Raw genomic sequence first — 115,343 nt, forward strand, 5'->3', positions numbered from 1 at the left:
CGCAAAAGGCGCACGACGGGGGCCGACTCGGTTCGCCAGGAGTTCGACCCGTTGTGAAAATGGGACCGTTCCCTGATCCTCCGACCTGCTCCCACGCTGGTGATGTTGAGCGGGACACCCTTTTCTCGTCTGTCGCGAGGAGGGCCAGAACCAGGTCGTTCTGTCCGCCGGAGACGGTATAACGGACCGGGTAGCGCTCTGTTCGATCGAGGAACAAGGAGATCGACATGCTGGACCGGCAGCTCTTCGATGACGGTGTCGAGATCGGTGGGCACGGCGCGGTTGCCATCGAAGATGGCAAGCCCTACTTCATGGGTGCGGGCTTCGAGCCGCCAGATGGACTGTCAGACAAGGCTGTACAGTTGACGGGACCGGTAGCGGAGACGCTGGCGACACAGGTGAATCCCGTACGCCCTTGGGTGGCGATTCGTGGTCGCTGGCGTGGCCGTGGAATCGAATTGACTGATGCGGAGATCCTCGACCGGTCGCCGGTGCCGGGCGAGTCTGTTGATCGCCCGGCCGTACCCTGCGATGCCCCTTCCGGTGGATGGGTCGGCCATCCGAATCCGCGTAAGGAGTGGACGGACGAGGAGAAAGAGCTGCGCAGTTCTGGCGTTGTCGTTTCGCGGACCTCCGTCGAGATAGAAGACGGCAGTTACGTTTTCGTGTTTCTGGTATCCGATCGTGCCGCCGCAACGGCAGCACTCCACCAGCTCTACGACGCGAACTCCATATGCGTCACACTGGCACGATGGACTGCGGATACGCAGCGGGAAACGATGCGTGCTCTGATCGACCCCAGTTCCCCGTGGTCGGACGTCTTGTTCGGATTCGGTCAGTCTCCCGACGCCGAGGGGCAGAATCATATTGTCGCGGAACCGCTGGCGGTGACCGGCGAGCTCGAGCGTTGGCTACGAGACCAGCCGGATGGCCTTGTCGAACTACACCCCGCGTTGTGGAAACTCGTTCAGTCGATCGACAGGTTGTAGGAGCTGGGCAGGCCGGTTGATGACGAACCAGTTCGCGGCGAGCGTCAGAGGTACGACGAATTGCGCAGCGGGGATTCAGCGAGCCGCAATCAACTCGGGCAGAAAGAACGTGGACGAAGTCGACGATCAGTGTGAAGAAGCGTATCGAAACGCTCGGATGGCGGCGAATAGCTTCTTCACTTTGCCGGGCACTGTGACTTTTCCGAAAGCGGAGCTGTCGACGCTGCCCGCAAGATGCGTCTGTAACTTGCGGAAGCTGTCGACTTGCCGACTGAGGGCGTCTATGTCGACGACATCGTCGTTCGTTTCGGCGAGTAGATACTGCGGCATAGTGATAAGGGAGACAGCGGGTATGTGGTGCTGCAACAGGGGTTCGCCTTCTCCGAACTGCACGATCGGCCCGGGCTTGACGGGGTGTCCTTTCCCGACTTCGACGCCACTCCAGGTGCTACGCACGAGTTCGGCGAGTTCAGCGGTCGTTGCGTAGAGCAGCTCCGGTTCCAAGGTGCCGCTTGGTCCGTAGTGACCGGAAGTCGAGTCGACACTGTAATGCTTCGCTCCGAGGTGCTCGATCGCGAGGCCAGCAACGGCATGAAGTCCGCCGCCCGTCGGTGACCACAGTTCGGGGTGCTTGTCGAGCCAGGCGGTCGTGGCTTGTCCGTGCTTGGTGACGGCAGGAATGCGCAGGTGACCGGCGGTGTAGACGAACACAATCGTCCGGTTGTGCGGGACGGTCACTGCCTCGTGTGCAAGCGCCAGGAGAGCGAGATGACCGTTTTCTTCGACTGCGTTCCCGCCGTCGCTGTGAGTGACAACCAGGACTGCTTCCTTCGCCTGCGGTCCCGTGCCGGGCGAGACGGCCCATAGCGTGTCCATCGAGGCTCCGGGTGTCCGGTCAGCAGCGAGTGTCAGTGTGGCTTCTTCCCCCGCTTCGGCAGCACGAACGAGGGCGTCCGCTTCGGACTCGGGTGCCCATACCGCTGGAATCCCCTGGTAGTCACGGGTGAACGGGAGGTACTGGGCATGCGCGGCGCTATCGGGGAGGTCGCGCCAGATGGCGACAACGCCGAGGACCCCCGCTTTGCGTGCTCTCGCCAAGTCGGTTCCAGCGAGTTCCGACCCGACGACGGGATTCGAGAGCGTGTGAAACGGCAATTCCCCGCCCCACGTGTCGAAGAGCAGATGAGCCGGAACGTCGATGTTGCGGGCCTCGATCACGGCGATCTTGCCGGACGCCGATTTCCAGTTCTTCAATCGTCCGCGCAGCATGATCAGTGGCCCGGTAACCCCCGCTGCCGGTGTTTCGCCAGAATATGGCCACGCCGAACTCAGAACGATGCTGCGCCCCTTGACGGTAAGGCCTATCTGGTCGGGGGTGGCATCCCACCGCTCGAACGAGTGCGAGTCCCGATTCACATCGAGACCCAGGTCGGTCAGGTCAAGTGCGACCTCCTCGATGAGCGCACGGTGGGCATCGTTGCCCGAGCTACGCGGGCCCAGTTCCTGCAGCCGGCGAATTTTTGCAGCGTAATCGTTCATAGTTTCCTCCGTTGCGATAAAGACGCGATGGACTGTGACGAGCGATGCCCGAGCCCTAGGACGTCGTGCTCGAGGGCAGGTGAACTCTGCGAGTACATCCCACGCGGCCAACGCGGAATTGGACAAGGACTGTTTCTCGCCCTAGCTGCCGAATGCGAAAACCACACAATCGAGATCATACGCAAACCTCACGAACGGGCAACTCCGACTGCGGCATTGGTCACAGCATCGAGTCCGCCCAAACCTCTGCAGCACGGACGTGGACAACTCCGTCGTGGTCGTCCGATGGACGGCGATGTCACAGATCCCACGAATCGACACCTCCCCGCGGCTATCGACGAAAACACCAGTGCCACAGTACTCGTGGGCGGCGCAGCGTCGATCTGTCTGCATCTGAGCAGTACTTTCTCGGCCACACCAAGATCCCGGACAAGCAGATCAGCAAGGGCTGCACCGAGGACGCCCAGAAGCCACTACGCGCAATACTCGACGCGGATGTACTTCGCATGAGGTCATGAATTTTCTGTGACGAGTTTTGTTCTGTGGTGCCTCAGGAATTTCGTATCAACGGCACGCAACCGGCCATCACTGAATCGGTGTATTCGGGCCAAGGCATTTCATCGCTGTCCGGGTGGGATGCGAGGGGTGCGGCGTGGGCGAACTGGGCTTCGCGTTTGCCGTCGGCCATCATGAACAGATGACCGTGCCTCGCGCTACTTCGGCGCTGCTGAATGCCCTGGAGGCCGACGGGCACGTGGTCGGCCCCACGGTGTCGCGCATCCGAGAAGAAATCACTGCATATGCTTCAGTTTCCGACGCTGCCATCGCAGCGGCCGCTGAACGCAACTTACGTAGAGCGGTGCGCACGCTTCGAGACGGCACAGTGCCAGAAATGCAGGACATCTGGGAAGCCGACACCTCCATCAAGGAGAGGCTGCGTGCCGGAGTCCCCATCGAGGATGTGATGGCCGGGTTTCGCGTGTCGATTTCATGCATTCAGGATCGCCTCGTGGAGCTCGCCGCAGAACTGAAGATCGAAGGATCCGAGGTGGTCCGATTGACGCGCGTGTTGTGGAAACTCGGCGACGTCTTCTCGGCCCAAGCGGCATCCAGCTACCGACAGTATGGAGTGGCGAGCGAACTGGCCGAACAACGCCTGAGGGACGAGATGCTGCTGGCACTTTTGGCCGGCCCTGTTGCGGCCGAGTCCTTCGACCGCGGGATGGCCGTACTCGGGCTCGATCGTCACGGATTGTATGTTCCGTTTGTCACTCGCCGCACCGATGCCGCAGATTCGGCGACACTCCAACGAGCCCTCGCCGGTCACTCGCGAGGTGAGGTGTGCATCGTCGTGCCGAAGGGACAACAGCTCCTGGGACTGATGTCGCGAATACCGAAGGCAATCGACGATGTTGCCCTCGCTGTAGGCCCGGCGACTGAGCCGGCTCGCCTGCACAATGCGTTCGCCGTTGCCAAACGCGTGCTCGATGCGACAGCTCCCACCGAATTGGGGGTGCACAGCCTCGACACTCTTGGGTGGCGGCTCGGGGTGCCGATGGATTCCGAACTCGCCGCTTTTCTTCGCAAGCGCCACCTCGATCCGTTGCACAGAACGCGCGGTTCGGCAGCACCGATCATCGCTGCAGTACGAGCCTTCTTGGAACACAACCGCAGCATCCCCCTTGCCGCTGATGCGATGCACGTGCATGTCAATACCTTGCGATACCGCCTTGCGCGGTTCGAGGAACTGACCGGCGAATCACTGTCGAACACCGACACGATCATCGAACTGTCGTGGGCCCTCCGATCTGACGACATCGCAACTTCGTAGCCAGTTACGAACAGCGCAGCCGAACCTTGGTCCCCTGTCCGTAGTTTCGGTGTGATCTGGATCGCATAGTTGAGTCGTCGTGCAGCACCACCGCTCGACGCCCACCAGCGGCCACGGAGGCCGCCATCGCGTACCGGAGACAACTGTGACCGAAAAACAACTCAGCTCGAACCGAACTGTTCTCGTGAAGCCGCCGAATCGGGCCCGTCAGCTCGTGGCCGTATCGGTTGGCAATGCTGTGGAGTGGTTCGACTGGTACATCTACTCCATTCTGGCCATATACTTCGCGGGTCAGTTCTTTCCCAAAACGAGCGAAGACAGCCTCCTTCCTCTGTTGTCGACGCTCGCGATCTTCGCGGTAGGGTTCTTCGCTCGGCCGGTCGGCGGGCTCGTCATCGGTGTTCTGGCAGATCGATTCGGTCGACGGCGTGCGCTGAGCGGAACAATCGTCGGCATGGGCATTGGGTCCTTGATGATCGGCGCTGTACCCACCTACGAACAGATCGGTGTCGCGGCACCGATCATTCTGCTGATCGCCCGCATCATCCAAGGCGCATCCGCAGGTGGCGAATACGCGGCCGGTTCGGCTTTCATCGTCGAGTCGGCCCCACCCGGTCGACGCGGGCTGTTCTCGAGCGTTCTCTACATCAGCGCGACGTCGGCCAACCTCACCGCCATCGGCCTCAGTGCCCTCCTTGCCACCACTCTGTCCTCGGAGAACATGACGTCCTGGGGTTGGCGCATTCCGTTCATCCTCGGATCGGTTGCGGCCATGGTCGGCCTGTGGGTGCGCCGACACGCCCAAGAAACCCTGCACGAGGACGTCATCGACAAGCCCAAGAGCGCCCGCGTCGGCATGTTCGACTTCTTCCGAGAGCACCCCAAGTCCGCTCTACAGATCTTCGGTCTCACCGCTGCGCCAGCTCTTGCCTTCTACGTTTGGACCGCTTACCTTCCGACCTACGCCAGTATCACGGTCGGCTTCGATGTGCAGAAGGGCCTGATCACCGGCGTGATCTCCCTGACGATCTTCTTGCTCGCGTTGCCGTTGTTCGGTGCATTGTCGGACCGGGTCGGCCGCAAACCCCTGCTCGTCACGTTCGGGCTGTTCTTCACCATCGCGACGGTCCCGCTGCTGTCCTCACTACAACCCACCATGGGGAGTTTGCTGTTCGTCCAGATCACGGGCCTGCTTTTCATCGCAGCATGGGCAAGTATCAGCGCAGCTATAGTCGCGGAGCTCTTTCCGTCCAGACTGCGAAGTTCCGGCATCGGATTCCCGTACGCGTTGGCCGTGGCGGTATTCGGTGGAACGGGCCCCTACATTGCAACGTGGTTGGTGGAGATCGGGCAAGGCGATCGCTTCGCCTGGTACATCGCGGCGGTCGCAGCCGTGAGCACAGCGGTCTATCTCTTCCTTCCGGAAACTGGCAAAAGCACTCTCCGATAATAGATTTCGGTTCTCTATCGCAGGTACACAGAAACAGACCACGAAAGAAATACATGAGTTCACGCGTATGGGTCGCCGGAGTGGGAATGACCCCCTTCGGGATACACCCTGACAGTTCCAACTACGACCTTGCACGAAGTGCAACCCGCGACGCACTCAGCGACGCTGACGTCACGGCGAATATCGGCATGATCGACGCGGCGTTCTACGCCACCGCCGCCCACGGGTTCCTCGAAGGCCAGGCGACCATTTCGGGGCAGATCGCTCTGCGCGGAATGGGCATCGACAAGATACCGGTGCACAATGTCGAAAATGCCTGTGCAACCGGTGCATCCGCATTCAACCTCGCAGTGACACACGTTCGTGCGGGCGAGGCGGACGTGGCCTTGGCCGTCGGCGCGGAAAAGATGCACGTCGGGGATCCGCAGAAGACGATGTCGTTGTTCGAAGCGGGGTTCGATGTCACCGATCGTGGTGCCCTCGAACAGACCCTGGTGGAGCTCGGCGGTGACCTGGACGAACCGGACCTCGGGCACCGGTCGATCTTCATGGACATCTACGCCGCGATGGCGAGAAATCACATGCGTATCTACGGCTCGACACCGCAGCAGATCGCGGCAGTGAGCGCCAAGAATCACGCACACGCCGTCGAGAACTCCCGCGCGCACTATCGTCGCGCACTGTCGGTCGCTGACGTTCTCGCAGCACGGCGGCTGTCACATCCCTTGACCGTCCCGATGTGCGCACCGGTCACTGACGGCGGCGCGGCGGTCATCGTGTGCAGCGATGCAGGACTCGCGCGGCTGCACGCTGACCATCCCATCGAGGTCCTGGCCACCGTAGTCGGCACAGGCACGGACCGAGACACCACCACCTTCGACGGGCATCTTGCACAGCACGTCGCCGAACGTGCATACGACAAGGCCGGCGTCGGGCCCGACCAGGTCGACGTGGCTGAGGTGCACGATGCAACAGCATTCGCCGAGATCCTGCAATCGGAAATGCTCGGGTTGGTCCCGCCCGGCGAGGGCGGAGCGGCGGCAGAACGCGGCCACACCAGCATCGGCGGCAGCATCCCGATCAATCCCTCCGGAGGCCTCGAATCCAAGGGCCACCCCCTCGGTGCGACGGGGCTCGGACAGATCTTCGAGCTCACCGACCAACTTCGTGGTCGCGCAGGTGCCCGACAGGTCGTCGGTGCCCGAATCGCCCTGGCCGAGAACGGGGGCGGATTTCACCGCGGCGAAGAAGCCGTCACCTCCGTCGTCATCTTGAAAGGAAAATAACCGATGGCCATCGTCGACTTCTTCGACCGCGGATGGCGTGCTGGGCCGCACGCCATCGCCTACCGAACACACAAGGAGATCTGGACTTACCAGGACGCCGGCGAGATGTCCTGCCGGATCGCCAATGCCCTGTTGAACATGGGACTACGGCGTGAGAGCACTGTCGCGGTGCTCTCGCCGAACGCGCCACTCGCATGGATCTGTGTGCTCGGGGTGTGGCGAGCAGGCGGCGCGTGGGTTCCGCTCAATCCGGCGAATCCCGTGACCGAAACCGCAACACTCCTACAGCGTTTCGATGTCGAGGTCTTGTTCTACGATCCTTCGCTCCGCGCTCACGTGGATCACTTGCGACAACTCGATACCGGCATCACCCTGATCGCGCTGAGCGATGACGAAAACGCACTCGATCTCACCGACTGGGTCGCACCGCATCCGGCGACTCCGCCCGACATCGACTACCGCATGGACGATGTCATCGCCGTATCGCCGACTGGAGGAACAACGGGTGAACCCAAGGGCGTGATGAACACGCATCGAAGCTTTTCGGTCATGGTGATCCACCAGATGCTTGCGTTGACCTACCAAGCACACGAGCCTGTGGTGAACCTGGCGGCGGCACCGATGACGCACACCGCCGGGGTTCTGACACTGCAGACTTCCGCTCGGGGCGGGACGGTCGTCGTCATAGAGCGTGCAGCACCGGATCTCATCCTGACGGCGATCGAGACCTACGGTGTGACAGAGATATTCCTACCGCCGACCGTCGTCTACCGATTGCTCGACGTTCTGGCCACTCGCGCGGCCGACACCTCGACTCTGCGCTACCTACTCTATGCAGCCGCTCCGATGTCGAGCGAAAAACTGCGTCTGGGCCTAGAGCGTTTGGGGCCGGTTTTCATCGAGTGCTATGGGCAGATGGAAGCGCCTGCTGGCATCAGCTTTCTCCGACCCGAGGAGCACCTCGTCGACGGCAACATCGCGCCCGACGACCGGTTGTCTTCTTGCGGCAGACCGTATCCGTTGGTCGACGTCGAAGTGAAGGACCCCGACACCGGGCAGCGACTCGCACACAACGAAACCGGCGAGATCTGCGTACGTGGCGACCTGGTGATGAAGGGCTACTACAAGGACCCGATCAAAACTGCCGACGTAATCAAGGACGGCTGGCTGCACACCGGAGACCTTGGCCGCATCGACGGCGAGGGCTACCTTCACCTGACCGATCGCAAGAAGGACATGATCATTACCGGAGGTTTCAATGTCTACCCTGGCCAGGTCGAACAGGTGATCTGGGGCCATCCGGCTGTCGAGGACTGCGCAGTGGTCGGTGCCCCCGATGACGACTGGGGCGAACGCGTCACGGCAGTCATCGAACTCAAACCCGGCCACGACGCGGGAGAAGACGAAATCATCGCCCTCTGTCGGAACGCATTGGGGGGCGTACGCACGCCCAAGCAGGTGTTCTTCGTCGACCGTTTGCCACGCAGCGTAAACGGAAAGGTGCTCAAAAAAGAAGTCCGACAGACATTTTGGACCACTTCCGTTCGCCAGATCTGAACAAGAGGGAAAGCAATGAACGAGCTGAAAAACAAGATCGCCGTCGTCGCCGGAGCAGGATGTATCGGAACAGGATTAGGAAATGGCCGCGCCACAGCCATCACCTTCGCCAGAGAAGGTGCGACGGTCATCTGCGCCGACATGGATACCGAATCGGCCACGGCAACAGCTGAAATGATCCGGGACGAAGGTAACGACGCCCACGTGCTGACCCTCGATATCACCGACGTGAGCCAGGTCGCCGATGCCGTCCGCACAATTCTCGATCAGCATGGACGCATCGATGTTCTCGACAACAACGTCGGGATCGCTGCCGTAGGAGGTGTTACCGACGTCGAGCCAACGGACTGGGAACGCGTTTTCAAGGTCAATCTCGACGGTGCCTTCAACACCATGCGACATGTCATTCCAGCAATGGTGGCACAAGGTGGTGGCAGTATCGTCAACATCTCCTCGGTGGCAAGTATCCGATGGAGCGGAGTCGCATATGCCGGCTACTACGCCAGCAAAGCCGCGTTGAACCACCTGTCCCGAACCACGGCTGCTGAATTCGCCGACCGTGGTGTCCGAGTCAATTCCGTGTTGCCCGGCTTGATCAAAACACCGATGGTGGAGAGCGTCTCAGGAATCGCCGAGGCGTACACCAGCACCGACGTCGAACAAATGTGGCGCAAACGTGATCGGCAGGTACCCATGGGTCGCATGGGAGAGGCCTGGGATGTCGCACACGCTGCACTCTTCTTGGCCAGCGACCGCGCCAAGTACATCACCGGTGCAGAGTTGGTCGTAGATGGCGGGATTTCACTAGGGATGGGCCGAGCGAGCTGATCACCCTCGTTCAACGGGCGTCCGCCGCCGTGCACCGGCGGCCGCCCGTTGAGAACCGGCCCGATAGCAGAGGCATATTCGCTCGATCGCGCGAGGGTGCTTGTAGCTTCATCACCCGGTTCGGTCGCAGATCCCCACAGGGTGTGTTCTTCATCGGTGGAGCAATCCGAAGAGAGAGCACACCGGGAGTCCGGCAATGGGCCTGCTCGCCTCATTCGCGGCCGCACGAGTCGGCCTGGGTGTCAATTCTCTCGCCCAGCGCACAGGGGCCCAGCCGCTTCACGACTTGTGCGCGACATCTCGGCGCTGCAGCTCACCGATAGTCGTGGTCGATTCCCGTTGCCCATTGCGAACATTCGACGGCAACCACATCGTCTCGACCCCGCAGGAAGTTCCGCGCACCGAAGTCGCCCGACGCCGACGCCGCGGCTGCATCGAAATGTCGGCCCGCCAGAACCACCGGGTGGCCGGGACGTCCGTCGAACACCGCTCGTGACAGGCCGGTCTCGGCCGCCGCGTCGAGCACGGCCCGCACCACATCGGGTCCGACATCCGGGGTATCGACCACGTGCACCACCGCGTACTCCGCGTTCGATGCCGCGGCCAGCCCGGCTCTGAACGATGCGCTCATCCCCCGATGCCAATCGGGCGCGAGGACAGCAGTCGCACCGTCCGGCACAGAGGTCTCGGCCGCACCCAGCACCACCACCACGCGGTCACAGCCACCGTCGCGCAATGCCTGCACGGCCGCGCGGAGCCACGCCCCGTCGTGCGCGAGCACCTTGGGCGATCCGTACCGTGTTCCTGCACCGGCAGCCAGCAGCACGCCGACGGCACACTCCGACACATCTGCTCCTTCGATCATTCGGCCGCGTCTTGGATATTCGCACAACTCCTGCGGCGACTACGTCCAAAAGTTTGTACTTGCTCGACTAGCGAGGATAGGCGTGATGGCTGATTCTTAGTGCACTTCTCCTGCAGCGTCGCAGGAATCCTGCCCTGTTGCTTCCGCGAGGTGCCACCATGTCCGTTTTGCCCACCACACGCAGACGCGTCCATCCCGTCGACGAGGTTCTCCCTGCTCCGAAACTTGCAGCGTACGGATTTCAGCACGTCGTCGCGTTCTATGCCGGCGCGGTGCTGGTGCCGATCATCATCGGCAGCGCGATCGGACTGACCAACGAACAATTGATCCACCTGATCAACGCCGATCTGTTCACCTGCGGCATCGCGTCGATCATTCAATCGGTGGGGTTCTGGAAGATCGGTGTGCGTCTTCCGCTGCTGCAGGGCGTGACATTTGCCGGAGTCTCACCGGTCATCGCCATCGCGATGGCCAACGGCGGCGGCACCGAGGGGTTGCTGTACGTCTACGGGGCCGTCATCGTGGCCGGACTGGTCACCTTCTTCATGGCACCGTACTTCAGCAAGTTGCTGCGCTTCTTCCCGCCGGTGGTGACCGGCACCGTCATCACGATCATCGGCGTCGCTCTGCTCCCGGTGGCCGTGAACGATGCGGTGACCAATCCCTCTACCCACGAACAGGATCCGACCAACGGACGCTGGATGGCGTATGCGATCGGCACGTTGTTGATCATCGTGCTCATCCAACGGTTCTTCAAGGGGTTCATGGCCACCATCGCGGTATTGCTGGGGCTCGTGATCGGCAGTGCCGTGGCATTCATTCTGGGAGACATGAACTTCGACGGTACGTCCGACGCGTCGTGGGTTGGCTTCACCCAGCCCTTCCTGTTCGGTGTACCCAAATTCAGTGTCATCGCCATCATTTCGATGATCGTCGTCATGCTCATCATCGCGGTCGAAACCACCGGCAGTGTGTATGCGACCGGCGAGATCGTCGGCAAGCGCATCAAGAAGGACGATATCGCCGCGACTCTGCGCGCCGACGGAGTTGCCACCGTCATCGGCGGCACGTTCAACTCGTTCCCGTACACGGCCTTCTCCGAGAACGTCGGTCTGGTTCGCCTGACCGGTGTTCGCAGTCGGTGGGTGGTGGCGGCGGCAGGCGGATTCATGATTCTGCTCGGCCTGCTCCCCAAGACTGCCGCGGTCGTCGCGTCCATCCCCCCACCCGTGCTCGGCGGTGCAGCGTTGGCTCTGTTCGCGACGGTCGCCGTGGTCGGAATCCAGACACTGTCGAAGGTCGACTTCACCGACCACCGCAATCTGATCATCGTCGCCACCAGCCTCGGACTTGCGATGCTCGTGACCATTCAGCCCACGGTCTCGGAGGGCGTTCCCGATTGGCTCGAAATGCTGTTCGGCAGCGGAATCGTGCTCGGCGCGGTCTCGGCGATCGTGCTCAATGTCTTGTTCTTCCACATCGGAAATCGCGGCCAGGCCGTAGCCGGCGGCCCGGGGAAGGGAATCACCCTCGACCGGGTCAACGAGATGTCCTCCGAGGAGTTCGCCGATACCTTCGGCGGACTGGTGCAGGGCACTCCGTGGGTGGTCGAGCGCGCCTATCAGCAACGACCGTTCGCCGATGCTCACGGTCTGCGCGAAGCGTTCCAGGAAGCACTCCTCGCCGGCACCACCGAAGAACAGATCGAACTCATCAAGCGCTATCCGGATCTCGGCAGCGAGGATGCGACGGGCACCCTCAACGCGGCCGATCACGTCGGATTGTCCAACCTCGAGGAGGACGAACACGACAACATCGTCCAGCTCGCCGCCGAATACCGCGAGCACTTCGGCTTCCCGCTGGTGATCTGCGCCCGAGAGACCGAACGCTACGATCGAGTTCTGGCCAACGGGTGGTCTCGGGTGGAGAATGCGCCGTCGGCGGAACGGTCGTTCGCGATGATCGAGATAGCCAAGATCGCGAACTACCGATTCGATGATCTCGTGGCCGATGCCAACCCGATTGCGGCCGCGCGGTTCGGTCGCATCAACGACTTCAGATAGCGAGCGAGAGTGCTACACGAATGGATAGGGCTCGACGGGTTCAATCGGCTCACTGATCGGCAAGCGATGCATGCGTTGTACGAGTGCTGCGCATCATCGATCTGGGCCCGTCGAGTCGCCTCGGGCCGACCCTTCGACAGTCGAGACCTGCTGTTGGACAGGGCAGATCGAGTGCTCGCCGAACTGCCCGAGCCCGAGATCGATCATGCGCTGGACGGGCATCCTCGGATCGGCGGCAACGCCGACAACCCGTCGTCGAAGCGCGAGCAGGCCGCGGTGACGACGGCAGGTACCGAGGTGCGGGAAAAGCTGGCCGCGGCCAATCGCGCCTACGAAGCCAAATTCGGGCACGTCTACCTGGTCTGCGCCACCGGGAGGTCGGCGGAGGAGTTGCTCGCTATTCTCGACGAGAGACTCGACAACGATGCCGAAACCGAAAGACGGGTGCTGCGCGTGGAACTGGCGAAGATCAATCGGATTCGTCTCGGCCGCATGCTAGGCCCGGAGCAGTGACCGGACTGTCGACCCACGTGCTCGACGCAACCTCGGGCACACCCGCGGTGGGCATGCGGGTGCGGTTGTTCCACCCGGACGAGGGCGTGATCGCCACAGCCACCACGGACGGGGACGGACGCATCGGTGACTTAGTACCGGGACCGATCGCTCCCGGCGTCTACCGCCTGTCCTTCGACACGGGCGACTATTTCGAGGCGAGGGCGACACCGACCTTCTACCCCGAGGTGTCCATCTCGTTCACCGTCGCGGATCCCGATGCTCACTATCACGTGCCATTGCTGTTGTCCCCCTTCGCTTATTCGACCTATCGCGGGAGCTGACATGACCGACCTGACCGGCAAGATCGTCCTCGGATCCAATCAGTACGGCAAAGCGGAGAACCGTGTCGTGCGGATCTACCGAGACTCACCGCGCCACGAGATCCACGACATCAACGTCTCGAGCGCGCTGCGCGGCAACTTCTCCCCCGCACACCTGGTGGGTGATCAATCCAACGTGCTGCCCACCGACACCCAGAAGCAGACGGCGTACGCGTACGCGAAGACCAAGGGGCTTGTGCACCTCGAGAGCTACGGCCTCGCGCTCGCTCGCCACTACGTCGACGATGTCGAACCCGTCGACGGTGCTCTCATCGAGCTCGAAGAGTACGCCTGGGCTCGCGCGGTCATCGACGGCGTCGAGCACGATCACACGTGGACACGCAAGGGTGAGGAGATCCGAACCTCGGCAGTGACCGTCGAAGGCACAGGCGATGCGCAACAGACGTGGGTGATCAGCGGCTTCAAGGACATGGTGATCCTGAAGTCGACGGGTTCGGAGTTCCACGGGTTTCTCGAGGACGACCTGACGATTCTCGAGCCCACCACCGACCGCGTCATGGCCACGTCACTGACGGCCCAATGGCGTTACACCACCACCGATGTCGAATGGGACGCGGTGTACGCGGGGGTGAAGGAGGTGATGATCGAGCGGTTCGCCAATCTGCAGTCGCTGGCGCTGCAGCAGACGTTGTACGCCATGGGTGAAGCCGTGCTCGAGCAGTTCCCGTTCATCGCCGAGATCAGGATGTCGGCACCGAACAAACATCACTTCGTCTACCACCTGGGCAGATTCGGTATCGAGAACAACCTGGAGGTGTTCAACGCCGACGATCGGCCCTACGGTCTGATTCAGGCAACGATCGAACGCGAGGATGCCCCCGACGCCGGAAGCGCCTGGAATACCTTCTCGGTCGTCGGGTAAAGACCTGCACTCACGTGTGCAGGGCCGCAATCCACTCCACCAGTGGCGTGAGGGCACGCCATGCATCGCGCACTTCGATTGCGGCCTTCGGGGTCTTCAACCAGTCGGGTGAACCGAAATGCTTCCCGGCTGTGAGCGATTTGTGGCGCAATAGGTCGATCCGCGGGTGATCGAGCTGGTACCCCCGAGGCTTGGTAGCAAGCTTGTCGCCGCCGATCTCGTATCCGGCCTCGGCCAGAGTCTCCACGATCCCCTCGAGTTCGGCTCCCCGCACGTCGTCGTCGACGGTACGGCGGTACCGCGCGATCGCGTCGGAAGAACCGTGGTAGAACCCGCCTGCGACGAAGAGCCCGGCCGGGTCTATCTGCACGTAGTACCCGAGACTGTCACCGCGAGCTACGAATCCACCCTGATGGGTCTTGTACGGGGTCTTGTCCTTGGAGAATCGAACGTCTCGGTACGGGCGGAAGATCTTGGCGCTACCGAACTCCGGTTCGAGATCGGCGAGCAACGCAGTCATCGGTCCCTTGACGGCGCTCTCGTACACCTGTTTGTGTTCGTTCCACCAGTGCTTGCTGTTGTCGGCTTCGAGGTCCTCGTAGAAGTCCAGTGCAGCGAATGGGATTCCGGTGAAACCAGTCATCTTTCGATCCTAGGCCGCGCCGGTGGCCGAGGATCGAGGGATCGAATTGAGTGCGAGGTAGACATCCAGTCTGTCCTCGGTCGAGTTCAGATCGCGGCCGAGCAACTCCTCGACTCGCTTGATTCGATACCTGACGGTGTTGAGGTGGACATGCAACGACTCGGCCGTACGGTTCCATGATCCACCTGTGGCCAGAAACTCACGAAGAGTGTCGGTCAGGCCGGAGTCGGTGCGCCGATCATACTCGAGCAGCGGCGCGAGAACGTGCTCGACGAACGAGCGACGCACATCGTCCGGTAGTGCCGACAGCATCGACACCGCCGAGGTCAACTGCGATCCCGCGGTGACGGTGACCGAACCACTGCCCTGCCTGCTCATCTCCAGTGCGTACCGCGCCGATCGCAGCGCACCGTCGACGGTGTTGCCGGTCGCCTCCGAGCTGACGCCTACCAGCAGACGACTGTGTCCGATGCCGGAACCCAACCGAGACAGTCGGGTTCGTAGGGTCTCGACGATGTTCGGATCGTCGGTGTTCACGATCGCGACGATGTCGCCGTGGCTGCTGCTTCCGACACAGCCGCCGCCGAACGAGGTCAACGTGTCACTGAGAACAGTACGTAGCATCTCGCGTAGGTCGATGCGTCCGGTGTGCACGACCCTGACGACGACCAGCGAACGGTCGGGGTCGACGCCCGCCTGACGCAGTCGAGTCGACGCTTCGGGGCTGGTGCTGTCGGCCTCGATCAGGGCTACTGCCTGGTCGGCGATCTCGCGTCGGACCAGCCGCCCCTCCTCACGTCGAGCGCGGTCGAGGGCGGCGATGGCGGCCAGCTGTCCGAACGCATCGGAGATGGGCGGGGGGAACGTATCCAGATCTCCTGCGACCGCCAGAAACCATCGGGTCGTTCGCTGTGCGAGCGACGGCCCGATACCGAAGATGCTGTACACCGCATTACCGCTGAGAGTGGTTGTCGTAGGCAGCCTTTCACAGGACAACGCCGCATGGGTCAGGGTGTCGACGTCGGCATCGGAGAACGCCGACACCTCGGCTACCAAACGACGTCCCGTCGCGGTGAAGATCAGGCACGTCCTGCCGGTTTCTCTGGAGACGTGCAATGCCAGCTCGTCGAGGGCGCGACCATCCGCGATCGCGGTGAGCAGTTGGCGTTGCCGGACGAGCGAGTTGTTGAGCGAGGCGATTCGGTCACCGGTGACGCGGCCGACGAGAAACTCGGTCACATCGCCGAACGAGACGGTTTCGGGTACTGCGAGCAGAGGTAGCCCGTGCCGCTCGCATGCATCGGTCAAGTCCGAAGGTATGTGGCCGAGCAGGCCTTCCCCGGCAGCCAGTGCCGACGCCCCGGATGCGGCGACGGCCCGGACGAACATCTCACTGTCTGCTGGCGTGCGATGCCACACCAGACCGGTGATGACCAGTTCTCCTCCTGCGATGTAGCGCGACGGGTCGAGCAGATCGGTCGTGTACGTCCACCTCAGCGTGCGGCTCAGAGCGTCGGCATCGGAGGTCAGCAAACGAATGCCGAGATGTGTGGCGTCGAGCAAGTCCTTGACCTGCATTGCGATCCTCCCTCGGCTCGCCATGGCTGAGCGTGTAGATCTCGACAGTATGGGCGGGTTGTTTCGGTCGAGTTTCGGGCGTATCGCGAGACCACCGAGGATCGGTAACAGAAATTCACTACAGTTCGAGGTGGCACACCGGGCGGTGGACCTGCAGGCGAAGATGAGGTGAACCAAGGCCATGGATCTCGGCACTGTCGACGACATTCTGCTTCCGAGCACTCGCACAGATCTGCCGCCCGGCAGAGCAGACACCGCGGTCCTTGCGGGCGGCACCTGGTTGTTCTCGGAGAAGCAGGATCATCTACGTACCCTCGTCGACGTCACGGCATTGGGCTGGGAGCCGTTGTCGGTGACGGAGGCAGGGCTCGAGATCGCAGCCACCTGCACGATCGAGACGCTCGCACGGTTCGACTCCCAGTGGCCGGCAACCGAGCTGTTCCCTCGCTGCGCCGCAGCGTTGTTGGCCTCGTTCAAGATCTGGAAGACCGCCACCGTAGGGGGCAATATCGCGCTCAGCCTGCCTGCCGGTGCGATGATCTCGTTGACCGCGGCGCTCGACGGCGTCGGGCAGGTGTGGTCGGCTTCGGGCCCCGATCACGACTACCGTCTCGCGATCGACGAGCTGATCACCGGCCCGCATGCCAACGCGCTCGCACCTGGAGATGTGCTGCGCAGCATCATGATTCCGCGGCACGCGCTCGAAGCGAGAACTGCGATGCGCAAGTTGGCGCTCTCGCCCCTCGGCCGATCTGCGGCGGTGGTGATCGGCAGAGTCGATGCCGACGGCCAGTTCGTCCTGACGGTCAGTGCGTCGACCGTACGTCCATTCGTCCTGCGCTTTCCGGCCCTACCCACGGCCACCGAGCTGGGGGACGCGCTCGACGAGTCCATCGGCCCCCAACACTGGTACGACGACCCGCACGGGGCACCGGATTGGCGTCGACACATCAGCTGCGCTGCAGCGCAGCAGATTCGCGAGGAACTGTCATGATCGTCGACATCAACGGCGTACCGACCGACGTCACCGCCCGGCCGGGTCAGTGTCTGCGGACCATGCTGCGCGAGCACGCGCACTTCGAGGTCAAGAAAGGATGCGACGCAGGCGACTGCGGCGCGTGTTCGGTACTCGTCGACGGCGAGCCGGTGCATTCGTGCATCTTCCCTGCGTTCCGTGCAGCCGACCGATCCGTCACCACGGTTGCCGGGCTGGGCACGCCGGAGGATCTTCATCCGATGCAGAGCCGGTTCGTCGAGGCCGCCGGATTCCAATGTGGTTTCTGCACTGCAGGAATGGTGGTGACCGCCGCAACCTTGACCGAGGACGATCTGGACGAGCTCCCCGAGCGGCTGAAGGGAAACCTGTGCCGCTGTACCGGGTACCGTGCGATTGCCGACGCTGTCTGCGGGGTGCGCAATATCGACAAGACGCTCGACGGTCCGGCGTGTGGACGATCCGTCGCGGCACCGGCAAGTGCCCGGATCGTCACCGGAACCGAGCCTTACACCCTCGACCATTCACCGCCCGGACTTCTCCACGCCAGTGTGCTCGGGAGCCCGCACGCCCATGCGCGAATAGTGTCGATCGACACCACCGCCGCCGAGCAGGTACCGGGGGTGCACGTGATCCTCACCGCGAAAGACAGCCCGCCAACGGCATTTTCGACGGCCCGACACGATCGCCGTGTCGACGACCCCGACGACACGCACGTCCTGGACGCGGTCGTGCGCTTCATCGGACAGCGGGTGGCGATCGTCGTCGCAGAGTCGATCGCGGCCGCGCAGGAGGGCTGCCGAGCGCTGGTGGTCGAGTACGACGTGCTACCCGCCGTGTTCGATCCGGAATCCTCGCTCGCACCCGATGCGCCGAAGATCCACGGAGACAAGGACGTATCGGCTCGAATCGCGGACCCGTCCCGAAATCTGGTGGCCGAGCTGCATGGTGAAACCGGGGACGTCGACGCTGCCGTGGAGGGAGCAGCGGCGGTGGTGACCGGCCGGTGGACGACACAGCGCGTGCAGCACGTGCACCTCGAGACCCACGGCACCATCGGATGGTTGGACGAGACCGGCACGCTGAACCTGCGCACCAGCACCCAGGTTCCGTTTCTGGTGCGCGAGGAAATCTGCGAGATATTCGGCTTGCCGCGTGCGGGCGTACGGGTGTTTGCGGCGCGGGTCGGCGGCGGCTTCGGCGGCAAGCAGGAGTTGCTGACCGAGGACGTCGTCGCCCTGGCTGTCCTGCGCACCGGACGGCCAGTGCAGTTCGAGTTCACCCGGACCGACGAGTTCACCGTCGCACCGTGCCGGCACCCGTTCCGGGTCGACGTCACCGCAGCAGCCGGTGCCGACGGCACCTTGACCGCCCTGTCGATCGATGTGCTCACCGACGCAGGCGCGTACGGAAATCACAGTGCCGGGGTGATGTTCCACGGCTGCGGTGAATCCGTGGCCGTGTACCGCTGTGCCAACAAGCGGGTCGATGCGAAGACCGTCTACACCAACAATGTTCCCTCCGGTGCTTTCCGGGGGTACGGACTGGGACAGGTGGCGTTCGCAATCGAGTCCGCAATGGACGATCTTGCGCGCGAACTCGACCTCGATCCGTTCGAGTTTCGCCGACGCAACGTGATCGTCCCCGGCGACGACATCGTCGCCGCGCAGGTCGAGGAAGACGACCTACAGTTCGGGAGTTACGGGCTCGATCAGTGCATCGACCTTGCCGAGGCAGCCCTACGACGCGGCAACGGTGAGCATGCGCCGGAGGGCTGGAAGGTGGGCGAAGGCATGGCCGTGGCCATGATCGCCACCATTCCACCGCGCGGGCACCGCGCCGAGACATCGGTGGCTTTGCTGCCCGAGGGTCGCTACGAGATACGCGTCGGAACAGCAGAATTCGGGAACGGTACCACCACCGTGCACACTCAGATCGCGGCGAGTGAACTGTGCACCTCGGTCGAGCGCATTCTCGTCGATCAATCCGATACGAATGCGGTCACCTACGACACCGGTGCTTTCGGTTCCGCGGGCACCGTGGTGGCGGGCAAAGCGCTCTACGCTGCAGTGCGCGCACTGTCGGCACGAATCCTCGATCTCGCCGCGCGCTTCACCGGCCACCGACACTCGGACTGCACGCTCGGACCCGAGGGTGTTCGATGCGGCGATCGGTTCGTCACCCTCGACGAGATCCTGGCACGGGCGGGAGGCACTCTCGTCACCGAGGGCGACAGTGGTGGGTTGCCGCGTTCTCTGGCGTTCAACGTCCAGGCTTTCCGAGTGGCGGTGCACGAGGACACCGGCACCGTGAAAATTCTGCAGTCGGTGCAGAGTGCGGATGCGGGAACGGTGATGAATCCGCAGCAGTGCCGCGGGCAGGTCGAAGGTGGCGTCGCTCAGGCCATCGGCACGGCCCTGTACGAGGACATGCGTACCGACGGTGCGGGTCTGGTCACCACCGATTCCATCCGGAGCTACCACGTCCCGCAGTTCGCGGACATCCCTCGGACCGAAGTCGTGTTCGCGGACACCTACGATCGCCTGGGTCCGTTCGGCGCAAAGTCGATGAGCGAGTCCCCGTACAACCCCGTCGCGCCGGCGTTGGCGAACGCCATCCGCGACGCCGTGGGAGTCCGACTCACCCGGCTTCCGATGTCCTCGGATCGCGTGTGGCGGGCCGTCAGCGGTCGTAGAACGTCTGCAGAATGATCGTGCTGCGGGTCTGCACGTTGGCGGTCGCCCGGATCTCCTGCAGCAACCGCTCGAGCGCCCGCGGCGATTCGACTCGAACCAGCAGGACGTAGCTCTCCTCGCCGGCAACCGAATGGCAGGACTCGATGGCCGAGAGATGCTTCAGTCTGGCGGGGGCATCGTCCGGCTGGGCCGGATCGATCGGAGTGATGGCGACGAACGCCGACAACGGCCGGCCCAGGGCCTCGGGGTCCACCTGCGCGGTGTAACCACGGATGACGCGACGCGACTCGAGCCGCCGAACTCTGGATTGAACGGCCGAGACGGACAGGGACGCCTTCTCCGCCAGCGTTGCCAGCGTGGCGCGGCCGTCGGACACCAGTTCGTCGATGATCAGGCGATCCACACGATCGAGATTTTCACTCACCTGCGCAATCTAGCTCAGATCCGCCGCGAACCAGCGCACAGGACCGATCCTGCGGGTCGAATCGGTGCTTTCGCCTTTTTTTGTCCACCTGTCGTCACATGAACAGTGGCGGAAGGGCGAGAACCATCACTGCCGACCAACTGACATGGGTGAGGATCGGGGCGAGGATTCCGCCGGAGGCCCGTCGCTGCAGGCCCATCACATACCCCAGCAGCGCTGCGGCGAAGCCCAGCATCGGGTTGCCTGAGGCGAGGGTGGCGATGGCATAGATGACCGTCGAGATGACGACCGGATGCCTGATTCCGATTGCCGCATACAACGCCCCGCGAAAGAAGATCTCCTCGGCAACGCCGTTGAGCAGGGTGATGAACACGATGAGCACCAGCGAACCGGTCCTGGCGTGCGCGAGCACATTCTCGGTGAAGTCTGCCAGCGGCGGTATCTGTCGAACCACGAGGCCGCCGAGCATGAACACCCCACCGACGGCGAGACCGATGAGAATCGGGGTGACAATCGGTCGCCGGATCGACCCACCGACCACTATCCGCCCCAGGTGCAGCGGGCCGGACAGTAATCCGCCCACCGTCCAGACCGCCGCCAACAGCAGCGTCAGCGTGTAGAAGGACGGGTCCCCGGGCTCGACCTGGAGGGAGAAGTAGAGCACCGTGGCACCGATCACCAACGTGATCAACACGATGATTCGCCGCTTGCGGAACGCGGCGTCGGATTCTCTGTGGTCCCGCTCTACCGGGTCCACGAGAGCGGATTTCATCACGTTCAGCGCGGTCGTCGACCACGTTCCCATCAGGCCTCCTCGGTATCGGTCAGCCGACGCAGGGCGGAACTCACGCGTCGATTCACACCGGCCGCCACGTCGAGGTTGGTGCGTACTGCGGCCGCAACGGGCTTCGAGGCAAGTAACCGACGGCCACCGAGAGCTTCGATCAGACCCCAGGTGCCATCGGACGATGCCGCGACACCGCGTCGCCGGACTCCCAGTGCGTCGCCGCCGCTCCATGCTGCGTCGGTGTTCGCGAGCCGAAGCGGATCCTTGAGCGCACAGACACCGGGAGGCTCCCCGACCTGACCGAGGACACCGCGGGCCATGGCGTCTGCGATGGTGGTCAGACCGAGAGGCGGGTCGGGGACGAGTGCGCGTATGCGGCTCTCGGATGTGGTCATCGTGTTGTGCAAGGAACCCACCAGGTCCTCGGCGAGCCCGGCAGGCACCGGGATGATTCTGCCGATCACCTTGCCTGCGACCGAGGTCGGAACGAACGGCACCGGAACGCCGATGCGTTGGAGACCGGCAGCTTCGACGTAGGCGAACACCAGATCGCGGTAAGGCACCACGTCCGGCCCGCCGATGTCGTAGGAACCCGCGGGAACTGTCTCGGGATCGGCCGATGCGGCCAGGTAGTGCAGCACATCGTCGATGGCGATGGGCTGCACGGGTTCGTCGAGCCAGCTCGGGAGAGGGAGCACCGGCAGACGGTCGGCGAGGTAACGCAACATCTCGTACGAGGTGGACCCGGCACCCAGGACGATGGCCGCCCGCAGCCAGACCAACTCGACGCCGTCGACCGTCAACGCTTCCCCGACGTCTGCTCGACTCGCGAGATGCTCGGAGAGCCGATCGTCGTCGGGTACGAATCCGCCGAGATAGACGATTCGGCCTACTCCCGCGGTGGCCGCGGCGGCGGCGAACTGCTCGGCAGACCTACGGTCCTGGGCGCGGTAGTCGGATTCGCCGATGGCATGCACGAGGTAGTAGGCCACGTCGATGTGACCTGATTCCTCGAACGCCGCCGCGCAGGACTGTTCGTCGGTCACGTCGAGGGCGACCGCGGTCACCGAGTCGTAGTAGTCGAAAGCGCGTAGGTTCGCGGGCGTGCGCGACCCGACAACGACGTCGACATCCTCGGCGAGGAGGGCTGCCACCAGTCGTGACCCGACGTATCCGCTGGCACCGGTGACGAGGGCTCTCATAGGTCGAGGTTAACGGCACTCGGTGCGTTGCGTCGGTATGGCATTGTCGCTCCTATGGCTCTGGTGTTGGCAGGCGTGGTCCTCCCCGATCCCCTCGGTACCGAAACGGTGCTCCGACGCGGAGTCGCGGTGGCCAGGGTCGGCGCGAGTTGGTTGCTGACCACGACCGAGTTGGCGGTTACCCTGCCCGGCCGAATCGAAGCACTGTTGAGCAACATAGAGACATTGATGACACGAATCGACGCCGTGGTGGACTCCGCCGACGCGGTCGTGGCCAGGGTGGAGCGAACGACCGGTGCCGCGGACGCTGTGGTCACGACGGCATCGGCCGCCTCCGAGAGCGCATTGAGTGTGATCGAGTTGTTCGCTCCCATCGCCGAGAAATCTGCACCCATGGCGCGCAGATTCGTCGACAACCTGTCCGAGGACGAGGTCGACGCTGCGATCGCGATGGTCGATCAGCTACCCGGGCTCCTCGACCACATGGAGGCTCTGCTTCCCATCCTCACCACCCTCGACACGGTGTCGCCCGAGATCCACGAGCTGCTCGGAGTGACCAAGGACGTCCGACGAGCCGTCATCGGCATTCCCGGATTCAAGTTCTTCCGGAACCGCGGCGAGGACAAGCTTGCCGACGAGGAGCGAGAAGCAGAGCAGTAGGCCGCTACTTCACGAAGGCGAACTCGTCGCCGGCGTGGAACCGAGCGAGAGTCTCCGAGATCGACCGTCGTGATGGTGGGTGAAATGCGAAGGCATGCAACGCCGCTGCGATGTAGCCGATCTCCGGCGACTTGATGAACCCGATCCCACCGAGAGATTCGACCGCCGCCGAACTACCGCGCACCAACGCATCGCGAATCGCTACCCGATTGAACAGCAATCGGACCGAGATGTCTTGCCCGCGTTCACCTTCGTCGAAGGCCCTGGCAACATTCTCGATCGCCGCCATGGATGTCTCCAATTCGGCAGCCGCCCGCACGTACCCCTCGTAGTCCCCCTTGTCCTGCTCGATCATCCGCTCGAGCAGGGAGGTCGCTGCCCCGATGTAGTTGGCGGAGATCAACATTCCGAACCAGAGATAGCCCGTCATCTCGTGCACGCCGTCAGGATCGTCTTCTTTGTTGGGCAGGACGAGACTCACCGGAACCTCGACGTCCTCGAGCACTACTTCCTCGCTCTGTGCCCCGGCCAGTATGTCGGTGGTCCAGAACGGCTTCACGCTCATCCCGGGCAGGCTCGACGGAATCAGCGCCACCGCACGTTCGCCGGAATCGATCTCGACACTGCACGTCAACATGTCCATCGAGCGAGCCAGACTGCACGGCTTCTTGCTTCCGTTGACGATGTAGTTGTCACCCTTCTTCACCGCTGTCATCGTCGGAATGAACACGCTCCCACCGGTGACGCCCTCGGAGAATCCCGAGGCGACAATTGCCTTCTGATCGATCAGAGCCTTGATCAGCGCCCGGTCGTCGTCTGTGGCACCGCGCGCGAACTCCGTCAGCGAGGCAACCGACAGGTGGTGCATCGTGGTTCCCGCGCCGAGCGACGGCGAGCGAGACCCGATGGCCCGCTGCGCACGAACCGCGTCGATGGCCGGTGCGCCCAAGCCACCGAGCTCGGCGGGAACGACCAAGCCGGTTCCGCCGAACTCACGAAATTTGTCGATTGCATCGGAATCTCGAGCTTCCAATTGCGCGAGGGGCGTCTGGTCCAGATACGCCCACAAACCCGGAAGGTATTGCTCCAGAGTCTCTCTTTCGCGCACCATAAGGGCAGTCATAGCTAATCTCCTTGTGTCACTGATTGAGTGCGACAAATCAGTCATGTACTGGTGGTGTTCAGTCTGGCGTTGAAGCAGGTGAATTCGCGCTGACCGTCGACGATACCCCGCGACCAGCATGGATAAACGTAAAGTTTCTTTAAAGGTCGCTGAAACAAAGAGACTACTCACATACTTTTGCTGCTCTTTTCCAACGGCCTGTTCAGATCTTTACCACGCAAACCACCGACGAATATTCTTCGCCTCGATACCCATCGGTCGACGCCACCGCTACGAATTACCTCAGAATTCGCGAAAATTGCAATCTGACTCTGTAAGGAGTTCTGGTCGATTATGGCTGTCAACAGACTGATGAAGCGGCTCGGCGGGGACGAACGAGTCGACCTGCTTCGCGCGGTACGGGAAGCGGACGTGGTCCCGTACTTTCGGAAGATGGAATCCGCCGTCGGGCCGGTCGTCCGGGTCGAAGGCAAGGACAAGATCATGCTGGGCTCCAACAACTACCTCGGCATCGCCGACCACCCCAAGGTCGTAGAAGGTGCCCAGCACGCGTTGGACACGTTCGGTAGCGCAGTGACCGGAAGCCGGCTACTCAACGGCACCCTGGACCTGCACCTCGAGCTAGAGCACGAAATCGCGCAGTGGCACGGCACGGACGACGCCCTGGTGTTCACCACCGGCTATCAAACCAACCTGGGCACGATCAGCGCGATCGTCGGTCCTGGGGATACCGTGATCGTCGATTCGGCGGCGCACGCCTCGATTCGCGACGGCAGTACGCTGTCCGGCGCGACGGTCGTCAAGTTCAGGCACAACGACATGGCCGATCTCGAGGCCAAACTCCAGCAGCCCGTCATCGATGACGGAGCCGTCCTGGTGATCGTCGACGGCCTGTACTCGATGGAGGGCGATCTCGCACCGCTCGATGCGGTATCGGATCTGTGCCTGCGCTACCACGCAGCGCTGATGGTGGACGAAGCTCACAGCCTCGGTGTCTACGGACGCGAACTCACCGGAGCCGCTGAACTTTTCGGGATCGGAAAAGACGTCGACGTCACAATGGCGTCGTTGTCCAAGAGCCCGAGCTCCACCGGCGGCTTCGTCACCGGCTCCCGCGACCTCATCGACACGCTTCGCGTGAAGGCCCGCGCATTTCTGTTCACGACCTCCGGTGTTCCCGCAGCCGTCGGTGCATCTCTGGCCTCGGTCCGTCTGATCCGAAGTGACGAGGGCAAGGATCGCGCTCGACGGGTCCTCGACAATGCCGAAATCCTTCGCGGCGGACTGCAATCGGCCGGCCTCGATGTGGCCAGACGGTCCGATACGCCCACCGGCGATACTGCCTCACCGATCGTGTCACTGCACGTGGGCGACGATCTCGTCGCCATGGGCCTGTGGAAGACCTTGTACGACCGCGGAATATTCACCAGCGCGGCATTGCACCCAGCGGTGCCGAAATCCGGTGCTCTGCTTCGCTTGTGCGTGATGGCCACGCACACCGAGCAGCAACTGGCCACCGCGACCGAGCAGATAGTGGAAGCGGTCGCAGGATTACCGTCATGACCCAGCAGCCGCGTGGCCTACGCATCGCGGTCACCGGAGCCACCAGCGACTTCGCGGCCGCGATCCTTCCGACACTGTTCGACGATCCCGAGGTGGACTCGGTCGTCGGAATTGCTCGCCGGCCGGCCCGTCTCGTCCATCCCAAGCTCACCTCGGTGCGCTCGGATATTCGTTCTCCGGACCTCGAGGAAATATTCGCCGGATGCGACGCGGTGCTGCATCTGGCATTCGTGGTCGAGGAACTGCGAGACAAGGCCGAGACTCACGACATCAACCTGCGTGGATCGCGGAACGTGATCGACTCCGCGTATCGAGCGGGCGCGTCGCGGGTGGTGATCGCGTCGAGCATCAATGCATACGGGGCCGATATCGCTCCGGAGCCGCTCACCGAGAACACTTATCCTGCAGGCGATCCCAATCGCTATTACTTCTACGACAAGGCGGAGGTGGAGCACTACGCCGAGTGGTGGCTACGTAGACACCCCGGAGCGATGGCCATCTCGATGCTGCGGTGCACCTACATCGTCGGACCCGACTTCGCGAACGACGGAATCGACCAGTTCACCGGTCCGGTCGGAGCGTTTCCCGAAGCGGATCGCGCATCGTATCAATTCCTGTACCAGGACGACATGGCCGATGCGTTCCATCGTGCGGCCAAAACCGATCTCGTCGGTCCGTACAACCTCGGTCCGGTGGACTGGGTGGGAGTGCGCGAGCTTGCCGCGATGCAGGGCCAGCTGATGTTCGACGTACCCCAGAAAGCGGCCACCCGGGTGGCCGACATCGCCTTTCGGCTCGGCCTGACACCCTTCTCGGGCCAGTGGGTCACACCTGGTGAACCCATCGTCGATTCCTCGGCACTCGGCCGCGCCACCGGCTGGGCACCGACACTGACGGCGCACGAGAGCGCCGCGATGATGATCCTGTTGCAGGGCAAGTCACTGCTGCGACGCGGTGACGCTCTCACACGCGGTATCGCCTGCGAAGCGGCGCTTCGTCCGGCCTCCGAAGCCGTCGGATTGTCGCGCTCGGCGATCGCAGCCCTGTCGGTGGAGCATCGACAACTCGATACCAGTGACGGCAGCGTGCACGCGGAGATCCATCGAGCGCCCACCGAATCCACCCGGTCGGTGGTACTCCTCGCCGACGTGGGCACGCACGCGCGTTATCTGACCACGCTGGCTGCCGATATTGCCGCCGCAGGCGTGGACGTCGTGGTCCTCGACCTGCCCGGGCACGGACTCAGCACCGGTCCGCGAGGTCGGTCCTCGGCAGCGCAGACCACCGAGGCCATCGACGCGGCCCTACGATTCGCTCGAGTAGAACTCGAGACCGTCCCGGTGACCGTGCGCAGCGGTACCCGCCACGCGGTGGACACGCTGATCGGCGGGATTCTCAGGCGAGCGACCGGCTGGAAAACCATGGAAGAACCCGACCACAGCGACGGGCTGCTGCCGCCGAGGACCCGGGCCGAGGGAACCGCCGATATTCCCTACGCGTCGACCGCAGCCGAGGCTCTTGCCCTGTGCACGACACGGGCGGTCAGCGCCACCAGGTGAGGGCCTCGCGAATACGCGTCCGCCACGACGTTCCCGGCCGGCCCGGGGTCGCGGCGCGGGGCCCGGCCGACTGCGACAGCTGCGTGCGCTCGAGCCGATCGACCTCGGCCCGGTTCGTTCGCCACTTGTCGAGCCAGACCTCCACGTCCACCGGGCCGAGCGGCACGATCGGTGGTGTCGGAAACCGAATCCAGTCCACGATGCGAGCGTTCAGCTCGTTCAAGGTCTCTCGCGCGGACTCTTCACGTCGGATGTCGATCAACGTGGACGGCAGCCGCTCGATTTCCTTGCGCAGCTGCAGGGCAGTGGGCAGCAACGCGTCGGCAGGCAGATTCTCCCGCTTCAGATAGCCGCGAACCCACCACAATTCGTCCGCAGGATCGCCGATCGGTATCGGCTTGCCTGCGCCCGCGAGCCCCTCGAAGGCACCCTCGTCCTGCGCCTGGCGAATCTGCTTGTCGACCCAGGACTCGAACGTGACTCCCGGTTTCTTGCGCTCGGTCACCTCATCGACTGTAGATCCGGTACCACCACCGACGCCAGGTTCGACGTCGTCGACCGGGGCAGGCCTTCTCAGCCGTACTCGGCCACCAGTCGATCGAATTCCTCGCGATCGATCACCTGGGGTTCGTCGATGGCGAGCGCTTGCGCGTACTTGCTCGCCAGGTGATAGTCGCGGCCGATCGGCCCCTGCTCGGCGTCGTCCTCGTCGGACTGGACGCTGGCCCCGGGAGGTACCTCGTTCTGCAGGCCGGTGGACTTGCTGCCGAGCAGAGCGTCGAGTTTCGCGGATATCTTCTGCATGATCTCTTGGTCGTCGGTCATGGGCAGGGTGTACCCGGATCGACCGAATCGACACCGACCCCTGAACCGGAGCTGCGCGGGGGATTACCTGTCGGTGCCCGGGGGCATGATAGTGAGATGGCCAGCGACAGCATCGGCACGGGGACGCCCGACGGCACCGACACAGGGCACGAGTCGTCGGTGATGGCGAAGCTGTCTCAGCCCACCCGTGAGTGGTTCGACGGAGCTTTTCCGGCCCCCACCTCTGCGCAGCTGGGCGCGTGGTCGTCGATTTCGAGCGGTTCTCACACCCTGGTGGTCGCCCCGACGGGCTCGGGTAAAACCCTCTCTGCGTTTCTCTGGGCGCTGGACGAGCTGGCACAACTCGGTGCGGACAGCACACGCAAGACCAAGGTTCTCTACATCTCCCCGCTCAAGGCTCTGGCCGTCGACGTCGAGCGCAACCTCCGCGCACCTCTGGTCGGTATCACCCAGACCGCGAAGCGGCTCGGCCTCGACCCACCCGAGATCTCGGTCGGAGTTCGGTCGGGTGACACCAGCGCCGCCGACCGCCGACACATGATCAAAACTCCCCCGGACATCCTGATCACCACTCCGGAGTCGCTGTTCCTGATACTCACCTCGGCGGCGCGAGAGATTCTCTCCGAGGTCGATACGGTGATCGTCGACGAGGTACACGCCGTCGCCGGCACCAAACGCGGCGCACATCTGGCGATCTCGCTCGAACGCCTCGACGGCATGCTGAACGAGCCCGCCCAACGTATCGGCCTGTCCGCCACGGTGCGTCCGCACGAAGAGGTGGGCCGATTCCTGGCCGGGGCAGCTCCCATCGAGATCGTCGCCCCGCCCGCTCCGAAGACCTTCGACCTGACCGTGCAGGTGCCGGTGGAGGACATGACCGAACTGGGCGTGAGCGACCCGAATGCCGACACCTCCGCCGCTCCTCCGACGCAGGGATCGATCTGGCCGCACGTCGAGGAGAAGATGGTCGATCTCATCCTCGAACACAGCTCGTGCATCGTGTTCGCCAACTCGCGCAGGCTCGCCGAGCGCCTCACGGCGCGATTGAACGAGGTGTACACCGAGCGCATCGGGGTCGGAGTCGAGACGCAGCACCGGCCGCCGTCACAGATCGGCGCGTCCACCGACGTCAACCACGGTGCCGATCCGGTTTTGGCCCGAGCCCACCACGGCAGTGTCAGCAAAGATCAGCGCGCACTGATCGAGGACGATCTCAAGACCGGACGATTGCGGTGCGTCGTCGCCACCAGCAGCCTCGAACTCGGAATCGACATGGGCGCAGTCGACCTGGTCGTCCAGGTCGAGGCACCGCCATCGGTGGCAAGCGGGCTGCAACGCGTCGGGCGCGCGGGGCATCAGGTCGGCGAGATCTCCAAAGGCGTACTGTTCCCCAAACACCGCACCGACCTGATCCACTGCGCGGTCACCGTCGAACGCATGACCACGGGCAAGATCGAGGCGCTCTTCGTACCCGCCAACCCGCTCGATGTCTTGGCCCAGCAGACAGTTGCAGCGTGCGCACTCGAACCGATCGATGCCGAGGACTGGTTCGAATCGGTACGCCGAACAGGCAGTTTCGCCACACTTCCCCGGTCGGCCTACGAATCGACACTCGATCTGCTCTCGGGCCGCTACCCCTCGGACGAGTTCGCCGAACTCCGCCCAAGGCTCGTATGGGACCGCGACGCCAATACCCTCACCGGCCGCCCCGGATCACAACGACTGGCCGTCACCTCGGGCGGCACCATTCCCGACCGCGGACTGTTCACCGTGTACATGGTGGGTGAAAAGCAGTCCAGGGTAGGCGAACTCGACGAGGAGATGGTCTACGAATCACGGGTGGGTGATGTGTTCGCGCTCGGTGCGACCAGCTGGCGCATCGAGGAGATCACCCACGACCGAGTGTTGGTCAGCCCGGCGTACGGGCAACCCGGCCGGCTCCCGTTCTGGCACGGTGACGGACTCGGCCGACCGGCCGAATTGGGCCGAGCTCTCGGCGAATTCCTGCGCAGCACCACCGACCGCGGCAACCTCGCCGAGCGGTTGAGCAGCGACGGTCTCGATACCAATGCGGTCACCAATCTGATCGCCTTGCTCGACGAACAACTCGAGGCCACCGGCCAACTTCCCACCGACAAGACGATGATCGTCGAGCGGTTCCGTGACGAACTCGGTGACTGGCGTCTGGTGCTGCATTCGACGTACGGCCAGCAGGTACATGCCCCGTGGGCGCTCGCGGTAGGCGCGAGACTGATCGAGCGCTACGGTATCGACGCCGCGCCGACGGCCTCGGACGACGGCATCATCGTCCGGCTCCCCGATACCGACGACCGACCGCCCGGGGCGGAACTGTTCGTGTTCGAGCGCGACGAGATCGCCGACATCGTCACCGAGCAGGTCGGCGGATCGGCGCTGTTCGCCTCTCGATTTCGTGAGTGCGCTGCGCGCGCGTTGCTTCTCCCCCGCCGCAACCCCGGCAAGCGTGCGCCGCTGTGGCAGCAGCGGCAGCGCTCCGCCCAATTGCTCGACGTCGCACGAAAATACCCGACATTCCCGATTCTTCTCGAAACCGTCCGCGAGTGCCTGCAGGACGTCTACGACCTTCCCGCGCTCGAGGACATCCTGGCCCGAATAGGTCGGCGGCAGATCAGGATCGTCGATGTCGAGACGCCGTCGCCGTCCCCGTTCGCAAATTCACTGCTGTTCAACTATGTCGGCGCGTTCATGTACGAGGGCGACAGCCCGCTGGCCGAACGCCGAGCCGCCGCCCTGTCGCTCGATTCGGCGCTCCTGGCCGAGCTGCTCGGACGCGTCGAACTGCGAGAGTTGTTGGACGAGGGCGTCATCACCGCCACCGAACGCGAACTGCAACGTCTCCCCGAGGACCGCCGCGCCAAGGACATCGAAGGAGTGGCCGATCTCCTGCGGCTGCTCGGACCACTCACCGTCGAGGAAGTCGGCCTGCGCACCCACGGCGACGAATATCGGCAGTGGCTCACCGAACTCGCCGATGCCAAGCGGGCGATGGAGGTCTCGTTCGCCGGCAAGCACTGGTGGACGGCCATCGAGGACGCGGCTCGGCTGCGCGACGCATTGGGTGTACCGCTCCCCATCGGCACTCCCGCCGCATTCATCGAACCCGTCGACGACCCACTGGTGGATCTGATCAGCCGGTACGCCCGAACCCACGGCCCGTTCGCCCTCGAGGACGCAGCGGCGCGATTCGGTGTCGGCACCGCGGTGGTGCGCGATGTGCTGCGCCGACTGGCCGTGGACAAACGCGTCGTCGAGGGCGAATTTCGACCCGGCGCAACCGGTAGCGAATGGTGCGATGCCGAGGTACTCAGGCGGGTACGACGGCGGTCGCTCGCGGCCGCCAGACATGAAGTCGAGCCGGTCTCGACCGCCACGCTCGGCCGGTTCCTTCCCTCCTGGCAGCACGTCGACAGCCGACGGCTGAGCGGGATCGACGGTGTCGCCACCGTCATCGAACAACTTGCGGGCGTACCGGTTCCGGCATCGGCCTGGGAATCGCTGGTACTCGCAGCGCGGGTGACCGACTACACCCCGGCGATGCTCGACGAGCTGACCTCCACCGGTGAAGTGTTGTGGTCGGGTCACGGAGCGATCTCGTCGAAGGACGGTTGGGTGAGCTTGCACATGGCCGAGACCGCGCCGCTCACCCTCGCGGCCGCAGCCGAATCGGACCTGTCCGATCTGCAGCTGCGCGTACAGGATGCTGTGGCGGGCGGCGGCGCGTACTTCTTCCGCCAGCTCTCCGACCATGTCGGTAGCACCGACGACTCGGCGCTGCAGAGCGCACTGTGGGAGTTGGTATGGGCCGGGCGCCTGAGCAACGACACGTTCGCCCCGCTGCGTGCTCTGTTGAACTCGACGGCAACCCGATCGGCTCCGAGCCATCGATCACCCCGTCGCACACCACGTTTACGCTCGTATCGTCAATTCGAGCGACCATCGTTGCCCACCAGAACGGGCCCGCCCACCGCCGGCGGTCGGTGGTCGAGATTGCCTGAACTCGAACCCGATCCCACGGTGCGTGCGCACGCCACCGCTGATGTGCTGCTCGAACGCTATGGAGTCCTCACCCGTGGTTCGGTGATGAACGAAGGCGTCCCCGGCGGATTCGCCACCATGTACAAGGTTCTCACCGGCTTCGAGGACTCGGGGCGGTGCCGTCGTGGATACTTCGTCGACTCGCTCGGCGGCGCTCAGTTCTCCACCTCCGATGTGGTGGATCGGCTGCGCAGCTACGACGAACCGAAGAAGGAGGCCGCCGCAGTGGTGCTGGCCTCCTGCGATCCGGCCAACCCGTACGGCGCGGCGCTGCCCTGGCCGAAAGCCGGGGGCGCATACCACGGTCTCGGAGAGAGGACGGACGAGACCACCAAGCACCGCCCGGGCCGCAAGGCCGGAGCACTGGTCGTGCTCGTCCGGGGCGAACTGACTATGTTCGTCGAGCGGGGCGGAAAGTCGGTGTTGACGTTCGGCGAGAATCCTGACGACATCGGTGCTGCGGCAACTGCATTGGCAGCGACGGTCCGACGCGGTGGAGTGGACAAGTTGCTCGTCGAACGCGTCGACGGGCACGACATCCACGGGACCGACTTCGCCAAGACCCTGACCGCGGCAGGCTTCTCGGCAACTCCCCGAGGTCTTCGGCTCCGCCGCTGAATCGCCCGTGACACCGACCGGCCCGTGACACCCGGAAGCACAAGAGAGGACACCGATGCCCGAGGGCGATACCGTCTGGCGCGCTGCCAACACCTTGCGTGCGGCGCTGGAAGGACAGCAGCTGACATCCTGTGATGTGCGCGTACCGCGATACGCCACAGTCGATTTCACCGGAGAGACTGTCGATTCGGTTGCCTCACGCGGAAAACACCTGCTGATTCGAGTCGGGGGCTGGTCGATTCACTCGCATCTGAAGATGGAGGGCACCTGGCACGTCTACGCACCCGGTGCGCGGTGGCGTCGCCCGGCGTTTCAGGCCCGCATCATCTTGACCACCGCGAACGCGCAAGCCATCGGTTTCGAACTCGGAGTGCTCGACATCCTCGACGACGAGGACGAGGCCGTCGGCCATCTCGGGCCGGATCTGCTGGGTGCGGACTGGGATGCGGACCTCGCCCTGACCCGGTTGGCGGCCGACGCTGCTCGGCCCGTCGGACTTGCATTGCTCGATCAGCGAAATATTGCGGGCCTCGGCAACGTGTACCGCAACGAGATCTGCTTCCTCCGCGGCGTCGACCCCCGCACCCCGGTAGGACAGGCGGGCGACCTACAGAAGATGATCGACCTCTCGCATCGAACGATCACGGCGAACAAGAACCGGAACCAGCGGGTCACCACCGGAGATCGGCGACCCGGCCGGCATTTCTGGGTGTACGGCCGCGAGAACAAACCGTGCCGACGCTGCGGAACCACTATCGAATTCGGCCTCCTCGGCGACAACCCGCTCGAAGAACGCCAGATCTACTACTGCCCGTACTGCCAACGGCCGCCGACCTGACAACTCCTTATCAGTAGGAACCAAGCCTGCTCACAGTTTTTCCGATCACCATGGATTCCATGTTGACACTTGCGATACTCACTCTGCTGATGATGGCCGCGTCCGGCGCGGTTGCCGCTCGCGCACCGCGCACTCTGGTTCGACCGGGTGCCCTGCACCGAGTGTGATCTGCCGACTCCCCCGGGGTCGGCAGATCACACGGCTGTGGGTCGAGGGCGTCAGACGCCTGCCTGGCCCATGCGGGTGCTCTTGCGAATGTAGAAGTACCAGGTCACCACCAGTAGAGCGACGAAGAAGAACACGTAGAACCACAGGGCGGGTTCGATGTTGCCCACGGTGCTCTTGGACCAGGCGTACGCCAGCGGCACGATGAATCCGCCGAAGGCACCGACCGAGGAAATGATGCCGAGCGCGCCTGCGGCCTGACGACGCATGTGCTGCATGATCTCCGGCGTTCCGCCTGCGTCCTCACCCTTCGTCCGGAAGATCTTCGAGATCATCCGGTATGTCGACCCGTTGCCGATTCCCGTGGCGATGAACAGAAACATGAAGGCCGCGAAGAAGAACGGCAGGTTGACCATTTTCACGGCGGCCAGGACTCCGGCCGCACCGACCGCCAACATGACGAAGCTGACCGCCGTGATGCGCGCGCCGCCGATGTTGTCTGCGAGCTTGCCGCCGAGTGGACGGGCGATCGATCCGATGCCTGCGCCCAGGAACGCCCATGTCAAGGCGATGTCGCCGCGATCGAAGACTGCTTTGAGCAGCGACGGAAACGCCGCGGAGTAGCCGATGAACGATCCGAAGGTGCCGATGTACAGCAACGACATCACCCAGGTCTCCTGATGCTTCAACGAATCCAGGACTGGTTTGACGTCTGCCTTCGCCTCGGCGAGGTTGTTCATGAACAGAAATGCCAACACTGCGGCGACGACGGTGAGTGGGGCGTACAGCAGGCCAGCGCGGGTCAGCGCGACGCCGCCACCGGCGACGACGAGCAGCGGCACGACTTTCTGAGCCACGGCGACACCGATGTTTCCGCCTGCCGCGTTCAGTCCGAGTGCCCAGCCCTTTTCGCGCTCCGGGTAGAAGAACGAGATGTTGGCCATCGACGAGGCGAAGTTGCCGCCGCCGAAGCCTGCGGTCGCGGCGATCAGAAGCAGCAACCCGTAGTCGATACCGGGATTGGACACCGCCCAGGTGAGCCCGAGGCATGGGATCAGCAGCAGCAGCGCCGAGATGACAGTCCAGTTGCGGCCACCGAACAGCGGGATCGCGAACGTGTACGGAAGTCGCAGCACGGCACCGACCCCACTGGGCACGGCAACGAGCCACAGGGCCTGGCTGGTGGACAGCGCGAAGCCCGATGGACCGGCAGAACCGTCGGCCCCGACCGTCATCTGAACCACCACGATGCTCCACAGCAGCCACACCGAGAAGCCGATGTGTTCGGCGAAGATCGAGAAGATCAAGTTCTTGCGTGCAACCGGACGACCGATCGAGTTCCAGAAAGTCTCGTTCTCCGGTTCCCAGTTGTGAATCCAGTGTCCCCGTAGGTCCAGTGCCTCGGCCTTCTCGTCACGTTCCAGAGTGCTGGTCATCGGTAATGGACCTCCCCATCTTCACGGCTTCCGTCCGGATCGAATGTCCGAAGTCGATGCCACAGAAGGTAGAGAGCAGCGGTTACGTCGAATGGCTCCGTCCGTTACGCGGCGGTCAAGCTGTCCACACAGACGCCGTAGCTCCGCCGTGAGGTCCGCTGCAGTGCACGCCCGAGGACGGGCGAACGTGGACGGTGCGAGGGGAAACGTGCGGGGAGTACTACCCCTGCTGTGGCGGTGGAGTGGCGAGCACCGGCTCGAGAATTTCTTGGCGGGCCTCGGGAGCGACCACCCGCAGGGCGTCCGCAGACTCGTCATCGGGCTGACGCTGCGATTCGATCTCGGCCTCCACGCGGGCCCGGTACGTCTCGACCTCACGATCGACCATCGCTTCGTCCCATCCCAGGATCGGTGCGATCAACGCCGCCACCTGCCCCGCGCAGTTCATCCCCCGGTGCGAGTACTCGATGGAAATCCGGGTACGACGCGCGAGCACGTCCTCGAGGTGCAGCGCACCCTCCGCAGCCGCGGCGTAGACGACCTCGATCTGCAGGTATGCGGGTGCATCGGTGAGCGGTTGCAACAGTTCGGGTTTGCCGTCCGCCAAGGCGAGAACCTCGTCGATCAGGGAGCCGTAGCGATCGAGGAGATGGGTCACCCGATGTGGATGCAGGTTGTACTTCTCGCCCAGGTGCGGTGCCTGATTGACCAGCGCGAAGTAGCCGTCGGCCCCGACCAGCGGCACCTTCTCGGTGATCGACGATGCCACCCGTACCGGAATGTCCTCGGCAGCCAGATCGACTGCGTCCTCGGCCATCACCCGATAGGTCGTGTATTTGCCGCCTGCGATGGCGACGAGCCCGGGTGCCACCCGTGCGACCGCGTGCTCGCGTGAGAGCTTGGAGGTCTCGTCGCTCTCCCCTGCCAGCAATGGTCGCAAGCCTGCGTAAACGCCGTCGATGTCGTCGTGGGTGAGCGGAGTGATGAGCACGCCGTTGACCTCGTCCAGGATGTAGTCGATGTCGGCTTTGGTGGCGGCCGGATGTGCGAGATCGAGATTCCAATCGGTATCGGTGGTACCGATGATCCAATGCGCACCCCACGGGATGATGAACAGCACGGACTTCTCGGTGCGCAGAATGATGGCGCTCTCACTGACGATCCGATCCCGAGGCACCACGATGTGCACGCCCTTCGAGGCGCGCACTCGGAAACGACCACGCATATTCGACAACGACTGGATCTCGTCGGTCCACACGCCGGTGGCGTTGATCACCACGTGTCCGCGTACCTCGGTGGTGGCTCCGGTTTCCGAATCCCGAACTCGCACACCCGATATCCGATCAGCCTCACGGAGGAACCCGACGACCTGGGTCGATGTCCGCACAACCGCGCCGTAGTGAGCGGCTGTTCTGGCTACGGTCATCGTGTGCCGGGCATCGTCGACCACGGTGTCGTAGTAGCGAATTCCGCCGATCAACGACTTTCGCTTGATGCCGGGCGACATACGAAGCGCGCCGGACCGCGTCAGATGCTTCTGCTGAGGCACCGATTTGGCCCCGCCCATCCGGTCGTAGAGAAAGATTCCCGCCGCGATGTACGGGCGCTCCCAGAGGCGGTGGGTGAGCGGGAAGAGAAACTTCAGTGGTTTGACCAAGTGCGGGGCGAGTGTGGACAGCGAGAGTTCCCGCTCGTGCAGGGCCTCGCGGACGAGCCCGAACTCGAGCTGTTCGAGGTAACGAAGCCCACCGTGGAACATCTTCGACGAGCGAGAAGACGTTCCCGACGCGTAGTCTCGCGCCTCCACCAGGGCTACCTTCAGTCCTCGTGTCGCCGCGTCGAGGGCTGCTCCGGAGCCGACGACGCCGCCGCCGACGACCACCACGTCGAACTGTTCGGATCCGAGTTGGTCCCAGGCCTCTACCCGCTGGTCCGGTCCGAGGAACTTCGTGTTCGATCGGTTGCTCACGTTCAGGCTCCCTCTCCGTCGAAAATCCTCGTGCACCGCGTGGATGTCAGGCTACCGCCCCTTCTGCGCCCCGCGCAGAACCTGTGGACAGCGGCTGCCTGCCGTTCAATGCGCGTACGCGAGCGCCGAGTGCGCCGAACCCAGTCGCTGAACGGCGTCGGTGAGCAGCGGCGGGGTCGAGCCCGCGAAGCTGAGCCGGAGCGAGTGCCGATACTGCTCGGCGGCGGCGAATGCCGTGCCGGGCACGAAGGCGACGCCGTGGTCCAAAGCAACGCCGAGCAGCTCGGAAGTGTCGGTCTCGTCTTCGAAGGTGGCCCAGGCGAACATTCCTCCCGCGGGTCGGGAGACGGTGAGGCGTTGCCCGAACTCGGTCGCAAGAGCAGCCGTCAATGCTGTTGCACGGCAGTAGTACTGGTGCCGGAGGGTGGCCAGATGGGTGTCCGTCCATGCGGTATCGGCCAGCATGTGTGCCGTCATGAGCTGCGTCATCGAGGAACCGCACAGATCGGCACCCTGTTTGAGCAGTTCCACCGCCGCGCACACCGCAGGTGGGGCGACGAACCACCCGACGCGCAGCGTCGGAGCCAGGATCTTCGAGGCGCTGGAGAGCCGGATGACGCGGTCGCTGTGGCACGCGATCGGCAGCGGCGGAGCGCCCGCGCCGGACGTAGCGGAGTTCTCGGCGGCGAACCAGATCTCACCGTACGGGTCGTCTTCGATCACCCAGAAGCCGAAGCGTTCGGCCAGTGCGGCGAGATGCCGTCGACGCCCATCGCTCATCGTGACCCCGCGGGGATTGTGGAAGTTGGCCACGGTGTGGACCACCGCCGGACGCAGTCCTGCCCTCAATCGTCGTTCGAGCTCGACGGTGTCCATTCCATCGGCGTCGATCGGGATGGCCACGATCTGCGCTTCGGCGATCGAGAACACTTGCAATGCACCGGTATACGCGGGTTCGTCGATCACGACGACGGCTCCTGGATCGACAAGAGCCTGCGCCAGCAGCGTCAGCGCTTGTTGCGATCCGTGCGTGACGACCACGGTCTCCACCGGAACCGCCGCGCCACCCCGCACGGCGCCTTCTCTGGCCGCGAGCACGCTGCGCAGTGTGCCGTGGCCGCGAGTCTCGCAGTACTGGACGGCATCCGGGGTCCGCAGCGCGGCCTCGGCTGCCGCTGCGAGGCGCTCCACCGGAATCAGATCCGTTGCCGGCAGGCCACCGGCCAGGCTGATGACGTCCTCGCGCGCGGTGAGAGCGAGGAGGTCACGGATCGCGGAGCTCGAGAGCGAATCGGCACGTCTGGCCAGGCCGGGGTTGGGGTGTGAAGGGAACATGAAACAGACTCCGGGGCAGCAGGAATGGGAAAACGGCCCGCGGATCCGCTGAGTCGAGGAGAGGCGGACGGGTGTGTCCGCCTCTCGACTGTCTCATGTGAAACCGAAATATGAAACGTACTTCTCAGATTGTGAGATCAGTCCAGATCGTCGTGTGCCATCAGCTGACGCGCAGCCTCGATGACCGATCCCGACAGTGACGGATACACCGAGAACGTGTTCGCCAGGTCGTTGACCGACAGGTTGTTCTGTACCGCCATCGCGATGGGCAGAATCAACTCCGACGCACTCGGAGCGACCACCACACCGCCGATGACGACACCGGTGGCCGGACGGCAGAAGATCTTGACGAAACCGCGCTTGAGCCCGCTCATCTTCGCCCGGGGATTGGTGGTGAGCGGCAACATCACGGTGCGCGCAGGAACGTCGCCGGAATCGATGGCCGATTGCGCGACACCCACCGACGCTATCTCGGGCCGCGTGAACACCGCGGAGGCCACGGTCTTGAGCTTGATAGGGCTCACTGCCTGCCCCAGCGCGTGGTACATCGCGATACGTCCCTGCATCGCGGCGACCGAGGCCAGCGGTAGCAACCCAGTGCAGTCACCGGCAGCGTAGATACCGGCGACCGCGGTGCGCGATACGCGGTCGACCCGCAGATAGCCACCCTTGTCCAGCTCGATTCCGACGTTCTCCAAGCCGAGACCGGAGGTGTTGGGAACCGATCCGACCGTCATCAGCGCATGACTTCCCTCGACGGTTCGCCCGTCCGACAGCGTGACGAGTACACCGTTTTCGGTCCGGACCACCGAATCGGCGCGGGCATGCTTGACCAGGGTCACACCCCGCTCGTTGAACGCGTCCTCGAGCACCAGTGCCGCATCCTCGTCCTCGTGCGGAAGAACGCGGTCACGGCTCGACACCGCTGTCACCTTGACGCCCATCTCGGTGTACGCAGAGACGAACTCGGCACCGGTGACACCCGATCCGACCACCACCAGATGCTCGGGCAGTCCGTCGAGGTCGTAGAGCTGACGCCAATTGAGAATTCGCTCACCGTCGGGCTCGGCGCCCCCGAGTACGCGGGGCCGGGCACCGGTTGCGACGAGAACCACGTCGGCGTCGAGAATGCGCTCCTCACCGTCCGCCAACACAGCCTTGATCTGATGCGACGCCATACCGACCTGACTGTCGATCATTTCGGCGCGACCCGCCAGCAGCTCGACGCCCACCGAGGTCACCCGGTGCGCGATATCTGCCGACTGTGCTTGCGCGAGGCTCCTGACGCGGTCGTGAATCTGCGGAAGCGCGACGGCGGCCTGCGATGGATCGAGGGAGATTCCGAGATCGCTGGCACGCCGCATCTCGGTGCGAATTCCCGTCGACGCGATGAACGTCTTCGACGGAACGCAGTCCCAGAGGACGCAGGCACCACCGATTCCGTCCGAATCCACGAGCGTCACATCGCCACCGTGCTGAGCGGCAACCAGCGCTGCTTCGTACCCTGCCGGACCACCACCGATGATCACAATCCGGGTCATTGATCCTCTTCTCACATGCTCGAAATCTCACGCTGTCCGGTGTCAACGGTATTCGAGAGGTCGTCCCCGTGCGTCGGTAAGGCTAGCTTCACTCGTTCCAGGCGAGGGCGGACCAGCGGCGACTCACCGAAACACGACCACGACACGTCAACGGGCCCCGGAACGGTTTAGGCTGGCCGACGTGCCAATTTATGCCGCTTACGGATCGAACATGCATCCGGAGCAGATGTTGCAGCGATGCCCTCACTCGCCCCTCTCCGGAACCGGGTGGCTGCACGGATGGCGTTTGACCTTCGCCGGTGGCGACATCGGCTGGGAGGGCGCGTTGGCCACCGTGGTCGAAGATCCCCAGTCGCAGGTCTTCGTGGTGCTTTACGACGTGTCGGACGAGGACGAGCAGAGCCTCGACCGCTGGGAGGGCTCCGAGCTCGGCATCCACCGCAAGATCCGGTTGCGAATCGAGACCGGCGGCGAGCCGGTTCTGGCATGGATGTACGTGCTCGACGCCTACGAGGGCGGCCTGCCCTCGGCCCGTTACCTCGGCGTCATGGCTGAAGCCGCCGAAATCGCCGGTGCACCAGCGGAATACGTGCGAGACCTGCGAACCCGCGACAGTCGTAACGTCGGCCCTGGTACCGCCTCGTAGCTCCCCGAGACGGAACCATCAGTTCGGATCCAACGCGATCGCGGTCATCACCTTCACGCCCACCGCCAGTGCACGCTCGTCCAGATCGAACGTGGGCTGGTGGATGTCGAGTTGTGGTCCGGTACCCGGCCATACCCCCAGTCGAGCCATCGCCCCAGGTACTCGTTCGAGGTACCACGAGAAGTCCTCACCGCCGCCGGACTGCGCCGTATCGGCCAATGCGCTCGGCCCGACCCGCGCGATCGCCTTCTCGAAGGTATGGGTGGACACCGGATCGTTGACCACCGGGGGCACACCGCGGCGGTAGTGCAGCTCGAACTTCACCCCGGTCGGTGCGAGCAACCCGGTGACGATCTCGCGGACCAACGGCTCGAGCAATGCCCATGTCTCGTGGTCACCGGTGCGCACCGTGCCCGTCAGCATTCCGGTCTGCGGAATGGCGTTGGGAGCCTGACCTGCTACCACCGCTCCCCACACCATGACCGTGCTGGTACGCGGATCGACCCGCCGGCTCAGCATCCCGGGAAGGCCAGTGATGACGGTGCCGAGCGCGTAGACGAGATCGGTGGTCAGGTGCGGCCTCGAGGTGTGCCCGCCGGGCGAGTCCAGCCGCAACTCGACCGTGTCGGCGGCCGAGGTGATCGCACCGACCCGCATGCCGACCTGCCCCACCTGAAGTCTCGGATCACAGTGCAGCGCAAAGATTTTCGTGACACCGTCGAGCGCACCCGCGGCCACCGCATCGAGGGCACCGCCCGGCATGACCTCCTCGGCGGGCTGAAAGATCAATCGGACCCCGAATTGCAGGTTCGGCAACGACGCCAACGCGAGCCCGGTCGCCAGCAGCACCGTGGTGTGCGCGTCGTGCCCGCATGCATGCGACACCCCGGGGACCGTCGAGGAATAGGCGGCACCGGTCTTCTCCTGCAGTGGCAGCGCGTCCATGTCTGCTCGCAACGCGACCCGGGGCCCGTAGGGTCCGATATCGCAGATCAACCCGGTTCCGCCCGGGAGCGGCTGAGGCGACAGACCGGCCGCTTGGAGCCGATCCATCACGAACGACGTGGTGGCGAATTCGCGTCGAGCAAGCTCCGGATGGGCGTGGATGTGCCGACGCCACAGCGACAGGTCCTCCGTGTGATCACCGATCCACCGATCGATCGCGGCCTCGCGAGCGTCCACCCCGATCGTGACGTCTTCTCCCGCGCTCATGTGCGGGCCGCCGCTCGTGCACTCACGCCGTCCAGCAGGCGCGCGCGGGTATCGGCATCGGAAGCCGCCTTCGCGGCAGTTCGAGCGAGACCGAGTGCGCCGTCCAACAATGCACGGTCGGCCGATTCGGTGACACAGGCCGCGGCGAACTCCGGCTGATGCGTCACCGCCCCGCCTGCATCGAGCCCGACGACGGGATGGATACCGGGTAGAACATTGGTCACGTTTCCCATGTCTGTACTGCCCAACGGGCGAAATCCTTCCAACTCCGGAGCCAAGGGCGAACGGCCCAGCGCTTCGATCTCCTGACGAAATACCGCGACCAGCCACGAATCGGGCGTCAAGGCCGCGTAGGTCGGTGACACCGTCCGAATCTCGTGTGTACACCCGGTAGCCACGGCCCCGGCCTCGAAACACGCGAACGCCTTCCTCGTCAGCGTCTCGAGCGACTCGGTGGTGTTGGCACGCAGGTAGTACAGCAACTCGGCATGACCGGGAACGATGTTCGGGGCGGCACCGCCGTCGCTGACGATTCCGTGAAACTGCTGGCCCGGCTCCAGGTGTTGCCGCAACAGACCCAGCGCCACCTGGCTGATGGTGACCGCGTCGCCTGCATTGATTCCCCACTCCGGGGCGGCCGACGCATGCGCGGCGCGGCCGGTGAACTGCACGGCGATATCGGCCAGGGCCAGCGACGTCGCACCCACGATGTCGAAGGGCCCCGGATGGACCATCAGCGCCGCACCGATGCCGTCGAACACTCCACGCTCGAGCATCAGCACCTTGCCGCCGCCGGTCTCCTCGGCAGGTGTGCCGAGTACCCGCACGGTGATCCCGAGGGCATCTGCGACCGGAGCGAGCGAGAGTGCAGCACCCACGGCCGAGGCCGCGATGATGTTGTGCCCGCACGCATGACCGATCTCGGGCAAGGCATCGTACTCCGCACAGATTCCGATCACCAGATCGCCGCTTCCGAACGACGCGGTGAAAGCGGTGTCCAGGCCCGCGACGTTCGTCTCGATCTCGAAGCTGTGTGCTCGAAGCGTGTCGAGGATTTTCGCGACGCTGCGATGTTCGGCGAACGCCAGCTCGGGTTCGGCATGAATCGAGTGCGAGAGTGCGAGGACTTCCTCGGTTGCCGCAGCGAGGGCACGGTCCATCGCGTCGCCCACGTCGGCACTGTTCGATTCGTCGATCACGAGAGACAGTGTGTCACTAGCGCGGCCGACTGTCGGAACAGCTGTACCGTCTTGCTACTTACCGAAGCTGAAGTTGCTGTCGTCGGTCGCGGTGTTCAGGGCGGCCAGCAGATCCACGTGGATGCGAGTCTTGATGCCCGCCAGGTTCGCACCGCGAGTGCTCGTGAGCGCGCCGGCTTTCGCCACCGCGTCGGACAGCAGCGATTCCTCCGGTGCCGTCGCCTCGACGATTCCGGCAGCGAGGGCGTCTGCACTGCCGTACCGACGTCCGGTCGTCATCGCCTCGACAGCGGTCTGCTTGGGCAGCCGGGAGTTGATCAATGCGGACATCCCCACGGTGAACGGCATGTTCAGGTTCACCTCGGGTAGGCAGTAGAACCCACGATCGACGCGTTGGATGCGGAAGTCGTGGGAGGTGGCCAACATCGCGCCCGCGCCGAATGCGTGCCCCTGCACGGCAGCGACGGTGGCCATCGGAAACGCGAGCAGCCGGGTGTAGAGAGTGTGCACTCGGTCGAGGTACCAGGTGATCTCGCCGAGGTTGGCGAACACCCAGTCGGTGTCGAGACCGTTGCTGTAGAACTTGCCCGCCGACGTGGTGACCAGCGCTGCCGGGCCGGTCGATGCCTCGACCTCGTCGAGCAACGCGTGGGTGGCGTCGATCCACTCCGGGTTGAATCGGTTCTCGGGATTGTCCGCGCCGTCCCTGGCACCGAGGAACAGGATGTGGACGTCGCCGTCGCGTTCGAGATAAGGCATGCAGCGGATACTACCCAACAGTAACTTCGATCGGTCGCACATCCGCGGCGTCGATCTCCTACTGTTGTTACTCGTGGCAATCACCGACGCACATGAGACCGATCCCGTGACCGATCCCGAAGCGGCTGCACGCACCGCCGCTCAGGCGCTCGCCTCGGCAACGGGAATCGACACCCATTCCGTGGCGATCGTCCTCGGTTCCGGCTGGCAGGCAGCAGCCGATGTCTTCGGCACCCCCACGGCTACCGTCCGGATGGCAGACCTGCCCGGGTTCGCACCGCCCTCGGCGTCGGGCCACTCGGGCACAATCACCTCGGTGGACGTCGGCGGTACGCACACGCTGCTACTGCAGGGTCGCACGCATGCCTACGAGGGACACGACCTTCGCCGCGTCGTGCACCCCGTGCGCACCGCGATCGCCGCAGGTGCCACGACCGTGGTGCTGACCAACGCCGCAGGCGGCATCCGCGACGGCATGAGTGTGGGGCAACCCGTGCTGATCTCCGACCATCTCAACCTCACCGCGCGCTCGCCCCTGATCGGTGCCGAGTTCGTCGATCTGGTCGACGCGTACTCTCCCGAACTCCGCGCGCTCGCATCCGAGATCGATCCCTCGCTGGAAGACGGCGTCTACGCGGGCCTGCCCGGCCCCCACTACGAGACCCCGGCCGAGATCCGGATGTTGCGCACGCTCGGAGCAGATCTGGTCGGCATGTCGACGGTGCACGAGACGATCGCGGCGCGCGCGAAGGGCGCTCGTGTGCTCGGCATCTCGTTGGTGACCAATCTTGCCGCCGGAATGACCGGTGAGCACCTCGATCACGCCGAAGTACTCGCGGCAGGCAAAGATTCCGCCGCCCGGATGGGCGCGTTGCTGCACGAATTGGTCTCCCGGCTGTGACCGAGGAGCTCACCCAACGCGTACAGCGCTGGATCGCAGGCGATCCCAACTCCGCGACCCGGGACGAACTCGACGGCCTGCCCGATGCCGAACTCGCCGATCGGTTCAGCGGGCCACTGACTTTCGGCACCGCGGGCCTCCGCGGCCCGGTGCGGGCCGGACCCAACGGGATGAATGTGGCCGTGGTGGTCAAGACCTCCGCCGGTATCGCGCAGTGGTTGAAGAACAAGGGCCTCGGCGGGTCGACCGTCATCGTCGGTCGCGATGCCAGAAACGGCTCGGAGAAGTTCGCGTACGCCGCCGCCGAGACTTTTTCCGCCCAAGGTTTCACCGTGGTACTGCTGCCTCGACCACTTCCGACTCCCGTTGTTGCATTCGCCGTGCGAGCGCGCGATGCCGAACTCGGCGTACAGATCACCGCGTCGCACAACCCCGCCGCGGACAACGGATACAAGGTGTATCTGCGCGGCGGTTCACAGCTGATCCCGCCGAGTGACGCCGAGATCGAAGCGCTCATCGCCGACACCGCGGACGCCGCCGACATCCCCCGCACGATCGTCGAACCCAGCGGATCCGACATCGCTGCACGCTACCTCGATTCCGTTGTTGCACTGCCTCGTTCGACGGCACGTGGTATCCGCATCGCGCTCACCGCGCTGCACGGCGTCGGCGGCGAGCTCGCGACGGCAGCTCTGCGCGGCGCGGGTTTTCGTGATGTCCACGTGGTCGCCGAACAGTACGAGCCCGACCCGGCGTTCCCGACGGTCGCATTCCCCAACCCCGAGGAGCCCGGCGCCGCCGACGCGGTGCTGGCGTTGGCGGCCGAGGTCGATGCCGATATCGCCCTTGCGCTCGACCCCGACGCCGATCGCTGCGCGGTCGGGATCGAGGGGCCGGACGGATGGCGGATGTTGACCGGTGACGAGACCGGAGCGTTGCTCGCGAATCATCTGCTCCACGACGCTCCCCCGGACTCCCTGGTGGCCAACACGATCGTCTCCTCGCAACTGCTCTCCGCGCTCGCCCCGGCGCGTGGTGCCCGCTACGCCCGCACCCTCACCGGATTCAAATGGCTGGTTCGTGCCGGCGACGGCCTGGTGTACGCGTACGAGGAGGCGATCGGACACTGCGTCGATCCGAATGTGGTGCGCGACAAGGACGGCATTTCAGCGGCTGTCGTGCTCGCGGATTTGGCGTCCGCGCTGAAACAGGACCGCCGCAGTCTGCTCGACGTGCTCGACGATCTCGCGATCGAATTCGGGGTGCACCTCGGTGCGCAGGTCTCGCGTAGAGTGGTGGACCTGGCCGAGATCTCGAACATGATGCACCGGTTGCGCAGTGAGCCGCCGACACACCTGGCTGGCCGCGAGGCCACCGTCAGCGACTACAGCCGGCGCGAAGACCACTTGCGCACGGACGCAGTGGAGATCAGTGGCCCTGGCCTGCGGGTGATCGTGCGCCCCTCCGGAACCGAACCGAAGCTCAAGGCCTACCTCGAAGTGGTCGAACAGGTCGAGAACCGAGATGGTCTGGACCGAGCCCGGGCGGCAGCAGCCGAGGTCCTCACCCAGCTGACCACCTTCGCTCAGCAGCTCTAGAGCTCAGAACAACGCCGACTGCACCGCAGGCAAGTCCGAGTCGAATTCCCCGAATTCGATGCGCCGCCCCTTCAGCGGGGCCAGATCCACGACGTAGGTCTCGCCGCCGACGGTGGCGATCACCGCCTGCCCGACGCATGTCTCGATCTCGAGTCCGTGAGATCCGGTCGCGATGTCCGCGGGATATCCGACGCGACTGATATTCGCGCTCAGCGCCTCGCGGCCCACGGGCGGTATCCAGCGCTCGTCGATCGGGGTGCACCCGGAGATGCCGGCGGCGGTCAGCATCTCGCGAACCTGCTGTGCCCGGTGCGCGGTGGCGGCCTCGAGCTTGTCGACATCGATCGGCAGGCACAGCGATGCGGCTTTCGCTGCGGAGCGCACTGCCTGCCGAAGCCCCATTGCTTCGGTTACGAGATCCTCGGCCACCCGGACGGCTTTTCCGTCGTCGGCGTGAGCGACGTACTGCGCGCAGATGGCGCCCTGCTCGGCGAGCCTGCCCCATTTGCGGGTGTCGGCTGCCGTCCCGATCTTGAAGGTGCCGTTGGCGAATGCCGCCAGATAGAGCCAATGCGGTTGCATCACATGCTTTTCCAGATCACGTGAGACGAATCCGCTGCGATGCACGGTGTGCACGAACCGAAAGCTGTCTTTGTCGGCGCACGTCGCGCACTGCCCCGACGCGACGGCCCGCTCGCGGCCGGGGCACGGCACGTAGCGCGGCGGGCCGTCCGACCGAAAGGCCATGCGCCCGGTGCAGTACCGATCCGTCGCAGGACCCGGCGCACGGAAGCCGAGCCTGCGGCCGACCAGTTCCTGGAACTCGAGCTGCTCGGTGTCGACGTCGAGCACCCGCAATCTCAGGCGCGGTGCAGGTGACGTTTCCGAGGGCCAGGAGACGCCCAGGACCAATCGACCTGCGACAGAGGGGGTCAGCGCGGACCGAACTGACGATCGCCGGCGTCACCGAGGCCGGGAACGATGAACGCGTCGTCGTTGAGACCGTCGTCGATGCTCGCGGCGACCAGTCGCACCGGCAGACCCGAGCTTTCCAGCGCGGCAACCCCTTCCGGAGCGGCAACGACACAGATGGCCGTGACGTCCGCTGCGCCGCGGCCCACGAGAAGTTCGATCGTGTGGACCATCGAGCCACCGGTGGCCAGCATCGGGTCCAGTACGTACACCGGAGTCTGCGACAGATCCTCGGGCAGGGACTCCATGTACGGAACGGGCTGATGCGTCTGCTCGTCCCGGGCCATTCCGACGAAACCGACGCGCGACTGCGGGATCAGGCTGCTCGCCTTTTCGACCATGCCCAGACCCGCTCGCAGCACGGGGACGAGCAACGGCGGGCGAGCCAATCTGGTGCCCTCGGTCACCGCTACCGGAGTCCGAACCTCGAAGGTGTCGATGTCTGCGTCGCGGGTGGCCTCGTAGACCAGCATGTTGGTGAGCTGACGCAGAGCCGATCGGAACGTGGCGTTGTCACTGCGCTCGTCGCGCATCGTCGTGAGCAGGGCTGCGGCCAGTGGGTGGTCGACCACGTGTGTTTCCATACCGTCAAGAATAGGACCTCGGGGGTTGGGTTCACGGGGTGGCACGGATCGGCAAGCCAGGGGAACCGAATCGAGTGCGTCCGCGTCGAACCAAGTGGGCGTCGCACTCGGCGACCGTGACCGAACGCATCTTCAGGGGGCACTGATGGCCGAACTCGTCGTCGACAACGAGGGGGTGCTCGCATACAGCGCGGTGGCGTCGACCATGGCCGAACAGATCGCCGCAGCGGGCGCTGCCGCCGCTGCCTGCGGTCCCGCTGTGCTGGCACCGGTCTTCGGCCTGATCGGCCAGGAATTTCTCGGTGCCGTCTCCGGCACCCATCTGGCGCACACCGATGCGGTGGTGCGGTTGGCGGGAGCGGTGGCCAGCATCGGTTCTGCCGCCACCGCATCTGCGGTCTCGTATGCCCTCACCGACGCCGGCACCGGTGCCACAGTCGCGGCCTCGGGTGCCGCAATCAGGCCGGACGCTCGGTAGCGGCCGTGATAGATCTGCTGGCGCGACCCATCGTCGATCTGCTCGGAGCCTTCGGAAACGGAACACTGCCGAGCGGAGGCCCCGCCGACGTACTACGCATGTCCTCGGCGGCCATCGACGCAGCGCAGAAACTCGGCCGGGTTGCCATCACCGAGCTCGCCACCGATTGGAACGGTGACGCCGCCGACGCAGCCATTCGGTATGCCGAGAACGCACACACCAGCGCTATCGCCTTGGCGGACCACGCCGAGGACATCGCTGCCGTCGTCGATCGGGCCTGTCGCGACACCAACCAGGGTTTCCTCGAACTTCAGGCAATAGTGCAGTCTTTCGTGGGCATCGCACTGGCCGCCGGGCCGGTCATCGGCACCCCGGTGGGGCAGAGCATGGTGATCTCGGCCGCTATCGAGCACCTGGAACGTGCCCTCGTGGTGGTGGCCCGCGTCCGCGCCGAACTGGCCGTGCACACAGCCGAAGTCGGCGCACTCGCCGCGCCGCCGACCGTGCCCGCGCCCGTGGGATCCGGACCTCCTCCTGCCTCCGGCTCGCCCAGGAATCTCATGACCTCACCTGCGACCTCGCAGGTGATCGAGGCCGGTGAGAAGCTGGCGAGAACTTTTGCGCAGTCCGTCTCTTCTCCTGCTGTCTCTTCTCCTGGTACCGCGGCCGAGTCGCCGAGTATCGGCGGTGCACAGAACTACCTTGGCAGTCCGGGAAGCGAGACCTCCCGAACCGCCGAGAGCACCGACCGAGGAGTCTCGATACGGCTACCCGACGGCAGTATCGTCACCGCGCCCAACGCCGAGGCCGCCGGAGCCGTCCGCAGTGCACTGACGCAACAGGGCGTGCCTTACGCCTGGGGCGGCACGACACCGGGCAGCGGGCTCGACTGCAGCGGATTGACGCAGTGGGCGTACGCGCAGCAGGGCGTCGAGATCCCCCGCCTGGCTCAGGATCAGGACATCGGTTCGGCTGTCACAGCGGGTGAGGTGATGCCCGGCGACCTCGCGGTCTGGGACGGGCATGTGGCCATGGTGATCGGCAATGGCCAGCTCGTGGAGGCCGGGGACCCGGTACAGGTCGGACCGATCAGAACGACCAACAGCGGGATGGGCTTCAAGGGCTTCTTCCGTCCAACCGAATGAGAGCCGGACCGAATGAGAGACAGGCAATGAACGACTCGATCCCCACCGTCGTCAGTGCGGTATCGGGGACCCGATCCGGATCGGTGACGGTGCGCGCAACCGAGCACGGGCTACCGATCGCGATCGCCATCGACGAGCGCGAAATGCGTTACGGTGGAAGCTCATTGGCAGCGAATATTCTGCAGCACTGTGAGCGGGCCACCGCCGCAGCCCGCGCCGAGCGCCGCACATTGCTGGCCGAGGACGGTGTCCCGGTGGACGTTCTCGATCGCCTCGGACTGCCTACGAGCGCCCAGGTTGCCGCCGACGCCAACAAGGACTTGGCCGAGGACTTCGCCCCCACCAGTTGGTTGAAGCAGGTATGACGCCCGCCCACGCCACCGCCCTCGATGCTCTGGTCGGCGCCGCTCGAGAACGGTTGGATGCGCTGCACGAGGCCAACGAGCGCCTGGACGGCATCAGAGTTCGCCTCACCTCGCCGGACGGGCTGGTGACCGTCGTGGCCGATGGATCGGGCGCGATGGTCGAACTCGAACTCGCCGAGAATCTCGGATCGGTTGCCGCACACGCACTCGCGTCGACGATCACCGCAGTGGCCGCTCAGGCCGCCGCTGCGGCGCTCGACCAGCGCGAGGCGATCCTGCAAAGTCTGCAGGGTTCGTTCACAGACTCCTGAGATAGGCTTCGCGCCATGGCTGGAGACATCATCCCGATCGAACTCGGTCTCACCGCTGGTGACTTCTCGACACTGTGGGCACCGGAGTGGCGAGAAGGCGACGACGAGTGGGAGGCATTCCTCGGACACGAGGACGATCTGTACGGATTCTCGACCGTCGCAGAGCTCGCGGCATTCGTCAGGTCCGACGACGACAACGATCTCGTCGACCATCCCTCGTGGACGACGGTCTCCGCGCTGGCGGCGCACGAGCTCGAGCCCGAGGATATGCATCGCTTCGATCTGGTGGCGGTGCCTGAACTGGTCGCCTCGGACCCCGAAGCCGATGTCCTCGCCGAACTGCAAGGAACTTTCGGCATCGTGTCCGCCATCGGCGATGTGTGCGAACTGCGTCCGATCACAAGCTTTTTCGGTAGCAATTCCTTCGTCGGCGCGGTCGGCGGAGGCGTCGAGAACTTCCTCGGGCGCGAGGGAACCGAGTTGTGGGACCGAATCGGAGCAGCGGTCGCCAAGCACTGGGACGACGTGCTCGATGCCGTCGACGCCATCGTCACCTCCCCCGACGTCGACGCCGCGGCGGTTGCCGTCGCCGAAGCCGAGCTCACCGCGGCGGCCGAGAATGCCGTCGACGTCGACGATGCGACGGACGACGCCGATTCGGACGACGAGGACGATTCCGACGAGGACGAGGACGAGGACGACATCGAGGACGTCGATCGTGATCCGATCGCTGCGGCCGCTGCCGAAGAGACGTTCTGGACCACCGTCGGTATCGATCCGATTCGGATCATCACCTCGGACGACACGGTCTACACCTTGCGCTGCTATCTCGGCGACAAGCCGGTGTTCCTGGGGCGCGGCGGCGCTATCAGCGTGTTCGGCTCCGAGCGGGCACTGGCCCGGTATCTCGCCGACGATCACGACCATGATCTCGCGCAGGTCAGCACGTTCTCCGACATCCAGACCGCCGCCATCGACGGCTCTCTCGATATCCAGATCACCGACGACAACGTGTACGTGCTGCCGGGATTGGCCGATGATCTCGCCGAAGGCCCCACCGAAGTCGATGCCGACCAGCTGGACCTGGCCGTCGAATTGTTCACCGATGCAGCCGATTTCGCCGGCGACAACTCGGTCGAGGAGGCGCTCGCCACATCGACTCCGTTGGGCTGGTACGTCTCCTACACCCTCGAACCGACTCCGGATCGGCTCGCGCCGAGCGCGCCGTTCGCCGTGGAGGCCGAGGCATGGCGCGCGCTCGAGCGCGAGTTCGAGAGCCGTCTACGCAAGAAGTAGCGCCGGTCGCGCGTTCGAGGTCAGCCGATCAGGACGGCGTACCCGGGCTTGATGATGTCGTCGATCAGCGCCAGCCGCTCGTCGAACGGCAGGAAGGCGGATTTCATCGCGTTGATGGTGAACCGCTCGAGGTCACTCCACCCGTAGCCGAAGGTCTCGACGAGCTTGACCATCTCGCGGCTCATCGACGTATCGCTCATCAGTCGATTGTCGGTGTTCACGGTGACCCGGAAGCGTAGTCGCGCGAGCAGATCGAACGGGTGGGTCGCCAAGGACTCGACGGCACCGGTCTGCACGTTGGAGCTCGGGCAGAGCTCGAGCGGCATCCGCGTGTCACGCACGTAGGCGGCCAGCAAGCCGAGTTCAGGGGTGCCGTCGGCGCCGAGGGTGATGTCGTCGGTGATTCGAACCCCGTGACCGAGCCTGTCTGTACCGCAGAACGCCACCGCTTCCTGAATCGACGGCAGACCGAACGCCTCTCCGGCATGAATGGTGAAATGGGCGTTGCTCGCCCGCATGTACTCGAAGGCGTCGAGATGTCGGCTGGGAGGAAAGCCCGCTTCGGCACCGGCGATGTCGAACCCGACCACCCCGCGATCGCGGAACCGAACCGTCAACTCGGCGATCTCGCGCGACCGGGCAGCATGTCGCATCGCGGTGAGCAAGGTGCCGATCGTGATGCTCTTGCCTCGTACCGCGGCCGCGGAGATTCCTGCCTCGAATCCTGCGAGGGTATGGGTGACGACCTCGTCGAGGGTCAGGCCGCGTTCGAGATGTTGTTCGGGCGCGAAGCGTACTTCGGCGTACACGACGCCGTCGTCGGCGAGATCCTCGGCGCATTCGCGCGCCACCCGGAACAGTCCCTCCGGAGTCTGCATCACAGCCACGGTGTGCGCGAACGTCTCGAGGTAGCGCACGAGCGAGCCGCTGTCCGCGGACTCGCGAAACCACGCGCCCAATGCCGGGCCGTCGGTGGCGGGGAGGTCGTCGTAGCCGCACTCCTCGGCCAGTTCCAGCACGGTCTGGGGGCGTAGGCCGCCGTCGAGGTGGTCGTGCAGCAACGCCTTCGGAGCGGTCCTGATCGACGGGAGATCGAGTGGCGCACTGCCACCGATCGAGGACTGGATGTTCTCCGTGGTGCTCATGTGTCGACGGTATCGTGCAGTCCGCGCGCACGCGCGTCTGCCGGAATCCCTCGGCGAGTCCGCGGATTCCCGCGAACAGCGCCATTTCTGCGACCCATTTCGTTGCATTGTTACTCAGAGGAAAACAAATCCGTCGATACACCGCATTTTCGCGACGGAAATCGTAGTCTTCATCCACTGCACTCGACCGTTTCTGTCGGGCACCCTCCGACGCACTCGGTCGACTCGAACCTCGGAGAGACCTATGTCCACTGCGGAACCGCCGAACACCATTGCCGGTAAAGGACTCAACACCGGAGCTCTCGGGTTGGTCGGCAACATCGTCATCGGGTTGTCGGCGGTCGCCCCGGCCTACAGCCTTGCGGCCACCCTCGGGTACGTCGTCCTCGCCGTCGGGGACAAAGCGCCCTCGATGTTTCTCGTTGCTTTCGTTCCGATGCTGCTCACCGCGTTCGCCTACCGTGAACTCGGTCGCGATACGCCGGACTGCGGAACGTCCTTCACCTGGGGCACCAAGGCGTTCGGCCCCTGGGTCGGTTGGATGGCGGGGTGGGGGCTGGCCGTGTCGGCCATCATCGTGCTCGCAAATGTCGCCGAGATCGCTGCCATCTACCTGTTCGAGTTTCTGGGACTGTCGGGGTTGGCGGAGTCCACCGCGGCCAAGGTGGCCCTCGGCTCGTTCTTCATCGCCTCGATGACCTACGTCAGTTTTCGCGGCATCCTGATCAGCGAACGCATGCAGAACGTACTGATCTTCGTGCAGTTCGCGGTGCTCATCGGCGTGTCGGTGACGGCGCTGGTCAAAGTGGGGACCGGCACCGCAGGGCCGCAGGCCATCACGCCGCAGCTCAGTTGGTTGGTGCCGACAGGGGTGACGATGTCCGACGCGGCACAGGCCATCATCCTGTGCATCTTCATCTACTGGGGATGGGACGCCTGCCTGGCCGTCGGCGAGGAAACCAAGGATTCGGAGAAGACCCCGGGACGCGCCGCGGTGATGACCACGCTCATTCTGGTCGCGACATACGTGCTCGTCGGATACGCCGTGCAGTCCTTTGCCGGCTTCGGCGATACCGGGATCGGGCTGAACAATCCGGACAACGTCGACGATGTGCTCAGCATTCTCGGCGATCCGGTCGCCGGATCGATCGCCGCGTCGCTGTTGTTGTTGACGGTCTCCATCTCGGCACTGTCCTCGACACAGACGACCATCCTGCCCACCGCCCGTGGCACGCTGTCGATGGCCGTCTACGAAGCAATCCCGAAGCGCTTCGCCAGCGTGCACCCCAAATACATGACGCCCGGCTTCGGCACGCTGGTGATGGGTGCCGCAGCCCTGATGTTCTATCTGGTACTCACCTTCGTCAGTGCCAACGCGCTGCAGGATTCGGTGGCATCTCTCGGTCTCGCGGTGGCCTTCTACTACGGCATCACTGCATACGCATGCACCTGGTACTTCCGCCGGACCTTGTTCTCCTCCGCCCGAAACCTGTTCATGCGCGGCATCTTTCCTCTTCTCGGCGGACTGTCCATGACGTGGGCGTTCGTGCAGAGCGCAGTGGACATGATCAAACCCGACTACGGCTACACCGTCTACGGACCGATCGGCGGTGTGTTCGTCCTCGGTGTCGGCATGCTGGTACTCGGCATTCCGCTGATGTTGCTGTGCTTCGTGGGCAACCGGGACTTCTTCCAAGGCAAGACACTCACCGCGTCCACCGAAGTCAAGGTTCCGGACACTTACTAGAAGAGAAGGACCGCACCTGATGAAGATCACCGTCGGCTACCTCGCCACTCCCAGCGGCGACGACGGCGTAGCCCTGGCCACCGCCCTCGCCCGTGCGCTCGACGCCTCCATCGACATCGTGCTGGTCATGTCGGTCGACGACCCTGTCATGGAAGGAAGCGGGCCGTACCGGAAAGTTCTCCACGCCCAGGCGCGAGGCTGGTTGGACGACGCAGCCGCCCAGGTGCCGTCGGGCATCGAGGTGACCACGCACGTGCTCACCGACGAGTCGTTCGCTCGCGCCCTGATCGACTTCGCGGTGAACACCGATGCCGACATGATCGTCGTCGGCGGTGCCGGTGACGGCCTGCTGAACCGGCACTCGATCGGGTCGGTCGCCAGTCAACTGCTGCATGCGTCGCAGGTGCCGCTGGCACTTGCCCCTCGGGGCTACCGGCTCTCGAATGCACCGGTCACCGACCTGACCGTAGCCGTCCCCACTCGGGACTCCGCCTCCAATCCGCTGCCTTTCGCCATCACTCTTGCCAGCGCGGCGCACGTGCCGGTGCGGTTGGTGTCACTGGTCTCGCTCGAGTCGACCGCCGCACCGAGTGACGAGACAGCGCTGGACACCCGGCGACGACAGGTCGCTGCCGCGCAGCACAATCTCGATCTCGCAGTGCGCAGTCTCCCCGATATCGAGGGACTGCAGTCGGTGGTCGCCGACGGGTCGACGCTGGACGAGGCGATGGGAAATCTCGAATGGTCGCCGGGCGATGTGCTGTTCCTCGGCTCGAGTGGACTGGCAGCTCCCAAGCGGGTGTTTCTCGGATCGAGTGCAGCGAAAATTCTGCGGGCCGCTCCGGTGCCGGTGGTCGTCGTTCCGCACGATTAGAGCGGCTTCGCCGCACGTGAGCAGAAGCTCGTAGCAGAGGTCGAGTTTCCGTGCACGTGCGGCGCGGCCGCTCTAACTGTCGAAGCCGAGACCCATCACATCCATCCCCTTGAGCCACAGACTTTTTCGGCCACCGTTGCGATCGGCTCGGGCGAGCTCTGCGCGAGTGATGTTGATGCCGATCGACTTGAAAGGCTCGGGCGGGAACGGCAGTGGCATGCTGCGCACCATGTTCAGGCGTGTCCGGTCGGTGTCCTTGCCATCGAGCAGATCGAGGGCGGTGCGGGCCCCGAAGTGCGACGCGCCGACGCCGAGTCCGGTGAACCCGGCCACCGAGGCCACCCGTCCGTTCATGCCGAGATCCCAGAACGCGCTGAACCGCGAGCAGGTATCGATCGTTCCGCCCCAGGCATGGGTGGCGCGGATGCCTTCGAGGCTCGGGAACATCTGCAGCAGGTGTTCGGCGAGCAATGCGAATTCTTCGGGATGTTGGGTTCGGCGTGGGTCTGTGTCACTGCCGTAGAAGTAGTGCGCGTCCCAGCCGCCGAACAGGATGCGGTCGTCTGCCGTCAACCGGAAGTAGTGGAATCTGTTGCCGGAATCGGCCAACCCTTCGCGGCCGGACCAGCCGATGTCGGCGAGCTGCGAGGGCGTCAGCGGCTCGGTCATGATCACGTAGTCCCACACCGGAACGATCCAATGGCGGAGTTTGCGGCGCAACGATTTCGATGCCGAAGTGGCCAGCAGCACCTTGGCGGCCTCGATCGTGCCGTAGCCCGTCTTCACTCGAATTCCGTTGCCGGACTTGCCGATCGACAGCGCTCGGGTGTTCTCGTGAAAGTGAACGCCGAGCGACTCGGCCGCATCGGCCAGGCCCCAGGCCAACTTGGCCGGGTCGATCATCGCGACATCTGGATCGAAGAGTGCACCGCGCACCATCGGTGAGGTGATCCGGGACTGCGCCGCGGCCGCGTCGAGGTACTTCATCGGCTGCGACAACCGCTCGGCCTCGACGGCGAGTTCCTGCAGTTCGCCGACCTGCCAGTCGAAGTTGGCGATATCGAGCTCCCCGGTGCGCTCGATATCGGCGTCGATCCCGTACCTGGCCGCGGTCGCGCAGATCGCATCGAGTGTCTCGGTTCCCATGCGTAGCAGCTCAGGAAGCTCGTCGGCGTAGCGATCGAGCCCGTTCCCGAACCCATGGGTCAGGCTGGCGGCGCAGAATCCGCCGTTACGTCCGCTCGCGCCGTCGGCGATGCGGGCACCCTCGAGTACCACGATCGATCGGTCCGGGTTCTCCTCGGCCGCGTGCAGTGCCGCCCAGAGGCCGGTGAAGCCGCCGCCGACGATCACCAGATCCGCCGAAGTCGAGCCGGTGTGCCGGGTCCGCGGTGCGGGGCGTTCGGGACGGTCGAGCCAGTAGGACTCCGGCTGTGCGTTCGCCACCATCGCCACGCCGCGAGCGGTGGGTGCGGTTGCCCATACCCCACTCATCGGACGCCCTCCTCGACGTCGGGACCGGCCGCAGCGAACACCGTTCGATGCCAGGCCTTTCGGGCCACACCCGTGATGTCGGTCATGACATGTTTGACGGTGAGGTATTCGTCGAGCGAATAGCTCGACATGTCCTTGCCGAATCCCGACGCACCGAACCCGCCGTGCGGCATCTCGCTGATGATCGGGATGTGATCGTTGATCCACACGCACCCTGCCGCGATCTCTCGCGTCGCCCGGCCCGCGCGGTACACGTCCCGGGTCCAGGCCGAGGCAGCGAGACCGAACTCGGTGTCGTTGGCGCGCCGGATCGCATCGTCGTCCCCGTGGTGCTTCGACACCGTGAGCACCGGACCGAACACCTCCTCGCGATAGATCTCGTCCTGCTCTCCGACATCGGCGATCAGAGTAGGTGGGTAGAAGGCGCCAGAGCCCGCCGGGACGCGACCTCCGGTGACGATCCTGGCTCCGCTGTCGCGAGCGCGATCCACCATCGCCGCCACCCGATCTCGGTGTGCAATGGAGATCAGCGAGCCCATGTCGGTTGCCGGATCGGTCGGGTCTCCCACGACGACGCGGTCCATCAACTCGGCGACTCCGGCGACGAAATCGTCGTACAGGGATTCGGCAACGATGGCGCGAGTGGCGGCCGTGCAGTCCTGACCGCCGTTGATCAACGACCCCGCGACGGCTCCGTGGATGGCGGCCTCGAGGTCTGCGTCCTCGAACACCACCAGCGGTGCCTTGCCGCCGAGCTCGAGCTGCACCCGCGTGCCGTGCTCGGCGGCCTGGGCCATGACGCGCCTGCCGACGGGAGTGGAACCGGTGAAGGTCATCAGGTCAAGGGACGCATGCGAGGACAGCGCGACGCCTGCGTCGATCCCGGTTCCGGTGACGACGTTGAAGACCCCGTCGGGCACGCCTGCTTCGGTGGCCAAGCGCGCCAACCGCAAGGTGGTGAGCGGGGTGAGTTCGCTGGGCTTGAGGACGATTGCGCACCCGGCCGCCAGCGCGGGCATCGCCTTCCACACCGCCATCTGCAGCGGGTAGTTCCACGGGGTGATCGACCCGACCACTCCGACGGCGTCGCGGCGAACGGCGGAGGTGTGCTCACCGGAGTACTCAGCTGCGGCCTTGCCGTCCAGGTGCCGCGCCGCTCCGGCGAAGAACTCGATGTTGTCGATGCTGCCCGGAACGTCGAATTCCGTCGCCAGCCGGATTGCCTTACCGGTCTGCGCCACTTCTTCCGCTGCGAAGTTCTCGGCCTCGGAGGCGACCAGCCGAGCCAGTTCCGCCAGTACCGTACTGCGGTGCGCGGGCGTGGCGGTGGACCAACTCGACAGGGCCGAACGCGCCTGGGCGAGCGCTGAATCGACATCGTCAGCCGTAGCCAGACCGAGCTCGGCGACGACAGCGCCGGTCGCTGGATCGTCGACTGCATATCGCTGACCACTGCCGTCGACCGCGCGTCCAGCGATCCAACATCCGGGTATTTTCGCCATGCCTGCACAGTACCGGCCAGTCCACTGATTCTCTCGTTTTTCGGCACTTGAACAACTGATTCTGTTGTACAGGTCGACAATCAATACGTTTTTCATCGTCGAAGGGTTGTGTTTTCCACCGGGACAGTGACAAGATCGACCCATGCCCGAGCAACCGCCCATCGCACTCGACGACGTCTCGAAGGCGATCATCGAACAACTTCAGGAGGACGGGCGTCGCTCCTACGCCGCCATCGGCAAAGCCGTCGGACTCTCGGAAGCGGCTGTCCGCCAACGAGTTCAGCGCCTGACGGACTCCGGCGTCATGCAGATCGTCGCGGTGACCGATCCGGTGCAGGTCGGATTCGAGCGACAGGCCATGATCGGCATCAAATGCACCGGCGACAGTTACGCGCTGTCCGAGGAGTTGTCGGCGATCGACGCCATCGACTACGTGGTCCTCACCGCAGGCTCGTTCGACGTCGTCGTGGAAGTGGTGTGCGAGAACGACGAACAACTGCTGCAGATCCTGAACAAACAGATCCGAAGTCTCGACGGTGTCACCAGCACCGAAACGCTGGTCTATCTCAAACTCGTGAAGCAGCAATACAATTGGGGAACCCGATGACAAGAACGACCGCCGAACTCGACGCCTCCGCAGCCAAGCATCTGTGGGGCCACTTCACTCGCCACGGGGCAGGGATCACTCCCCCGATCATCACCCGCGGTGAGGGCTCGACCATCTGGGACTCCAACGGCAAGAGCTACATCGACGGTCTCTCCGGCCTGTTCGTGGTGCAGGTGGGACACGGCCGTGACGAATTGGCCGAGGCTGCCGCGAAGCAGGCGAAGGAGTTGGCGTTCTTCCCGTTGTGGTCGTACGTCACCGAACCTGCGATCGAGCTCGCCGAGCGGCTCGCCGGTTACGCCCCGGGCGATCTCAATCGCGTCTTCTTCACCACCGGCGGTGGTGAAGCGGTCGAGAGTGCATGGAAGCTCGCCAAGCAGTATTTCAAGAAGGTCGGCAAGCCCGGCAAGCACAAGGTGATCTCGCGATCGATCGCGTATCACGGCACCCCGCAGGGCGCTCTGGCCATCACCGGAATCCCTGCGCTCAAGGAACCTTTCGAGCCGCTGACTCCCGGCGCGTTCCGAGTGCCCAACACCAACATCTACCGCGCCGCCGCGCCCCTGGACACCGATCCGAAGGCGTTCGGAATCTGGGCTGCGGACCGGATCGCGGAGGCCATCGAATTCGAGGGACCGGATACGGTTGCCGCAGTGTTCCTCGAGCCGGTTCAGAACGCAGGCGGCTGCTTCCCTCCCCCGCCCGGATACTTCGAGCGGGTCCGTGAAATCTGCGACCGCTACGACGTTCTGCTCGTCTCCGACGAGGTCATCTGCGCTTTCGGTCGGATCGGATCGATGTTCGCCTGTAGCGACTTCGGCTACGTAACGGACATCATCACGTGCGCGAAGGGGATGACCTCGGGCTACTCACCCATCGGCGCAATGATCGCCTCCGACAAGCTCTTCGAGCCGTTCGACGACGGCACCTCGAGCTTCGCGCACGGTTACACCTTCGGCGGCCATCCCGTCTCCGCTGCCGTTGCCCTGGCCAATCTCGACATCTTCGAGCGCGAGGGCATCAACGCGCACGTCGCGGAGACCGCACCGGCATTCCGCGCGACACTCGAGAAACTGCACGACCTGCCGATCGTCGGTGACGTGCGCGGCGAGGGATTCTTCTACGGTATCGAGCTGGTGAAGGACAAGACCACGAAGGAGACGTTCAGCGACGCCGAATCGGAACGCATCCTGCGAGGCTTCCTGTCCACCGCCCTGTTCGACGCCGGGCTGTACTGCCGCGCCGACGACCGCGGCGACCCGGTGGTGCAGCTGGCGCCGCCGCTGATCTGCGGGCAGAAGGAGTTCGACGACATGGAACAGATTCTGCGCGGCGTACTGACCGAGGCGGGCAACCTGATCTGAGTCGCTACTGCCCGATGCGGTCGATCACGAGAGGTCGCACCTGGGGGGCCGTGGCACCGATCTCCCAGGTGGTCTCCAGGGCCTGTTGCGCATACTCGAACCGCTCGGGGGTATCGGTGTAGAGCGTCGCCAGCCGGTCGCCGGCTCGCACTCGATCGCCGGGCTTGGCATGCAACCGCACACCGGCTGCACTCTGCACCGGTTCGCCCTGCCGCTCGCGGCCTGCCCCGAGCCGCCACGCCGCAAGTCCGACGCCCATCGCGTCCACGCCCGTGACGACGCCGTCCGTGGTTGCGGTGAAGTCCTGACTCTCACGGGCAGTCGGCAGTGCGGCATCGGGGTCGCCGCCCTGCGCGGCGATCATCGTCCGCCACCGGTCCATCGCCGAACCGTCGGCGAGCTTGTCGGCCGGGTCGATGCCCTCGATGCCTGCTGCTGCGAGCATCGTTCGTGCCAGCGTGATCGTCAGCTCCACGATGTCGGCGGGACCGCCTCCGGCGAGGACCTCGACCGACTCCTGCACTTCGAGCGCGTTGCCCGCCGTGAGTCCGAGCGGGGTGTCCATCGCTGTCAGCACCGCCAGAGTGCGCACGCCGGCATCGGTTCCGAGCTCGACCATCGCGGTGGCGAGTTCGCGCGCGTCCTCGACGTTCTTCATGAACGCACCGGCACCGACCTTGACGTCCAACACCAGTGCGCCGGTGCCCTCGGCGATCTTCTTGCTCATGATCGAGCTGGCGATCAACGGGATCGACTCGACGGTTCCGGTGACATCGCGCAGGGCGTAGAGCTTCTTGTCGGCCGGAGCCAGATCCGCACCGGCGGCGCACACCACCGCACCGACCGCCGGATCGGCCAGTATGCGGTGCATCTGTTCGCCGGTGAGATCTGCTCGCCACCCGGGGATGGACTCGAGCTTGTCGAGCGTTCCTCCGGTGTGGCCGAGCCCTCGACCCGACAACTGTGGAACTGCCGCTCCGCACGCGGCGACGAGGGGAGCAAGTGGCAACGTGATCTTGTCTCCCACCCCACCCGTCGAGTGCTTGTCGACGGTGGGCAGCGGCAACGTGGAGAAGTCCATTCGCGAACCCGACGCGATCATCGCGTCGGTCCACGTACCGAGCTCCCGACGGGACAGCCCGCGCAACAGGATTGCCATCGCCAGTGCCGACATCTGTTCCGGTGCGACAGTTCCGCGGGTGAACTCCGCGATCACCCACTGGATCTGCTCGTCGTCGAGAACGCGACCGTCGCGCTTGGCGCTGATGATCGATACTGCGTCAGGCATGGTTGTTCACGCGTCCTTCGTCGAGGTTGTCGGGACCGAATGCGTCCGGGAGCAACTCTGCCAGTCGACGTGGTCCCGAGGTGGTGTCGACGAGCAGGTCCGGGCCACCGAACTCGAACAGCAGCTGCCGGCACCGACCGCACGGCATCAGGATCTCACGACGAGAATCGCAGCAGGAGAAGGCCACGAGTGTGCCACCGCCGGTGGAGTGCAGGTTCGAGACCAACCCACACTCGGCGCACAGGCCCAATCCGTATGAGACATTTTCCACATTGCACCCAGTGACTATTCGATCGTCGTCCACGAGTGCTGCCGCACCGACCGGAAAGTTCGAATAGGGGGCGTAGGCATGACGCATCGCATCATGGGCACTGTCGCGCAACGCATTCCAGTCGATTTCGTCCATGGTTCCCCATCCAATCACGCTGTCTGAATTGATGCAGAGAACTGCCCCGATCCTGGTGTCCGAATTGGGAAGGCAAACCTAATAACAAATTTCGATCGCGTACGAACCTCGAGTCGAATTAGTTCCGCGTTTCGAATGGGTTTACAGTTTCTGTCAAGCGGCTAGTACAACCAGCACTAGGGCCGAATCGCGACAAATCGAGCCAGGGCAACACCGGCTACCGGGCTCGAAGCGTCCACCAACGACGTTGGAGGCATTGCACTCGATGAGTAGCACGACGGAAGCCGCTCCGGTCAAGGAGCACAAGCGGTCCCTGTACCGCGGGGATCCGGGCATGTGGTCCTGGGTCCTACACCGAATCACAGGCGTCTTGGTTTTCTTCTTCTTGTTCGTCCATGTCCTCGACACGGCGATGGTTCGGGTCAACCCCGAAACGTACGACTCCATCATCGAGACGTACAAAACGCCCCTGGTCGGCCTGATGGAGATCGGCCTCGTCGCCGCAGTCCTCTACCACGCATTGAACGGCATTCGGGTGATGCTGGTGGATTTCTGGTCCAAGGGACCGCAGTACCAGAAGCCGATGCTGTGGGTCATCGCAATCATCTGGCTCGTCGTCATGATCCCCGGCGCGGGACGAATCTTCTACAACATGTTCACGGCGGGTGGTCACTGATGTCGACGCAGGGTCCCGAGGCCAAGGTCCTCGGCACGAACTACGACCGTCCGGCCAGCCTGGCCAACCCGCGTTCACCGCGACGCCAGAGCAAGAGCAACTTCGAGCTCTACGCATGGCTGTTCATGCGCTTCTCCGGACTGGCACTGATCGTGCTCGTGCTCGGACACATGTTCATCATGCTGATGCTCGACGACGGCGTGCACCGCATCAACTTCGCATTCGTGGCCGGCCGTTGGGCAAGCCCGTTCTGGCAGTTCTGGGATCTGACGATGCTGTGGCTCGCTCAGCTCCACGGCGGCAACGGCCTTCGCACGATCATCGCGGACTACTCGCGCAAGGATTCGACGCGATTCTGGCTGACCACGCTGCTGGTGCTGTCGATGATCCTGATCATGGGCGTCGGCACCTACGTCATCTTCACCTTCGATCCCAACATCTCGGCGAGCTAAGGACACTGACGCTTACATGCAGGAACATCGTTACGACGTACTGATCGTCGGCGCAGGCGGTGCCGGTATGCGTGCCGCGATCGAAGCGGGACCTCGCGCTCGCACGGCCGTACTGACCAAGCTCTACCCCACGCGCTCGCACACCGGTGCCGCTCAGGGCGGCATGTGCGCCGCTCTGGCCAATGTCGAAGAGGACAACTGGGAGTGGCACACGTTCGACACCGTCAAGGGCGGCGACTACCTCGCCGATCAGGATGCCGTGGAGATCATGGCCAAGGAAGCGATCGACGCCGTTCTCGATCTCGAGAAGATGGGCCTGCCGTTCAACCGCACGCCCGAGGGCAAGATCGATCAGCGACGCTTCGGTGGTCACACCCGCGATCACGGCAAGGCACCTGTGCGTCGCGCCTGCTACGCCGCCGACCGTACCGGCCACATGATTCTGCAGACGCTCTACCAGAACTGCGTCAAGCACGACGTCGAGTTCTACAACGAGTTCTATGCACTCGACCTGTGCCTGACCGAGACCGAGGACGGTCCCGTCGCCACCGGCATCATCGCGTACGAGCTCGCCACCGGCGAGTTGCACATCTTCCACGCCAAGTCGATCATCTTCGCCACGGGTGGCTCGGGCCGGATCTACAAGACCACCTCGAACGCACACACCCTCACCGGCGACGGCATGAGCATCGTCTTCCGCAAGGGACTTCCCCTGGAAGACATGGAGTTCCACCAGTTCCACCCGACCGGCCTCGCAGGTCTGGGCATCCTCATCTCCGAGGCGGTCCGCGGCGAGGGCGGCATCCTGCGCAACGAGTCGGGTGAGCGCTTCATGGAGCGTTACGCACCGACGATCAAGGACCTCGCGCCCCGCGATATCGTGGCGCGCTCGATGGTGCTCGAGGTACTGGAGGGACGCGGCGGCGGCCCCAACAAGGACTACGTCTACATCGACGTCACGCACATCCCCGAGGAAGTGCTCGACGAGAAGCTTCCCGACATCATGGAGTTCTCGCGTACCTACCTCGGCGTCGACCCCGTCAAGGAGCCGGTGCCCGTCTACCCCACGTGCCACTACGTGATGGGCGGCATCCCCACCAAGATTCACGGTGAGGTGCTCCGCAACAACACCGATACCGTTCCGGGTCTGTATGCCGCAGGCGAATGTGCCTGCGTGTCGGTGCACGGGGCCAACCGTCTCGGCACCAACTCGCTGCTCGACATCAACGTCTTCGGGCGCCGGGCCGGCATCGCAGCCGCCGAGTACGCCAACTCGGTCGACTTCACCCCGCTCCCCGAGGAGCCGGCGAAGATGGTGCAGGACTGGCTCGAGCTCATCCTCTCCGACCACGGTCACGAGCGCGCAGCCGACATCCGTTCCGAAATGCAGCAGTCGATGGACAACAACGCGTCGGTGTTCCGTACGGAGGAACGACTCGAGACTGCCCTGAAGGACGTCCGGGCCCTCAAGGAGCGGTACAACCACATCACGGTCACCGACAAGGGCAAGCGCTACAACAGCGACCTGCTCGAAGCCATCGAACTCGGCTTCCTGTTGGAGATGGCCGAGGTCACGGTGGTCGGTGCACTCAACCGTAAGGAATCGCGCGGCGGTCACGCTCGTGAGGACTACCCCGATCGCAACGACGCCGAGTACATGAAGCACACCATGGCCTACAAAGAGGGCGAAGGTCTGCTCACCGAGATTCGCCTGGATTACAAGCCGGTAATCCAAACCCGCTACGAGCCGATGGAGCGGAAGTACTGATATGAGCGCACCCACACTGGACAAGAAGTCCGAGTCCGATCTGCCTCCCGTCCCCGACGGCGCGGTGATGGTGAACCTCAAGATCGCGCGCTTCAACCCCGAGAGCGGTGAAGGCCAGCACTGGGACACCTTCCAGGTCCCCACCCTGCCAACCGACCGACTGCTCAACCTGTTGCTGTACGTGAAGGGCTACCTGGACGGCACACTGACGTTCCGCCGTTCCTGCGCACACGGTGTCTGCGGCAGTGACGCGATGCGTATCAACGGTGTCAACCGTCTCGCCTGCAAGGTGCTCATGCGCGACATGCTCCCCAAGGACTCGTCGAAGACGCTGAACATCACCATCGAGCCCATCAAGGGCCTGCCGGTGGAGAAGGATCTCATCGTCGACATGGAACCCTTCTTCGACGCGTTCCGCGCCGTGAAGCCGTTCCTGATGACGACGGGTAACGAGCCGACCCGCGAGCGGATCCAGTCCGCAGCAGACCGTGCCCGGTTCGACGACACCACCAAGTGCATCCTGTGCGCATGCTGCACCACCTCGTGCCCGGTGTACTGGAGCGACGGTAGTTACTTCGGTCCGGCCGCCATCGTCAATGCCCACCGGTTCATCTTCGACAGCCGTGACGAGGGTGCAACCGAACGTCTGGACATCCTCAACGATGTCGAGGGTGTGTGGCGGTGCCGCACCACCTTCAACTGCACCGACGCCTGCCCTCGTGGCATCCAGGTGACCAAGGCGATTCAGGAAGTCAAGCGCGCACTGCTGTTCGCTCGCTAGCACTCACTGCCCGAAAGTCGACGAGCGCCCCTTCGCGAATGCGATGGGGCGCTTGTCGTTTCACCGCTCGGACGAACGTGCGCGAATCCGTCACGCCGCGGCCGACGATGAGACTGTCGATCTGCGCGGCGAAGAATCCGATGACCCCTTCGTCCGGTGCCAGCCTCGGGCACCGCTACCGCTGGTCTACCGCTCGTGCCGGTCTCACCCTTCCCCGACGCTCAGCGACCGAGTTCCTGGGTCAGGGCAGCGAGTTCCTGGCCCCCGGCCATCTCGGTGGTGAGGTCGTCGAGTGTGATGTCGCCGCGTGCACGGTCGAGTGTCAGTCTGCCGCGGTTGAGCAGGACGAAGTGATCTCCGACGAGGTACGCGTGGTGTGGATTGTGCGTGATGAACACGACGCCGAGGCCCTTCTCCCGTGCTGCTGCGATGTAGCGCAGAACCATGCCCGACTGCTTGACTCCCAGTGCGGCGGTCGGTTCGTCGAGGATGAGAACGCGGGCACCGAAGAACATGGCGCGGGCGATGGCCACGCACTGTCGTTGTCCGCCGGAGAGGGTGCCGATCGGGGCGTCGACGTCGGGCAGATCGATGCCGATCTTGCCGAGTTCGTCGATGGTCGTTGTGCGCATGGCGTCGATATCGAGGGATTTGAGTATTCTGCCTCTGCGTAACTCCTGGCCGAGGAAGAAGTTGCGCCACACCGGCATCAGGGATACCACTGCGAGGTCCTGGTAGACCGTCGCGATGCCCTTGTCCAGCGCGTCCTTGGGCGAGCCGAAGGACGTCGGTTCGCCGTCGACGAGCAGCTGACCTTCGGACTGCCCGTGCAGTCCGGCCATGATCTTGATCAGGGTTGATTTCCCGGCACCGTTGTCGCCCAGAACACAGACGACTTCACCGGCCCCGACGCGCAGGTCGATTCCGTGCAGCGCCGCGATGTTGCCGTAGCTCTTACCCACCCCGCGCAGTTCGATGAGCGGCACCGACGCCTCGGTGGACGAGGTGTCATCGGGCGTTGAGTCAGGGGATGTCATCGTTCACCTTTTCGCCGCGAAGTTGCGGAACGAGCTGTTCGCGATCACCGCGAAGAGCAGCATCGCGCCGAGAAAGAACTTGAACCAGTCGGGATTCCACCCGGCGTAGACGATGCCCTGATTGGTCATACCGAAGATGAACGCCCCGATGAAAGCGCCGACGGCGGTTCCGTATCCGCCGGTGAGCAGGCAACCGCCGATCACGGCAGCGATGATGTAGAGGAACTCGTTGCCCACACCCTGGCCGGATTGCACCGTGTCGAACGCGAACAGCAGATGCATGCCGACGAACCAGGCACAGAAGCCGACGAACATGAACAGGCCGATCTTGACCCTCGTGACCGGGACACCGACCGCGCGTGCCGATTCCTGGTTGCCGCCGACTGCGAAGATCCAGTTGCCGATTCGGGTTCGCATCAACACCCAGGTCGCGGCCAGTGTCAGGATGATCCACCACACGACGGTGATCCGGACGGAAACTCCGAACAGTGAGAACGACGACGAGAAGACGGCCTTGGCCGAATCGAAGCCCTCCATGTCCGAAATCGACGGGGTGGCAACCTGGCCGGTGACGAGCTTGGTGACCGCGAGATCGATGCCGGTGAGCATCAGGAACGTGGCCAGCGTGATCAGGAACGACGGAATTCTGGTGCGCATCACCAGATATCCGTTGAACACACCCACCGACAGCGCCAGGATCAACGCCAATGCCGACCCGGCCCAGACGTTCAGATGCAGATTGTAGGCCAGCATCGAGGCCATCAACGAGGAGAACGTCACCGCCACACCGGTGGACAGGTCGAACTCACCGCCGATCATCAGCAGCGAGACACCGATCGCCATGATCCCGATGGTCGAGGATGCATACAGCACCGTGGTGAGGGCCTCGGGGGAACGAAACGGTGGCGCGACGATGCAGAAGAAGACGAAGATGACGATCGCACCGAAGAGGGAGCCGACCTCGGGACGAATCAACAAGCGCCGCAACGGCCTGCGCCTTGCGGCCCGCTCGTTCACCGCGACGGCGTGTGTCGGCAGAGCCGAATCGGCCGATGTGGGCATGAGGTTCCTTCCGCGCCGAATCGGTGCACTCACCGGGTGCCGTTGCGGGCGTACTCGGCGACGGCGTCGATGTTGGACGAGTCGATGAACGCTGGGCCGGTCAGAACCGGGGTGCCGCCGCCGATCGTGTTTCCGTTGTTGAGATAGAGCCACAGCGAGTCGATGGCCAGATAGCCCTGCAGATACGGCTGCTGATCGATCGCCCACGCGACGTCACCGGACTCGATCGCATCGACGAGTGCAGCGTTGGTATCGAAGGTGACGACGGTAGCGTCGCTTCCGGCATTGTTCGTCGACTGCACCGCCGTCAGGGCGATCGGAGCGGCGAGAGCAATGATGTGATCGATGCTCGGGTCCTGTTGCAGTTTGGCGGTGATCGTCGCCTCCACGGACGGCATGTCCCTACTGTTGACGTTCAGGGTCTCGGTGGTGCCCCCGGTGAAGCCCTGCGTGACGCCTGCGCAGCGAGCTTCGAGAGCCACCGCGCCCTGCTCCTGGATGATGCACAGCGTTTTCCGCGCACCGTCCTCGGTGAGGCGCTCACCCGCCGCCCGACCGGCGATGGTCTCGTCTTGGCCGAAGTACTGCTGAACTCCCATGCCTTTCCACGAGTCGTAACCGGAGTTGAAAGCGACCACCGGAATGCCTGCGGCGGTGGCGGCCTCGACGGAAGGGGCCATCGCATCGGGCTTGGCGAGGGTGACAGCGATACCGTCGACCTTGGAATCGATCGCACTCTGGACGAGGTTGGCCTGGTTCGGTGCCTCGGGATCGGCGGAGTAACGCAGTTCTATGTTGTCCTTGGCTGCGGCCGCTTCGGCACCCTTGCGGACGAGGTCCCAGAAGGTGTCGCCGGGAACCTCGTGCGTGATCATCGCTACCGTCGCGACCGGTGTATCGGCGACCCCCGCGTTGGTGCCCTCGTCGGACGAACGCGGGGCACCGCCGGTACTCGAGCAGGCAGCGACGGCCAGTGCCACGACGGCACCCAGCACGCACACAGCGGTCGGCCTGCGACCCGCCAGGCTGCCGGCTCTGCCGAGCGCATCGGCGTCGGGCCACCGTCGAAACTTCATTGCCAATCCTCTCCAACGACCGAACGATCGTGACACGGCCGGGCCGGTCGCTACGTTGAAAGTTGAAATATACGGTGCACGTACCTGCCCACTTCTCCTCAGCCCGAGCGCACCCCTCGGCCGCATTCATCGTCGCATCTGTCGAGCCTCGACGGACCCGGTTGGTCGGCCGACGAAGCGAGTCGTTTCAGCAAGGAGCGGCCCAGCGCATAGGGTGATTCGCGATGACAAGGATCAGAAGCTTCGCCGTCGTGTGTGCGGTGTCGATGGCCGTGGTCGGCGTGGGTGCCGCACCAGCTTCGGCGCAGCCTGCCCTCGAACCGCCGGTGACGACCACCCCGCCGTTCACCACGCCCTACACCGACAATTGCCCGTTCGCGGCGTCACCACCGCCCGCGATCGACCTGTCCGAGGTCCCGGCTCCTGGAAGCACTGTCCCACAACCACTTCCGATTCCTGCCGAGGCCGTCGGCGGCGATCGGCTGGCCGAGTGCGGAGCGGTGGTCCCGGACGGCGCTCCCCCGCTACCCGCGGATATCTCGGCCACCGGGTTCGTCGTAGCCGATATGGACTCCGGCGCGGTGCTGGCAGCCAAGGATCCGCACGGCCGATATCGGCCCGCGAGCACGATCAAGGTACTGCTGGCGCTCGTGGCGCTGGACGAGCTGAATCTGAACACACAGGTCACCGCCACGGCCGAGGACGCCGCCGCCGAGGGCAGCGCCGTCGGCATCGGTAAGAACGGGGTCTACACCAATCTGCAACTGATGCAGGGGCTGGTGATGGCGTCGGGAAACGATGCAGCACATGCCCTGTCGAGACAAATGGGCGGCGACGGTGCCACCGTCGCGAAGATGAATGCCAAGGCCGTGGAGCTGGGCGCGCTCGATACTCGCACCGCAACGCCATCCGGTCTCGACGGACCAGGGATGGCCTGTTCCGCTTACGACCTCGCACTGATCTACCGCGAGGCCATGCGCAATCCGACTTTCACGCAACTGATTTCGACGCAGACCGTGCAGTTTCCCGGTTACCCGAAGGATCCCGCGATCCCCGAGGATCAGGACCGGCCTGTATTCACCCTGTCCAACGACAACCTGTTGCTCTACAACTACGAGGGTGCACTCGGCGGCAAGACCGGGTACACCGACGATGCCCGCCAGACATTCGTTGCCGGAGCCGAGCGCGACGGCAGACGGCTGGTGGTGACGATCATGCAGGGCGATGTGCTCCCGATCCGTCCGTGGGAGCAGGCGGCCCGCCTGTTGGACTACGGGTTCGCCATGGATTCGAGCAGCAGTGTCGGCGATCTCGTCGAGCCGCGGTCGACGTCCGCGGTGACGAGCACGCGGTCGAGCGGACCGACTCCGACTCTCGCTCAGCCACCGTCATCGGTGCCGTCCTCGTCCGCGTCCGGCAGTCGTCAGTCCGATCTGCAAGCGCAGGGCGACACAGTCGTTCGTATCGCGATCGGGGTCATCGGCACGATCGTGGTGCTGGGCTTGCTGTGGGGCGCTCGCAGACTCTCCCGCACTCGCTGAGGCTGCGTCAGGTCGTCACCGTGGAGTTCACCGGCGACGATGACGTAGCCCTGCGACACCGAGCGCTGCCAGTGCTCCTGCACCCACCAGCGCTAGGCCACCGCCGACGCCTGGGCCTTCGCTCACCTCGACCCGCGTGGAAATCACTGCCGGCTCCGGTGCCGGAACGTGGGCTGCAGCGAGACTCTCACGCGTCGTCGCGGCGAACGACGTGGAGAACAGCACCAGCCGCGAGGTCGTGAACACGAACACCAGCAGACCGATGATGGGGCCGAACACCGCACCCGCAGGACCGCTCGTCACCGATGCCAGATAGAGGGCACCGAGTTGCTTGAAGATCTCGAATCCGATTGCAGCCAGCAGAGCCCCCTTGGCTGCGCTGCGCCACGACACCGGCTCGCGCGGCAGCCGTGAGATGACCCAGGTGAACAATGCCCATGTGCCCGCCAGGGCGAGAAGGATCGAAAACACACGTAGAGCGAGATCCACTCCGGGGACGGCATCGAGACCCACCCACTCGAGAATGCGGCGCATGACACCGGCACCGGCCAAGGCCGACAGCGCGAGTGACAGGACCAGCGCGGCACCGAGTCCGAGCAGCGCAGCGAAATCCTTGGCCTTGGTCGCCAGAAAGCCCGCCGGTTCGCGGTGGCTCTCCCACATGGCGGTCAATGCCGCACGCAGGTTCGCGACCCAGCCCAGACCGGCGTACAACGCGCCGACCAGACCGATGACGCCGACACTCGCGCGCGAATCGATGGCCGTCTGAATCAGTGAATTGATCGTCTCACCGAAGCTGCCCGGCACATTCTCGGTGATCTGAGATTGGATCTCGGCCAGCCACCCCGGCTGGTTGACCAGCACGAAGCCTGCCACCGCGAACGCGACCATCAGTAGCGGAAACAGCGCCAGCACACTGAAATAGGTCATTCCGGCGGCGTAGTAATCGCCCTTCTGGCCTTGATATCGCTGCGCCGCAACGACGGTGTGATCGAGCCAGGGCCACCGGGCGCGCCGGTCGTCGAGCATGGCCTTGAAGTCGGGCATGGCACTCACCTTCTCGCTGTCGTCGGCCCTATCGCGTCGGTTTGCCGCATCGCTGCGCAGCGAAACCCGGTACGTCGAAAATGCTATGTGCCGGGTGGCAGGAAGCCCACTCGGTCGTAGACCTGGGCGAGCGTTCGACTCGCCACTTCCCTGGCCCGATCCGCTCCCGCGGACAGGATGCGGTCGAGTTCGGCTACGTCGGCCATGTACCCGTCCATCCGTTCACGCAACGGGACGACGAATTCGGTGAGAACGTCGGCAGTGTCGGACTTGAGGTCGCCGTATCCCTTGCCCGCATACCCGGCAACGAGGTCGTCGATACTCGTGCCGGACAACGCGGACTGCACGACCAACAGATTGCTGACGCCGGCCTTGTTCTCCGGATCGAACACGATGTCGCGTTCGTTGTCGGTGACCGCCGAGCGAATCTTCTTCGCCGACACCTTCGGATCGTCGAGAATATTGACGATGCCCGCCGGATTCGACGCGGACTTGCTCATCTTCGCAGTGGGATCCTGCAGATCGAAGATCTTCGCGGTGCCCTTGATGATGTGCGCATCAGGGACGACGAACGTCTTCTTGAATCGCGTGTTGAAACGCTGCGCCAGGTCTCGGGTCAATTCCAGATGCTGACGCTGGTCCTCGCCCACCGGCACCAGATTGGGCCGGTAGAGCAGAATGTCGGCCGCTTGCAGGACAGGGTAGGTGAACAGCCCGACGCTGGTGTGCTCGCGACCCTGCTTGGCCGACTTGTCCTTGAACTGCGTCATCCGTGCGGCTTCACCGAACCCGGTGATGCAGTTGAGAACCCACGCCAACTGAGCATGCTCGGGCACCTGGCTCTGGACGAACAGCGTCGACTTCTTCGGATCGATGCCCACCGCGAGCAACTGCGCCGCGGCCACGCGCGTACGCCGACGTAGTTCCTTGGGATCCTGCGGAACGGTGATCGCATGCAGGTCCGGGATGAAGTAGAACGCGTCGAACTCGTTCTGCAACTCCACCCAGTTCCGCACCGCACCCAGATAGTTGCCCAGATGGAACGAATCGGCCGTCGGTTGGATGCCGGAGAGCACCCGTCGGCGCGGGCCCTGCGGAGTGTCGATGGGGTCGGGAGAAGACATAGGGCAATCTTTTCACGACCCGACCGAGGCGGGTGGCGTGCCTTGCCTATCGCACCCGGGTCCGCTCCGCGGGCTCTGCTCTAGCGGTAGCGCACCGTCACCGGCGCGTGATCGGACCAGCGCTGGTCGTAGGCCTCGGCCCGCTCGGTGATCGCTTCCTTGGCGCGCTCGGCGAGCACACGGGTGGCCAACTGATAATCGATGCGCCATCCTGCGTCGTTGTCGAACGCCTTACCGCGGTAGGACCACCAGCTGTACGGGCCCTCGACGCCCGGATGCATCTCACGCACCACATCGGTCCACGGTGAATTGTCGGCGAGCAGTCGCGATACCCACTCACGCTCCTCCGGCAGGAACCCCGAATTCTTGCGGTTGGTCTTCCATGCCTTCAGATCCGCCTCGGTGTGGGCGATGTTCCAGTCGCCGCAGACCACCACGTCCCGGTCGTCGGCCTTGGCAGCCTCGGCCGCCGTGGCCAGGTACTTCGCGAAGGCCGTCATGAAGCGTTCTTTCTCGTCCTGGCGTTCGGTGCCCACCTCCCCCGAAGGCAGGTAGAGGCTCGCCACGGTGACATCTCCGAAATCGCCTTCGATGTAGCGGCCGACCTCGGCGAATTCCGCAGCGCCGATCCCGGTACGTATGGCGGCGGGGGCCTGTTTCGACAGCAACGCCACACCGTTGCGTCCTTTCGGAGACGGTTCGGCCGAGGCCAGATGCCAGCCCGCGTCGAGCGCCGGGGCCAACGCCTTGGTCAGCTCCCCATCGTTGGCACGGGTTTCCTGCAGGCAGATGACGTCGGCATCGGTGGCCTCGAGCCACGGCAGCATGCCTTTGCGAACAGCTGCGCGAATTCCGTTGACGTTGACGGTGGAAATTGTGATCGGCACGCCGACGACGGTAACGGAGACCACCGACAGAGCCAGGGCGGCCTCCCGATCGAGGTCGCTTCTGCTATCGCCGTCGAGGCTTCGCGCCTGGTCTCGGCGCGGTGACCACCGATGTCACCTCCGGTACCGGAGTCGGTTCACGATCGATGCGCCGGTAGACGATGTGCTGCTGTAGGTAGGTCCAGATGTTGTTGCTGGTGAAGTAGAGCAGCGCCGCGACCGGGAGCACCGCACCACCGACGAGTACTCCGGCCGGGAAGACCCAGAGCGTCAGCTTGTTCATGATCGCCGTCTGCGGGTTGGCCGCTGCCGTTGCATCCTGACGGGCGATCGACGCCCGAGAATTGAGATGGGTGGCCACCGCAGCGGTGATCACCAGCGGGATCGCAACCAGCGCGATACTCGACACCGACGGCACTCCTCCGAACGGGCCGAATGCCTCCAGCACTTCTCGGGAGCTGTTCACTGCAGCAGAGATCGGCGCACCGAAGAGCCGTGCCCCGAGAAAGGACTGCACATCGGCAGCGCTGAAGACGTAGTTCGCGGTGTTCGCATTGTCCTGCGCCGTCATACCCAGATGACCGAACCCGGTGCCGGTTCGGTTGAACGAGCGAAGCACGTGCAGCAGACCGAGGAAAACCGGGCCCTGCGCCAACAGAGGTAGGCACCCCATCAAGGGATTGAAACCGTGTTCCTGCTGCAACTTCCGCATCTCGGTCGCCTGTCGAGCACGGTCTCCGGGGTACTTCTTCTGTACGGCCTCGATGTGTGGTTTCAGCCTCTTCATGACCAGCTGAGAGCGGATCTGACCGACGAACGGTCTGATCAGCACCACCCGCAGAGTGAAGACGAGAAATATCACGGCCAATGCCCAGGCGAAGCCGTTGTCCGGGCCGAGCGCGGCTCCGAACACGCGGTGCCAGAACCACAGCACTGCGGAGACGGGGTAGTAGACGAAATCGAGCATGGTGGAGCACCTCACTGTGAGAGAAGTCGGTCGGATGGCGTCTCGACCGGATCTCGCAGTGGCTCAGAGGGATCTGGAGCCACCGGTCCGGTCGGAAGACCGACCGGGGGCTCTCGGCATGGGGCGACCTGGCGCATCGGGTTGCTGTTGTCTGCGGAACGATCCCCGAAGTCGCCGACCATCCGCACCGGCAGCGCACGACGGCAACGGCGCAATCACTGCCAGGTCGGACGGCGCACCGAGGACCAGCAGGGACGCCGCGAGTAGCGCACCGAACATCGCTATCTGTGCGGCGGGTTGTGCGTCGACGGCGGTGACGACGACGAGCAGGACGGCAAGGACGCCGAACAGTGTTCCGGCGTAGCGTCGAAGCGGCAGGTGAAAGGTTCGAGAATCGAGCATCTTCAGTTCCTCGGACAGCCTCGCAGACAATGGGTTGCGAAGGTGTGGGGGAACTTTCGAACTACAGCGCCCCCACCGGCGCACCGGGTGCGCGTGGCTGTGGGCGGCCCGGAGCGTCCGGACGATGCTGACGTCGGAACGACCCTCGAAGGTGGCGTTCCTCTGCGGTGGGGCCGACATTCGGCAGCAGGCGCATCAGTGCCGGGACGTCGACACGGTGCGCGAGCAGCATCAGCGTTGCCAGCGCCGCGACGAGGATCAGGGCCACGTCTGCGGTGGCGACCGGCATCGTCAGGTACAGCGTCACGAGCAGCAGCGAGGTGACGACAAGGCTCTGGTATCTCATCGCGCACCTCCCGTTCCGACGCCTACCCGATGGTTCGAGTCGTTGCTCAGGGTACAGATACCGAAGGGTCCGTGCACAGGTGCCAGGTATCGCCGACGAACACCGGACCGCGAGCTTCGACGCAGGGACGCACGTGCTCGGGGAGTCGCTCGAGTTCCGCGTCGGCGTCGGACGAGAGCCCACCCAGGTAGAAGACATCGATGCGGCCGGTCTCCTCGAAGCGCTCCACGTTGTGCCGCGCGATGTACGCATCGGGATTCAGGGCAGCCAAGGCGAGCACGGTCAGTACCGCCCCGACGCCCACTGCGCGCGGGAGCCAGCGCCCCGACATCCGCACACCAGCGACGAGCAGGAGCACGAACACCGATCCCAGCCACCACTCGACAGCCGTGACGAACAATCGGAGGGTGGTGTACCCGTACTGCTCCTCGTACAACGACATGCGATGCAGGGCCGACGCAACGATCACCAACGACAGCAGGCACAGCGCTCCGAGCAACGCCCGCAATGCGCTTCGATCGCGGCGATCCGCGCGTCGAGCCTGTGCGAGCGTGACCGCTATGACGAGCAGCGTCAGTACTGTGACCGCGAGCAATTGCCAGAAACCCTGCCGTGCGTACTGAGCGTTGGTCAGGCCCTCGGTGGTCTGCACGTGGTCTTGGCCGCCGAAGAGCACCGGAATCTGGAACCCGACGAACACGGCGAACAGGGCCACCACCGCCCCGAGGGGAACCATCCACTCCCACAACTGCACTGATCGACGCGGCGACGGTGCGAGGCGATCGAACCTGGGCGGATGCAGCGCGACGTAGCACGCAGCGAGCGCAGCTCCCGTGGTGAGCACGAAGACGAGGGTGCGTCCGAGAATCGTTGCGGCATCGAGCTCGGGCGTCACTGCGCCCAGCGCATCCGAGAAGCGCTTGTCGGCGGCACCGAACAACGCCGCGAACACGATGCAGAGCCCCAGAGTCACGGCGGCCACCATGGCGATGCGCACCGGCCGAGGCCCCTCCAGATCGACCGAACCGGCTCCGCGTCGAGTCCACCGAGCGACCCGCACCGGCAGCAACACCGGCAGGAGAGCGCCGAGTGCAATTCCCGTCCACGTCCAGGCCCGGGAGAGCACCACGACTCCGACCACAACTCCGAGCGTCGTCGACATCGTCACGATCCACTCGGCCGCGCGCAGTGCCGACACGCTCGCCAGTGCCAGCACTGCAGCCACGCCTGCCCACTCCCAACGCGACAGCCTGCCGCTGCGCGCTGCGAGTACGACGACCACGAAAGCCAGGGCGGTGAGCAACACACCGAACGTGTTGTCCACCAACGTCACCGAACCGACCAGTCCGGCAGCAGCGGACCCGAGGAGCACCGTTCGGGGAGCCCGCCCATACCGCAGCACCGGCCAGGTGCGAGGCCCCCACAAGGAGTGACCGTGCTTCGTTCTCGAATGAATCGGAGTGTCGATCGTGGTCATGGCGCTTCCCTTTTCTGTGTTTCGGGCATGGAAGGTCGGCGACTGTGGTCCGGGGACGTGCAGTCGCGGTTCTGATCGATCGTGGAGGTCAGTGCTCGGGAATGGCCACTCTGATGTGGCAGCCGACTTCGCTGTCGAGCACTTCGATGGTTCCGCCGTGCAGTTCGGTGGCCCAGCGAGCGATGGAGAGCCCGAGACCTGTTCCGCCGTCGGTGGATCCGCCACGGGTGAATCGATCGAAGACCGCACGGCGATCGGCAGGCGCAATGCCCGGTCCCTCGTCAAGCACGTCGAACACGAAGGCCTCGTCCGTTCGGTGGGCTCGTAGTGTCACCGCGGTCGACGGCTGGGAATGACGAATCGCGTTGTCCACGAGATTGGTGATCACCTGGGTCATGCGAGAGCGGTCGGCCACCACTGTTGCCTCTTCGGGCGAGACGAGAATCGACACTCGGTCCCGATGGGCGTCGGTGGCGTCCTCGAGGAACTGCCGCACGGGGAATTCCTCGGGGGCGATGGTGAGTACCCCGCCCTCCACCCGCGAGAGATCGAGCAACTCACTGACCAGATCACCGAGCCTCTCGGTCTGACGCAGCGCCACCGACAGCCTCTCGGGATCGGCCTCGGTCACCCCGTCGACCATGTTCTCGAGTACGGCACGCAGGGCAGCGATCGGCGTCTTCAACTCGTGCGCGACGTTGCCGATCAGTTCACGGCGATACTTCTCGGCTGCTTCCAGATCGCCGGCCATGGTGTTGAATGCGACGGCGAGCTTGCCCACTTCGTCCCGCGAGGTGGCCGCAACTCGCGTCGAATAGTCGCCTCGCGCCATCGCCGTCGCCGCCGAGGTCATCTCGCGCAACGGCGACGTCATCCCATGAGCGACGAATTGCGTTGCAGCCAAGGACACCACGAGCGCCGCGAGCAGCGTGTAGCGAAATTGCCAACCGGCCCCGATCCAGAAGACGACACTGGCCAACACCAGCACGATGCCGACGATGAGCGAAACCTTGAGCTTGAACGACCGAAGCGGATCCAACGGGCGTGGCAACATCGGCGTCATCGCGGCGACTCCAGGGCATATCCGACGCCGTGCACGGTACGGATCAGGTCGCCACCGAGCTTGCGGCGCAGCGCTTTCACATGCGAGTCGACGGTTCTGCTGCTCGCCGAATCGTCCCAGCCCCACAGTTGCGAGAGCAGAGTCTCCCGCGAGACGGCGGTACGGGGCCGTGCCGCGAGATAGGAAAGGATATCGAATTCTGTTCTGGTCAAGTGAATGTCGCCGGAGTGGTTCGATACCCGCCGCGCACGGTGGTCGATCTGCACGTCACCGACTCGCACCGCGCTGGGTTCGGCGGACACCGACCGCTCGGCGCGGCGAATCAGGGCGTGCACGCGAGCGACCAACTCCCGCATGCTGAACGGTTTGCCCAGATAGTCGTCCGCGCCGATACCGAGCCCGACGAGAATGTCGGTCTCCTCCGACTTCGCCGTCAACATCAACACCGGGACCGGACGGGACGCCTGGATCCGGCGGCAGACTTCGAGCCCGTCGAACCCGGGCAGCATCAGGTCGAGCACCACCACGTCGGGATCGATCCGGGCGCACTCCTCGACTGCCGACGGGCCGTCGGCGGCAGTGACGACCTCGTACCCTTCGCCGCGCAGCCGAGCGGCAACGGCCTCCGAGATCGTGGGCTCGTCGTCCACGACGAGAACTGTGCGGCTCATGAGAACTGACCCTAGAGGGCGCACGTGCAGGAGTCCGTCGGGAAATGTGGAGGTTCGGTGAAGGTTCGACCGCCCAACCGTCGACCCGGCCGCGTGCCTGATCCGGGTGCCGCGGCGACGATCACCTGCCGATACACCGCAGCAGCGTTCTCACCCGGTGGTGCGCTTGTCCATCCACATGGCGGTGGCCAGCACACCGAGACCGGCCACAGCCAGCCCCGAGCCCACGGCGGCGGGGGCGGTGTAGCCGAAGCCTGCGGCGATCACGGCACCGCCGACCGCAGCTCCGATGGCGTTGGCCAGATTGAATGCTGCGTGGTTGAGCGATGCCGCGAGTGTCTGGGCGTCCTCGGCCACATCCATCAATCTCGTTTGGAGGCCGGGAACCACCGAGGAACCGGAAGCGCCGATCACGAACACCAGCAACAGTGCCGTGATCGGGTTGTGTGCTGCCACGACGAACACCGCCAGACTCACCGCGGTCGCGGCCAACCCGACGAACGTGCCCTTGAGCTTGTATCGATCGGCCAGCCAACCGCCTGCGTAGTTTCCGACGACCATGCCGAGTCCGTAGATCATCAGCGCGATCGGCACCAACGCACGGGCGAGACCGGCCACGTCGGTCAGCGTCGACGCGATGTAGGTGTAGACGGCGAACATGCCACCGAAACCGACGATGCCCACGAACAACGTCATCCAGACCTGGCTGCGCCGCAACGCGCCGAGTTCGGTGACAGGACTGGTGGTCGGCATGGCGTCCAGACGTGGCATCCAGAGCGCGAGGGCGGTGACGGTCAGGGCACCGATCACGGCGACCAGCGCGAAGGCGCTTCGCCAGCCGAGGGCCTGCCCGATCCACGTGGCCACCGGGACGCCGACGACGTTGGCGACGGACAGGCCCATCATGACCATCGCGACGGCTTTTGCTCGTTTGCCCGGCTCGGCGAGGTGCGCGGCGACCAGCGCCGCTACCCCGAAGTACGCACCGTGCGGCAGTCCTGCGACGAATCTGGAGACCACCAACTCGTCGAAGCTGGGTGCGAAGACGGTGCCGAGATTGCCGAGGGTGAAGGCCACCATCAGCGCCAGCAACAGCATCCTGCGCGGAAGGCGCGCAGCCAGAGCGGCGATGGTCGGTGCACCCACGACCACGCCGAGCGCGTACGCGGAGATCATGTGTCCGGCCGAGGGCTCGGAGATCCCCATCGTCGTGGCGATGTCCGGTAGCAACCCCATCGACGCAAATTCCGTGGTGCCGATCCCGAAGCCGCCGATCGACAGCGCCAACATCGCAAGCTTGCGGCGGGTGGAGTGCGGTCGATGGCTGACACTCAGGCCGCTCGACACCTTGCCGCGCACAGCGCTGACACGGGAACGAGCAGAATCGGTGACAGTCACGGCGGTACAACTTTCGTTTTCGATCGAAGACAGAACAAGCAGGATGGACGTTCGGAGGATGGGTTCGACACATCCACCCGACGTGGCAACATCCAACCTTCCCATTGTCTTCCTCGTGGAGGGCTGTTTTCGTCTCCTCGCGCCGTGATAGTCCTCACCTGAGCATCTGCTCGAGCGTGATCGCCCGCGCACCCGAGCCCGAGCCCTTGTTCCGGTAGGCCCGTCGCACCCGCTAGAATCTGCGCCAGGTCATGAGTGCCAGCATCGAGCCCCGGCTTGCTGGCCGGCAACCCTCCAACCGCGGTGGGGTGCCCCGGGTGAACGACCGGGCCGATCCGGCACGCCGAGTGCCGAATCGACAAGCGCGGGTCCGCAGGCAGCGGACCCACTGAATCCTCGGCCCTGAAATGGACCGAGGCCAGTCAGGAGGTTCTCTCATGTGTTGCTGTACCGATACGCCCCGTAACGCTCGACTTCTCGAGCTTCATTCGACCTCGCACTCGACTTCGAAAACGGAGTATCACCAGCCATGACCGATTCGACCCCGGACCCGACCGACGCCTCCGGAGCACCCACCGAAGATCCCTTCACCGACCCCGCCGCCAACTGGAGCTTCGAGACGAAGCAGATCCACTCGGGCCAAACCCCCGACGGCACCACCAACGCTCGCGCGTTGCCGATCTACCAGACCACCTCGTACACGTTCGACAACACCGATCACGCGGCCGCGCTGTTCGGCCTGGCCGAGCCGGGCAACATCTACACCCGCATCATCAACCCGACGCAGGACGTCGTCGAGCAGCGCATCGCCGCCCTCGAAGGCGGAGTCGCGGCATTGCTGCTCGCGTCGGGTCAGGCCGCCGAGACGTTCGCCATTCTCAACCTCGCTGAGGCCGGCGACCACATCGTGTCGAGCCCGCGGCTCTACGGCGGCACGTACAACCTGTTCCACTACACACTCCCCAAGCTCGGCGTCACCGTCTCGTTCGTCGACGATCCCGATGACCTCGAGCAGTGGCGTGCCGCAATCACCCCGTCGACCAAGGCGTTCTACGGCGAGTCGATCTCGAACCCGAAGAACGACATTCTCGACATCCCCGGTATCTCGGCGGTGGCCCACGAGAACGGCATCCCACTGATCGTGGACAACACGGTGGCGACGCCGTACCTGCTGCAGCCGTTGAAGCACGGTGCCGACATCGTGGTGCACTCCGCGACGAAATACCTCGGCGGCCACGGAACAGCCATCGCGGGCGTCATCGTCGACGGTGGCACGTTCGATTGGACGCAGGGCCGTCATACCAATTTCACCACCGCTGATCCGAGCTACCACGGCGTCGTGTTCGCCGATCTCGGTGCGCCCGCCTTCGCGTTGAAGGCACGCGTCCAGCTGTTGCGTGACATCGGTGCTGCGGTTTCGCCGTTCAATGCCTTCCTCATCAGCCAGGGCCTGGAAACGCTGAGCCTTCGGATCGAGCGGCACGTGGAGAACGCGCGCAAGGTTGCCGCGTTCCTCGCCGGGCGCGAGGACGTGGTGTCCATCAACTACGCCGGACTCGAATCCTCGCCGTGGTACCAACGTGGGCAGGAACTGTTGCCGAAGGGGCAGGGCGCGATCATCGCGTTCGAGTTGAAGGGCGGAGTGGACGCGGGCAAGAAGTTCGTCGACGCACTCACACTCCACAGCCACGTCGCTAACATCGGAGACGTGCGTTCACTCGTCATCCATCCCGCATCCACCACGCATTCCCAGCTGACTCCGGAGGAGCAGCTGGCTTCGGGCGTCACTCCAGGCCTGGTGCGTCTTGCCGTAGGCATCGAAGGAATCGACGACATCATCGCCGATCTCGAGGCCGGATTCAGCGCGGCGGCATCTTGAGTCACAGCTGCGACACAGGCGTTCGTCCGGAGGCGGTTCTTCCGTCTCCGGACGGGCGGCTGGGAACCATCGACATCGGCAGTCTCGATCTCGAGAACGGCGCTCGAATCCCCCAGGTCACCGTCGCGGTGCAACGGTGGGGCGAACTCGCCACCGACCGCAGCAACGTGGTCCTCGTCGAACATGCACTGACCGGGGACTCGCATGTGTCCGGTCCGTCGGACGCCGATCACGCTCTGCCGGGTTGGTGGAACGGAATGGTCGGTCCCGGTTGCCCCATCGACACCGACGAGTGGTGCGTCGTGGCGACCAACGTCCTCGGCGGTTGCGGAGGCACCACCGGCCCCAGCAGCATCTCTCCCGACGGCTCGCCGTACGGGTCGCGCTTCCCGGAAATATCGATCCGGGATCAGGTGGCCGCGGAAGTTGCCGTGGCCGACGTCCTCGGAATCGAGCGGTTCGCGGCCGTCGTCGGCGGCTCCATGGGCGGAATGCGCACCCTGGAATGGATCGTGGGCCATCCCGACCGTGTGGCGGCCGCGTTGGTACTCGCGGTCGGTGCCAGGGCAACTGCCGACCAGATCGGCACTCAGACAACACAGATCGCCGCGATCAAGGCCGATCCGGGATGGCTCGGCGGCAACTACCACGACACCGGTACCTCACCGAAGGCCGGTCTCGGCATCGCGCGGCGCATCGCGCACCTGACGTACCGAACCGAAAGCGAACTCGACATCAGGTTCGGCAACTCGCCGCAGAACGACGAAGACCCCTGGGCCGGTGGCAGATACTCCGCGCAGAGCTACCTCGAGCATCAGGCAGCGAAGCTGGTCAACCGATTCGACGCGGCGACGTATGTGCTGCTCACCGAGGCCATGAATCGCCACGATGTGGGTCGGGGCCGCGGCGGTGTCGCCGAAGCTCTTGCGTCCGTACCGGTTCCGACGATCGTCGGCGGCGTCGATTCCGATCGCCTGTATCCGTTGCGGCTGCAGAAGGAGATCGCCCGCGAACTCCCGCAGTGCCGCGGACTCGAAGTAATCCAATCCCGCGACGGCCACGACGGCTTTCTCACCGAGGCCGATTCGGTGGCGAAGCTGCTCGCCGAGACGATGGAGCTGGCCCGCTTGGGACGGCGCTGACACCGAACGTGCTTGTCCGGTTGCCCCTGCAGACTGCTCCTGGCAGGCGTCAGTCCGTTCCCAGCGGGTCGATCGACAGCGACAAGAAGACGATCGCTCCCCCGACCCCGCCCAGCGCCAGCACATCGAATCCTCGACTGCGCACGCTCAGTATGCCGACGCGCGATTCCGGCAGGCACAGTCTGAGCACTGCGGCCAGTAGCGCGGCACATCCGAAGATGAACGACCCGCGTCGCCAACGATCTGCCAACACCAGGATCAGTGCGGCCAGCACGACGACAGAGACCGCGAGGATCGGCAGATTGCGCGCCACAGCTGCGCGGAACCCCGGTTCGGGCTCGTCTCGGGCATCCTCCGCGGCGTTCATCGTCGGTACGCTCAGCCCTGCGCCGCAGTGCGTTCCGCGCGCTCGACCACGTTGGTGAGCAAGAACGCTCGCGTCAGCGGTCCGACGCCACCGGGGTTGGGCGAGACGAAACCGGCCACCTCCGAGACACCGTCGGCGACGTCCCCGCGCAGCCCGTCCTCGGTACGGCTCACCCCCACATCGAGCACCGCAGCGCCCGGCTTGACCATGTCTGCGGTGATCAATCCCGGCACTCCGGCGGCAGCGATGACGATGTCGGCACGGGAGACCTCGGCCGCGAGATCGAGCGTTCCGGTGTGACACAACGTGACTGTGGCGTTCTCCGAACGCCGGGTGAGCAGTAGCCCGAGCGGCCGGCCCACGGTGACACCGCGGCCGATGACCACAGCATGGGCACCGTCGAGAGCGACGTCGTAGCGCCTGAGCAGGTGCACGATGCCGCGGGGTGTGCACGGCAGGGCGGCATCCTTGCCGAGCACGAGCCGACCCAGGTTGATCGGGTGCAGTCCGTCGGCGTCCTTGTCCGGATCGATTCGCTCCAGCGCAGCGTTCTCGTCGAGATGCTTCGGCAAGGGCAGCTGGACGATGTACCCGGTGCACTCCGGGTTGGCATTGAGTTCGTCGATGACGGCCTCGAGATCCGCCTGGGTGATGTCCGCGGGCAGATCACGGCGAATCGAGGTGATACCGACCTTCGCGCAATCGTTGTGCTTGCCCCGAACGTATGCGGCCGAGCCCGGGTCGTCACCGACCAACACCGTCGCCAACCCCGGGGTGACCCCCTTCTCACGCAGTGCCGCCACGCGGGCGGTGAGATCGACGAATATTTCGTCGCGGGTCGCTTTGCCATCGAGGATCGTTGCAGTCACTCGGCCATTGTTCCAGGCTCGAGGTCGGCTGCGGCGCGCCGGTCCGGGCGGGCGCGTCAGCCCTCGACGACAAGACCCTGAGCGCCCGCGTACGCAACCGCCTGCATCAGCTCGATCTTTGCGCCTCGTACGCTTGCGCTCACCCACAGCGACGAATCGACGAGGGCTCCGCGAAGGTCAGCCTCGTCGAACGTGGCGTCGACGGTGCGTGCACCCGAGAAATCGACCGAGTTCACGGTGGCCTTCCGAAAATCCGTGGAGACGAGATTCGCCTCCCGCATCCGGCACCCCGTCAGGTCGAGGCCACGAAGATCGGCTTTCCCCAGTGCAGTGAGAGTGAAATCGACCTCGTCGTACGTCGCGGGTCGCATCCGACTGTCGACGAACGTCGAGCCCATCATGGTCGAGTGCCGAAAGGTGCTGTGCTGGAGATTCGTCCGGGTGAAGGTGCAGGAGCGGAACGCCGAGTTCGTGTGGATCGATTCGGTCAGGTCGGTGCCGGTGAAGTCGCATTCGGTGAACACCACCGCCTCGGTTCGCACTCCACTCATGTCTGCATCGCGAAAAGTGCACCGAAGAAAATGCTTGCCCGTCCACTCCTGCCCGTCGAGTCGCGAGTCGGAAAAATCTTCACCGATGATCTGTTCGTCGTCCACCTGCCCCATACTTCCCCGGTTCGGGGTGGCAAAGTGAACCGGGTGTTTCGACTGATGTTCTTCGAGCCCCGGATTCCCCAGAACACCGGCAACGCGATTCGCCTGGTCGCGGGCACCGGATGCGAACTGCACCTGGTGGGCCCACTCGGCTTCGACATGTCCGAGCCCAAGCTCAAACGTGCCGGGCTCGACTATCACGACCTCGCGTCGGTCACCGTGCACCGAGACCTGCCGTCGGCCTGGGCGGCGCTGGCACCGACGCGGGTGTTCGCCTACACAGCGCACGCCACACGGTCGTACGCCGATGTCGCCTACGAACCCGGCGATGTCCTGCTGTTCGGACCGGAACCCACGGGTCTGCCCGACGAGGTTCTCGACGACCCGCATGTCAGCGATCGACTACGCATTCCGATGATTCCGGGACGGCGATCACTCAACCTCGCCAACGCAGCGGCGGTCACGATGTACGAGGCCTGGCGGCAGCACGGATACCAGGGCAGCGTCTGACGCATCGGCTTCGAATGCGCTCGAAGCACACCCAGAAGTATCCGAGAGAGCGGACTATCGTCGGTACTCATGGCGACGATGGACTTGATGAACAAGGCGCTGGCAGCCGTCATCGATTCGGAGGCACCGATCACGGTCGAGCTGCTGCACGATCTGATCGAGCCAGGAGCGCTCTCGGAGCCTTTGAGCATTGCCGAAGTCGCCGAGCTACTCGACATTTCCGCGCACACTCTCCGCTACTACGAACGGTCTGGGTTGATCGAGGTGGCCCGCGACAGCCTCGACCACCGCCGCTACGACGAGGCGGCGGTACGCAGGCTCGTCTTCCTCACCCGGATGCGGCTGTCGGGAATGCCGATGCGCGATCTGCAGCATTACGTCGAACTGGTAGACGGTGGAGAACAGACCGTTCCCGAACGCCTCGATCTGCTCGTCGAACATCGAGACACCGTTCGGCGTCGTATTCGCGAACTACAACTCTCGCTCGCGGCAACCGAATACAAAATTGCGACGTACGGCGGTGCCACCGGTCCCTGAGATCGGGGCGCGTCGGGCCAACTCAGTGCAGTCACGGCGGCTCGCACATCGGTTCACCTGACATCTCCACGGTGCGGGGCACCTGCCCGTCGCCCGCCCCCTCGTCGGAGCTGAAATCAATTGTGAGCGTCGACAAATCGATCCTGTCCGAGATGCAGTTCTTTTGTGACACGTCGACCCCGCACTGCGGCACTTTGCCGCGCATGTGCGGTGCGCTCGGATTGGCAGCGTCGATCCACTTGCGGCAGGTAACGATTTTCTTGCGTCCAGCGAGCTCGTGAGCGAGCCGGACCGACGCGTCGCAGACCGACCCGGACGCATCCGCGAACCCTGGCGGCGACACCGAATCATCAAGCGATGGAGTCTACTTCGATACACAGGGCGCAGAGTCGAACACCGACCCGAACACGAATCCGAGGGCAACGGCAGCTGCCAGGAAACAGGAAAAGCCGGACTTCCACGACGAATCGTTCCCCGATGCCGGCGGCACCGTTACACAAACTGCACCAGCTTGCTGCCGAGAACTGCTCGAGCGGGGTACCGTGTGCCGCACCGACCCGTTTCGCTCGTGAAGGAGCCTTCTGTTGTTCTCTGTTTCCCTCCCCCGCCCGACTTCGCCCTTCTCCTCCTCCACGCGCACGTCGAGTCGGTTCGGTAACCGAATTGCCCGCACCGCAGCAGTATTCGCCCTCGGCTCGGCAATGACCGGCATTGCTCTCGCCGGTACCGCCACCGCATCGGCAGCGCCGGTCAACTGCGTGTCTCCGCCCTCGGCCAACGACATCCAGGTCGACGACACCGCGAGCTGTGGCGCTACGTCGAACGGCACCGGTCATGCCACCGCAGGTGCAGCGGACAGCGGTACCGCGGTGAGCGTCAACGACGGACCCGGCGCGACCACCACCTACGCCAACGGGTACGGAGTCGCACTCGGAGCGAGCAAGAATGCGGGCACCGCCTACGCGTTCGCGCTCGGCGGCGGAATCGCGCATTCGTGGGCCGACGCCGGCCAGACGACCCTCGCGGTCGCAGGCTGGGGATCCGGTGCCACGTCCGAAGGCCGCGGTGTCGATTGCGTCGGCCCGCTGTCCCTGGCACTGAACCTCACGAGCGGTCAGTTCTGCGTACTCGGTAGCTGATTCGTCGGCCGCACGACCGATACACAAGTCGGCGGAGCCGACTACCTCGATCGCTACTCATCGAGGTAGTCGGCTCCGCCGACGTAGACGGTATGGCCGGCTTCGGCGATCGGCTCGACAATTGCATCCACCACTGCAGACGCGAACTCGGCAATGGTAGGGAGCGAGCCGTGCGCGGTGCGGGCAGCCACAGCGTCCGGGTTTCGACGCTCCAGCAAAGTGACAACGATGGTGCCCTCGATCATGTCTCCCGAGACGACGACCAATTCGATTCCTCGGGAGCTCAGTTCAGGGATCAGAGCCCGCAGTGCGTCCTCTCCCGCGCGCTTGCTCGCTGCTACAGGCTCATACTCGGCGGGTACCGGTCTGCGACCGTGAAAGTGCGCTTGATGACTGGTCAGGAATACCACCCGTGAGCCGCGGTTCATTCGTTCTGCGGCCGCCCTGGCCAGAGCAACCTGGGCGTCTCGGTTGATGGCCATCGCATAGCCGGGTTCGGCACCGAGTTCGAGCCCGCCGGACGCATTGAGCACCAGCACGTCGAGGGCACCGAACTCGGTAGCGACGCAGCTGAGCATCGCATCGATTGCGGCCGGGTCGGTGATGTCGGCTCCGATGGCGAGCGCGCGACCTCCATCGTCTTCGATCGCGCGCACCACCGCGTCGGCGCGACGCTTCTTTTCTCGGTAGTTCACCGCTACCAAGGCTCCCTCGGCACCGAGCTGTTCCGCGGTCTCCGCTCCGATGCCGCGTGACCCGCCCGTGATCAGGACCGACTTACCTACCAAACGTTGCGTCATCGCCACCCTCCCTGCGCTTCGATATTCGAACTGCTTCGATTTTCGAACCACTATGATGAAGCGCAATGGAAATGGCAAGTGCATCCCACCGCTCGATGATGAATGTGCTCGATCTATTGGGCCAGAGATGGAACATGCGCATTCTGTGGGAACTACGCGGCGGCCCGCTCGGGTTCCTCGAACTCCGACGACGAACCGACGATATCTCGTCCAGCGTGCTCGCTACTCGTCTGCGCACGCTCATCGACGCTCGAGTACTGATCAAAGACTCCGACGGTTCCTATCGCTTGACCGAACTCGGGGACGAACTCAGACCTGCACTCGAACCGCTATGGCACTGGGCGCAACGATGGGACGAGGCCAACGACACTCGCACCGACAGCTCCTGACCAGCTAGATAACACCCCTTCGAATCATCAACCCATTTGTGTCGGTAGTGTCGTTTACTCTTCCTTCTAGTTCGAACATACGTTCTTGTTCGGTTCACTGGGGGGTGAAGATCATGGCGGTACCGACGGTGTCGTTGGAGGCGTTGACTGCTGCCGCGCGGGAGGAGAATCGGCACGCGGCCCGCAAGATCGCCGCCTGCTACCGCGTGCACACCGACTGGATCACCCGCGATACCGAGCACAAGCATTACAGCCGCTACGGGCGCTCCGAGATGGCGTTGGCGTTGGGATGCTCGGCGACCGTCGCCGAGGGATACATCTCGGTCGCAGTGGCCCTGCACACCCGCCTTCCGCTGATCAAGGACGCGTTCGAGGCAGGCGAGGTCGACTTCCCGCGGGTGCGGACCGCGTGCCGGATCCTCGACAACCTCTCCGACACCATCGTCGCCGCCGTCGAGGGCGAGGTCGTCGACGCGGCCCGCCGCTCGTCCCCGGGCCCACTCGAGACACAGATCTGGGACATCCTGCTGCGCGTCGCACCGCAGGAGGCAGCAGCACTACGGGAGTTCGCGAAACGATTCCGCACCGTCACCTACAGTCCCGCCGGTGAGCTCGCCCGCATTCGGGCCGAGCTCACCGCCCCCGAAGCCGCCGCCGCGTGGCAGCTGCTCGCCGAGATGGCCGATAACGTCTGCCCGAAAGACCCACGTGGCAGACAGGAACGACTGTGCGATGCGTTCATGGCGCGGATGCATCTCCCCCGAAGCAGCAACGGTGATGCGTACCTATCTGCACGAGCGGACGACGAACCTGGCGCGCGCGATGGCAGGAGAGGACGCCGAACTGAGAGCGGCATTGACGGTGGCGAGCATCATGGGCATCACGATCGCGCGCCACTTCCTCGACCTCGAGCCGCTGATGGACGTCGACGCTTCCCGAATGGCCGCACTGACCGACGAATGGTTGGGACCGCTCGGGTAACTCTGCGGCATCGACTTCGTGCACAGGAACCTGCGGACGGGCCTCGTCTCGCCGACCGGCATACTCGAGAAATGAGCAATGCACGTGCGACCCTGCGCCCGAGGGCGCTGACGTTGCACGGACGAATACGACTTCTGACGATGAGTGTGGCCGCCCTGGCCGTGGCGGTCAGCGCTCTCGCGATCTATCTCGTTGCCGAGCAGGCCCTTCGTTCGCAGGTCATCGACCGCGTCGGGCGAAACAGCGACGCACTGATGGCCAGCGCAGCCTCGGGTGCTTCGCCGTACCTGTTCGGGTTCGCAACGGAGGGAACCAATGCGAAGGTCGCGTTGGTCTCTGCCGGAGGAGACTTGATGACCTCCTCGAACGGTACCGATCCCTTCACCAACTCCGACGGCGTTCTGGACGCCCCGGAGCAGGCGGTAGTGGACGGCGACGCGGACCGGTCGCTGCGAGAGGTACGCGGCTACTACATCTCCGCCCAGAGCATCGAATCCGGCGGAACGATCATGGTGGCCGAATCGCTCGGTGGAGCGTCACGGTTGCTCGCCAAACTCACACTGGCTCTCGTTCTCGTCGGTGGATTTCTCGTCGCACTGGCAGGTGTCGCCGGTGCCGCGGTTGCCCGAACCGGACTGCGTCCGGTCCGACGCCTGCGAGCAGGCACCGAACGGGTCGCCAGAACCGCAGATTTCGAGCCGATCGACGTCAACGGAGACGACGAACTCGCCTCACTCGCCACCAGTTTCAACGAAATGTTGGCGTCTCTGTCCCGATCGAGAGAACGGCAGGGACAACTGATCATCGATGCGGGCGCAGAATTGATGGAGCCCCTGACGGCACTGCGCACCAACATCGACCTGCTGATGTCCCTGGACCGTCCGGACGCACCGGACATGACCGAAGAACAACAAAACCAGTTGCGCGTCGACGTCATCGCCCAAATGGACCTCATCATCGGCCTGGTTCACGATTTGGTCGATCACGCCAGAGATCCCGCACCGACACCTCGATGACGACCCTCGGGGGCAGTCGAAGACTTCCGGCACCTGCTGGTTCAGGACGAGAGGCTTACCCCGGTCAGCGCTTCTGATACCTCCCACAGTCGGCGCGCCTCGTCCATCTCGCGCAGCGGCTTCCACCATGCGACCTCTGCGGGCGGTCCGCTGATCAATCGTGTGGGACCGATGAACTGATCACCGCGCGACGCGCTGCCCACGGCTGCGATCAATCCTGGCTGCGCAGCACTGTCGACGGAGCCTGCAATGCCGACACGGGCAAGCATGCCGACCAATGTTCGACCCGCAGAGTCTTTCGTGCGCCCCAGACCTGGTTGGGCCGCAAGCAGATTCGTCGGCGAAACCCCAGGATGGGCCAGGTTGCTGGTGATCCCCCATCCACCGGCCCTGCTTCGCGCGTCGAGTTCGCGAGCGAACAGAGCCACCGCGATCTTCGACTGGCTGTAGGCCTTCATGACGTCGTAGGAGCGCTCCCAGTTCAGGTCGTCCCAGTTGATGGTCCCCGATCGCGCCGCGATGCTCGTCTGATGAGTGACGCGTGCCCTACCTGCCCGAAGAAGCGGGAGCAGACCGAGGGTGAGCGCGAAATGACCGAGATGGTTGGTACCGAATTGCAGCTCGAATCCGTCCTGGGTGACCTGCCGCTCGGGTGGCTGCATGACGCCGGCATTGTTGACGAGTACGTCGATCGCGCGTCCGTCCGAGACGAACTCGTCCACAAGCTCTGCAACGGAACTCGAAGAAGACAGGTCCAACGCCCTGGTGCTCACCTTCGCGCCCGGCACCGCGGAGCGAATACCCTCGGCCACCCGCTCGCCTTTGGCCGCTGAGCGTACCGGCATAACGACCTCTGCACCGGCGCGAGCGACCCGGGTTGCGATGACCTGCCCGATCCCGTCGCTGGCTCCCGTGACGACGACGAGCTTCCCGGTCAGGTCGGGGACGGATAAATCTGAGATACGGCTCATGTCCAGCTCCTCGGCTGCGGTGTCTGTGTGCGTACAGAATCCATGTTCGACGAACCTGCCGGGCGTATCCAGGACTTCCCGATCCACCGATAAGACCGACACCCTGCACCGAGTCAGGACAGGACCTGGGTTCCCACCACCGCGAGCAGTTCCAGCTTGGCGTGACTGTCGCTGCCAGGGACTGCTGTGTACACCAGCAGGCGATGCGCTTGCTCCGGATCGAGAAGGGTTTGACAGTTCAGCTGCAACATGCCCGCCGTCGGGTGCAGAAACCGCTTGGACTCAGGTGGCTGGACACCCACTTCGCGTTTGGCCCAGAGGATTCGGAATTCCTCGCTGACCTCGAGCAGCTCGGCGGACAGGCGTGCTGCTGTGGAGTCGGGTCCGCGACGAGTGACGATCTCGCGCAGCCCCGACGCATACGCCCGAGACAGCAGGGCACGCTCCTGCGCCGGATACGACTGCTGGGCAGCCGGGTCGGTGAACCAGCGATAGCCCAAACTCCGGTTCGGGCCGGTGCGCAACGACGCGTCGCCGGTCAGTGCCACCCCCAGTGGTGTTTGACGCAGCGTTTCTCCGAGTTCGGACAGGACTTCGGCAGGAGTGTCGTGCAGGCGATCCATGATGCGCAACAGGCCGGGGCTGACGTGTTCGCTCGACGCCCCACGCATGGGAGGAGTGTGACCGGCAAGCCTGAAAACGTAGTCGCGCTCGTCCAGCGACAGATGCAGGCCCTGCGCGATCGACGCGATCATCTGCGCCGACGGAGCAGGGCCCGTTCCCCGTTCGAGCCGCGCATAGTAGTCGGTCGACATGTGGCACAGTTCGGCGACTTCTTCACGACGAAGACCCTGAGTTCGCCTCCGCTGCCCTCTCGGAAGGCCGATGTCCTCGGGCTGCAGCGACTCACGCCGCTGCCGAAGAAATGCTGCCAACTCAGGACGATCGATCACGACGAACCTCCTCACCATCGAGCTCGGTCGATGCTGCCTCGATTGTGCCCTGTCCGTGATGACTATTGTCGAACGACAGCGCTCCCCCTGACCATCGTCACCGGCGGAAGCCGTGGGATCGGTGCCGCGGTGTCGCGGCGGCTTGGGCCGCAGCGACCTTGGGCAGCCCCGGCATGTACGTGCACGACGCGGCAGCCAAGCCGCCGTGGACACACTGCCCGTGGGACTATCCAAAGAGGTTGCAGCCCAATGAGGTTGCAACGCAGAGTATTCGCGGCAACGCCGTGGAACCGGGAATCATCGAGACCGACTTCCACCGGAACCGTCATCAGGGTGGCGGCGGCATGTGAGCGCGCCGGTGTGAACTATCGAGGTGCGAGGCGGTGCAGCTCGACCTCTTTCAGTTCGCCGTCCTCGGCCACAGCCGTCATGTACGTGCAGAACGGTTGTCGACGCCGGTCCGTCGGAGATCCCGGGTTGATCAGCCGTAGCCCGTTGTCTGCGAACGTATCCCACGGTATGTGACTGTGCCCGAACACGAGTACGTCCGTCTCCGGGTACGCGGCCGCCATGCGTCGTTCACGGCCGGCTGCGGCACCGGTCTCGTGCACCACGGTGAACCGAACCTCGCCGAGCACCACATCTGCGCGCTCGGGCATCAGTGCACGCAACTCGTCACCGTCGTTGTTCCCCCAACATGCGACCAGAGCGCGAGAACGCTGCGACAGGGCCTCGAACGTTTCGAGATCTACCCAGTCACCGGCATGGATGACCACGTCGGCATCATCGACGGCCGTCCAGACCTCGTCGGGGAGGTCACGTGCACGCTTCGGGACGTGAGTGTCGGCAATCAGCAGCAGTTTCACACCGTCGATTGTGCACTCGAGCAGCTTCACTCCGTCAACGAAAGTCCCTCGACTTGGATGCGACTCGCAGATCCATCAGCTGCAGATGGTCTGCTACCACGGTGACCGCCCCTTCCGCGTTCTGCACCTTGCCCCGGATCAGCAACGCTGGAGCGGTGATCGCCAGCTTGCGGTACTTGGCCCACAATCCGACCGAGCACACGACATTGACCATCCCGGTTTCGTCCTCGAGGTTGATGAAGGTGACACCTCCCGCGGTGGCCGGCCGCTGGCGATGTGTCACCGTCCCGCCCACGAGGACTCGGTCTCCATCGGGGATCCGAAGCAGCCGATTCGCGGGAACCACCCCGAGCGAATCGAGACGATCTCGAAAGAACTGAGTGGGATAGGAATTCGGTGATACCCCGGTTGCCCATACGTCGGCCGAGGCCAGATCGAGGTCTGTCATCCCCGGCAGTGCAGGCGCTTTCGTCGATGCGCCGATGCCGGGGAGCAAACCTGGCCGCTCTCCCGCCGCCGCGCCCGCAGCCCACAGTGCCTCCCGGCGAGTGATACCGAAGCAACCGAGTGCACCGGCCGTGGCCAGCGCTTCCGCCTGCGCCACCGACAATTCGACACGGCCCGTCAGATCCAGAAACGAGAGGTAGGGCCCGTGTGCTTCCCGCGCATCGACGATCTTCTGAGCCAGCGCCGTGCCGATGAACTTCACATCGGCCAGCCCCATGCGAATCTCGAGGCCGTTTCCCTCGAGATTCGCGTGACCGAGACTGGCGTTCACGTCGGCACCGTGAACGAGCACACCGTGTCGCCTGGCATCGGCGACCAGGGACTGCGGTGAGTAGAACCCCATCGGCTGGGCGCGTAACAAGCCCGCACAGAAAGCAGCCGGATGATGCAACTTGAACCACGACGAATAGAAGACCAGCGAGGCGAAACTCTGCGAATGGCTCTCGGGGAAGCCGAAATTGGCAAACGCCGAAAGCTTTTCGTAGATGCGGTCTGCTGCTGCACCGGTGATGCCGTGAAGATCGCGCATCCCGTCGTAGAATCGGCCCCGCAGCAACTCCATCTTCTCCGGCGATCGTTTCGATCCCATGGCGCGGCGCAATTGATCGGCGTCGGCGGCGCTGAAACCGGCGACATCGATGGCCATCTGCATCAGCTGTTCCTGGAACAGCGGCACTCCGAGCGTTCGATCCAGCGCCTTCTTGAGCGACGGATGATCGAAGGTCACCGGTTCGAGTCCGTTACGGCGCTTGATGTACGGGTGTACCGAACCACCCTGGATCGGACCTGGACGAATCAAGGCGACCTCGACGACCAGATCGTAGAAGTTGCGTGGTTTCAGTCGCGGCAGCGTGGCCATCTGCGCCCGCGACTCGACCTGGAACACCCCCACCGAATCGGCCCGTTGGAGCATCTCGTACACCTGCGGCTCGGACAGGTCGATCGAGGCGAGGTCGATGTCGATGCCTTTGTGTTCGGCGATCAGGTCCATCATGTAGTGCAGCGCCGAGAGCATACCGAGCCCGAGCATGTCGAACTTGACCAAACCCACTGCGGCACAATCATCTTTGTCCCACTGAAGCACACTTCGGTTCTCCATCGTTGCCCATTCGACCGGGCAGACGTCTGCGATCGGCCGATCGCAGATCACCATGCCGCCGGAGTGGATACCGAGATGACGTGGGAAGCCCTCGATCTGACGCGCGAGCTCGAGAACGGACTCGGGAATACCCTCGCCCTCGTGCTCACCGATCCCGGACCATCGGGTGACCTGTTTGCTCCACGCGTCCTGTTGCCCCTGCGAGAAGCCGAGCGCGCGGGCCATGTCTCGCACCGAGGACTTGCCGCGATAGGTGATGACATTGGCCACCTGAGCAGCATGAGTGCGGCCGTACTTGGCATAGACGTGCTGAATCGCCTCTTCTCGTCGATCCGACTCGATGTCTATGTCGATATCGGGAGGCCCGTCACGTTCGGGTGCGAGGAACCGCTCGAACAGCAGCTTGTTGGCCACCGGGTCGACATTGGTGATGCCGATGGCGTAGCAGACAGCGGAGTTCGCCGCGGAACCTCTCCCTTGGCAGAGGATGTCGTGTGTCTTGCAGAAATCGACAATGTCGTGGACGACCAGGAAGTAACCGGGGAACTCGAGCCGTTCGATGATGTCGAGTTCGTATTCGAGTTGGGAGTACGCCGCCGGATTCGCCGGTTGCGGGCCGTACCGACGGGCTGCGCCCTCGAACGTGAGCCGCCGTAGATAACTGATCTCGGTATGTCCGTCAGGCACCTCGAAGGGCGGCAGTCGCGGTGCGATCAACGTCAGATCGAACGAGCATTGCCGACCCAGTTCGACGGCACCGTGCACCGCTCCCGGGTAGTGCTCGAACAGTTCGGCCATCTCCGCCCCGGACCGAAGATGCGCGCCGCCCGTCGGTGCCAACCAACCGGCGGCCTCGTCCAGGCTGCTTCGCGCCCGCACCGCAGCCATTGCCATGGCCAATCTCCTACTACGCGGGGTCGCGTAGTGCGCGGCCGTGGTGGCGATCACCGGAAGGCCGAACTTGCGAGCCATGGTCGCCAGCGCGTCGTTGCACTCGTCGTCGTCCGCGATGCCGTGCCGGGTGAGTTCGACGGTGACGCGATCGGGGCCGAATCGGTCGACGAGAGTGCGCAGCGCGGCCTCGGCTGCCTCCGAACCTCCGCGCGAGAGCGCTCGCCGAACATGCCCCTTCCGGCAGCCCGTGAGAATCTGCCAGTGCCCGCCCGCTGCTTCGGTGAGATCGTCGATGTCGTACTGCGGCTTGCCTTTGACTCCACCGGCCAGGTGTGCGGCCGCTATTCGACGCGACAGCCGCCGATACCCTTCCTGGCCGCGAGCGAGCACCAGTAGATGAGTTCCGTCGGGGTCGGTCGACCCGGCCCTCGTTCGATCGGTGTCGAGTGAGAGTTCGGCACCGAATACGGTTCCGATGCCGAGGGCTCTGGCCGCCTCGGCGAAACGCACCACTCCGTAGAATCCGTCGTGATCGGTGATGGCAATGGATTCGAGGCCGAGGCGTACCGCTTCCTCGACCATCTCCTCGGGTTGTGAGGCACCATCGAGAAAACTGAACGCCGAGTGCGCATGCAGTTCTGCGTACGGCGTCACCGACTGCGCGGGCCTGTCGATGCTGCGCTCGTAGAGATCCCGTTTTCGTGACCAGGCCGGGCTGTCGCCCCCGTCGCCTTCGACCACCGGCTTGGGACGTCCGGACAGGACACGCTCCATCTCCGACCAGGTAGGTGGTCCGTCGTTCCATCCCATCGAGCCCTCCCCACACCGCATCGTCGCATGATCGAACATTTGTTCTAATGAGAGCACGGGGGTCCGACATCGATCAACTACAGTCGAGACGCCACTTACCACTTCCACAGAGCCGGAGCACCGTCGTGACCCGTTGGGCCTCGTTCGTCGCATTGCACAAACGATGGGTGCTGGCGATCGTCGTCGCCGTTGTCGCTGTCGGCGGCGCAGTGGGACTGAGTGTCTTCTCGAAACTGAGCGAGGGCGGCTACACCGACGCAGGCAGTGAATCGTCCGAGGTGGCACGGTTGGTACAGGGCATCGGCCAGCCGACCCCGGACATCGTCGCGATCTACACAGCACCCGAGGGCGAGTCGATCGACGACATCGGACCACAGGTGCAGGCGACCCTCGACACATTCAGCAGTCGGTACACCCTCGGCAACATCAGCTCCTACTGGACAGCAGACCCGGTCACCAAAGAATTTCTGGTCTCGAAAGACCGCACCAAAGCCCTGGCGACGATCTCCCTCGGAGCGAACTCGGGCGTCACGTTCAACACGTTCGGAGAACTCCCTCCCCAACTCGTCGTACCCGGTGTCGAATCGCAGTTCGCCGGCGCGTCCGTGGTGGGAGTCTCGCTCAGCCAAACCCTCGAAAGCGACCTGATCCGTTCCGAGATCATCGCCGTCCCCATTACCCTGCTGCTGCTGGTCTTCATCTTCGGCGGAGTGATCGCCGCGGCGGTCCCGGTGTTCGTCGGCATCCTGAGCGTGCTCAGCTCCCTGGCCATCCTGCGTGTACTGACCGAGTTCACCGACGTCAGCTCGTTTTCGGTCAACGTCGCCTCGTTGCTGGGGCTCGGCCTGGCGATCGACTACGGACTGTTCATCGTCAGTCGATTCCGCGAGGAACTACGCAGTGGGTCGACGACGATCGACGCAACCGTCCGGACCGTGTCCACTGCAGGCAAAACCGTCGTCTTCTCGGGTTTGCTGTTGATCTGCGCGTTCGCGGGCATGCTGGTATTCCCACAGGCGGTGATCCGATCACTCGGGTTCGGAGCCATGGCGGCAGTGGCGAGCGCGGCCGTCCTGTCCTTGACCGCAGTTCCCGCACTGCTCGCGATTCTCGGTACGCGCATCAACTCCTGGACCTGGTCACGCTCGGCGTCCGATCGCAGCGATGCCCGCGCACACAAGTTCTGGGGTGGCGTCGTCACGCGAGTGATGAAGCACCCGGGAATCGTCGCTACCGCCATCGTCGCCGGGCTGTTGATCCTCGCTGCCCCGATACGCGGGATCTCGCTGGGCGAGGTCGACTACACCGCGCTTCCGAAAGACAATGCGGCACGCATGGCATTCGAGACCCTCGGCACCGACTTCGAGTCGACCGGCGAGGGTGCCACTGTGGTTCTGCGCGGCCTGGACGGCGTCAAACCCCAGGGTGCACCCATCGCGGAACTGACCTCCGCCGTGGAGTCCACCCCTGGGATCGCCCGCGCCGAGTTCCTCGGCTCCAAAGACGATTTCGTGACGCTACAGGCGTCCTACAGTGAACCCACCGGTGGGCTGAGCGAGGCCGAATCTCAATCCGAGGCGGTGGCTGCACTGCGCTCGATCACCCCGCCGAACGGCACCGAGATTCTCGTCGGCGGTGCGCGTGCCAACATCGACGACGGCAACGCAGCAATCGCGAAATGGTTACCGGTGATGATCGCGATCATGGTCGTCTCGACGCTGGTGTTGCTGTTCCTCGCGTTCGGTTCTCTGGTGCTACCGATCAAAGCGGTACTCATGGCCGGTCTGAGCTTGGGCGCGACCTTCGGGGCACTGACCTGGGTGTTCCAGGACGGTCACGGCACCGGCTTGCTCGGAGTGACGCCAGGACCGCTGGAATCGACGTTCGTCGTTCTCATTCTCGCCGTCATCTTCGGCTTGTCGACCGATTACGAGGTGTTCCTGATGTCGCGCATGGTTGAGGCTCGCGCGGCCGGAGCGAGCACCGAGGAAGCCGTGATCTTCGGCGCTCAGCGAACCGGTCGTATCGTCACCGCAGCGGCGCTGATTCTGATCGTGGTCACCGGAGCGTTCACCATCTCGGGTCTGTCGATCATGAAATTCCTCGGCGTCGGCGTGATTCTGGCCCTGGTCATCGACGCCACCATCATTCGCATGCTGCTGGTTCCGTCGTTGGTCAAGCTCATGGGTGAGGCAAATTGGTGGGCACCGGCATGGATGAAGAAGGTGCACGAGAAAGCCGGTATCGGGCACTAGCACCGGAACTTACCTTGGAGTAAGGTCGGCTCGCATGGCGAACTTTATCGTGACCGGCGGTACCGGGTTTCTCGGAAAGAACGTCTTGTCTCGACTGCTCGAGCGCGATGCGAATGCCATGATCCACGTACTGGTGCGTTCACAGTCCGTTGCCCGCCTCGAGCGGTTGGCGAAAGAACTCGACGGCGGCGATCGTATTCGTCCCCTGATCGGCGACCTCACCGAACCCGAACTCGGGCTCTCCGAACTCCCGTCCGACATCGACCACATACTCCATCTCGGAGCCGTCTACGACCTGACGGCGGGTGACGAGCAAACACCGACCAATGTCGCCGGAACCGCCTCGGTGATCGACCTTGCCGACAAGACCGGTGCCCGTCTGCATCACATCTCCTCGATCGCCGTGGCAGGCGACTATCGAGGATCGTTCTCCGAGAACGATTTCGACCTCGGACAGGGATTCCCGACGGCGTATCACCGCACCAAGTTCGAATCCGAGAAGCTGGTCCGAGACAGCACGGTGGACTGGCGTGTCTACCGGCCCGCAGCGATCATCGGTCACTCCGAGACCGGGGCGATCGACAAGATCGACGGCCCGTACTACTTCTTTCCGTTCTTCGCGGAACTGGCCAAGCTACCGTCGATCGTGCCGATCACGGTGCCGAAGATGGGAGCCACCAACCTCGTTCCGGTGGACTACGTGGCCGAGGCCATCGTCGAACTCGTTCATCGAGACACTGCTCCCCACAGTGTGTTCCATTTGGTGAATCCGACTCCGCAGTCGATGGCCGAGGTGTATTCGGCATTCTCTTCGGCTGCCGGCTCCCGGGCGAAGATCGTCGACGTCCCCGGCGCGCTTGTCGCTCCTGTCGTTGCCCCCAAATCCAGGGCTGTCCGTAAGCAGCGCGACGCGGCCCTGCGCGACGTCGGTGTACCCCCGGTCATGCTCGAGCACCTGACCCTGCCGACAGTGTTCGACTCGGCGCTGACTCAGCAGGCGTTGCAGGGCAGCTCGATCACCCCACCTCCATTGCGTACGTATGCCGATCGGGTATGGACGTACTGGCGGGAGAATTTCGACCCCAAGCGAAATCGTCGAAACGACCCGCGCGGACCGCTGTTCGGCCGCCACATCATCGTCACCGGTGGCTCGTCGGGCATCGGCCGCGCCAGTGCCGAAGCGGCTGCACGCAAGGGCGCGGTGGTCATCCTTCTCGCACGCGGTCAGGATCAACTCGACGAGGTGGTCGAGCACATCCGCGAAGCGGGCGGCACTGCGTACGGCTATCCGTGCGATGTGACCGACAGCGAGTCGGTGGATCACACCGTGAAAACCATTCTGAGCGAACACGGTCACGTCGACATGCTGGTGAACAGCGCCGGCCGCTCCATCCGCCGGTCACTCTATCGATCGACCGATCGGCTGCACGACTACGAACGCACCATGGCCGTCAACTACTTCGGGGCAATCAGATTGATGCTTGCGCTGCTGCCACACATGCACGAACGTCAGTTCGGGCACGTGGTGAACATCTCCAGCGCTGCGGTTCTCGGACATCCACCTCGATTCTCCGCCTATGTGGCCAGCAAGGCCGCACTCGACGGATTCACCGATGTTGCTGCCGCCGAGACACTCTCGGATGGAATCACGTACACCACCATCCACATGCCCCTGGTGGACACTCCGATGATCACCCCGACGGGAGACAAGAACGTCGGCCCGGTGCTCTCACCCGAGAGGGCTGCCGCGATGGTGATCCGCGCGCTGAGCGACAAACCCAAACGAATCGACACGCCGCTGGGGACACTCGGGCAGTTCGGTGCCATCTTCGCCCCCAAGGGCAAAGACCGCACGATGCACCAGCACTACCGAAAGTTTCCCGAATCCGCTGCTGCCAAAGGCGAAGTGCCGGAATCCGTCGAAACCGGGAAGGTGCCCTACCGAGTTCGGTCGTACGACCCGAAGACACCGAGTGCCCGTATCGGCAAGGTTGTGCGCCGTATCGGCAGATTGGTTCCCGGCACCAGTTGGTGACGCGCGCGTCATGAGGCGACGGCCGTCCACAGAGTCCAGCGATCACGTTCTATCAACTCACCGGGGGCCAGGCGATCGCGTAGGTACTCGACCAACTTCGCGAGTTCGACGTCGGAGAGTTCGTGCAGGATCGAACGCCCGACCCTGCCGGCGATCTCGGTCAGGTACTGCTCGCGATCGGCATAGTGTCGACGAGTCTCCCAGAGTGGTTGCGTTGCAACCTCGCCGAAACCCGCCAGAGTCAAGGCGGTCGATACGGCCGCGAGGTCGTGTCGTCGTCTACCCTCGACGTCCGTCAATCGGGGAAACGCCTCGAAGAGATAGCCACGCGGGTTCGTAGGCGATCCTGCCCGGGTCGCGTCCTCGCTCGTCCGATCCTGAACGATCGCAACGCCGCCCGGCCGCAGCAACCGGAACGCCTCGGTCGCGAGCGCCGAGGCGTCGGGCAGATGATGAACGAGTGCGCGAGCGAACACGATGTCAGCACGACCGTCGGGTAGACCCGTGTGCTCGGCGGGTGCACGCTCGAAAACGATGTCCGCGGGCGATGATCCGCGGGCGGACTCCAAGATCGGTGCACTCGAATCGATGGCCGTGACATGCGCTCCCAGAGATCGCCATGCGCGAGCATAGGTACCTCCACCACACCCGAGATCGACGACGTGCGCGCCGGCCGGATCGACGATGGCGGTGATCGCGGCAACCCAGGAGGAGTCGGCCTCGCGGCCGGAATAGGTGTCGCCGTTGGCTGGATCTGCGAAGTCGATGGGCATACGAACAAGTACACCGGGCACAATTGCCCGACACCACCATTTAGTGTGGGACTACATGCTCGCATTGCACCTCAGGGCCGCCGACCTGGCGGACACGTCGTTGACCGTCTCGCCGCTGTTCGAGACGGTCCTGAGCCTGCGGGCGTGGACCTCGCCGGCCCGGCATCGTCTGCACGAACCGTGGCGTCGACGCGTCCTGCCGGCATGGAAGCACTGTGACACCGAGATGCTGACCGCATTGGTCTCCCCCGACGGGCGAATCCCGGACTTCATCGCTCCCAGACCGCCCAGCACATCACCTACGTTCGCCGACGAAATCGCGGTTGTCGGGGCGACACCGGCAACGGAGATGCGACGCGATATCGCCGCAGCCTTCTCCACAGACGTTCCGGCGGTCCTCGTCGGCCCGTCCCGCACCGTGCGCACGCGTGTCGTCCACGCGCTGTCTCGGTATTGGACGGCGTGCCTCGAACCCGACTGGGCCAGGATTCGAGCGGTTCTCGATGGCGATGTCGACTACCGAGCGCAGCAGCTCTCACACTTCGGGGCACGAAAGATGTTCGAGCAACTCGACTCTCGAGTTCGATGGGACGACGGCGTTTTGTGGGTCGATCGGCTCGAAAATCAGGTGTGGGTCGATGTCGAGGGACGTGGACTTCCGCTGATTCCGTCGGTCTTCGTGCACGGCGCTGTCACCCAGACGAGCCCGACGCGCGCCCCGTCCCTGGTGTACCCGGCCCGCGGACGAGGCGCTGTGTGGAACAGCGCACCCGAGACCCCCAGCCGAGCGCTGACGAATCTTCTCGGGCCCCAGCGCGCAACGATCCTCACCGCGCTGGACGTGCCGACCACCACCGGCACACTTGCGACCGCACTGGGAGTCTCACCCAGTGCGGCCAGTCAGCATCTTCGTGTGCTGCGAGAGGGAGCACTGGTGCGCCGTATCAGACAGGGACGGTCGGTGCTGTACGTACGCACGACGCTCGGGGAAGAGTTGGTCCGAGCGCAACAGTAGTGCTGCCGTGAGATTCAGTGCAGCAGAGCCTTGCCCCAGACCCGCAGGAATCCCTGACTCAGGTACGTCACAGTGCCGATGGCCAGCACCCATTTCGTGGTGCTGACGACCGTGGTAGCGCGGACGACGGTGTCGGTGATCTGTTCCCGGTTGTCCACCAACACCAATCCGACGATGTTCTCGATGTAGTCCCCTGCCGCGGAGACGACGGGCGCAACGGCCAACGCCGTCGTCGCCGTAGGGCTGAGCGGAGTCTTCGCCGCCAGGCTACGTGCGCCTGCCCTGAGTGCAACGGCATAGATAGCGGGATGGACGAAGTCGGGCAGATAGTGGCTGCGGAAGCGAGCGAGCTCGGTGTCGTCCATGCTCGCGAGTATCTGCCGATAACGCTGGGCTGACCACGCCGTTTGCACGGCAAGCACTTTCGGGGCCGAGGGGCCGAGCAGTCGGGCGATGTTGGCCTGGGATACCACGAACAGCGCCGACCATCCGAGCATTCTACGATCGAGCGCACTCAGTGACATGCCTGAAAATCCTAGTGCGTCAGAAACGAAAGAACTGCGGCCTCGAACGCCGAGTATCCGTCGCGATGGATACTGTGCCCGGTGCGGAACGCCTCGACGCGGCAGGTCGGAATCTCGGCGACCATCGCGTCGAGCCGATCCGGATCGACCATTCCGCCGGGACCACCGCGGAGGATCAACGTCGGAGCAGTGATGTCGGCCAACGACTTCCACCACTGCGGATTCGGCCGACGAAACTGATCCAGAGCAGTTGCCGTCATCGATCGGTCGAACGCGAGTACTGCGCGGGGATGAAGAACGACGCTGGTCGCTGCGTGCCAGAGTTCGGTGATCGACGGCATTCTGCCGGTCAGGGTCGGCGGAGCGTCCCCGGGCCGAATCGGTATCGGAAGTTCTTCGAGCACCAGACGGCGAACGAGCGTCGGGCGACGCTGCGCGAGCAGTGAGACTGCATATCCGCCCAGGGAATGCCCGACGAGATCGACCTCGGTGAGCGCGAGGTGGTCGACGAGGCCGAGCAGGTCGTCTCCGAAGGAATCGAACTCGTACGTGGGTGTGTGAGCGCTCTTGCCGTGCCCGCGCAGATCGACGGTGATGACGTGACGACCGTGGTCGGTCAGTGCTCGGACGAACCGATCCCAGGTACTGCTGTCCCCGCCCATGCCGTGCACCAGCATCACCGGCACCTGCGTCGCACTCCGGTGTTCCACCGGGGCGAACGAGTGATAGGCGATATCGACTCCATCGAGGTCGACCGTCTCCGACATCATCTGCATTGCATCGACGGTAGCGGTGTCGCTATTCGTAGATCCCCTCCACCCGCCATCGACCTTCGTCGAACACCAGCAGCAACGCTCTCTCGTCGTCGAGCACCACCTGTGCCCGCGCCGTCGGCCCCGTCGACGTGTGACCGCTGTCCCACCACCGCTCGTCCACCGGCCATGGCCCGGCCAGTCCCGTCAGTTCCCATTCCTTGGTTCCCCAGCGCAGCCGGGCCGGTGACGCGTCGAACACACCGCGGTCGGTGACGCCGACTCCCGTTCCCGTCCGGTTCATCAGCGTCACCGTAGGTCGGGTCTCTATCACTGCTGCCGGAGCAGGCTCGGGTAGCCGTCCCGGCCAGGGGTGGGACGGATCGGACATCGGCACCAACTCGTCTCCGAGTGGACGCAGCGTGATCCGCTCGGCCGGCCCCCGGCCACCGCTGAGAACACCACCCAGCACCGAGTCACCGCCGAGTAGACCTTGAACGCGCACCAACGCCCGACGCGCCCTCTCGTCGTCGTCGCCCACACTGCCCCACAGCCCCAGCTGCAGCTCTCCCGCTGCCACTACTTCTATGGGCTCGAGCCGCAGAACGGTGATCGCGGACGTCGGCTTGTTCTCGCTGCGCCCGGTGATCCAGCCGTCGAGTTGCCACCGCACACGATCGGCTGTGCCCTCCGGTGTCAACGGCTCGGCGCAGCGCCAGATCCGCGACAGATTCTCGCCGTTGCCGGTACTGGCATGCACCAGCAGACGAGTGCATGCAACGGCAGCGGCGGCGAGCTTGGTGTGCAACTGATCGGCCAACCCGCGCCCGGCGAATGCAGCGGCGTCGACCCGATCGATCGGTGGATCGCACAGATACTCCACATCGAGGTCCGGTGGTAGAGCCCGGGCCGACGGCGGACGTTCGGGCTCGCCTCGGGCACTACGATGCGCCAGCACCGCGTCGGTACCGAATCGCGACGCCACATCCCCCGGAGACAGTGCAGCGAAGTCGCCGACGGTCCGTAAACCCAAGCGCCGCAACAGGTCCACCAGCTCACCGCGGTCGGCAGCGGACATACTCGGCTCGGCCGAGAGTTCTGCCACCGGCAACGGCGCGAGAAAGCCTGCACCGCCACCACGCGGCACCACCTGTGCGTACCGCGCGGCGACGACCGCAGTGGACAACTCGTCTGCGATACCGATCTGACATTCCACACCGACAGCCGACGCTTGGTCCATCAACCGTTCCGCGGCCCGATGCTCGGTGCCGAAGTACCGGCCGACACCGCGGGCCGCGACAACCAACAAACCTGGCCGTAGTACTTCGACTCCCGGCGCGATGGCGGCGACAGCAGAGACCACGGGCTCGAACAGTCGCGCATCGCGATCGGTATCGGCCAGAGCAACGTGCACGTCCGGGCACCGTGCCTGCGCTTCTCTACGCCGTAGGCCACGTTTGATGCCCGATGCTCGTGCCGTCGCCGAGCAGGCAACCACTCGATTCGCCGAGGTGACGACCACCGGATGCGTTGCGGGGAGATCGGCCTGGGCAGCTGCTGCGACGGCAGGCCAATCGGGGCACCACAGCGCCAGAACACGACTGGAGCGGTCGATACTCATGTCGAGACCGCGATCGACAGTGGATTCTGTTCGCGCTCCTCGGTATGCCACTCGATGCGGCCGTTCTCCGAACGCAGGTCGAGTCGAACGGTGCGGGGCCGCATCGCCTTACCGCGGGCGCACACCGACAATCGGACGCCGCGGAGCCTGCCGCGCCCCAGCTCCCGGCCCGTCCCGAGTCCGTCGTATCCGTGCACCGATGCGTCCAGTCGCAGTTCTGCCCCGTCCCAGTGGCCATCGGTCACCAGCAGCGTCGAACCCTTGCTGCGCGCCCTGGCCACCACTGCCCTGGCCCGCGTGGGCGATACCGACAGGCCACCGAGACCGAGGACGACGAGGTCGACACCGTCGAGCAGGATTGCCGCCACTTCCACCGGGTCGGGGCCCGGATCGGGAATCAGGGCCAGCTTGCTCAACTGCGCGCCCATCTCCACCGCGGCCAGAATCCCGAACCGAGGCTGCCCGACAACGGCAACATGACCACCCGCACCGGTCACCGCGGCCACCAAACCGATGAGAAGCGAGCCGGCACCGGACACCGAGGCCACCGTTCCCCGTACCAGTCCGCCGTGCGGCAGCACCTCGATCAGCGCGGACGGCACCGGAAGAACCGGCCGCTGACGGACCGCACTCTCCGACGCTGTCGACGGCTCGGAATCGTCGAGTTCGGAGCGCGCGGGGGCCGCGTCGGAATTGTCGATGCGAACCGACGCTGTTTCACCGCGGGAGGGCACAGCGGCCATCCGACTACGCAGCAACGCCACGCGCTCCGGGAGCGACAACCCGTCGAGCGCATCCGGCGTGACAGAAGCTCCCGATACAGTCATGTCACTCCCCTTCGCGATGCGAGAAAATCGAGCCGAAACATCGGTGTTCGTCGAACGCGGGAAGTGGCGTATTCGAACACAGTTTCGATCTGCATCCAGTAAAGCTGCTCGGACGGCACCTCGTCAAGGCAGTGACGAAGCCCCTGGTGAAGGCTTCCGCTCAGCGGCCACGGGCACACCCGGTCATCGTCCACTAACCTGTGGACGTGACCGATCAGCAGCGTGTTCGACGGGGTGTCGGGCCCGACTATCTCCTGGCCGGCAGGTACCGCCTTGCCGGCAAGCTCGGCGGCGGCGGAATGGGTGCAGTATGGCTCGCCACCGACACACTTCTGCACCGCGAGGTGGCCGTCAAGCAGGTCACGTCCACTATCGAGCTGAGCCAACAGCAGGCCGTCGAGGTCCGCAACCGGGCGATGCGAGAGGGACGCATCGCAGCTCGCCTCTCCAGCCCACACACCATCGCGATGCACGACGTCGCCCTCGTCGACGGTGAGCCGTGGTTGATCATGGAATACCTGCCCTCGCGCAGTCTCGCGCAGGCACTCGGAACCACCGATTCACTACCTCCGTTCGAGATCGCCCAGATCGGGGCGCAGATCGCCGACGCGCTGACCGAGGCGCACGAGGCAGGAATTGTGCACCGCGACATCAAGCCGGGCAATATCCTGATCGCCGATCGCGGTAAAGATCTGGGCATCGTCAAGATCAGCGATTTCGGTATCTCCCGTGCCAAGGGAGACGTCGAAGAATCCGACGACAGCGTCATCACCGGGACGCCCGCATATTTCGCACCCGAGGTCGCCCGCGGACAAGATCCAACCGCAGCCAGCGACGTGTTCTCCCTCGGCGCAGCGCTGTACACCGCCATGGAAGGCAAACCGCCGTTCGACATCGATCACGATTCGATCGCACTGCTGCACCGAGTTGCCAAGGGGCAGATCATCGCTCCCACCCGCAGCGGAGATCTGACCGGCCCGCTGCTGCACATGCTGGAGCCAGATCCTGCTCGGCGTCCCACCATGGCGCAGGCCCGCGACGAGATCATTCTTGCCGCGATCAGCAAACGCGGCACCATAGCTCAGCTGCGCGGTGTGCCACTGACGTCGGCGGACGGAGTTGTTCCCGCCTGGGCCAGGCGATCGACACCGGTATCCGAATCTCGCCGTCCGTCGCGAGAATTCGGCAGCACCCTCGCTGGTCTACCCGCAGTACAACCCGGTGAGAGCCCGGCGAATCCGGTTCCGTCGACCTACTCGCCACCACCGTTCGATCTGCCCAAGAAGAAGAAGAATCCGATCGACGACGTCCTGATGCGGATCGAAGATGCCGTCGGTGACCGCACGTCGATTCCGTCGACCGCAATCCTCGCGGCACTCGTCCTCGTCGTCGTCATCGTTCTGATTCTGCTGATCGCCCTGCTGCTGTAACCGAGCCCTCAGCGTGCCTCGTGCACGATGATTGCGATCTGAACCCTGTTGCTGCACTCCAGTTTCGCGAGGATTCGTGAGACATAGGTCTTCACGGTCGCCACACTCATGTACAGGTCCGCACCGATCCACCCACAGCAATCATCTTCCGATCATCCGCGTACAGGCATCACCAGTGTCGTCAGCGCCCCGTCGACCGCGGAGCGCACCAGCATCGGCTGATCCGGTGCAGCGATATCGAACATCAGGTCCGGCCCCACCGCCGATGCCACGGCGGCGTGCAGAACGGCTGCATCGAAGAACACCGTCATCTCCGTCCCGGTCACCCGTGCGGGGACGGGAACGCCATCGACCGTCAGGCCGTGCGGGCCTGCCTCGATCCGAAGTGTGCCACCGCCCAGCGGGACGAGATCTCGATGCAGCACGACCCTCGTCGCGGTCGGAGCCAGCCCGTCCATGATCACCCGCCAGTCGGGGAAGTCGCCGTCGACGAGATCCACCTCGGCCCGTGCTCCGTCGGAGTCGATCACCATCGCGTCGTCGGTTGCTCTCAGCACGAGGGTGCCGGTTGCGGTCACCGTCTCGAGCGAGCCGACTGCTGCGATTCGAGACCAGGAGCCGCCGGACGAGCTCTGTGCCACCAGGCTGTGGGTGGACAGTCGATACCGATCCGTCGCGGTGAGGGTGACGCTGGTGCCGTCGACCTCGATCAGTACCCCGCGCAGCACCGGAAAGTCCTCGCTCGTCCCGGCGGCCGAGGACACCTGCCGCACCGCCGATGCGAACTCGGCTGCCGATACCGATGCTGTGCAGTATTTTTCGTCGAACAACCGTCGGATCACCACTGCGGACTCGGCGGCCGCGCGCGCGTGCGCGGCCAGGTCCTCGACGTGTCGATCCACGATCTCGACCGCCGCGGCTGCGTCACCGTCGAGGGCAGCGGCCACCTTGTCCAATGGCATGCCGATCTCGCGCAGTTGTCGAATGATGTTGGCGCGCTTCGATTGCGCTCGCGTGTAGTAGCGATAGCCGGACTTGGCATCGATGGACGTCGGGACGAGCAACCCACAGTCGTCGTAGAAGCGCAGGGCACTGGGGGTCAGCCCACTCGCGCGGGCGAACACACCGATGGTCACGAACTCTTCGTCCGAATCAGTCATGGTCAAATCCTGAGGCTTCGGGTTGGTCGAAGGTCAAGCGCGACCCGGATGCCTAGTCGATTCGACGCTTGTGCGCCCAGCGCGTCAACGCGTTCCTGTTGGACTGCTGAGTCTTTCGAAGCACATTCGATGCATGTGTCTCGACGGTCTTGACGGAGATGAACAGATCCTCGGCGATCTCGCGATAGGTGTATCCGCGGGCCAGCAACCGCAGCACCTCGAGTTCCCGGGGCGTCAACGAATCCAGCTCCGGATCCAGCGGCGGCTCCGGCACAGCACTGCGGCCGGTGAACGAATCGAGTACGAACCCGGCCAGGCGAGGGCTGAACACGGCATCTCCCCCGGCGACGCGTCGAACACCGTCGGCCAGTTCCGCACCCGAAATCGTCTTGGTGACATAGCCTCTGGCTCCGGCGCGGATGACGGCGATGACGTCCTCGGCCGCGTCGGACACACTCAGCGCGAGACACACCGGCCCCTCGGCAATCCTGTTCAGCACGGCCACGCCGCCGCCGTCGGGCATGTGCACATCGAGCAGAACCACATCGGGCTTGGTCGTGTCGATCCCCGAGACCGCTTCGGCGACGCCTCCGGCTTCTCCGACTACGTCGATATCTGCTTCGCGGCCGAGTTCGGCTCGCACGCCGGAACGGAACACCGCGTGATCGTCGACCAGGAAAACACGAAAGGGGTCGGTCACGTCGGCTGCTCCTGCTGGTTGGTCTCGGACGATTCGGTGGTGACGTTGTTTCCGGTGCGGGGCATGAAGATGCGAACTTCGGTTCCCTTGCCGACGGTAGACCGTACCTGCACTGTGCCGCCGCGGCGTTCGATGCGTCCCCGGATCGACTTGGTCAGTCCCTGCCGATCCTCCGGTATCTCGGATTCGTCGAATCCGGTTCCTCTGTCGCGGACGAAGATGCTGACCTGTTCGGCTTCGGTTTCGGCGAACAGATCGATGTTGGTCTCACCGGAGTGCTTGGCGGCGTTGACCAGCGCCTCACGTGTGGCTCCCAGAAGCGCGGTGAAACTCTCCCGGGACAAACCGGATCCGACGTCGTCGGGCAGCAGGTGCACGTCACCGACGGTGATGGGCCGGACGGTCACACCGTGCTGGTCTTCGACCTCACCGGAGATGGTCTTGAGGGCGTCGGCCAGGCTGGAGTTGTCGGTGTCGCCGCCGTCGAACAGCCACTTGCGGAGTTCGCGCTCCTGCCCGCGGGCGAGCCGCATCACCTCTTGTGGCCGATCGGACTGCTTCTGGATCAAGGCCAGCGTCTGCAACACCGAATCATGCAGGTGCGAGGCGATTTCTTCGCGCTCGTCGTTGCGGATGCGCGCAGCGCGCTCGGCACCGAGCGCCCGCCACATGCGCAACCAGATGGGTACCGTCAACAAGCCGACGCCGACGAGCGTGACCACCACCGCCAGCAGCGACGAACGCAGCGCGGCCAGGTCGACGCGGGCAAGGACCACCACTCCCAACCCGAGAACGATCAGCGTTGCTCCGCCGACGACCCTGGCCCAGCTCAGCACCGTCGGTCGCTCGGGCAGCCCCAGCGCCGAACGCGGTCCGTCGGAATCGAACTCGCGCCACACCAGGGCCGCGCCGACGACCACGACGAGGACGGGCACGATGACCGACGCGGCGGTGCCGCTGAGCAGCCAGGCAAGCCCCACGGCCAGACCGAGTCCGATGGCGGCCAACCCGAACGCCCGTTGGCGTTCGGCGGCGCTCGGGTGCGCCGTGTCGTCCCCGGCGGGGGTGAACATCCAGATCAGGCCGTAGGCGGCGATTCCGGCGCCGGCCGACGCTGCGAGCAGCGCGAAGGCCACTCGTACCTTGAACACGTCGACGCCGAGGTGGTCGGCGAGTCCGCCTGCGACGCCGCCGACGATACGTCCGCCGCCGCGGCGCAGGAAGGGAGCAGGAGCGGAGCCTGTCGGAGCGACCGAAGAAGCAGGAGCGGAGCCTGCCGAAGCGACCGAAGTAACAGAAGTTGCCGACGCGTCGCCGGCTGTGTGTGGTGTGGTGCTGGCGGCGTCAACGGGTGGATTGTCGACAGGGTGCACGCCTTCGATCCTGGCACGGCGGGGGTGGGTGCCGCATCAGGGTTCGCCCTGATGTTCGCTGTCTTGGTCGAGTTCGGGGGTGAACATCAGGGGTATCCCTGATGTGTTTCTCGATGCGGGCCACCACGATGGTTGTCATGAGCAACGTGACCGTCTCGGATCAACTACAGCAGATGTGGCGCACCCGTCCGCACCGCTTGCCGCAACGCGGGCATGTGGCGGGTGTCGCGGCCGGTATCGGCTATCGCTATGACGTCGACCCTGTTCTGATTCGGGTCGCCTTCGTCGTGTCCACCTTGTTCGGCGGTAGCGGCATCGTGCTGTATCTGGCGGCGTGGCTGGTGCTCAGCCGTGCCGGTGATACAGCGTCGGGTGCGGAGTCGTTGGTGGGGCGCGGCACCAGTTCCGATTCGACGACCAAGTTGGTGGTTGTGGCGGTGGCGTTGGTGATCGCGTTGTCGACGATCGGCCCGGTTGGCGTCGGTCTCGGCGGGTCGGGATTGATCAGTTTGGTGGCGATGTTCGGCGGACTGTGGTTGCTTCATCAGCGTTGTCCGGAGCCGCCGCCGTACATGCGGGCGGCAGAGTTCTCCGGTAACCGTTCTGCGCCGACGCCGTTCGGCCCGCACTCCACCTCGGCGGAGCAGTGGACGGCCGCGCAGTATCGGCCGCCGCAGTTTCAACACGAGCGCTATACCCCGTACACGACCCTGCCGACGAGCTATGTGCCCTCGCCGAAGACCACCGAGGAGCCCGCTACCGGGGACTCGGCTGCCGCGCACACGGTGAATCTGAACAAGACACCGGAGTCCGTCGAGACACCCTCTGCCACGCCCCCTTCGTGGGATCCGCTCGGCGTGGCACCGTTCGCCTGGGATCTTCCCGAGCCTGCCGGCAGCTCGCTGCCCGCGAAAGTCGCACGCAAGCGCCGGTCACGTTGGACGGCAAGCTTTCTCGGTTTGGCTCTGCTCGCGGCTGCCGTCACAGCGGCGGTCGGAGCGGCAAGCGGCGGAGACTGGGCGACGCCAGGCCGGGTCGGCGCTGTCTCTTTGGCGGTGATCGCGGTCGGTCTGGTGCTCGGCGCGTTTCTGCGCAAGGGTTACGGACTGTTGGTGGTCGCCGCGCCCTTGGCCGGGTTCGTCCTTCTGGCATCGGCGATCGGGCCGACGGATCTGGAGAACAGAACCTCGGGAACTCAACGGGTCGCCCCGCTCACCGTTGCCGATCTCGATACCTCGTACAGAGTCGGGGCCGGTGAGCTCGATCTCGACCTCACGGGCCTCGATCTCACCGAAAGCCGCCGCGTCGAGATAGATGTGATGTTCGGTCAGGCCGTGGTGACGGTACCGGATTCGATGAACGTGAACGTGGAGTGCGAGGCGGCGTTGGGTACCTGCCCCACGGACACGCGGTTCGGTCCGGGAGCCGGCACCGATGCTCCGGTATTGACGGTCGTAGGAGATCTGGCACTCGGCGAGCTGAAAGTGGAGCCCCAGAGATGAAGAAGAACAAGTTCGACGGTATCGGCCACGACTACGGTGACAGCGACTCCGACACCGAGGAACGCAACGCGAGCAGACGCGGCCCGTCGGCGCTGCTGCTTCTCGCCGGCCTGGCCGCCCTGGTCGTCTCGATTGCGGCCCTCGTCGGTCAGGACGCCGTCACGGCGCTGGGCAACGTGCAGTTTCGTTGGCTGTTCGTGATCGTCGCGGTCGTCGTCGGAGTCGTGCTGCTACTGGGCCCCAGCAGAAAGAACTGACCGCGTCACTCCCACTCGATGGTGCCCGGCGGCTTGCTCGTCACGTCGAGAACGACTCGGTTGACCTCCGGAACCTCGTTGGTCACCCGAGTCGAGATCGTTTCCAGCACGTCGTACGGCAGTCGGGTCCAGTCCGCGGTCATCGCGTCCTCGCTCGACACCGGACGCAGCACGATCGGGTGGCCGTAGGTGCGTCCGTCGCCCTGTACCCCGACGCTGCGTACATCGGCCAGCAGCACCACGGGGCACTGCCAGATCTGCTGATCCAGCCCGGCGACCGTCAGTTCTTCTCGGACGATCGAATCGGCGTGACGCAGCGTGTTCAGACGATCGCGGGTGATCTCTCCGACGATGCGAATTGCGAGCCCGGGGCCGGGGAACGGCTGCCGTCCGACGATCTCCTCGGGCAGTCCGAGTTCGCGGCCGACCGCCCGCACCTCGTCCTTGAACAGGGCGCGCAGTGGCTCGACCAAGGCGAACTGCAGATCGTCCGGAAGGCCTCCGACGTTGTGGTGACTCTTGATGTTCGCGGTACCCGATCCGCCACCGGACTCGACGACATCCGGGTACAACGTGCCCTGCACCAGGAACTCGACGGCATCGCCGTGCTCGGCATTCTCGCCGAGCACCTCGGACACGGCACCCTCGAAGCTCCGGATGAACTCACGGCCGATGATCTTGCGCTTCTCCTCGGGATCGGACACACCCTCGAGTGCTCCGAGGAAGGTGTCGACGGCATCGACGGTGACGAGCTTGGCTCCGGTCGCGGCGACGAAGTCCTGCTGCACCTGCTCACGTTCGCCTGCACGCAACAATCCGTGATCGACGAACACACAGGTCAACCGATCTCCGATCGCCCGCTGCACCAGTGCCGCGGCGACGGCGGAGTCGACACCCCCGGACAGACCGCAGATGGCCTTTCCTGTAGGTCCGACCTGCTCCTGCACCGCGTCGACCAACGCGTCGGCGATGTTGGCGGCAGTCCAATCGGGGGCGATACCTGCCGTCTCGTGCAGGAACCGGCTGAGCACCTGCTGTCCGTGCGGCGAGTGCAGAACCTCGGGGTGGTACTGCACTCCGGCCATGCGCTTGCCCTCGTTCTCGAAGGCTGCAACCGGCGCACCGGCACTGGTGGCGGTGACGCTGAAGCCCTCGGGAGCGGCGGTGACGGCATCGCCGTGACTCATCCATACCGGCTGCGTCGTAGGCAGACCGTCGTGCAGCCGACCGCCGTCGACGCTGAGCTGGGTACGGCCGTACTCACGCGTTCCGGTGTGCTCGACGGTTCCGCCGAGGGCCTGGGCCATGGCCTGGAATCCGTAGCAGATGCCGAACACCGGGATCCCGAGGTCGAGGAGCGCCGAATCGAGCTCGGGAGCACCCTCGGCGTAGACGCTGGAGGGCCCACCCGAGAGCACCAGCGCAACCGGATCCTTGGCCGCGATCTCTTCGGCGGTCGCGGTATGCGAGATCACCTCGGAGTAGACGTTGGCCTCGCGCACACGGCGGGCGATCAACTGCGCGTACTGGGCTCCGAAATCTACAACGAGAACCGGGCGTGCGTGTGCGGGATCGTGTATCGAGTCGGTCACCGGGTCAGTCTAGTGGGACTGCTCCACCACTCATGCAACGCCCGAATGCTCGACGGGCCTCGCCGACGACCCGGACCGAATCTGGACGATCGGCAGCCTGAGGCCACCCGGCGCATCCACCGGAACGACGGGCGAGTTCGGCGCGATGGGTTCGAGCCGCTGGTACGGCAGCCCCTGAGCCGGACGCAGATCCAGCTCGCCCTTGTTCGGCCACAGCGCGGCGGAACGCTCGGCCTGCGCGCTGATCGTCAACGACGGGTTCACTCCGAGGTTCGCCGATACGGCAGCTCCGTCGACCACACTGAGCGTCGGGTAACCGTGGACGCGGTGGTACGGATCGATGACGCCGTGCTCGGAGTCCGAGGCAATCGCGCAGCCACCGAGAAAGTGGGCGGTGAGCGGGATGTTGAACAACTCTCCCCAGGTTCCGCCTGCCACGCCGTCGATCTTCTTCGCAATGCGTCGGGTGGCGTCGTTGCCCTCGGGTATCCACGTCGGGTTGGGCTCGCCGTGTCCCTGCCTGCTTGAGATCTTGCGGCCGAACAGGCCCTTCTTGGTGAAGGTGGTGATCGAATTGTCGAGGTTCTGCATCACCAGAGCGATGATGGTTCGCTCGCTCCAGTGCCGCACGTTGACCACGCGAACGAACTGGATCGGATGCGCGATCGCCGCGAGAAAGAACTTGACCCACCGCGGAATTCGGCCGCCGCCGTCGGTCATCAGGGTCTGGAGCATACCCATCGCATTCGAGCCCTTGCCGTATCGAACGGGTTCGATGTGCGTGTTGGGGGTGGGGTGAAACGACGACGTGATCGCGACTCCGTGCGTGAGATCCATGTTCGGATCGACCACCAACTTGGCGGCACCGACGATCGACTCGGAGTTGGTGCGGGTCAGCTCGCCGAGAGTGTCCGACAACCGAGGCAACGCGCCGGTGTCCTTCATCTTGTGCAGCAAATTCTGGGTGCCCCAGGTCCCCGCGGCCAGCACGACATTGGCTGCGCTGTAGGTCTTGCGTCCCTTGCGAAGTCGGGCACCGGTGCGCTCGGTGTCCACGTCCCAGGAGCCGTCGAACCGAGGCCGAAGACCGGTCACCGTCGTCATCGGCACGATCTCGGCTCCTGCTCGCTCGGCCAGGCCGAGGTAGTTCTTCAGCAGTGTGTTCTTGGCACCGTGACGGCATCCGGTCATGCATTCACCGCACTCGATGCATCCGGTGCGCTCGGGTCCCGCGCCACCGAAGTACGGATCCGCGACGGTTTTCCCTGGTTCGTCTCCGAA

At 64.5% G+C, this 115,343-nt stretch carries 104 protein-coding genes, 2 pseudogenes and 1 riboswitch (1 of these 107 running past the window's edge); of the genes and pseudogenes, 49 read left to right on the forward strand and 57 right to left on the reverse strand.

Annotation, left to right across the window (positions count from 1 at the left end; all coding sequences use genetic code 11):
* Positions 1–227: 227 nt before the first annotated feature.
* Complete coding sequence (locus tag ACOQFP_RS22930) at positions 228–989, forward strand: hypothetical protein (protein WP_421585649.1); 762 nt, start codon at positions 228–230, stop codon at positions 987–989.
* A gap of 126 nt (positions 990–1,115) precedes the next feature.
* Here ACOQFP_RS22930 and ACOQFP_RS22935 read toward each other — a convergent pair whose 3' ends face one another.
* Complete coding sequence (locus ACOQFP_RS22935) at positions 1,116–2,528, reverse strand: hypothetical protein (protein WP_341245267.1); 1,413 nt, start codon at positions 2,526–2,528, stop codon at positions 1,116–1,118.
* 697 nt (positions 2,529–3,225) lie between these two features.
* Here ACOQFP_RS22935 and ACOQFP_RS22940 point away from each other — a divergent pair.
* The 5 genes from ACOQFP_RS22940 to ACOQFP_RS22960 all read left to right on the forward strand — a co-directional run bounded on the left by ACOQFP_RS22940 (position 3,226) and on the right by ACOQFP_RS22960 (position 9,480).
* Positions 3,226–4,359: a PucR family transcriptional regulator gene (locus ACOQFP_RS22940; protein WP_421585650.1), complete on the forward strand. Its 1,134-nt coding sequence runs from the start codon at positions 3,226–3,228 to the stop codon at positions 4,357–4,359.
* Between the two features lie 184 nt (positions 4,360–4,543).
* On the forward strand, positions 4,544–5,809 hold the full coding sequence (locus tag ACOQFP_RS22945; protein ID WP_421585651.1) for an MFS transporter: 1,266 nt from the start codon (positions 4,544–4,546) through the stop codon (positions 5,807–5,809).
* A gap of 53 nt (positions 5,810–5,862) precedes the next feature.
* Positions 5,863–7,095 (forward strand): thiolase family protein, encoded by a 1,233-nt coding sequence (locus ACOQFP_RS22950; RefSeq protein WP_341243806.1) that lies wholly within the window; start codon positions 5,863–5,865, stop codon positions 7,093–7,095.
* Positions 7,096–7,098: 3 nt separating this feature from the next.
* Entirely contained in the window at positions 7,099–8,652 is a 1,554-nt protein-coding gene (locus tag ACOQFP_RS22955) for a class I adenylate-forming enzyme family protein (protein ID WP_421585652.1), read from the forward strand.
* 15 nt (positions 8,653–8,667) lie between these two features.
* A complete protein-coding gene (locus tag ACOQFP_RS22960; RefSeq protein WP_341243804.1) occupies positions 8,668–9,480 on the forward strand; it encodes an SDR family NAD(P)-dependent oxidoreductase in 813 nt (270 codons plus the stop codon).
* Positions 9,481–9,793: 313 nt separating this feature from the next.
* Here ACOQFP_RS22960 and ACOQFP_RS22965 read toward each other — a convergent pair whose 3' ends face one another.
* A complete protein-coding gene (locus ACOQFP_RS22965; RefSeq protein ID WP_421585653.1) occupies positions 9,794–10,327 on the reverse strand; it encodes a nucleotidyltransferase family protein in 534 nt (177 codons plus the stop codon).
* A 176-nt stretch (positions 10,328–10,503) separates the two neighbouring features.
* On the opposite strand from ACOQFP_RS22965, the gene uraD (ACOQFP_RS22970) reads away from it, so the two are divergent.
* From uraD (ACOQFP_RS22970) to pucL, 4 genes are read left to right on the forward strand one after another with little or no spacing between them, the layout of a single operon-like run.
* Complete coding sequence (uraD, locus tag ACOQFP_RS22970; RefSeq protein ID WP_206491631.1) at positions 10,504–12,408, forward strand: 2-oxo-4-hydroxy-4-carboxy-5-ureidoimidazoline decarboxylase; 1,905 nt, start codon at positions 10,504–10,506, stop codon at positions 12,406–12,408.
* A gap of 9 nt (positions 12,409–12,417) precedes the next feature.
* Positions 12,418–12,921 carry a 2-oxo-4-hydroxy-4-carboxy-5-ureidoimidazoline decarboxylase gene (gene uraD, locus ACOQFP_RS22975; RefSeq protein WP_421585654.1) on the forward strand — a complete coding sequence of 168 codons (504 nt, stop codon included), beginning with the start codon at positions 12,418–12,420 and terminating at the stop codon, positions 12,919–12,921.
* Positions 12,918–13,244 carry a hydroxyisourate hydrolase gene (gene uraH / locus ACOQFP_RS22980; protein ID WP_421585655.1) on the forward strand — a complete coding sequence of 109 codons (327 nt, stop codon included), beginning with the start codon at positions 12,918–12,920 and terminating at the stop codon, positions 13,242–13,244. Before uraD (ACOQFP_RS22975) ends, uraH begins: the two co-directional genes overlap by 4 nt.
* Before the next feature lies 1 nt (position 13,245).
* Entirely contained in the window at positions 13,246–14,166 is a 921-nt protein-coding gene (gene pucL / locus ACOQFP_RS22985) for a factor-independent urate hydroxylase (protein ID WP_421585656.1), read from the forward strand.
* 10 nt (positions 14,167–14,176) lie between these two features.
* Here pucL and ACOQFP_RS22990 read toward each other — a convergent pair whose 3' ends face one another.
* Positions 14,177–14,809 carry a DUF2461 domain-containing protein gene (locus tag ACOQFP_RS22990; protein WP_341243799.1) on the reverse strand — a complete coding sequence of 211 codons (633 nt, stop codon included), beginning with the start codon at positions 14,807–14,809 and terminating at the stop codon, positions 14,177–14,179.
* A gap of 9 nt (positions 14,810–14,818) precedes the next feature.
* A complete protein-coding gene (locus tag ACOQFP_RS22995) occupies positions 14,819–16,387 on the reverse strand; it encodes a PucR family transcriptional regulator (RefSeq protein ID WP_421585657.1) in 1,569 nt (522 codons plus the stop codon).
* 181 nt (positions 16,388–16,568) lie between these two features.
* On the opposite strand from ACOQFP_RS22995, the gene ACOQFP_RS23000 reads away from it, so the two are divergent.
* Complete coding sequence (locus ACOQFP_RS23000) at positions 16,569–17,381, forward strand: FAD binding domain-containing protein (protein WP_206491644.1); 813 nt, start codon at positions 16,569–16,571, stop codon at positions 17,379–17,381.
* Positions 17,378–20,092, forward strand: a complete 2,715-nt coding sequence (locus ACOQFP_RS23005) for a molybdopterin-dependent oxidoreductase (RefSeq protein WP_421585658.1) — start codon at positions 17,378–17,380, stop codon at positions 20,090–20,092. Before ACOQFP_RS23000 ends, ACOQFP_RS23005 begins: the two co-directional genes overlap by 4 nt.
* On the opposite strand, the gene ACOQFP_RS23010 is transcribed toward ACOQFP_RS23005, so the two are convergent.
* The 3 genes from ACOQFP_RS23010 to ACOQFP_RS23020 form a co-directional block, all read right to left on the reverse strand.
* The gene (locus ACOQFP_RS23010; RefSeq protein WP_032376860.1) at positions 20,064–20,501 is read right to left on the reverse strand and encodes an Lrp/AsnC family transcriptional regulator; all 438 of its coding nucleotides are present in this window, start codon (positions 20,499–20,501) and stop codon (positions 20,064–20,066) included. The two genes, ACOQFP_RS23005 and ACOQFP_RS23010, sit on opposite strands and share 29 nt — an antisense overlap.
* Before the next feature lie 94 nt (positions 20,502–20,595).
* A complete protein-coding gene (locus ACOQFP_RS23015) occupies positions 20,596–21,306 on the reverse strand; it encodes a CPBP family intramembrane glutamic endopeptidase (RefSeq protein WP_421585659.1) in 711 nt (236 codons plus the stop codon).
* On the reverse strand, positions 21,306–22,490 hold the full coding sequence (locus ACOQFP_RS23020; protein ID WP_341243795.1) for an NAD(P)H-binding protein: 1,185 nt from the start codon (positions 22,488–22,490) through the stop codon (positions 21,306–21,308). The genes ACOQFP_RS23015 and ACOQFP_RS23020 overlap by 1 nt, the downstream gene beginning before the upstream one ends.
* Positions 22,491–22,544: 54 nt before the next feature.
* On the opposite strand from ACOQFP_RS23020, the gene ACOQFP_RS23025 reads away from it, so the two are divergent.
* Positions 22,545–23,150 carry a ribulose 1,5-bisphosphate carboxylase large subunit gene (locus tag ACOQFP_RS23025; protein WP_421585660.1) on the forward strand — a complete coding sequence of 202 codons (606 nt, stop codon included), beginning with the start codon at positions 22,545–22,547 and terminating at the stop codon, positions 23,148–23,150.
* Between the two features lie 4 nt (positions 23,151–23,154).
* Here the strand turns inward: ACOQFP_RS23025 and ACOQFP_RS23030 are convergent, their stop codons facing one another.
* Positions 23,155–24,273, reverse strand: a complete 1,119-nt coding sequence (locus ACOQFP_RS23030; RefSeq protein ID WP_206491655.1) for an acyl-CoA dehydrogenase family protein — start codon at positions 24,271–24,273, stop codon at positions 23,155–23,157.
* Positions 24,274–24,606: 333 nt separating this feature from the next.
* Here ACOQFP_RS23030 and ACOQFP_RS23035 point away from each other — a divergent pair, with 333 nt between their 5' ends.
* Both ACOQFP_RS23035 and ACOQFP_RS23040 read left to right on the forward strand, forming a co-directional pair.
* A complete protein-coding gene (locus tag ACOQFP_RS23035; protein ID WP_421585661.1) occupies positions 24,607–25,836 on the forward strand; it encodes an aminotransferase class I/II-fold pyridoxal phosphate-dependent enzyme in 1,230 nt (409 codons plus the stop codon).
* Complete coding sequence (locus tag ACOQFP_RS23040; protein ID WP_421585662.1) at positions 25,833–27,395, forward strand: NAD-dependent epimerase/dehydratase family protein; 1,563 nt, start codon at positions 25,833–25,835, stop codon at positions 27,393–27,395. Before ACOQFP_RS23035 ends, ACOQFP_RS23040 begins: the two co-directional genes overlap by 4 nt.
* Here the strand turns inward: ACOQFP_RS23040 and ACOQFP_RS23045 are convergent.
* Positions 27,379–27,900, reverse strand: coding sequence for a DUF1992 domain-containing protein (locus ACOQFP_RS23045; protein WP_421585663.1), 522 nt, complete (start codon positions 27,898–27,900; stop codon positions 27,379–27,381). The genes ACOQFP_RS23040 and ACOQFP_RS23045 overlap by 17 nt on opposite strands.
* Positions 27,901–27,968: 68 nt before the next feature.
* A complete protein-coding gene (locus ACOQFP_RS23050; RefSeq protein ID WP_206491663.1) occupies positions 27,969–28,220 on the reverse strand; it encodes a modification methylase HgiDII in 252 nt (83 codons plus the stop codon).
* A gap of 162 nt (positions 28,221–28,382) precedes the next feature.
* Here ACOQFP_RS23050 and ACOQFP_RS23055 point away from each other — a divergent pair, with 162 nt between their 5' ends.
* Both ACOQFP_RS23055 and ACOQFP_RS23060 read left to right on the forward strand, forming a co-directional pair.
* Positions 28,383–32,912, forward strand: coding sequence for an ATP-dependent helicase (locus ACOQFP_RS23055; protein ID WP_421585760.1), 4,530 nt, complete (start codon positions 28,383–28,385; stop codon positions 32,910–32,912).
* Between the two features lie 55 nt (positions 32,913–32,967).
* Positions 32,968–33,750 carry a DNA-formamidopyrimidine glycosylase family protein gene (locus ACOQFP_RS23060; RefSeq protein ID WP_421585664.1) on the forward strand — a complete coding sequence of 261 codons (783 nt, stop codon included), beginning with the start codon at positions 32,968–32,970 and terminating at the stop codon, positions 33,748–33,750.
* Between the two features lie 218 nt (positions 33,751–33,968).
* On the opposite strand, the gene ACOQFP_RS23065 is transcribed toward ACOQFP_RS23060, so the two are convergent.
* The 4 genes from ACOQFP_RS23065 to ACOQFP_RS23080 form a co-directional block, all read right to left on the reverse strand.
* On the reverse strand, positions 33,969–35,351 hold the full coding sequence (locus ACOQFP_RS23065; RefSeq protein WP_206491667.1) for a NarK family nitrate/nitrite MFS transporter: 1,383 nt from the start codon (positions 35,349–35,351) through the stop codon (positions 33,969–33,971).
* Positions 35,352–35,571: 220 nt separating this feature from the next.
* On the reverse strand, positions 35,572–37,320 hold the full coding sequence (locus ACOQFP_RS23070) for a glycerol-3-phosphate dehydrogenase/oxidase (protein ID WP_421585665.1): 1,749 nt from the start codon (positions 37,318–37,320) through the stop codon (positions 35,572–35,574).
* A gap of 105 nt (positions 37,321–37,425) precedes the next feature.
* Positions 37,426–38,655, reverse strand: coding sequence for a PLP-dependent aminotransferase family protein (locus ACOQFP_RS23075; RefSeq protein WP_421585666.1), 1,230 nt, complete (start codon positions 38,653–38,655; stop codon positions 37,426–37,428).
* Between the two features lie 137 nt (positions 38,656–38,792).
* A complete protein-coding gene (locus ACOQFP_RS23080; RefSeq protein ID WP_421585667.1) occupies positions 38,793–40,196 on the reverse strand; it encodes an NAD(P)H-quinone dehydrogenase in 1,404 nt (467 codons plus the stop codon).
* A 181-nt stretch (positions 40,197–40,377) separates the two neighbouring features.
* On the opposite strand from ACOQFP_RS23080, the gene ACOQFP_RS23085 reads away from it, so the two are divergent.
* Positions 40,378–40,842, forward strand: coding sequence for a gamma-glutamylcyclotransferase (locus ACOQFP_RS23085; protein WP_206491675.1), 465 nt, complete (start codon positions 40,378–40,380; stop codon positions 40,840–40,842).
* An 18-nt stretch (positions 40,843–40,860) separates the two neighbouring features.
* Here the strand turns inward: ACOQFP_RS23085 and ACOQFP_RS23090 are convergent, their stop codons facing one another.
* From ACOQFP_RS23090 to ACOQFP_RS23100, 3 genes are all read right to left on the reverse strand, one after another.
* Positions 40,861–42,054 (reverse strand): M20 family metallopeptidase, encoded by a 1,194-nt coding sequence (locus tag ACOQFP_RS23090; RefSeq protein ID WP_421585668.1) that lies wholly within the window; start codon positions 42,052–42,054, stop codon positions 40,861–40,863.
* Positions 42,051–43,214: a M20 family metallopeptidase gene (locus ACOQFP_RS23095; RefSeq protein WP_341244566.1), complete on the reverse strand. Its 1,164-nt coding sequence runs from the start codon at positions 43,212–43,214 to the stop codon at positions 42,051–42,053. Before ACOQFP_RS23095 ends, ACOQFP_RS23090 begins: the two co-directional genes overlap by 4 nt.
* 93 nt (positions 43,215–43,307) lie before the next feature.
* On the reverse strand, positions 43,308–44,012 hold the full coding sequence (locus ACOQFP_RS23100; protein WP_206491679.1) for an enoyl-CoA hydratase/isomerase family protein: 705 nt from the start codon (positions 44,010–44,012) through the stop codon (positions 43,308–43,310).
* Here ACOQFP_RS23100 and ACOQFP_RS23105 point away from each other — a divergent pair.
* Positions 44,011–44,913 carry a purine-nucleoside phosphorylase gene (locus ACOQFP_RS23105; RefSeq protein WP_241257301.1) on the forward strand — a complete coding sequence of 301 codons (903 nt, stop codon included), beginning with the start codon at positions 44,011–44,013 and terminating at the stop codon, positions 44,911–44,913. The two genes, ACOQFP_RS23100 and ACOQFP_RS23105, sit on opposite strands and share 2 nt — an antisense overlap.
* On the forward strand, positions 44,910–46,511 hold the full coding sequence (locus ACOQFP_RS23110; RefSeq protein WP_421585669.1) for a phospho-sugar mutase: 1,602 nt from the start codon (positions 44,910–44,912) through the stop codon (positions 46,509–46,511). Before ACOQFP_RS23105 ends, ACOQFP_RS23110 begins: the two co-directional genes overlap by 4 nt.
* Before the next feature lie 3 nt (positions 46,512–46,514).
* Here the strand turns inward: ACOQFP_RS23110 and ACOQFP_RS23115 are convergent, their stop codons facing one another.
* Positions 46,515–47,363: a DUF2797 domain-containing protein gene (locus ACOQFP_RS23115; RefSeq protein WP_421585671.1), complete on the reverse strand. Its 849-nt coding sequence runs from the start codon at positions 47,361–47,363 to the stop codon at positions 46,515–46,517.
* Positions 47,364–47,443: 80 nt separating this feature from the next.
* On the reverse strand, positions 47,444–48,067 hold the full coding sequence (gene upp, locus ACOQFP_RS23120; RefSeq protein ID WP_341244559.1) for a uracil phosphoribosyltransferase: 624 nt from the start codon (positions 48,065–48,067) through the stop codon (positions 47,444–47,446).
* A 145-nt stretch (positions 48,068–48,212) separates the two neighbouring features.
* On the opposite strand from upp, the gene ACOQFP_RS23125 reads away from it, so the two are divergent.
* From ACOQFP_RS23125 to ACOQFP_RS23145, 5 genes are read left to right on the forward strand one after another with little or no spacing between them, the layout of a single operon-like run.
* Positions 48,213–48,545 carry a hypothetical protein gene (locus tag ACOQFP_RS23125; protein ID WP_421585672.1) on the forward strand — a complete coding sequence of 111 codons (333 nt, stop codon included), beginning with the start codon at positions 48,213–48,215 and terminating at the stop codon, positions 48,543–48,545.
* A 5-nt stretch (positions 48,546–48,550) separates the two neighbouring features.
* On the forward strand, positions 48,551–49,690 hold the full coding sequence (locus tag ACOQFP_RS23130; RefSeq protein ID WP_421585674.1) for a C40 family peptidase: 1,140 nt from the start codon (positions 48,551–48,553) through the stop codon (positions 49,688–49,690).
* 26 nt (positions 49,691–49,716) lie between these two features.
* On the forward strand, positions 49,717–50,055 hold the full coding sequence (locus ACOQFP_RS23135; protein ID WP_421585675.1) for a hypothetical protein: 339 nt from the start codon (positions 49,717–49,719) through the stop codon (positions 50,053–50,055).
* The gene (locus tag ACOQFP_RS23140; protein WP_421585676.1) at positions 50,052–50,366 is read left to right on the forward strand and encodes a YbaB/EbfC family nucleoid-associated protein; all 315 of its coding nucleotides are present in this window, start codon (positions 50,052–50,054) and stop codon (positions 50,364–50,366) included. The genes ACOQFP_RS23135 and ACOQFP_RS23140 overlap by 4 nt, the downstream gene beginning before the upstream one ends.
* A gap of 15 nt (positions 50,367–50,381) precedes the next feature.
* Positions 50,382–51,662, forward strand: a complete 1,281-nt coding sequence (locus tag ACOQFP_RS23145; RefSeq protein ID WP_421585678.1) for a primosomal protein — start codon at positions 50,382–50,384, stop codon at positions 51,660–51,662.
* 20 nt (positions 51,663–51,682) lie between these two features.
* On the opposite strand, the gene ACOQFP_RS23150 is transcribed toward ACOQFP_RS23145, so the two are convergent.
* Entirely contained in the window at positions 51,683–52,807 is a 1,125-nt protein-coding gene (locus tag ACOQFP_RS23150; protein WP_206491697.1) for an adenosine deaminase, read from the reverse strand.
* 244 nt (positions 52,808–53,051) lie between these two features.
* On the opposite strand from ACOQFP_RS23150, the gene ACOQFP_RS23155 reads away from it, so the two are divergent.
* Together ACOQFP_RS23155 and ACOQFP_RS23160 are read left to right on the forward strand one after the other, a co-directional pair.
* Positions 53,052–54,554, forward strand: a complete 1,503-nt coding sequence (locus tag ACOQFP_RS23155; protein ID WP_206491699.1) for an APC family permease — start codon at positions 53,052–53,054, stop codon at positions 54,552–54,554.
* A gap of 19 nt (positions 54,555–54,573) precedes the next feature.
* Positions 54,574–55,428, forward strand: coding sequence for a universal stress protein (locus ACOQFP_RS23160; protein ID WP_421585679.1), 855 nt, complete (start codon positions 54,574–54,576; stop codon positions 55,426–55,428).
* Positions 55,429–55,500: 72 nt separating this feature from the next.
* On the opposite strand, the gene ACOQFP_RS23165 is transcribed toward ACOQFP_RS23160, so the two are convergent.
* Complete coding sequence (locus ACOQFP_RS23165; RefSeq protein WP_421585680.1) at positions 55,501–56,922, reverse strand: NAD(P)/FAD-dependent oxidoreductase; 1,422 nt, start codon at positions 56,920–56,922, stop codon at positions 55,501–55,503.
* On the reverse strand, positions 56,919–58,424 hold the full coding sequence (locus ACOQFP_RS23170) for a gamma-aminobutyraldehyde dehydrogenase (RefSeq protein ID WP_206491706.1): 1,506 nt from the start codon (positions 58,422–58,424) through the stop codon (positions 56,919–56,921). The genes ACOQFP_RS23165 and ACOQFP_RS23170 overlap by 4 nt, the downstream gene beginning before the upstream one ends.
* 142 nt (positions 58,425–58,566) lie before the next feature.
* Here ACOQFP_RS23170 and ACOQFP_RS23175 point away from each other — a divergent pair, with 142 nt between their 5' ends.
* Both ACOQFP_RS23175 and ACOQFP_RS23180 read left to right on the forward strand, forming a co-directional pair.
* Positions 58,567–59,031, forward strand: coding sequence for an Lrp/AsnC family transcriptional regulator (locus ACOQFP_RS23175; RefSeq protein WP_206491708.1), 465 nt, complete (start codon positions 58,567–58,569; stop codon positions 59,029–59,031).
* Positions 59,028–60,395 (forward strand): aspartate aminotransferase family protein, encoded by a 1,368-nt coding sequence (locus tag ACOQFP_RS23180; RefSeq protein WP_421585681.1) that lies wholly within the window; start codon positions 59,028–59,030, stop codon positions 60,393–60,395. The genes ACOQFP_RS23175 and ACOQFP_RS23180 overlap by 4 nt, the downstream gene beginning before the upstream one ends.
* A 4-nt stretch (positions 60,396–60,399) precedes the next feature.
* On the opposite strand, the gene ACOQFP_RS23185 is transcribed toward ACOQFP_RS23180, so the two are convergent.
* Both ACOQFP_RS23185 and ACOQFP_RS23190 read right to left on the reverse strand, forming a co-directional pair.
* Positions 60,400–61,683 (reverse strand): thymidine phosphorylase, encoded by a 1,284-nt coding sequence (locus ACOQFP_RS23185; protein ID WP_421585682.1) that lies wholly within the window; start codon positions 61,681–61,683, stop codon positions 60,400–60,402.
* Positions 61,676–62,089, reverse strand: a complete 414-nt coding sequence (locus ACOQFP_RS23190) for a cytidine deaminase (protein ID WP_206491714.1) — start codon at positions 62,087–62,089, stop codon at positions 61,676–61,678. The genes ACOQFP_RS23185 and ACOQFP_RS23190 overlap by 8 nt, the downstream gene beginning before the upstream one ends.
* 265 nt (positions 62,090–62,354) lie before the next feature.
* Here ACOQFP_RS23190 and sdhC point away from each other — a divergent pair, with 265 nt between their 5' ends.
* The 4 genes from sdhC to ACOQFP_RS23210 are packed head-to-tail and all read left to right on the forward strand — an operon-like array spanning position 62,355 to position 65,766.
* Entirely contained in the window at positions 62,355–62,765 is a 411-nt protein-coding gene (sdhC, locus tag ACOQFP_RS23195; protein WP_206491715.1) for a succinate dehydrogenase, cytochrome b556 subunit, read from the forward strand.
* Positions 62,765–63,217, forward strand: a complete 453-nt coding sequence (locus ACOQFP_RS23200; protein ID WP_206491716.1) for a succinate dehydrogenase hydrophobic membrane anchor subunit — start codon at positions 62,765–62,767, stop codon at positions 63,215–63,217. The genes sdhC and ACOQFP_RS23200 overlap by 1 nt, the downstream gene beginning before the upstream one ends.
* Positions 63,218–63,233: 16 nt before the next feature.
* A complete protein-coding gene (sdhA, locus tag ACOQFP_RS23205; RefSeq protein ID WP_206491717.1) occupies positions 63,234–64,985 on the forward strand; it encodes a succinate dehydrogenase flavoprotein subunit in 1,752 nt (583 codons plus the stop codon).
* Between the two features lies 1 nt (position 64,986).
* On the forward strand, positions 64,987–65,766 hold the full coding sequence (locus tag ACOQFP_RS23210; RefSeq protein WP_206491719.1) for a succinate dehydrogenase iron-sulfur subunit: 780 nt from the start codon (positions 64,987–64,989) through the stop codon (positions 65,764–65,766).
* Positions 65,767–65,987: 221 nt separating this feature from the next.
* Here ACOQFP_RS23210 and ACOQFP_RS23215 read toward each other — a convergent pair whose 3' ends face one another.
* Genes ACOQFP_RS23215 through ACOQFP_RS23225 form a run of 3 tightly spaced genes read right to left on the reverse strand, consistent with a single transcriptional unit; the run spans position 65,988 to position 68,941 of the window.
* Entirely contained in the window at positions 65,988–66,803 is an 816-nt protein-coding gene (locus ACOQFP_RS23215; RefSeq protein ID WP_421585684.1) for an ATP-binding cassette domain-containing protein, read from the reverse strand.
* Between the two features lie 3 nt (positions 66,804–66,806).
* Positions 66,807–67,865, reverse strand: a complete 1,059-nt coding sequence (locus tag ACOQFP_RS23220; RefSeq protein ID WP_206491723.1) for an ABC transporter permease — start codon at positions 67,863–67,865, stop codon at positions 66,807–66,809.
* 29 nt (positions 67,866–67,894) lie between these two features.
* Positions 67,895–68,941 carry a sugar ABC transporter substrate-binding protein gene (locus ACOQFP_RS23225; RefSeq protein WP_421585685.1) on the reverse strand — a complete coding sequence of 349 codons (1,047 nt, stop codon included), beginning with the start codon at positions 68,939–68,941 and terminating at the stop codon, positions 67,895–67,897.
* 224 nt (positions 68,942–69,165) lie between these two features.
* Between ACOQFP_RS23225 and ACOQFP_RS23230 the strand changes: the two genes are divergently transcribed.
* A complete protein-coding gene (locus ACOQFP_RS23230) occupies positions 69,166–70,482 on the forward strand; it encodes a D-alanyl-D-alanine carboxypeptidase family protein (RefSeq protein WP_421585686.1) in 1,317 nt (438 codons plus the stop codon).
* Positions 70,483–70,509: 27 nt separating this feature from the next.
* On the opposite strand, the gene yhjD is transcribed toward ACOQFP_RS23230, so the two are convergent.
* The 10 genes and pseudogenes from yhjD to ACOQFP_RS23280 all read right to left on the reverse strand — a co-directional run bounded on the left by yhjD (position 70,510) and on the right by ACOQFP_RS23280 (position 79,756).
* On the reverse strand, positions 70,510–71,529 hold the full coding sequence (yhjD, locus tag ACOQFP_RS23235; protein WP_421585687.1) for an inner membrane protein YhjD: 1,020 nt from the start codon (positions 71,527–71,529) through the stop codon (positions 70,510–70,512).
* 83 nt (positions 71,530–71,612) lie between these two features.
* Positions 71,613–72,653, reverse strand: a complete 1,041-nt coding sequence (trpS, locus tag ACOQFP_RS23240) for a tryptophan--tRNA ligase (RefSeq protein WP_421585689.1) — start codon at positions 72,651–72,653, stop codon at positions 71,613–71,615.
* 80 nt (positions 72,654–72,733) lie between these two features.
* A complete protein-coding gene (locus tag ACOQFP_RS23245) occupies positions 72,734–73,540 on the reverse strand; it encodes an exodeoxyribonuclease III (RefSeq protein WP_421585690.1) in 807 nt (268 codons plus the stop codon).
* Between the two features lie 76 nt (positions 73,541–73,616).
* A pseudogene (gene yidC, locus ACOQFP_RS23250) lies at positions 73,617–74,507 on the reverse strand (membrane protein insertase YidC); the annotation flags it as partial.
* A 63-nt stretch (positions 74,508–74,570) separates the two neighbouring features.
* Positions 74,571–74,909 (reverse strand): DUF6412 domain-containing protein, encoded by a 339-nt coding sequence (locus tag ACOQFP_RS23255; RefSeq protein ID WP_421585692.1) that lies wholly within the window; start codon positions 74,907–74,909, stop codon positions 74,571–74,573.
* Between the two features lie 61 nt (positions 74,910–74,970).
* Positions 74,971–75,255, reverse strand: a complete 285-nt coding sequence (locus tag ACOQFP_RS23260) for a DUF6412 domain-containing protein (RefSeq protein WP_421585694.1) — start codon at positions 75,253–75,255, stop codon at positions 74,971–74,973.
* A 46-nt stretch (positions 75,256–75,301) separates the two neighbouring features.
* Positions 75,302–76,732, reverse strand: a complete 1,431-nt coding sequence (locus ACOQFP_RS23265; protein ID WP_206491736.1) for a DUF4153 domain-containing protein — start codon at positions 76,730–76,732, stop codon at positions 75,302–75,304.
* An 88-nt stretch (positions 76,733–76,820) separates the two neighbouring features.
* On the reverse strand, positions 76,821–77,795 hold the full coding sequence (locus ACOQFP_RS23270; RefSeq protein WP_206491737.1) for a HAMP domain-containing sensor histidine kinase: 975 nt from the start codon (positions 77,793–77,795) through the stop codon (positions 76,821–76,823).
* Positions 77,792–78,466 (reverse strand): response regulator transcription factor, encoded by a 675-nt coding sequence (locus ACOQFP_RS23275; RefSeq protein ID WP_421585695.1) that lies wholly within the window; start codon positions 78,464–78,466, stop codon positions 77,792–77,794. The genes ACOQFP_RS23270 and ACOQFP_RS23275 overlap by 4 nt, the downstream gene beginning before the upstream one ends.
* Before the next feature lie 150 nt (positions 78,467–78,616).
* Positions 78,617–79,756 carry an MFS transporter gene (locus tag ACOQFP_RS23280; protein ID WP_421585761.1) on the reverse strand — a complete coding sequence of 380 codons (1,140 nt, stop codon included), beginning with the start codon at positions 79,754–79,756 and terminating at the stop codon, positions 78,617–78,619.
* Between the two features lie 355 nt (positions 79,757–80,111).
* Positions 80,112–80,235: riboswitch (SAM riboswitch) on the forward strand.
* Positions 80,236–80,393: 158 nt separating this feature from the next.
* Here ACOQFP_RS23280 and ACOQFP_RS23285 point away from each other — a divergent pair.
* Both ACOQFP_RS23285 and metX read left to right on the forward strand, forming a co-directional pair.
* Positions 80,394–81,743, forward strand: coding sequence for a bifunctional o-acetylhomoserine/o-acetylserine sulfhydrylase (locus ACOQFP_RS23285; RefSeq protein WP_206491741.1), 1,350 nt, complete (start codon positions 80,394–80,396; stop codon positions 81,741–81,743).
* Positions 81,737–82,885, forward strand: coding sequence for a homoserine O-acetyltransferase MetX (metX, locus tag ACOQFP_RS23290; protein WP_374222413.1), 1,149 nt, complete (start codon positions 81,737–81,739; stop codon positions 82,883–82,885). Before ACOQFP_RS23285 ends, metX begins: the two co-directional genes overlap by 7 nt.
* Positions 82,886–82,934: 49 nt before the next feature.
* On the opposite strand, the gene ACOQFP_RS23295 is transcribed toward metX, so the two are convergent.
* Genes ACOQFP_RS23295 through ACOQFP_RS23305 form a run of 3 tightly spaced genes read right to left on the reverse strand, consistent with a single transcriptional unit; the run spans position 82,935 to position 84,786 of the window.
* Positions 82,935–83,252: a DUF3017 domain-containing protein gene (locus tag ACOQFP_RS23295; protein WP_206491745.1), complete on the reverse strand. Its 318-nt coding sequence runs from the start codon at positions 83,250–83,252 to the stop codon at positions 82,935–82,937.
* Between the two features lie 11 nt (positions 83,253–83,263).
* The gene (locus tag ACOQFP_RS23300) at positions 83,264–84,121 is read right to left on the reverse strand and encodes a bifunctional methylenetetrahydrofolate dehydrogenase/methenyltetrahydrofolate cyclohydrolase (protein ID WP_341245208.1); all 858 of its coding nucleotides are present in this window, start codon (positions 84,119–84,121) and stop codon (positions 83,264–83,266) included.
* A gap of 56 nt (positions 84,122–84,177) precedes the next feature.
* Positions 84,178–84,786: a pentapeptide repeat-containing protein gene (locus ACOQFP_RS23305; RefSeq protein WP_421585696.1), complete on the reverse strand. Its 609-nt coding sequence runs from the start codon at positions 84,784–84,786 to the stop codon at positions 84,178–84,180.
* A gap of 33 nt (positions 84,787–84,819) precedes the next feature.
* Between ACOQFP_RS23305 and ACOQFP_RS23310 the strand changes: the two genes are divergently transcribed.
* Together ACOQFP_RS23310 and ACOQFP_RS23315 are read left to right on the forward strand one after the other, a co-directional pair.
* A complete protein-coding gene (locus tag ACOQFP_RS23310) occupies positions 84,820–85,284 on the forward strand; it encodes a tRNA (cytidine(34)-2'-O)-methyltransferase (protein WP_206491751.1) in 465 nt (154 codons plus the stop codon).
* Positions 85,285–85,353: 69 nt separating this feature from the next.
* Complete coding sequence (locus ACOQFP_RS23315) at positions 85,354–85,821, forward strand: MerR family transcriptional regulator (protein ID WP_341245207.1); 468 nt, start codon at positions 85,354–85,356, stop codon at positions 85,819–85,821.
* Between the two features lie 31 nt (positions 85,822–85,852).
* Here the strand turns inward: ACOQFP_RS23315 and ACOQFP_RS23320 are convergent, their stop codons facing one another.
* Positions 85,853–86,164 (reverse strand): hypothetical protein, encoded by a 312-nt coding sequence (locus ACOQFP_RS23320; protein ID WP_421585697.1) that lies wholly within the window; start codon positions 86,162–86,164, stop codon positions 85,853–85,855.
* 241 nt (positions 86,165–86,405) lie between these two features.
* Here ACOQFP_RS23320 and ACOQFP_RS23325 point away from each other — a divergent pair, with 241 nt between their 5' ends.
* Entirely contained in the window at positions 86,406–86,960 is a 555-nt protein-coding gene (locus ACOQFP_RS23325; RefSeq protein WP_206491755.1) for a DUF6764 family protein, read from the forward strand.
* A 53-nt stretch (positions 86,961–87,013) separates the two neighbouring features.
* Here ACOQFP_RS23325 and ACOQFP_RS23330 read toward each other — a convergent pair whose 3' ends face one another.
* Positions 87,014–87,760 carry an SDR family oxidoreductase gene (locus ACOQFP_RS23330; protein ID WP_421585698.1) on the reverse strand — a complete coding sequence of 249 codons (747 nt, stop codon included), beginning with the start codon at positions 87,758–87,760 and terminating at the stop codon, positions 87,014–87,016.
* Positions 87,761–87,825: 65 nt separating this feature from the next.
* Between ACOQFP_RS23330 and ACOQFP_RS23335 the strand changes: the two genes are divergently transcribed.
* From ACOQFP_RS23335 to ACOQFP_RS23350, 4 genes and pseudogenes are all read left to right on the forward strand, one after another.
* Positions 87,826–88,149: a winged helix-turn-helix transcriptional regulator gene (locus ACOQFP_RS23335; RefSeq protein WP_421585699.1), complete on the forward strand. Its 324-nt coding sequence runs from the start codon at positions 87,826–87,828 to the stop codon at positions 88,147–88,149.
* Between the two features lie 113 nt (positions 88,150–88,262).
* Positions 88,263–88,898: pseudogene (locus ACOQFP_RS23340) on the forward strand (DUF222 domain-containing protein); the annotation flags it as partial.
* Positions 88,899–88,926: 28 nt separating this feature from the next.
* On the forward strand, positions 88,927–89,130 hold the full coding sequence (locus ACOQFP_RS23345; protein ID WP_421585762.1) for a hypothetical protein: 204 nt from the start codon (positions 88,927–88,929) through the stop codon (positions 89,128–89,130).
* A gap of 509 nt (positions 89,131–89,639) precedes the next feature.
* A complete protein-coding gene (locus ACOQFP_RS23350; RefSeq protein ID WP_421585763.1) occupies positions 89,640–90,146 on the forward strand; it encodes a HAMP domain-containing protein in 507 nt (168 codons plus the stop codon).
* Positions 90,147–90,187: 41 nt separating this feature from the next.
* Here the strand turns inward: ACOQFP_RS23350 and ACOQFP_RS23355 are convergent, their stop codons facing one another.
* The 4 genes from ACOQFP_RS23355 to ACOQFP_RS23370 form a co-directional block, all read right to left on the reverse strand.
* Positions 90,188–91,117: an SDR family oxidoreductase gene (locus ACOQFP_RS23355; RefSeq protein ID WP_421585700.1), complete on the reverse strand. Its 930-nt coding sequence runs from the start codon at positions 91,115–91,117 to the stop codon at positions 90,188–90,190.
* Between the two features lie 113 nt (positions 91,118–91,230).
* The gene (locus tag ACOQFP_RS23360; RefSeq protein WP_341244371.1) at positions 91,231–92,070 is read right to left on the reverse strand and encodes a helix-turn-helix transcriptional regulator; all 840 of its coding nucleotides are present in this window, start codon (positions 92,068–92,070) and stop codon (positions 91,231–91,233) included.
* A 365-nt stretch (positions 92,071–92,435) separates the two neighbouring features.
* Positions 92,436–92,936, reverse strand: a complete 501-nt coding sequence (locus ACOQFP_RS23365; protein WP_421585701.1) for a metallophosphoesterase family protein — start codon at positions 92,934–92,936, stop codon at positions 92,436–92,438.
* Positions 92,937–92,970: 34 nt separating this feature from the next.
* The gene (locus ACOQFP_RS23370; protein WP_421585702.1) at positions 92,971–96,246 is read right to left on the reverse strand and encodes an error-prone DNA polymerase; all 3,276 of its coding nucleotides are present in this window, start codon (positions 96,244–96,246) and stop codon (positions 92,971–92,973) included.
* 125 nt (positions 96,247–96,371) lie between these two features.
* On the opposite strand from ACOQFP_RS23370, the gene ACOQFP_RS23375 reads away from it, so the two are divergent.
* Both ACOQFP_RS23375 and ACOQFP_RS23380 read left to right on the forward strand, forming a co-directional pair.
* A complete protein-coding gene (locus ACOQFP_RS23375) occupies positions 96,372–98,501 on the forward strand; it encodes an MMPL family transporter (RefSeq protein WP_421585703.1) in 2,130 nt (709 codons plus the stop codon).
* Between the two features lie 34 nt (positions 98,502–98,535).
* Complete coding sequence (locus ACOQFP_RS23380) at positions 98,536–100,536, forward strand: SDR family oxidoreductase (protein WP_421585704.1); 2,001 nt, start codon at positions 98,536–98,538, stop codon at positions 100,534–100,536.
* A gap of 8 nt (positions 100,537–100,544) precedes the next feature.
* On the opposite strand, the gene ACOQFP_RS23385 is transcribed toward ACOQFP_RS23380, so the two are convergent.
* Positions 100,545–101,309 carry a class I SAM-dependent methyltransferase gene (locus ACOQFP_RS23385; protein ID WP_421585705.1) on the reverse strand — a complete coding sequence of 255 codons (765 nt, stop codon included), beginning with the start codon at positions 101,307–101,309 and terminating at the stop codon, positions 100,545–100,547.
* Positions 101,310–101,364: 55 nt separating this feature from the next.
* Between ACOQFP_RS23385 and ACOQFP_RS23390 the strand changes: the two genes are divergently transcribed.
* Positions 101,365–102,324: an ArsR/SmtB family transcription factor gene (locus ACOQFP_RS23390; RefSeq protein WP_421585706.1), complete on the forward strand. Its 960-nt coding sequence runs from the start codon at positions 101,365–101,367 to the stop codon at positions 102,322–102,324.
* A gap of 14 nt (positions 102,325–102,338) precedes the next feature.
* On the opposite strand, the gene ACOQFP_RS23395 is transcribed toward ACOQFP_RS23390, so the two are convergent.
* Genes ACOQFP_RS23395 through ACOQFP_RS23410 form a run of 4 tightly spaced genes read right to left on the reverse strand, consistent with a single transcriptional unit; the run spans position 102,339 to position 106,048 of the window.
* Complete coding sequence (locus ACOQFP_RS23395) at positions 102,339–102,848, reverse strand: hypothetical protein (protein WP_421585707.1); 510 nt, start codon at positions 102,846–102,848, stop codon at positions 102,339–102,341.
* An 11-nt stretch (positions 102,849–102,859) separates the two neighbouring features.
* Entirely contained in the window at positions 102,860–103,624 is a 765-nt protein-coding gene (locus tag ACOQFP_RS23400; protein WP_374222411.1) for an alpha/beta fold hydrolase, read from the reverse strand.
* A 22-nt stretch (positions 103,625–103,646) separates the two neighbouring features.
* A complete protein-coding gene (locus tag ACOQFP_RS23405; RefSeq protein WP_206491780.1) occupies positions 103,647–105,221 on the reverse strand; it encodes a DNA polymerase Y family protein in 1,575 nt (524 codons plus the stop codon).
* Positions 105,218–106,048: a hypothetical protein gene (locus ACOQFP_RS23410; protein WP_421585708.1), complete on the reverse strand. Its 831-nt coding sequence runs from the start codon at positions 106,046–106,048 to the stop codon at positions 105,218–105,220. Before ACOQFP_RS23410 ends, ACOQFP_RS23405 begins: the two co-directional genes overlap by 4 nt.
* 200 nt (positions 106,049–106,248) lie before the next feature.
* On the opposite strand from ACOQFP_RS23410, the gene ACOQFP_RS23415 reads away from it, so the two are divergent.
* Positions 106,249–107,478, forward strand: coding sequence for a serine/threonine-protein kinase (locus tag ACOQFP_RS23415; protein WP_206491784.1), 1,230 nt, complete (start codon positions 106,249–106,251; stop codon positions 107,476–107,478).
* 8 nt (positions 107,479–107,486) lie between these two features.
* Here the strand turns inward: ACOQFP_RS23415 and ACOQFP_RS23420 are convergent, their stop codons facing one another.
* Genes ACOQFP_RS23420 through ACOQFP_RS23435 form a run of 4 tightly spaced genes read right to left on the reverse strand, consistent with a single transcriptional unit; the run spans position 107,487 to position 110,711 of the window.
* A complete protein-coding gene (locus ACOQFP_RS23420) occupies positions 107,487–107,606 on the reverse strand; it encodes a LuxR C-terminal-related transcriptional regulator (protein ID WP_421585764.1) in 120 nt (39 codons plus the stop codon).
* Positions 107,607–107,630: 24 nt separating this feature from the next.
* Positions 107,631–108,638 carry a MerR family transcriptional regulator gene (locus ACOQFP_RS23425; protein ID WP_421585709.1) on the reverse strand — a complete coding sequence of 336 codons (1,008 nt, stop codon included), beginning with the start codon at positions 108,636–108,638 and terminating at the stop codon, positions 107,631–107,633.
* A gap of 52 nt (positions 108,639–108,690) precedes the next feature.
* Positions 108,691–109,338, reverse strand: a complete 648-nt coding sequence (locus ACOQFP_RS23430) for a response regulator (RefSeq protein WP_206491790.1) — start codon at positions 109,336–109,338, stop codon at positions 108,691–108,693.
* Positions 109,335–110,711, reverse strand: a complete 1,377-nt coding sequence (locus ACOQFP_RS23435) for a sensor histidine kinase (RefSeq protein ID WP_421585710.1) — start codon at positions 110,709–110,711, stop codon at positions 109,335–109,337. Before ACOQFP_RS23435 ends, ACOQFP_RS23430 begins: the two co-directional genes overlap by 4 nt.
* A 137-nt stretch (positions 110,712–110,848) precedes the next feature.
* Between ACOQFP_RS23435 and ACOQFP_RS23440 the strand changes: the two genes are divergently transcribed.
* A complete protein-coding gene (locus ACOQFP_RS23440) occupies positions 110,849–112,213 on the forward strand; it encodes a PspC domain-containing protein (protein ID WP_421585711.1) in 1,365 nt (454 codons plus the stop codon).
* Positions 112,210–112,470 (forward strand): hypothetical protein, encoded by a 261-nt coding sequence (locus ACOQFP_RS23445; RefSeq protein ID WP_206491796.1) that lies wholly within the window; start codon positions 112,210–112,212, stop codon positions 112,468–112,470. The genes ACOQFP_RS23440 and ACOQFP_RS23445 overlap by 4 nt, the downstream gene beginning before the upstream one ends.
* Positions 112,471–112,475: 5 nt before the next feature.
* Here ACOQFP_RS23445 and guaA read toward each other — a convergent pair whose 3' ends face one another.
* Both guaA and ACOQFP_RS23455 read right to left on the reverse strand, forming a co-directional pair.
* The gene (gene guaA, locus ACOQFP_RS23450; RefSeq protein ID WP_307830896.1) at positions 112,476–114,062 is read right to left on the reverse strand and encodes a glutamine-hydrolyzing GMP synthase; all 1,587 of its coding nucleotides are present in this window, start codon (positions 114,060–114,062) and stop codon (positions 112,476–112,478) included.
* A 30-nt stretch (positions 114,063–114,092) separates the two neighbouring features.
* A protein-coding gene (locus ACOQFP_RS23455) for an FAD-dependent oxidoreductase (RefSeq protein WP_421585712.1) crosses the window boundary here: on the reverse strand, positions 114,093–115,343 show its 3' portion. Its footprint extends 504 nt past the window's final position; 1,251 of the gene's 1,755 nt are visible here — the last part of the coding sequence; its start codon lies off the right edge, out of view — the gene reads right to left on this strand; its stop codon occupies positions 114,093–114,095.

This window comes from Rhodococcus sp. MALMAid1271 (assembly GCF_049195265.1).
Lineage (GTDB): Bacteria > Actinomycetota > Actinomycetes > Mycobacteriales > Mycobacteriaceae > Rhodococcoides.

Bases quoted from the DNA above. Each gene is read 5' to 3' on its own strand.
- ACOQFP_RS23060 (WP_421585664.1), top strand. From the start codon at position 32,968: ATGCCCGAGGGCGATACCGTCTGGCGCGCTGCCAACACCTTGCGTGCG.
- ACOQFP_RS23380 (WP_421585704.1), top strand. From the start codon at position 98,536: ATGGCGAACTTTATCGTGACCGGCGGTACCGGGTTTCTCGGAAAGAAC.
- ACOQFP_RS23160 (WP_421585679.1), top strand. From the start codon at position 54,574: ATGAAGATCACCGTCGGCTACCTCGCCACTCCCAGCGGCGACGACGGC.
- trpS (WP_421585689.1), bottom strand. From the start codon at position 72,653: ATGTCTTCTCCCGACCCCATCGACACTCCGCAGGGCCCGCGCCGACGG.
- ACOQFP_RS23175 (WP_206491708.1), top strand. From the start codon at position 58,567: ATGCCCGAGCAACCGCCCATCGCACTCGACGACGTCTCGAAGGCGATC.
- ACOQFP_RS23210 (WP_206491719.1), top strand. From the start codon at position 64,987: ATGAGCGCACCCACACTGGACAAGAAGTCCGAGTCCGATCTGCCTCCC.
- ACOQFP_RS23065 (WP_206491667.1), bottom strand. From the start codon at position 35,351: ATGACCAGCACTCTGGAACGTGACGAGAAGGCCGAGGCACTGGACCTA.
- ACOQFP_RS23135 (WP_421585675.1), top strand. From the start codon at position 49,717: ATGAACGACTCGATCCCCACCGTCGTCAGTGCGGTATCGGGGACCCGA.
- ACOQFP_RS23370 (WP_421585702.1), bottom strand. From the start codon at position 96,246: ATGGGATGGAACGACGGACCACCTACCTGGTCGGAGATGGAGCGTGTC.
- ACOQFP_RS23335 (WP_421585699.1), top strand. From the start codon at position 87,826: ATGGAAATGGCAAGTGCATCCCACCGCTCGATGATGAATGTGCTCGAT.
- ACOQFP_RS22990 (WP_341243799.1), bottom strand. From the start codon at position 14,809: ATGACTGGTTTCACCGGAATCCCATTCGCTGCACTGGACTTCTACGAG.
- ACOQFP_RS23025 (WP_421585660.1), top strand. From the start codon at position 22,545: ATGGCTCTGGTGTTGGCAGGCGTGGTCCTCCCCGATCCCCTCGGTACC.
- ACOQFP_RS23100 (WP_206491679.1), bottom strand. From the start codon at position 44,012: ATGCCTTATCTCGAACGCGACGGCGACGTCCACATCCTGTTCCTCGGT.
- upp (WP_341244559.1), bottom strand. From the start codon at position 48,067: ATGGAAACACACGTGGTCGACCACCCACTGGCCGCAGCCCTGCTCACG.
- ACOQFP_RS23425 (WP_421585709.1), bottom strand. From the start codon at position 108,638: ATGACTGATTCGGACGAAGAGTTCGTGACCATCGGTGTGTTCGCCCGC.
- sdhC (WP_206491715.1), top strand. From the start codon at position 62,355: ATGAGTAGCACGACGGAAGCCGCTCCGGTCAAGGAGCACAAGCGGTCC.
- ACOQFP_RS23390 (WP_421585706.1), top strand. From the start codon at position 101,365: ATGCTCGCATTGCACCTCAGGGCCGCCGACCTGGCGGACACGTCGTTG.
- ACOQFP_RS23385 (WP_421585705.1), bottom strand. From the start codon at position 101,309: ATGCCCATCGACTTCGCAGATCCAGCCAACGGCGACACCTATTCCGGC.
- ACOQFP_RS23190 (WP_206491714.1), bottom strand. From the start codon at position 62,089: ATGGACGAAATCGACTGGAATGCGTTGCGCGACAGTGCCCATGATGCG.
- ACOQFP_RS23140 (WP_421585676.1), top strand. From the start codon at position 50,052: ATGACGCCCGCCCACGCCACCGCCCTCGATGCTCTGGTCGGCGCCGCT.
- ACOQFP_RS23035 (WP_421585661.1), top strand. From the start codon at position 24,607: ATGGCTGTCAACAGACTGATGAAGCGGCTCGGCGGGGACGAACGAGTC.
- ACOQFP_RS23015 (WP_421585659.1), bottom strand. From the start codon at position 21,306: ATGGGAACGTGGTCGACGACCGCGCTGAACGTGATGAAATCCGCTCTC.
- ACOQFP_RS23020 (WP_341243795.1), bottom strand. From the start codon at position 22,490: ATGAGAGCCCTCGTCACCGGTGCCAGCGGATACGTCGGGTCACGACTG.
- ACOQFP_RS23200 (WP_206491716.1), top strand. From the start codon at position 62,765: ATGTCGACGCAGGGTCCCGAGGCCAAGGTCCTCGGCACGAACTACGAC.
- ACOQFP_RS23270 (WP_206491737.1), bottom strand. From the start codon at position 77,795: ATGACGCCGATGTTGCCACGCCCGTTGGATCCGCTTCGGTCGTTCAAG.
- ACOQFP_RS23005 (WP_421585658.1), top strand. From the start codon at position 17,378: ATGATCGTCGACATCAACGGCGTACCGACCGACGTCACCGCCCGGCCG.
- ACOQFP_RS23080 (WP_421585667.1), bottom strand. From the start codon at position 40,196: ATGACCCGGATTGTGATCATCGGTGGTGGTCCGGCAGGGTACGAAGCA.
- ACOQFP_RS23405 (WP_206491780.1), bottom strand. From the start codon at position 105,221: ATGAGTATCGACCGCTCCAGTCGTGTTCTGGCGCTGTGGTGCCCCGAT.
- uraD (WP_206491631.1), top strand. From the start codon at position 10,504: ATGTCCGTTTTGCCCACCACACGCAGACGCGTCCATCCCGTCGACGAG.
- ACOQFP_RS23040 (WP_421585662.1), top strand. From the start codon at position 25,833: ATGACCCAGCAGCCGCGTGGCCTACGCATCGCGGTCACCGGAGCCACC.
- sdhA (WP_206491717.1), top strand. From the start codon at position 63,234: ATGCAGGAACATCGTTACGACGTACTGATCGTCGGCGCAGGCGGTGCC.
- ACOQFP_RS23155 (WP_206491699.1), top strand. From the start codon at position 53,052: ATGTCCACTGCGGAACCGCCGAACACCATTGCCGGTAAAGGACTCAAC.
- ACOQFP_RS23225 (WP_421585685.1), bottom strand. From the start codon at position 68,941: ATGAAGTTTCGACGGTGGCCCGACGCCGATGCGCTCGGCAGAGCCGGC.
- ACOQFP_RS23090 (WP_421585668.1), bottom strand. From the start codon at position 42,054: ATGAGCGCGGGAGAAGACGTCACGATCGGGGTGGACGCTCGCGAGGCC.
- ACOQFP_RS23355 (WP_421585700.1), bottom strand. From the start codon at position 91,117: ATGAGCCGTATCTCAGATTTATCCGTCCCCGACCTGACCGGGAAGCTC.
- ACOQFP_RS23445 (WP_206491796.1), top strand. From the start codon at position 112,210: ATGAAGAAGAACAAGTTCGACGGTATCGGCCACGACTACGGTGACAGC.
- ACOQFP_RS23000 (WP_206491644.1), top strand. From the start codon at position 16,569: ATGGATCTCGGCACTGTCGACGACATTCTGCTTCCGAGCACTCGCACA.
- ACOQFP_RS23125 (WP_421585672.1), top strand. From the start codon at position 48,213: ATGGCCGAACTCGTCGTCGACAACGAGGGGGTGCTCGCATACAGCGCG.
- ACOQFP_RS23400 (WP_374222411.1), bottom strand. From the start codon at position 103,624: ATGCAGATGATGTCGGAGACGGTCGACCTCGATGGAGTCGATATCGCC.
- ACOQFP_RS23395 (WP_421585707.1), bottom strand. From the start codon at position 102,848: ATGTCACTGAGTGCGCTCGATCGTAGAATGCTCGGATGGTCGGCGCTG.
- ACOQFP_RS23105 (WP_241257301.1), top strand. From the start codon at position 44,011: ATGCAGCGGATACTACCCAACAGTAACTTCGATCGGTCGCACATCCGC.
- ACOQFP_RS23150 (WP_206491697.1), bottom strand. From the start codon at position 52,807: ATGAGCACCACGGAGAACATCCAGTCCTCGATCGGTGGCAGTGCGCCA.
- ACOQFP_RS22960 (WP_341243804.1), top strand. From the start codon at position 8,668: ATGAACGAGCTGAAAAACAAGATCGCCGTCGTCGCCGGAGCAGGATGT.
- yhjD (WP_421585687.1), bottom strand. From the start codon at position 71,529: ATGCCCGACTTCAAGGCCATGCTCGACGACCGGCGCGCCCGGTGGCCC.
- ACOQFP_RS23180 (WP_421585681.1), top strand. From the start codon at position 59,028: ATGACAAGAACGACCGCCGAACTCGACGCCTCCGCAGCCAAGCATCTG.
- ACOQFP_RS23305 (WP_421585696.1), bottom strand. From the start codon at position 84,786: ATGGGGCAGGTGGACGACGAACAGATCATCGGTGAAGATTTTTCCGAC.
- ACOQFP_RS23230 (WP_421585686.1), top strand. From the start codon at position 69,166: ATGACAAGGATCAGAAGCTTCGCCGTCGTGTGTGCGGTGTCGATGGCC.
- ACOQFP_RS23055 (WP_421585760.1), top strand. From the start codon at position 28,383: ATGGCGAAGCTGTCTCAGCCCACCCGTGAGTGGTTCGACGGAGCTTTT.
- ACOQFP_RS23185 (WP_421585682.1), bottom strand. From the start codon at position 61,683: ATGCCTGACGCAGTATCGATCATCAGCGCCAAGCGCGACGGTCGCGTT.
- ACOQFP_RS23330 (WP_421585698.1), bottom strand. From the start codon at position 87,760: ATGACGCAACGTTTGGTAGGTAAGTCGGTCCTGATCACGGGCGGGTCA.
- ACOQFP_RS23265 (WP_206491736.1), bottom strand. From the start codon at position 76,732: ATGACCACGATCGACACTCCGATTCATTCGAGAACGAAGCACGGTCAC.
- ACOQFP_RS22940 (WP_421585650.1), top strand. From the start codon at position 3,226: ATGACCGTGCCTCGCGCTACTTCGGCGCTGCTGAATGCCCTGGAGGCC.
- ACOQFP_RS22935 (WP_341245267.1), bottom strand. From the start codon at position 2,528: ATGAACGATTACGCTGCAAAAATTCGCCGGCTGCAGGAACTGGGCCCG.
- ACOQFP_RS22955 (WP_421585652.1), top strand. From the start codon at position 7,099: ATGGCCATCGTCGACTTCTTCGACCGCGGATGGCGTGCTGGGCCGCAC.
- ACOQFP_RS23050 (WP_206491663.1), bottom strand. From the start codon at position 28,220: ATGACCGACGACCAAGAGATCATGCAGAAGATATCCGCGAAACTCGAC.
- ACOQFP_RS23030 (WP_206491655.1), bottom strand. From the start codon at position 24,273: ATGACTGCCCTTATGGTGCGCGAAAGAGAGACTCTGGAGCAATACCTT.
- pucL (WP_421585656.1), top strand. From the start codon at position 13,246: ATGACCGACCTGACCGGCAAGATCGTCCTCGGATCCAATCAGTACGGC.
- ACOQFP_RS23165 (WP_421585680.1), bottom strand. From the start codon at position 56,922: ATGAGTGGGGTATGGGCAACCGCACCCACCGCTCGCGGCGTGGCGATG.
- ACOQFP_RS23285 (WP_206491741.1), top strand. From the start codon at position 80,394: ATGACCGATTCGACCCCGGACCCGACCGACGCCTCCGGAGCACCCACC.
- ACOQFP_RS23295 (WP_206491745.1), bottom strand. From the start codon at position 83,252: ATGAACGCCGCGGAGGATGCCCGAGACGAGCCCGAACCGGGGTTCCGC.
- ACOQFP_RS22950 (WP_341243806.1), top strand. From the start codon at position 5,863: ATGAGTTCACGCGTATGGGTCGCCGGAGTGGGAATGACCCCCTTCGGG.
- ACOQFP_RS22995 (WP_421585657.1), bottom strand. From the start codon at position 16,387: ATGCAGGTCAAGGACTTGCTCGACGCCACACATCTCGGCATTCGTTTG.
- ACOQFP_RS23410 (WP_421585708.1), bottom strand. From the start codon at position 106,048: ATGACTGTATCGGGAGCTTCTGTCACGCCGGATGCGCTCGACGGGTTG.
- ACOQFP_RS23075 (WP_421585666.1), bottom strand. From the start codon at position 38,655: ATGTTCCCTTCACACCCCAACCCCGGCCTGGCCAGACGTGCCGATTCG.
- ACOQFP_RS23255 (WP_421585692.1), bottom strand. From the start codon at position 74,909: ATGCTCGATTCTCGAACCTTTCACCTGCCGCTTCGACGCTACGCCGGA.
- ACOQFP_RS23170 (WP_206491706.1), bottom strand. From the start codon at position 58,424: ATGGCGAAAATACCCGGATGTTGGATCGCTGGACGCGCGGTCGACGGC.
- ACOQFP_RS23315 (WP_341245207.1), top strand. From the start codon at position 85,354: ATGGCGACGATGGACTTGATGAACAAGGCGCTGGCAGCCGTCATCGAT.
- ACOQFP_RS23345 (WP_421585762.1), top strand. From the start codon at position 88,927: ATGCGTACCTATCTGCACGAGCGGACGACGAACCTGGCGCGCGCGATG.
- ACOQFP_RS22930 (WP_421585649.1), top strand. From the start codon at position 228: ATGCTGGACCGGCAGCTCTTCGATGACGGTGTCGAGATCGGTGGGCAC.
- ACOQFP_RS23275 (WP_421585695.1), bottom strand. From the start codon at position 78,466: ATGAGCCGCACAGTTCTCGTCGTGGACGACGAGCCCACGATCTCGGAG.
- ACOQFP_RS23145 (WP_421585678.1), top strand. From the start codon at position 50,382: ATGGCTGGAGACATCATCCCGATCGAACTCGGTCTCACCGCTGGTGAC.
- ACOQFP_RS23215 (WP_421585684.1), bottom strand. From the start codon at position 66,803: ATGACATCCCCTGACTCAACGCCCGATGACACCTCGTCCACCGAGGCG.
- ACOQFP_RS23220 (WP_206491723.1), bottom strand. From the start codon at position 67,865: ATGCCCACATCGGCCGATTCGGCTCTGCCGACACACGCCGTCGCGGTG.
- ACOQFP_RS23280 (WP_421585761.1), bottom strand. From the start codon at position 79,756: ATGTTGGCGCTGTCGATCGGCGGCTTCGGGATCGGCACCACGGAATTT.
- ACOQFP_RS23095 (WP_341244566.1), bottom strand. From the start codon at position 43,214: ATGGACCGTGCCCTCGCTGCGGCAACCGAGGAAGTCCTCGCACTCTCG.
- ACOQFP_RS23440 (WP_421585711.1), top strand. From the start codon at position 110,849: ATGAGCAACGTGACCGTCTCGGATCAACTACAGCAGATGTGGCGCACC.
- ACOQFP_RS23350 (WP_421585763.1), top strand. From the start codon at position 89,640: ATGGTGGCCGAATCGCTCGGTGGAGCGTCACGGTTGCTCGCCAAACTC.
- ACOQFP_RS23260 (WP_421585694.1), bottom strand. From the start codon at position 75,255: ATGAGATACCAGAGCCTTGTCGTCACCTCGCTGCTGCTCGTGACGCTG.